This is a genomic window from Paraburkholderia sp. RL17-373-BIF-A (assembly GCF_046030175.1).
Lineage (GTDB): Bacteria > Pseudomonadota > Gammaproteobacteria > Burkholderiales > Burkholderiaceae > Paraburkholderia.
Map to the genome: position 1 here is coordinate 56,216 of NZ_JARESO010000005.1, position 115,343 is coordinate 171,558.

The 115,343-nt window shown below is 63.7% G+C and carries 95 protein-coding genes, 6 tRNA genes and 1 pseudogene (2 of these 102 running past the window's edge); 35 read left to right on the forward strand and 67 right to left on the reverse strand.

The genetic code is table 11. From position 1 onward, the window contains the following. The 12 genes from fabZ to rpsB all read right to left on the reverse strand — a co-directional run. Nucleotides 1-11, reverse strand: the 5' end (the start) of a protein-coding gene (fabZ, locus tag P0D80_RS07715; RefSeq protein ID WP_020065638.1) for a 3-hydroxyacyl-ACP dehydratase FabZ. The gene continues 454 nt to the left of window position 1, outside the view; 11 of the gene's 465 nt are visible here — the first part of the coding sequence; the start codon lies at nucleotides 9-11; its stop codon lies beyond the left edge, outside the window. A 209-nt stretch (nucleotides 12-220) separates the two neighbouring features. Further along, complete coding sequence (lpxD, locus tag P0D80_RS07720) at nucleotides 221-1,333, reverse strand: UDP-3-O-(3-hydroxymyristoyl)glucosamine N-acyltransferase (protein WP_408175954.1); 1,113 nt, start codon at nucleotides 1,331-1,333, stop codon at nucleotides 221-223. Between the two features lie 56 nt (nucleotides 1,334-1,389). After that, entirely contained in the window at nucleotides 1,390-1,911 is a 522-nt protein-coding gene (locus tag P0D80_RS07725) for an OmpH/Skp family outer membrane protein (protein WP_181916899.1), read from the reverse strand. Between the two features lie 61 nt (nucleotides 1,912-1,972). Next, the gene (gene bamA / locus P0D80_RS07730; RefSeq protein ID WP_132373932.1) at nucleotides 1,973-4,276 is read right to left on the reverse strand and encodes an outer membrane protein assembly factor BamA; all 2,304 of its coding nucleotides are present in this window, start codon (nucleotides 4,274-4,276) and stop codon (nucleotides 1,973-1,975) included. A 67-nt stretch (nucleotides 4,277-4,343) separates the two neighbouring features. Next, entirely contained in the window at nucleotides 4,344-5,729 is a 1,386-nt protein-coding gene (gene rseP / locus P0D80_RS07735) for an RIP metalloprotease RseP (RefSeq protein WP_408282612.1), read from the reverse strand. A 7-nt stretch (nucleotides 5,730-5,736) separates the two neighbouring features. After that, entirely contained in the window at nucleotides 5,737-6,942 is a 1,206-nt protein-coding gene (locus P0D80_RS07740) for a 1-deoxy-D-xylulose-5-phosphate reductoisomerase (RefSeq protein WP_408282615.1), read from the reverse strand. A 10-nt stretch (nucleotides 6,943-6,952) separates the two neighbouring features. Then, nucleotides 6,953-7,774 carry a phosphatidate cytidylyltransferase gene (locus tag P0D80_RS07745; protein ID WP_408282617.1) on the reverse strand — a complete coding sequence of 274 codons (822 nt, stop codon included), beginning with the start codon at nucleotides 7,772-7,774 and terminating at the stop codon, nucleotides 6,953-6,955. Beyond that, nucleotides 7,768-8,550 carry a polyprenyl diphosphate synthase gene (uppS, locus tag P0D80_RS07750; RefSeq protein WP_011488864.1) on the reverse strand — a complete coding sequence of 261 codons (783 nt, stop codon included), beginning with the start codon at nucleotides 8,548-8,550 and terminating at the stop codon, nucleotides 7,768-7,770. The genes P0D80_RS07745 and uppS overlap by 7 nt, the downstream gene beginning before the upstream one ends. Nucleotides 8,551-8,614: 64 nt before the next feature. Then, on the reverse strand, nucleotides 8,615-9,175 hold the full coding sequence (gene frr, locus P0D80_RS07755; RefSeq protein ID WP_012433445.1) for a ribosome recycling factor: 561 nt from the start codon (nucleotides 9,173-9,175) through the stop codon (nucleotides 8,615-8,617). Nucleotides 9,176-9,275: 100 nt separating this feature from the next. Continuing rightward, a complete protein-coding gene (pyrH, locus tag P0D80_RS07760; protein WP_011488865.1) occupies nucleotides 9,276-9,989 on the reverse strand; it encodes a UMP kinase in 714 nt (237 codons plus the stop codon). 221 nt (nucleotides 9,990-10,210) lie between these two features. Then, nucleotides 10,211-11,092 (reverse strand): translation elongation factor Ts, encoded by an 882-nt coding sequence (gene tsf, locus P0D80_RS07765; protein ID WP_408282620.1) that lies wholly within the window; start codon nucleotides 11,090-11,092, stop codon nucleotides 10,211-10,213. Between the two features lie 205 nt (nucleotides 11,093-11,297). Beyond that, a complete protein-coding gene (rpsB, locus tag P0D80_RS07770) occupies nucleotides 11,298-12,050 on the reverse strand; it encodes a 30S ribosomal protein S2 (protein WP_132373926.1) in 753 nt (250 codons plus the stop codon). Between the two features lie 446 nt (nucleotides 12,051-12,496). On the opposite strand from rpsB, the gene map reads away from it, so the two are divergent. The 3 genes from map to P0D80_RS07785 are packed head-to-tail and all read left to right on the forward strand — an operon-like array spanning nucleotide 12,497 to nucleotide 18,202. After that, a complete protein-coding gene (gene map / locus P0D80_RS07775; RefSeq protein WP_132373925.1) occupies nucleotides 12,497-13,306 on the forward strand; it encodes a type I methionyl aminopeptidase in 810 nt (269 codons plus the stop codon). A gap of 30 nt (nucleotides 13,307-13,336) precedes the next feature. Further along, entirely contained in the window at nucleotides 13,337-15,916 is a 2,580-nt protein-coding gene (locus P0D80_RS07780; protein ID WP_132373924.1) for a [protein-PII] uridylyltransferase, read from the forward strand. A 6-nt stretch (nucleotides 15,917-15,922) separates the two neighbouring features. Next, nucleotides 15,923-18,202 (forward strand): pseudouridine synthase, encoded by a 2,280-nt coding sequence (locus tag P0D80_RS07785; RefSeq protein WP_408282623.1) that lies wholly within the window; start codon nucleotides 15,923-15,925, stop codon nucleotides 18,200-18,202. A gap of 123 nt (nucleotides 18,203-18,325) precedes the next feature. On the opposite strand, the gene def is transcribed toward P0D80_RS07785, so the two are convergent. From def to P0D80_RS07810, 5 genes are all read right to left on the reverse strand, one after another. Next, a complete protein-coding gene (gene def, locus P0D80_RS07790) occupies nucleotides 18,326-18,859 on the reverse strand; it encodes a peptide deformylase (protein WP_012433453.1) in 534 nt (177 codons plus the stop codon). Continuing rightward, nucleotides 18,856-20,922, reverse strand: coding sequence for an NAD-dependent DNA ligase LigA (gene ligA / locus P0D80_RS07795; protein ID WP_408175946.1), 2,067 nt, complete (start codon nucleotides 20,920-20,922; stop codon nucleotides 18,856-18,858). Before ligA ends, def begins: the two co-directional genes overlap by 4 nt. A 190-nt stretch (nucleotides 20,923-21,112) precedes the next feature. Next, entirely contained in the window at nucleotides 21,113-22,405 is a 1,293-nt protein-coding gene (locus P0D80_RS07800) for a cell division protein ZipA C-terminal FtsZ-binding domain-containing protein (RefSeq protein ID WP_408175945.1), read from the reverse strand. A gap of 106 nt (nucleotides 22,406-22,511) precedes the next feature. Further along, entirely contained in the window at nucleotides 22,512-26,030 is a 3,519-nt protein-coding gene (gene smc / locus P0D80_RS07805; RefSeq protein ID WP_408282626.1) for a chromosome segregation protein SMC, read from the reverse strand. Nucleotides 26,031-26,178: 148 nt separating this feature from the next. Next, complete coding sequence (locus tag P0D80_RS07810) at nucleotides 26,179-27,174, reverse strand: DMT family transporter (protein ID WP_408175942.1); 996 nt, start codon at nucleotides 27,172-27,174, stop codon at nucleotides 26,179-26,181. A gap of 611 nt (nucleotides 27,175-27,785) precedes the next feature. Between P0D80_RS07810 and dapC the strand changes: the two genes are divergently transcribed. From dapC to cls, 6 genes are all read left to right on the forward strand, one after another. Next, nucleotides 27,786-29,003: a succinyldiaminopimelate transaminase gene (dapC, locus tag P0D80_RS07815; protein WP_408282628.1), complete on the forward strand. Its 1,218-nt coding sequence runs from the start codon at nucleotides 27,786-27,788 to the stop codon at nucleotides 29,001-29,003. A gap of 68 nt (nucleotides 29,004-29,071) precedes the next feature. Continuing rightward, nucleotides 29,072-29,899 (forward strand): 2,3,4,5-tetrahydropyridine-2,6-dicarboxylate N-succinyltransferase, encoded by an 828-nt coding sequence (gene dapD, locus P0D80_RS07820; RefSeq protein WP_027213332.1) that lies wholly within the window; start codon nucleotides 29,072-29,074, stop codon nucleotides 29,897-29,899. After that, nucleotides 29,899-30,264 (forward strand): ArsC family reductase, encoded by a 366-nt coding sequence (locus P0D80_RS07825; protein WP_132373917.1) that lies wholly within the window; start codon nucleotides 29,899-29,901, stop codon nucleotides 30,262-30,264. The genes dapD and P0D80_RS07825 overlap by 1 nt, the downstream gene beginning before the upstream one ends. Nucleotides 30,265-30,431: 167 nt before the next feature. Beyond that, on the forward strand, nucleotides 30,432-31,571 hold the full coding sequence (gene dapE / locus P0D80_RS07830) for a succinyl-diaminopimelate desuccinylase (protein WP_408175938.1): 1,140 nt from the start codon (nucleotides 30,432-30,434) through the stop codon (nucleotides 31,569-31,571). A 17-nt stretch (nucleotides 31,572-31,588) separates the two neighbouring features. Next, nucleotides 31,589-32,473: a 50S ribosomal protein L3 N(5)-glutamine methyltransferase gene (prmB, locus tag P0D80_RS07835; protein WP_132373915.1), complete on the forward strand. Its 885-nt coding sequence runs from the start codon at nucleotides 31,589-31,591 to the stop codon at nucleotides 32,471-32,473. Between the two features lie 390 nt (nucleotides 32,474-32,863). Then, nucleotides 32,864-34,315, forward strand: a complete 1,452-nt coding sequence (gene cls, locus P0D80_RS07840; RefSeq protein ID WP_408282631.1) for a cardiolipin synthase — start codon at nucleotides 32,864-32,866, stop codon at nucleotides 34,313-34,315. A gap of 11 nt (nucleotides 34,316-34,326) precedes the next feature. On the opposite strand, the gene P0D80_RS07845 is transcribed toward cls, so the two are convergent. Further along, nucleotides 34,327-34,806, reverse strand: a complete 480-nt coding sequence (locus tag P0D80_RS07845; RefSeq protein WP_408175936.1) for a glutathione peroxidase — start codon at nucleotides 34,804-34,806, stop codon at nucleotides 34,327-34,329. A 135-nt stretch (nucleotides 34,807-34,941) separates the two neighbouring features. On the opposite strand from P0D80_RS07845, the gene P0D80_RS07850 reads away from it, so the two are divergent. Next, the gene (locus P0D80_RS07850) at nucleotides 34,942-36,885 is read left to right on the forward strand and encodes an ATP-binding cassette domain-containing protein (RefSeq protein WP_408282633.1); all 1,944 of its coding nucleotides are present in this window, start codon (nucleotides 34,942-34,944) and stop codon (nucleotides 36,883-36,885) included. A 133-nt stretch (nucleotides 36,886-37,018) separates the two neighbouring features. Continuing rightward, the gene (locus tag P0D80_RS07855; RefSeq protein WP_408176180.1) at nucleotides 37,019-38,077 is read left to right on the forward strand and encodes a CaiB/BaiF CoA transferase family protein; all 1,059 of its coding nucleotides are present in this window, start codon (nucleotides 37,019-37,021) and stop codon (nucleotides 38,075-38,077) included. A gap of 209 nt (nucleotides 38,078-38,286) precedes the next feature. Here the strand turns inward: P0D80_RS07855 and P0D80_RS07860 are convergent, their stop codons facing one another. The 3 genes from P0D80_RS07860 to alr form a co-directional block, all read right to left on the reverse strand. Next, nucleotides 38,287-38,565 carry a DUF2866 domain-containing protein gene (locus P0D80_RS07860; RefSeq protein ID WP_408175933.1) on the reverse strand — a complete coding sequence of 93 codons (279 nt, stop codon included), beginning with the start codon at nucleotides 38,563-38,565 and terminating at the stop codon, nucleotides 38,287-38,289. A gap of 143 nt (nucleotides 38,566-38,708) precedes the next feature. Continuing rightward, nucleotides 38,709-40,085, reverse strand: a complete 1,377-nt coding sequence (gene radA, locus P0D80_RS07865; RefSeq protein ID WP_132373910.1) for a DNA repair protein RadA — start codon at nucleotides 40,083-40,085, stop codon at nucleotides 38,709-38,711. A gap of 3 nt (nucleotides 40,086-40,088) precedes the next feature. Further along, on the reverse strand, nucleotides 40,089-41,159 hold the full coding sequence (alr, locus tag P0D80_RS07870; RefSeq protein WP_408175930.1) for an alanine racemase: 1,071 nt from the start codon (nucleotides 41,157-41,159) through the stop codon (nucleotides 40,089-40,091). 218 nt (nucleotides 41,160-41,377) lie between these two features. Between alr and lplT (P0D80_RS07875) the strand changes: the two genes are divergently transcribed. Both lplT (P0D80_RS07875) and thiD read left to right on the forward strand, forming a co-directional pair. Then, the gene (gene lplT, locus P0D80_RS07875) at nucleotides 41,378-42,685 is read left to right on the forward strand and encodes a lysophospholipid transporter LplT (protein ID WP_132373908.1); all 1,308 of its coding nucleotides are present in this window, start codon (nucleotides 41,378-41,380) and stop codon (nucleotides 42,683-42,685) included. 58 nt (nucleotides 42,686-42,743) lie between these two features. Further along, nucleotides 42,744-43,550 (forward strand): bifunctional hydroxymethylpyrimidine kinase/phosphomethylpyrimidine kinase, encoded by an 807-nt coding sequence (gene thiD, locus P0D80_RS07880; RefSeq protein WP_408282637.1) that lies wholly within the window; start codon nucleotides 42,744-42,746, stop codon nucleotides 43,548-43,550. A gap of 375 nt (nucleotides 43,551-43,925) precedes the next feature. Here thiD and P0D80_RS07885 read toward each other — a convergent pair whose 3' ends face one another. Genes P0D80_RS07885 through tsaB form a run of 4 tightly spaced genes read right to left on the reverse strand, consistent with a single transcriptional unit; the run spans nucleotide 43,926 to nucleotide 47,470 of the window. Next, nucleotides 43,926-44,939 (reverse strand): DUF1853 family protein, encoded by a 1,014-nt coding sequence (locus tag P0D80_RS07885; protein ID WP_408282640.1) that lies wholly within the window; start codon nucleotides 44,937-44,939, stop codon nucleotides 43,926-43,928. Beyond that, nucleotides 44,936-46,171, reverse strand: coding sequence for a uracil-DNA glycosylase family protein (locus P0D80_RS07890; RefSeq protein WP_408282642.1), 1,236 nt, complete (start codon nucleotides 46,169-46,171; stop codon nucleotides 44,936-44,938). Before P0D80_RS07890 ends, P0D80_RS07885 begins: the two co-directional genes overlap by 4 nt. After that, nucleotides 46,158-46,652, reverse strand: coding sequence for a ribosomal protein S18-alanine N-acetyltransferase (gene rimI / locus P0D80_RS07895; protein ID WP_132373904.1), 495 nt, complete (start codon nucleotides 46,650-46,652; stop codon nucleotides 46,158-46,160). The genes P0D80_RS07890 and rimI overlap by 14 nt, the downstream gene beginning before the upstream one ends. Continuing rightward, entirely contained in the window at nucleotides 46,649-47,470 is an 822-nt protein-coding gene (gene tsaB / locus P0D80_RS07900; RefSeq protein ID WP_408282645.1) for a tRNA (adenosine(37)-N6)-threonylcarbamoyltransferase complex dimerization subunit type 1 TsaB, read from the reverse strand. The genes rimI and tsaB overlap by 4 nt, the downstream gene beginning before the upstream one ends. Before the next feature lie 181 nt (nucleotides 47,471-47,651). Here tsaB and P0D80_RS07905 point away from each other — a divergent pair, with 181 nt between their 5' ends. The 3 genes from P0D80_RS07905 to aceA all read left to right on the forward strand — a co-directional run bounded on the left by P0D80_RS07905 (nucleotide 47,652) and on the right by aceA (nucleotide 51,770). Beyond that, on the forward strand, nucleotides 47,652-47,921 hold the full coding sequence (locus tag P0D80_RS07905) for an acyl-CoA-binding protein (RefSeq protein ID WP_408282999.1): 270 nt from the start codon (nucleotides 47,652-47,654) through the stop codon (nucleotides 47,919-47,921). 456 nt (nucleotides 47,922-48,377) lie between these two features. Continuing rightward, complete coding sequence (locus tag P0D80_RS07910) at nucleotides 48,378-50,009, forward strand: DEAD/DEAH box helicase (RefSeq protein WP_408282649.1); 1,632 nt, start codon at nucleotides 48,378-48,380, stop codon at nucleotides 50,007-50,009. 456 nt (nucleotides 50,010-50,465) lie between these two features. Then, complete coding sequence (gene aceA, locus P0D80_RS07915; protein ID WP_132373901.1) at nucleotides 50,466-51,770, forward strand: isocitrate lyase; 1,305 nt, start codon at nucleotides 50,466-50,468, stop codon at nucleotides 51,768-51,770. A gap of 254 nt (nucleotides 51,771-52,024) precedes the next feature. Here the strand turns inward: aceA and P0D80_RS07920 are convergent, their stop codons facing one another. Together P0D80_RS07920 and P0D80_RS07925 are read right to left on the reverse strand one after the other, a co-directional pair. Beyond that, nucleotides 52,025-52,459, reverse strand: coding sequence for a universal stress protein (locus tag P0D80_RS07920; protein ID WP_132373900.1), 435 nt, complete (start codon nucleotides 52,457-52,459; stop codon nucleotides 52,025-52,027). Between the two features lie 208 nt (nucleotides 52,460-52,667). Then, nucleotides 52,668-53,570 (reverse strand): LysR family transcriptional regulator, encoded by a 903-nt coding sequence (locus P0D80_RS07925; RefSeq protein ID WP_106279585.1) that lies wholly within the window; start codon nucleotides 53,568-53,570, stop codon nucleotides 52,668-52,670. 151 nt (nucleotides 53,571-53,721) lie between these two features. Between P0D80_RS07925 and P0D80_RS07930 the strand changes: the two genes are divergently transcribed. Then, nucleotides 53,722-54,537 (forward strand): haloacid dehalogenase type II, encoded by an 816-nt coding sequence (locus tag P0D80_RS07930; protein ID WP_408282652.1) that lies wholly within the window; start codon nucleotides 53,722-53,724, stop codon nucleotides 54,535-54,537. A 93-nt stretch (nucleotides 54,538-54,630) separates the two neighbouring features. After that, a complete protein-coding gene (aceB, locus tag P0D80_RS07935; RefSeq protein WP_408282655.1) occupies nucleotides 54,631-56,241 on the forward strand; it encodes a malate synthase A in 1,611 nt (536 codons plus the stop codon). Nucleotides 56,242-56,449: 208 nt separating this feature from the next. Here the strand turns inward: aceB and P0D80_RS07940 are convergent, their stop codons facing one another. Then, nucleotides 56,450-56,851 carry a gamma-glutamylcyclotransferase family protein gene (locus P0D80_RS07940; RefSeq protein WP_132373897.1) on the reverse strand — a complete coding sequence of 134 codons (402 nt, stop codon included), beginning with the start codon at nucleotides 56,849-56,851 and terminating at the stop codon, nucleotides 56,450-56,452. Between the two features lie 78 nt (nucleotides 56,852-56,929). After that, nucleotides 56,930-57,424 (reverse strand): ribonuclease E activity regulator RraA, encoded by a 495-nt coding sequence (rraA, locus tag P0D80_RS07945; protein ID WP_408282657.1) that lies wholly within the window; start codon nucleotides 57,422-57,424, stop codon nucleotides 56,930-56,932. 173 nt (nucleotides 57,425-57,597) lie between these two features. Between rraA and P0D80_RS07950 the strand changes: the two genes are divergently transcribed. Further along, nucleotides 57,598-58,497 (forward strand): AraC family transcriptional regulator, encoded by a 900-nt coding sequence (locus P0D80_RS07950; protein ID WP_408282658.1) that lies wholly within the window; start codon nucleotides 57,598-57,600, stop codon nucleotides 58,495-58,497. Nucleotides 58,498-58,671: 174 nt separating this feature from the next. Here P0D80_RS07950 and P0D80_RS07955 read toward each other — a convergent pair whose 3' ends face one another. From P0D80_RS07955 to gltX, 7 genes are all read right to left on the reverse strand, one after another. Beyond that, complete coding sequence (locus P0D80_RS07955) at nucleotides 58,672-59,136, reverse strand: GNAT family N-acetyltransferase (protein WP_012433487.1); 465 nt, start codon at nucleotides 59,134-59,136, stop codon at nucleotides 58,672-58,674. Nucleotides 59,137-59,278: 142 nt separating this feature from the next. Continuing rightward, nucleotides 59,279-59,355 (reverse strand) — tRNA-Asp (locus tag P0D80_RS07960). An 81-nt stretch (nucleotides 59,356-59,436) separates the two neighbouring features. After that, nucleotides 59,437-59,512, reverse strand: a tRNA-Glu gene (locus tag P0D80_RS07965). Between the two features lie 61 nt (nucleotides 59,513-59,573). Further along, a tRNA-Asp gene (locus P0D80_RS07970) sits at nucleotides 59,574-59,650 on the reverse strand. Nucleotides 59,651-59,754: 104 nt separating this feature from the next. Continuing rightward, nucleotides 59,755-59,830 (reverse strand) — tRNA-Glu (locus P0D80_RS07975). Nucleotides 59,831-59,985: 155 nt separating this feature from the next. Further along, nucleotides 59,986-60,061, reverse strand: a tRNA-Ala gene (locus P0D80_RS07980). 122 nt (nucleotides 60,062-60,183) lie between these two features. After that, nucleotides 60,184-61,593 (reverse strand): glutamate--tRNA ligase, encoded by a 1,410-nt coding sequence (gene gltX, locus P0D80_RS07985; RefSeq protein WP_408175920.1) that lies wholly within the window; start codon nucleotides 61,591-61,593, stop codon nucleotides 60,184-60,186. Between the two features lie 408 nt (nucleotides 61,594-62,001). Between gltX and P0D80_RS07990 the strand changes: the two genes are divergently transcribed. Beyond that, nucleotides 62,002-62,949: a patatin-like phospholipase family protein gene (locus tag P0D80_RS07990; protein ID WP_408175918.1), complete on the forward strand. Its 948-nt coding sequence runs from the start codon at nucleotides 62,002-62,004 to the stop codon at nucleotides 62,947-62,949. 130 nt (nucleotides 62,950-63,079) lie between these two features. Here the strand turns inward: P0D80_RS07990 and P0D80_RS07995 are convergent, their stop codons facing one another. The 5 genes from P0D80_RS07995 to P0D80_RS08015 form a co-directional block, all read right to left on the reverse strand. Next, nucleotides 63,080-63,745, reverse strand: coding sequence for a C40 family peptidase (locus tag P0D80_RS07995; RefSeq protein ID WP_408175917.1), 666 nt, complete (start codon nucleotides 63,743-63,745; stop codon nucleotides 63,080-63,082). A 137-nt stretch (nucleotides 63,746-63,882) separates the two neighbouring features. After that, nucleotides 63,883-65,517, reverse strand: a complete 1,635-nt coding sequence (locus P0D80_RS08000) for an ABC transporter ATP-binding protein (protein WP_408175916.1) — start codon at nucleotides 65,515-65,517, stop codon at nucleotides 63,883-63,885. Next, entirely contained in the window at nucleotides 65,514-66,620 is a 1,107-nt protein-coding gene (locus P0D80_RS08005) for an ABC transporter permease (RefSeq protein WP_408282663.1), read from the reverse strand. The genes P0D80_RS08000 and P0D80_RS08005 overlap by 4 nt, the downstream gene beginning before the upstream one ends. Beyond that, complete coding sequence (locus P0D80_RS08010; protein WP_132373889.1) at nucleotides 66,620-67,657, reverse strand: microcin C ABC transporter permease YejB; 1,038 nt, start codon at nucleotides 67,655-67,657, stop codon at nucleotides 66,620-66,622. The genes P0D80_RS08005 and P0D80_RS08010 overlap by 1 nt, the downstream gene beginning before the upstream one ends. 35 nt (nucleotides 67,658-67,692) lie before the next feature. After that, nucleotides 67,693-69,654: an extracellular solute-binding protein gene (locus P0D80_RS08015; protein ID WP_408282666.1), complete on the reverse strand. Its 1,962-nt coding sequence runs from the start codon at nucleotides 69,652-69,654 to the stop codon at nucleotides 67,693-67,695. Between the two features lie 131 nt (nucleotides 69,655-69,785). Here P0D80_RS08015 and fabI point away from each other — a divergent pair, with 131 nt between their 5' ends. Continuing rightward, entirely contained in the window at nucleotides 69,786-70,577 is a 792-nt protein-coding gene (fabI, locus tag P0D80_RS08020; RefSeq protein WP_408282668.1) for an enoyl-ACP reductase FabI, read from the forward strand. 145 nt (nucleotides 70,578-70,722) lie between these two features. Here the strand turns inward: fabI and P0D80_RS08025 are convergent, their stop codons facing one another. Further along, nucleotides 70,723-71,070, reverse strand: a complete 348-nt coding sequence (locus P0D80_RS08025; protein WP_408175910.1) for a hypothetical protein — start codon at nucleotides 71,068-71,070, stop codon at nucleotides 70,723-70,725. A gap of 662 nt (nucleotides 71,071-71,732) precedes the next feature. Between P0D80_RS08025 and P0D80_RS08030 the strand changes: the two are divergent. Continuing rightward, a pseudogene (locus P0D80_RS08030) lies at nucleotides 71,733-72,083 on the forward strand (porin); the annotation flags it as partial. A 292-nt stretch (nucleotides 72,084-72,375) separates the two neighbouring features. Next, nucleotides 72,376-73,287, forward strand: a complete 912-nt coding sequence (locus tag P0D80_RS08035; protein ID WP_408282669.1) for an amidohydrolase family protein — start codon at nucleotides 72,376-72,378, stop codon at nucleotides 73,285-73,287. A gap of 158 nt (nucleotides 73,288-73,445) precedes the next feature. Here the strand turns inward: P0D80_RS08035 and P0D80_RS08040 are convergent. From P0D80_RS08040 to cysS, 6 genes are all read right to left on the reverse strand, one after another. After that, nucleotides 73,446-73,539, reverse strand: a tRNA-Ser gene (locus tag P0D80_RS08040). A gap of 181 nt (nucleotides 73,540-73,720) precedes the next feature. Further along, nucleotides 73,721-74,971 (reverse strand): aspartate kinase, encoded by a 1,251-nt coding sequence (locus P0D80_RS08045; protein ID WP_132373884.1) that lies wholly within the window; start codon nucleotides 74,969-74,971, stop codon nucleotides 73,721-73,723. Between the two features lie 384 nt (nucleotides 74,972-75,355). Continuing rightward, on the reverse strand, nucleotides 75,356-76,792 hold the full coding sequence (gene tilS / locus P0D80_RS08050; protein WP_408282671.1) for a tRNA lysidine(34) synthetase TilS: 1,437 nt from the start codon (nucleotides 76,790-76,792) through the stop codon (nucleotides 75,356-75,358). Between the two features lie 48 nt (nucleotides 76,793-76,840). Further along, on the reverse strand, nucleotides 76,841-77,812 hold the full coding sequence (locus P0D80_RS08055) for an acetyl-CoA carboxylase carboxyltransferase subunit alpha (RefSeq protein ID WP_007181378.1): 972 nt from the start codon (nucleotides 77,810-77,812) through the stop codon (nucleotides 76,841-76,843). A 124-nt stretch (nucleotides 77,813-77,936) separates the two neighbouring features. Further along, complete coding sequence (locus P0D80_RS08060; protein WP_408282673.1) at nucleotides 77,937-78,983, reverse strand: DNA-3-methyladenine glycosylase family protein; 1,047 nt, start codon at nucleotides 78,981-78,983, stop codon at nucleotides 77,937-77,939. A gap of 47 nt (nucleotides 78,984-79,030) precedes the next feature. Continuing rightward, entirely contained in the window at nucleotides 79,031-80,428 is a 1,398-nt protein-coding gene (gene cysS, locus P0D80_RS08065) for a cysteine--tRNA ligase (RefSeq protein ID WP_408282674.1), read from the reverse strand. 231 nt (nucleotides 80,429-80,659) lie between these two features. On the opposite strand from cysS, the gene P0D80_RS08070 reads away from it, so the two are divergent. The 4 genes from P0D80_RS08070 to P0D80_RS08085 all read left to right on the forward strand — a co-directional run bounded on the left by P0D80_RS08070 (nucleotide 80,660) and on the right by P0D80_RS08085 (nucleotide 83,583). Next, the gene (locus P0D80_RS08070; RefSeq protein ID WP_408282675.1) at nucleotides 80,660-81,460 is read left to right on the forward strand and encodes a tetratricopeptide repeat protein; all 801 of its coding nucleotides are present in this window, start codon (nucleotides 80,660-80,662) and stop codon (nucleotides 81,458-81,460) included. A 50-nt stretch (nucleotides 81,461-81,510) separates the two neighbouring features. After that, on the forward strand, nucleotides 81,511-82,092 hold the full coding sequence (locus P0D80_RS08075; RefSeq protein WP_408282677.1) for a peptidylprolyl isomerase: 582 nt from the start codon (nucleotides 81,511-81,513) through the stop codon (nucleotides 82,090-82,092). A 151-nt stretch (nucleotides 82,093-82,243) separates the two neighbouring features. Continuing rightward, nucleotides 82,244-82,738, forward strand: a complete 495-nt coding sequence (locus tag P0D80_RS08080) for a peptidylprolyl isomerase (protein WP_074764298.1) — start codon at nucleotides 82,244-82,246, stop codon at nucleotides 82,736-82,738. A gap of 47 nt (nucleotides 82,739-82,785) precedes the next feature. Next, on the forward strand, nucleotides 82,786-83,583 hold the full coding sequence (locus P0D80_RS08085) for a UDP-2,3-diacylglucosamine diphosphatase (RefSeq protein WP_408282680.1): 798 nt from the start codon (nucleotides 82,786-82,788) through the stop codon (nucleotides 83,581-83,583). A gap of 193 nt (nucleotides 83,584-83,776) precedes the next feature. Here P0D80_RS08085 and cysE read toward each other — a convergent pair whose 3' ends face one another. Together cysE and P0D80_RS08095 are read right to left on the reverse strand one after the other, a co-directional pair. Further along, nucleotides 83,777-84,610 carry a serine O-acetyltransferase gene (cysE, locus tag P0D80_RS08090; protein ID WP_408175901.1) on the reverse strand — a complete coding sequence of 278 codons (834 nt, stop codon included), beginning with the start codon at nucleotides 84,608-84,610 and terminating at the stop codon, nucleotides 83,777-83,779. A gap of 203 nt (nucleotides 84,611-84,813) precedes the next feature. Beyond that, nucleotides 84,814-85,653, reverse strand: a complete 840-nt coding sequence (locus tag P0D80_RS08095; protein ID WP_408282682.1) for an RNA methyltransferase — start codon at nucleotides 85,651-85,653, stop codon at nucleotides 84,814-84,816. Nucleotides 85,654-86,005: 352 nt separating this feature from the next. Here P0D80_RS08095 and P0D80_RS08100 point away from each other — a divergent pair, with 352 nt between their 5' ends. The 4 genes from P0D80_RS08100 to P0D80_RS08115 all read left to right on the forward strand — a co-directional run bounded on the left by P0D80_RS08100 (nucleotide 86,006) and on the right by P0D80_RS08115 (nucleotide 92,522). Beyond that, complete coding sequence (locus P0D80_RS08100; RefSeq protein WP_408175900.1) at nucleotides 86,006-86,809, forward strand: inositol monophosphatase family protein; 804 nt, start codon at nucleotides 86,006-86,008, stop codon at nucleotides 86,807-86,809. A gap of 210 nt (nucleotides 86,810-87,019) precedes the next feature. Beyond that, nucleotides 87,020-88,318, forward strand: a complete 1,299-nt coding sequence (gene lplT / locus P0D80_RS08105) for a lysophospholipid transporter LplT (RefSeq protein ID WP_408175898.1) — start codon at nucleotides 87,020-87,022, stop codon at nucleotides 88,316-88,318. Nucleotides 88,319-88,489: 171 nt separating this feature from the next. Further along, nucleotides 88,490-91,177: a DNA mismatch repair protein MutS gene (gene mutS / locus P0D80_RS08110; RefSeq protein WP_408282683.1), complete on the forward strand. Its 2,688-nt coding sequence runs from the start codon at nucleotides 88,490-88,492 to the stop codon at nucleotides 91,175-91,177. Beyond that, nucleotides 91,164-92,522, forward strand: a complete 1,359-nt coding sequence (locus P0D80_RS08115; protein WP_408282685.1) for a hypothetical protein — start codon at nucleotides 91,164-91,166, stop codon at nucleotides 92,520-92,522. Before mutS ends, P0D80_RS08115 begins: the two co-directional genes overlap by 14 nt. Here the strand turns inward: P0D80_RS08115 and P0D80_RS08120 are convergent. Further along, nucleotides 92,502-93,041 (reverse strand): FKBP-type peptidyl-prolyl cis-trans isomerase, encoded by a 540-nt coding sequence (locus P0D80_RS08120; RefSeq protein ID WP_132373872.1) that lies wholly within the window; start codon nucleotides 93,039-93,041, stop codon nucleotides 92,502-92,504. The genes P0D80_RS08115 and P0D80_RS08120 overlap by 21 nt on opposite strands. A 32-nt stretch (nucleotides 93,042-93,073) precedes the next feature. Between P0D80_RS08120 and P0D80_RS08125 the strand changes: the two genes are divergently transcribed. Then, entirely contained in the window at nucleotides 93,074-94,324 is a 1,251-nt protein-coding gene (locus P0D80_RS08125; protein WP_408282687.1) for a JmjC domain-containing protein, read from the forward strand. Nucleotides 94,325-94,556: 232 nt separating this feature from the next. Continuing rightward, nucleotides 94,557-94,832, forward strand: a complete 276-nt coding sequence (locus tag P0D80_RS08130) for a hypothetical protein (RefSeq protein ID WP_083772052.1) — start codon at nucleotides 94,557-94,559, stop codon at nucleotides 94,830-94,832. Between the two features lie 145 nt (nucleotides 94,833-94,977). Here P0D80_RS08130 and yoaA read toward each other — a convergent pair whose 3' ends face one another. The 3 genes from yoaA to P0D80_RS08145 all read right to left on the reverse strand — a co-directional run bounded on the left by yoaA (nucleotide 94,978) and on the right by P0D80_RS08145 (nucleotide 98,542). After that, nucleotides 94,978-97,242, reverse strand: a complete 2,265-nt coding sequence (yoaA, locus tag P0D80_RS08135; protein ID WP_408282690.1) for a DNA repair helicase YoaA — start codon at nucleotides 97,240-97,242, stop codon at nucleotides 94,978-94,980. A 64-nt stretch (nucleotides 97,243-97,306) separates the two neighbouring features. Then, nucleotides 97,307-97,525, reverse strand: a complete 219-nt coding sequence (locus tag P0D80_RS08140; RefSeq protein ID WP_007181361.1) for a DUF465 domain-containing protein — start codon at nucleotides 97,523-97,525, stop codon at nucleotides 97,307-97,309. A 126-nt stretch (nucleotides 97,526-97,651) separates the two neighbouring features. Beyond that, entirely contained in the window at nucleotides 97,652-98,542 is an 891-nt protein-coding gene (locus tag P0D80_RS08145; protein WP_408282692.1) for a hypothetical protein, read from the reverse strand. On the opposite strand from P0D80_RS08145, the gene P0D80_RS08150 reads away from it, so the two are divergent. Then, nucleotides 98,439-98,801: a hypothetical protein gene (locus P0D80_RS08150; protein WP_408283007.1), complete on the forward strand. Its 363-nt coding sequence runs from the start codon at nucleotides 98,439-98,441 to the stop codon at nucleotides 98,799-98,801. The two genes, P0D80_RS08145 and P0D80_RS08150, sit on opposite strands and share 104 nt — an antisense overlap. Before the next feature lie 145 nt (nucleotides 98,802-98,946). Beyond that, nucleotides 98,947-101,295, forward strand: a complete 2,349-nt coding sequence (locus P0D80_RS08155) for a Tex family protein (protein WP_408282695.1) — start codon at nucleotides 98,947-98,949, stop codon at nucleotides 101,293-101,295. 161 nt (nucleotides 101,296-101,456) lie between these two features. Here P0D80_RS08155 and P0D80_RS08160 read toward each other — a convergent pair whose 3' ends face one another. The 13 genes from P0D80_RS08160 to hisS form a co-directional block, all read right to left on the reverse strand. After that, nucleotides 101,457-103,343 (reverse strand): potassium transporter Kup, encoded by a 1,887-nt coding sequence (locus tag P0D80_RS08160; RefSeq protein WP_408175890.1) that lies wholly within the window; start codon nucleotides 103,341-103,343, stop codon nucleotides 101,457-101,459. Between the two features lie 293 nt (nucleotides 103,344-103,636). Continuing rightward, nucleotides 103,637-104,227, reverse strand: a complete 591-nt coding sequence (locus P0D80_RS08165; protein ID WP_168794484.1) for a phosphoribosyltransferase — start codon at nucleotides 104,225-104,227, stop codon at nucleotides 103,637-103,639. 3 nt (nucleotides 104,228-104,230) lie between these two features. Continuing rightward, nucleotides 104,231-105,577 (reverse strand): adenylosuccinate synthase, encoded by a 1,347-nt coding sequence (locus tag P0D80_RS08170; protein ID WP_132373867.1) that lies wholly within the window; start codon nucleotides 105,575-105,577, stop codon nucleotides 104,231-104,233. A 203-nt stretch (nucleotides 105,578-105,780) separates the two neighbouring features. Beyond that, nucleotides 105,781-106,932, reverse strand: a complete 1,152-nt coding sequence (locus P0D80_RS08175) for an ATP phosphoribosyltransferase regulatory subunit (RefSeq protein WP_408175889.1) — start codon at nucleotides 106,930-106,932, stop codon at nucleotides 105,781-105,783. A gap of 257 nt (nucleotides 106,933-107,189) precedes the next feature. Continuing rightward, nucleotides 107,190-107,381 (reverse strand): DUF2065 domain-containing protein, encoded by a 192-nt coding sequence (locus P0D80_RS08180; RefSeq protein WP_007181354.1) that lies wholly within the window; start codon nucleotides 107,379-107,381, stop codon nucleotides 107,190-107,192. Nucleotides 107,382-107,425: 44 nt separating this feature from the next. Then, nucleotides 107,426-108,328: a protease modulator HflC gene (gene hflC, locus P0D80_RS08185; protein WP_408175888.1), complete on the reverse strand. Its 903-nt coding sequence runs from the start codon at nucleotides 108,326-108,328 to the stop codon at nucleotides 107,426-107,428. A gap of 12 nt (nucleotides 108,329-108,340) precedes the next feature. Beyond that, a complete protein-coding gene (gene hflK, locus P0D80_RS08190; RefSeq protein ID WP_408282699.1) occupies nucleotides 108,341-109,747 on the reverse strand; it encodes an FtsH protease activity modulator HflK in 1,407 nt (468 codons plus the stop codon). A gap of 49 nt (nucleotides 109,748-109,796) precedes the next feature. After that, nucleotides 109,797-110,984, reverse strand: coding sequence for a GTPase HflX (gene hflX / locus P0D80_RS08195; RefSeq protein WP_408282701.1), 1,188 nt, complete (start codon nucleotides 110,982-110,984; stop codon nucleotides 109,797-109,799). Nucleotides 110,985-111,041: 57 nt separating this feature from the next. After that, nucleotides 111,042-111,278, reverse strand: coding sequence for an RNA chaperone Hfq (hfq, locus tag P0D80_RS08200; protein ID WP_006051315.1), 237 nt, complete (start codon nucleotides 111,276-111,278; stop codon nucleotides 111,042-111,044). A 153-nt stretch (nucleotides 111,279-111,431) separates the two neighbouring features. Then, a complete protein-coding gene (gene der / locus P0D80_RS08205; protein ID WP_408175885.1) occupies nucleotides 111,432-112,769 on the reverse strand; it encodes a ribosome biogenesis GTPase Der in 1,338 nt (445 codons plus the stop codon). Between the two features lie 457 nt (nucleotides 112,770-113,226). Further along, on the reverse strand, nucleotides 113,227-114,372 hold the full coding sequence (gene bamB, locus P0D80_RS08210) for an outer membrane protein assembly factor BamB (protein WP_408282704.1): 1,146 nt from the start codon (nucleotides 114,370-114,372) through the stop codon (nucleotides 113,227-113,229). A gap of 86 nt (nucleotides 114,373-114,458) precedes the next feature. Continuing rightward, a complete protein-coding gene (locus P0D80_RS08215; protein WP_408175882.1) occupies nucleotides 114,459-115,088 on the reverse strand; it encodes a YfgM family protein in 630 nt (209 codons plus the stop codon). 78 nt (nucleotides 115,089-115,166) lie between these two features. Continuing rightward, nucleotides 115,167-115,343, reverse strand: partial view of a histidine--tRNA ligase gene (hisS, locus tag P0D80_RS08220; protein ID WP_408282708.1) — the end only. It continues 1,164 nt past the right edge of the window; the window shows 177 of its 1,341 coding nt (coding positions 1,165-1,341); the start codon falls outside the window, past its right edge; it ends in the stop codon at nucleotides 115,167-115,169.

Sequence of the window (115,343 nt, forward strand, 5' to 3'; positions counted from 1 at the left end):
TCGGTGCTCATGGTGTTTCTGCTCACGCATTGACTGCGCGGTGATGACTGCGGATGCTGGTGCAGGTGGGTTGGTAACGCGTGCTGCCGGCGCTCGCCGTGACCCGGCGGCCGCGCCACCCGGTCACGGCAACCGACTTTGCTTCCTGATGCTTGCCCGCCATTTTACGCGGAGCCGGCAGGTTGCCCTGCGAAATGCCTAGCCAGTTGCCTTAAGATTTTCAGACTTTGTCGCCTGCGGCCTTGCTTGCTGCGTTGGCCACGGGGCTGTCTTGCTTCTCTGCCGCGGCGTTTTCAAGCGCCTTGATACGATCGCGGAGTTTGTCGATATTGCGCAGCAACGCCGCGCTCTTGTTCCAGTCTGCATGGTTCACGGCCGGGAAGGCACTGGTGTACATACCAGGCTTGAGCAGCGACTTCGAGACGCCCGACTTTGCCGTGACGATCACATAGTCGGCCAGCGTGACGTGTCCGGCAATCCCGACCGCGCCGCCGATCATGCAATGACGCCCGATCGTGGTGCTGCCCGCGATGCCCGCGCAGCCGGCGATCACCGTATAGGCGCCGACCTTGCAGTTGTGGCCGATCTGCACGAGGTTGTCGATCTTCACGCACTCTTCGATGATCGTGTCGGCCATGGCGCCACGGTCGATGGTGGTGTTCGCGCCGATTTCGACATCTGCCGCGATCGACACGCCGCCGACCTGCGGAATCTTCACCCAGCTGCCGGTACGCGCCTCACCCTCGCCGACGAAATCCGGCGCGAAACCGAAACCGTCCGAGCCGATCACCGCGCCCGCGTGCACGATCACGCGCTCGCCGAGTTTGCAACCGTGGTACACCGCGACATTGGGATAAAGATGCGAGCCCGCGCCGATGCGCGTGCCACGGCCGATCACGACATTGGCGTCGAGCCGCACGTTTTCGCCGATCACCGCGCCCGCTTCCACCGTGACGTGCGGGCCGATCACCGCGCTTGCGGCGATCTGTGCCGACGGGTCGATGGTCGCGCTCGGATGCACGCCGGGCGCCGCCTTGGGTGCCGCGAGGTCGATGAAGGTTTGTGCGACGCGCGCGAAGTAAGCGTACGGATTCGGCGTGACGATGAAGTTACGATTCTCGCGGGAGGCGAGCTTGGCGAGGTCGTCGGCGTTGATCAACACCGCGCCCGCACGGGTCGTTTCGACCTGCGACAGGTACTTCGGATTGGCGAGGAACGCCAACTGGTCCGGGCCTGCCTGGTCGAGCGGCGCGAGACCGCCGACGCGCTGCGAACCGTCTCCGACTACTTCACCGCCGAACCGTTGGACGATGTCCTCGAGCGTAAATGCCATGCCTATCCTGTCTCCTGTGTCTACCTGCTCCGGACCACTCAGCCCGCCAGCCCCGTTCAGTTACCCGACGCCGCCAGCGCCTTGAGCACCTGATCGGTGATGTCGATGCGCGGGCTCACGTACACCGCTTCCTGAACGATCAGGTCATAGTGCTGCGCCTCGGCGATCTGCTTGATCACCTTGTTGGCGCGGTCGAGCACCGCCGCCAGCTCTTCGTTGCGGCGCTGGTTCAGATCTTCACGAAACTCGCGTTGCTTGCGCTGGAAGTCCGTGTCCAGCTGCGACAGATCACGCTGCTTCTGCGCGCGATCGGCCGGCGACATGGACGCGCCGTTCTTGTCGAGGGAATCGGACATCGACTTCAGCTTCTGCGCCATGTCGGCAAGGTCCTTGTCACGCTTGGCGAACTCGGCCTCGAGCTTGACCTGCGCAGCCTTCGCGGCAGCGGATTCGCGCAGGATACGGTCGGAATTCACCGCCGCGATCCTGGCCTCCTGCCCATGGGCAACCCCGACACCCAAGGTCATTGCCAGCGCCAGCGCGCACGCCACACGTTTCGAAAACATACCGGTTAGCAAAGTCATCCTCTCGATACTGTAGTTTGGCCGGGCCGGCCGCCGGGAACCGTCCGCCGCCGGATCAGAATGCCGTCCCGATCTGGAACTGGAATTTCTGATACTGGTCACCTTCATGCTTGACCAGCGGGAAACCCAAGCTGAGCTTGAGCGGGCCGATCGGCGAGATCCACGCGAGACCGACACCGTAACCGTAACGCAGGCCGTTGGCGCCGATACTGTTGCCTTCCGTACCCCAGACGTTACCGGCGTCGAGGAACGTGAAGACACGCAGCGTGCGGTCGTAGCCCGTGCCCGGCAGCGGGAACGTCAACTCGATGTTACCCACCAGCAGCTTCGAGCCGCCGATCGGGTCGTTCGTCTTGGCGTCGCGCGGACCCAGCGAGCTCGGCTCGTAGCCCCGTACCGAACCGATACCACCCGCATAGTAGTTCTTGAAAATCGGATAAGGCTTGCCGCCGAGGCCGTTACCGTAACCGCCCTGGAAGTTGAAGCCCAGCACGAAGCCGCGCGCAAACGAATAATAGTACTGCGCGTTGATGTCGGCCTTGTAGTACTGCGTGCCGCCGATCGGCGTGCCGTATTCAGCGTTCGCCTGCGTGAAGTAACCGCGGCTCGGCACCAGCGCGCTGTCTCGCGCGTCGCGCGACCAGCCCACCGTGATCGGCACGTTGTTCGACACACGGCCGAACTCGTTCACGTAGTCGATGTAACTCTGCGGCGTGTTCGCGTCGACATCCAGCTGGTTCTGCTCGAGGCCGGCACCGAAGTACACCGTGTCGACTTCGGAGAACGGAATACCGAACTTCAGGTCGCCACCGACCGTGACGATCTTGAAGCTCGAATCCGTCGAGTAGTACAGCGGCTGATACGTGCGGTAATAGACGTCGGTAATGCGCTTGATGCCGTCGACCGTGAAGTACGGGTCGACCTGCGTGACCGTCAAGGTACGATACGTCTTGGCGGTATTCACGTTCACCGCGAGGCTCGTACCCGAACCGAACACGTTGTCCTGCGACACGCCTGCCGAGAGCACCACCTTGTCGGTCGACGAGAAGCCCGCGCCCAGCGTGATCGCGCCCGTCGGCTTTTCGGCCACCTTGACGTCGACGTCGACCTGGTCCGGCGTGCCTTCGACCGGCACCGTGGTCACGTCCACATCCGTGAAGTAGCCGAGACGGTTGATCCGGTCTTTCGACAGCGCGAGGCGGTTCGAATCGAACCACGAGCTTTCGAGCTGGCGCATTTCGCGGCGCACCACTTCGTCACGCGTACGCGTGTTGCCGACCACGTTGATGCGGCGCACGTAGACGCGGCGGCTCGGGTCCACCTGCAACGTGAGGTCGACCTTATGATTGGCCTGATCGATCTGCGGCTGCGCATTGACGGTGGCGAACGCGTAGCCGTATTCGCCGAGCTTGTCGACGATAGCCTTGGTGGTGGCTTGCAGCTTTTCAGCCGAGAAACGGTCACCCGGTTTGATCTTGATGAGCTTGGCCAGCTCCGGCTCGCGGTCGAGCAGATTGCCCGCCAGCTTGATATTCGAAATCGTGTACGGCTCGCCTTCGTGCAGCGTGACCGTCAGATACATGTCCTTCTTGTCCGGCGAGATAGACACCTGCGTCGAGTCGATGTTGAACTCGAGGTAGCCGCGATTCAGGTAATACGAGCGGACGTTTTCGAGGTCGCCGGTAAGCTTGTCTTTCGCGTACAGGTCATTCTTCGTGTACCACGAGAACCAGTTCGGCGTGGACAACTGCATTTCGTCGCGCAGCGTGCCCGTGCTGAACGCCTTGTTGCCGATGAAGTTGATCTGGCGGATCTTCGCGCTCGGACCTTCGGCCACCGAGAACAGCACCGACACGCGATTGCGGTCGATCGGCGTGATCGTGGTGGTGACTTCAGCGGCGTAGTAGCCGCGCGTCAGATACTGACGCTTCAGTTCCTGCTCGGCCTTATCGACCAGCGCCTTGTCGTAGTAACGGCCTTGCGACAAACCCACGGCGCGCAGCGCCTTGGTCAGGTTTTCCTTGTCGAACTCATGAATGCCGGCGAAGTCGATCGTGCCGATGGCCGGACGTTCCAGCACCTGCACGATGACGACGTTGCCTTCGGTCGCGATCTTGACGTCGTTGAAGAAGCCCGTGGCATACAGAGCGCGAATGGCTTCCGATGCCTTGTCGTCGCTGAAGGTGTCGCCTTGCTTGATGGGCAGATAGGCGAACACGGTACCAGGTTCGACGCGTTGCAATCCCTCGATCCGGATGTCTTGCACCACGAAGGGCGTCGTTGCGTGAGCAACCAGCCCATGCGCGGCGAATGCCGCGGCTATAACCGTCTTTGGAACAAAGCGATGAGGTTTAAACAACGTGCTTCCCCAGTGTGTATAGCTGCATCAGGTCGGGCGGTCGCCATCGTGAACGCCGCCGAACACTTTAAAAATGGATTAAACGAGCCAGATCGTTGAACAGCGCGATCGCCGACAATGCGACGATGCAGGCGAGACCCGCCCTCTGAAAAACGAGTTGCCAGCGATCGGAGACAACTTTACCGGTCACAGCTTCAACCAAATAATATAACAGATGACCCCCGTCCAATACCGGAATTGGTAACAGGTTCAGTACACCAAGGCTAATACTGACAAGGGCCAGGAACGACAGGAATGCAGAAGGACCTAGACGTGCGCTCTTTCCTGCGTAATCGGCGATCGTCACCGGACCGGAAAGATTTTTCAGCGACGCCTCGCCGACCACCATCCTGCCGAACATGCGCACCGAATACACCGCGAGATCCCACGTGCGGTGCGCACCCAACTGCAAGCTTTCAATCGGACCGTAATGCACGTCGATCGACGGCACTTGCGTGGCCAGTTCCGCGCCGATGCGGCCGATCTGCTGACCTGTCGTTTCATCACGCTGTGCCTGCGGCACGATGCTCACGTCTTCGAGCTTGCCCGCCGCCTTGCCGCCACGCTCGACCTGCAGCGTCACCGCTTTGCCGGCGTGCGATTTTACATAAGCGATGAAGGCCGTGGCGTTGTCGGTCGGAATGCCGTCGACGGCACGCAGACGATCACCCGCAACCAGCCCGGCCTTTTGCGCCGCGCTACCCGGCTGCACGCCCGCGACCGTCAGCTTGCCACCACCCGGCTCGAAACCGAGATGCGACATGAAGTCGTCGTCGACGTCTTTCTCGCCGAGGCCGCGCAGATCGAGTTGGAAATCCGACGTGCCGTGCGCATCTTTCGCGCTCAGCACGACGCGCTTGTGATCGAATGCCGCACCCAGCAGCTTCCAGCGCAGGTCCGACCAGGAGCGCACCGGCTCGGACTCGCCGGCGTTCTCGGCACGCACGGCCACGATCGTTTCGCCGCCGTCGAAACCGGCAACTGCCGCGGGCGTATTCGGCGCGGGCGCGGCGACCACCGCCGCCGGCTCCGTCACGCCGGTGGCGAAGACGAGCGCGAACAGCACGATGGCTAGCAGGAAGTTCGCGACCGGACCGGCCGCGACTATCGCAAAACGGCGCCACACGGACTGCCGGTTGAACGCATGCGGCAACGCTTCAGCGGGGATCGGCTCGGCGCCGGTCTCGCGCTCGTCGAGCATCTTCACGTAGCCGCCGAGCGGCAGCGCGGCAATGGTCCATTCGGTGCCCGTCTTCGGGCTCACCCATTGGAACAGCGGCTTGCCGAAGCCGATCGAAAAACGCAGCACCTTGACGCCGCACAGGCGCGCCACGCTGTAATGCCCGTATTCGTGGACGACCACGAGTACGCCAATCGCGACCGCGAAGGCGAGCAGTTCGATCAGCAGGTTCATGTGCGCCTCACTGGACGGCGCGTTCCGTTCGACGAGCGCCGTCGGGCAGACGCGCGATGAATTCGGCAGCGGCGCGACGCGCGGCGGCATCCGCTTCGATCACGTCTTCGAGCGCGTGCGCGCTGCGGTTCGGCAACGCGTTGAGCACCGCGTCGACCACCTGGGCAATCGTCATGAAACCGATCTGGCGCGCGAGGAACGCTTCAACCGCGATTTCGTTCGCGGCGTTCAGGGCCGCGCTCGCGAGGCCTCCCTCAGCCAGTGCCTTCACTGCAAGGGCAAGACACGGAAAGCGCGTGTAATCCGGCTTCTCGAACGTGAGCGACGCGACCTGCAGCAGATCGAGTTGCGCCACGCCCGAATCGACGCGATCCGGAAACGCCAGCGCGTGCGCGATCGGCGTGCGCATGTCGGGATTGCCGAGCTGCGCGAGCACCGAGCCGTCCGCGTACGACACCATTGAGTGGATCACGCTCTGCGGGTGAATCAGCACCTCGATGCGCTCGCCCGGCAAACCGAACAGCCAGTGCGCCTCGATCACTTCGAGGCCCTTGTTCATCATGGTGGCCGAGTCGACCGAAATCTTGCGGCCCATGACCCAGTTCGGATGCTTACAGGCTTCTTCCGGCGTGACGTCGGCGAGCGTGGCCGGTTCGCGCGTGCGGAACGGGCCGCCCGACGCGGTCAGAATGATCTTGGAGACGCCGCCGTGCAGCGCGGCTTCGCGCGGCAGGCATTGGAAAATCGCGTTGTGTTCGCTGTCGACCGGCAGCAGCACGGCGCCGTTGTCGCGCACCGCGTCCATGAAGATCGCGCCGGACATGACCAGCGCTTCCTTGTTGGCGAGCAGGATGCGTTTGCCGGCGCGCGCGGCGGCGAGAGTCGGCGCAAGACCGGCCGCGCCGACGATTGCCGCCACCACCGTATCGCAGCCGTCGCTCTTCGACACGTCGACGAGCGCCTGCGGTCCGTACGTGACCTCGGTCTTGCAACCGGCTGCGCGCAGTTTCGCCGCGACGCTCGCGGCCGTGTCGGCGTCGCCGACCACCGCGACTTCGGGCTGAAAGCGCAGGCATTGCTCGACGAGCTTGTCGCCGTTGCGATGCGCGGAGAGCGCATAAACCGAAAAACGCTCGGGATGACGCGCGACGACGTCGAGCGTGCTGTCTCCAATCGAGCCCGTGGAACCGAGCAATGTCAGACGTTTTTGCATATCTCTTTCTCTAGCCGAGCAGCAGCATGGCAAGCGGCAGCACCGGCAACAAGGCATCGATGCGGTCGAGCACGCCGCCGTGCCCCGGCAACAGGCCGCTTGAATCTTTCACACCGGCCTGGCGTTTCATCATCGATTCGAACAGGTCGCCCACCACGCTGAATGCCACCAGCAGGGTCAGCGCGAGCAGCGTGCGTACGGCGCCCAAATGCGCCAGCAGCGCAGAATACAGGGTCGGCTCGAACGCATGCAAAAAGACCGCCGCCGCCGCGACGATCATCACCACCAGCCAGCCGCCGATCGCGCCCTCCCAGGTCTTGCCCGGACTGATGGCAGGCGCCAGCTTGTGTTTTCCGAACGCTTTTCCAGAGAAGTATGCGCCGATATCGGCCAGCCATACCAATAGCAGCAGCGACAGCACGAACGGCACGCCCTGCATGCGCGCGGCGACGAGAGCATGCCAGCACGCGACAAATACCACAATGCCGGCAAGAAACAGAAAGGGACGCCAGGCGCCCTGCGCGAGCGTGGGCTTGCGCAGCAGCACGAACGGACCGGCGATCACCCAGAAAATAGCAGCGGCCTGAAATAGCGGCCGCGCCTCTTCGATCCCGGCGCCGAGGCGCGTGCTGGCGACCAGCGCCACCGCCGCCACCAGCGCGTAAATGACCGGGCCCGCGCCGCCCAGCTTGAGCAGGCGCGCCCACTCCCAGGCGGCGAACACGACGACGAAGGCGATCAACGCGCCGAATGCGCCCACCGGCGCGAACAACGTGACCGGCAGGAACACCGCCAGCAGGATGATCGCCGTGATGACACGGGTTTTTAGCATGGAAGCGAATCGACGTTTTGCGATTGCGGCTCGAGTTGAGCACTGGTGCGGCCGAAGCGGCGTTCGCGCTCCGCGTACGAAGCGATGGCATGGCCGAGCGCGTCGGCGTCGAAATCCGGCCAGAACGTGTCGGTGAAGTAGAACTCGGTGTAGGCGAGCTGCCACAGCAGGAAGTTGCTGACACGGCGCTCGCCGCCCGTGCGGATGAAGAGATCCGGCTCCGGCGCATAAGCCATGGACAGGTGCTCGGCGAACGATTCCTCGGTCACCTCGACCGCCTTGCCCGCCAGCGCCGACTGTTCGGCGAGCTTGCGGGTGGCCTGCATGATGTCCCAGCGGCCGCCGTAATTCGCGGCGATTGTGAGCGTGAGACGGGTATTGCGCGCGGTCTTGGTCTCCGCGCGCCTGATCAGGTCGCGGATGCGCGTATCGAAGCGGGACAGATCGCCCACCACGCGCAACCGGATGCCGTTCGCGTGCAGCTTGCCGATCTCGCGCTCCAGCGCGGTCACGAACAGGCGCATCAGGAACGACACTTCGTCGTTCGGACGACGCCAGTTTTCCGAGCTGAAAGCGAACAGCGTCAGATATTCGACACCCTGACGGGCGCACGCCTCGACGGCCGCGCGCACTGCGTCGACGCCGCGCGTATGGCCCGCCACGCGCGGCAAGCGCCGCTGGGTGGCCCAACGGCCGTTGCCGTCCATGATGATCGCGATATGTCGCGGCACCGCGGCGACATCAGGCACGCGCACGGTTGAGCTGGTATAGGTCATGGCCGTCGGGACAGTGACTGCAAATAAAAGAAGTGGAAACCTGAAAGTGCTGAGCCGACCGGCCTCAGACCGTCATGATCTCGGCTTCCTTCGTCACGACGAGCTTGTCGATTTCGGCGACGAACTTGTCCGTCAGCTTCTGAACGTCGTCACCTGCACGACGCTCGTCGTCTTCCGAAATTTCCTTGTCTTTCACGAGCTTTTTCAGTTGCTCGTTAGCGTCACGGCGCAGGTTGCGCACTGCGACCTTGGCCGTTTCCGCTTCGCTCTTGACCACTTTGGTCAGTTCGCGGCGGCGTTCTTCCGTCAGCGCGGGCATCGGCACGCGGATCACGTCGCCTTGCGTGGCCGGGTTCAGACCCAGGTCCGACTCGCGGATCGCCTTTTCGACGACCTGCACCATCTTCTTTTCCCACGGCTGCACGCCGATCGTGCGTGCGTCGATCAGAGTCAGGTTCGCGACTTGCGAAATCGGCACCGGCGAACCGTAGTAGTCGCACTGGATGTGATCGAGCAGGCCCGTGTGCGCACGGCCCGTGCGGATCTTCGACAGGTCGTTCTTGAACGCGTCGATGGAGCGCTGCATCTTTTGTTCAGCGCCCTTCCTGATATCAGCCACAGACATTTTTAAACCTCCGAACCTTCAAAACGGTGCGAGCCGGCCAGCGCGCGCAAGATGCGGCGGCCCGGGCTCGCGCGAAAGCCCACGTTATGTGAACGAGAGTTTACACGTGGACGAGGGTACCCTCGTCCTCGCCTTGTACGATGCGCTTGAGCGCGCCCGGTTTGACGATCGAAAACACCCGGATCGGCAGCTTCTGGTCGCGGCACAGCGCGAACGCCGTGGCGTCCATCACCTGCAGATTGCGGCCGATCGCCTCGTCGAAGCTGATCGTGGTGTAACGCGTCGCGCTCGGGTCCTTCTTCGGGTCGGCGGAATACACGCCGTCCACCTTGGTGGCTTTCAGCACGACTTCCGCGCCGATTTCCGAGCCGCGCAAAGCGGCGGCCGTGTCGGTCGTGAAGAACGGGTTGCCGGTGCCGGCCGCGAAAATCACGACTTTGCCTTCTTCGAGCTGGCGAATCGCGCGGGGCCGGATGTACGGCTCGACCACCTGGTCCATGCGCAGCGCCGATTGCACGCGCGCCTCGATGCCGGCGTGGCGCATGGCGTCCTGCAGTGCCAGCGCGTTCATCATGGTGGCCAGCATGCCCATGTAGTCGGCCGTGGCGCGGTCCATACCCGCCGCGCCGCCCGCGACGCCGCGGAAAATATTGCCGCCGCCGATCACCACGGCCAACTGCGTTCCGAGACGGACCACTTCGGCCACGTCCGCCACCATTCGTTCGATGGTCGCGCGATTGATACCAAAGGCATCGTCGCCCATCAGAGCTTCACCGGAGAGTTTGAGCAGGACGCGTTTATAGGCAGTGGGCATAGGGGTATCCAGATCGCGCAGAACAGGGCAACAACAAGGGACTAATGTAGGGGTGAAATGCTGATTCGGGCAAGCGTCGCCAAATTGACGAACCCTGGGGTTCGCCAGCGGCGGCTGCGCGGCGAGGGTCAACCCGCGCGCAGCCTTGCGGCGCTGCCGACCGCGGCAAAGTCTTGCTCCGCCGCGGGTCCAACGATATTGCAGTGAAGCTTGGGTGAGACTTATTGTTGCTTTGCAGCAGCGACTTGAGCGGCGACTTCAGCGGCGAAGTCGTCCTGCTTCTTCTCGATGCCTTCACCGACCACGAACAGCGCGAACTTCTGCACTCTCGAATTGCCAGCCTTCAGCATCTGCTCGATCGTCTGCTTGTCGTTCTTAACGAACGTCTGGTTCAGCAGCGATACTTCCTTCAGGTACTTCTGCACGCTGCCGTCGACCATCTTGGCGACGATTTCAGCCGGCTTGCCCGATTCGGCGGCCTTCTGTTCAGCAATGCTGCGTTCCTTGGCGATCAGATCCGCCGGCACGTCTTCCGACGACAGCGACACCGGCTTCATCGCGGCGATGTGCATCGCGACGTCCTTGCCGACCTGCTCGTCCGCGCCGGTGTACTCGACCAGCACGCCGATACGCGTGCCGTGCAGGTACGCCGCCAGCTTGTTCGAGGTTTCGAAACGCACGAAACGGCGGATCGACAGGTTTTCACCGATCTTGCCGACCAGTGCCAGGCGCACTGCGTCGACGGTCGAACCGTCCAGCGGCAGTGCCGCCAGCGCTGCGACGTCAGCCGGGTTTTGCGTGGCGACCAGCTCGGCGACTTGCTTCGAGAAAGCCAGGAAGTCGTCGTTCTTCGAGACGAAGTCGGTTTCGCAGTTCAGTTCGACCAGCGAACCCGCGTTGCCACCGATGAACGATGCGACCACGCCTTCAGCCGTCACGCGCGACGCTGCCTTGCTGGCCTTGTTGCCCAGCTTCACGCGCAGCAGCTCTTCAGCGCGCGCCATGTCGCCGTCGGCTTCCGTCAGCGCCTTCTTGCATTCCATCATCGGCGCGTCGGTCTTTGCGCGCAGTTCTGCAACCATGCTTGCGGTAATTGCCGCCATCATTTGCTCCTTGAGTTCCGTCTGTCACACGCCGCCCGGACTTCGATGCCGGCGGCAAGAATTCGTTTCAGCGTTGACCGTACTTTTTTACGGAGAACGCCTCGGGCACTGCTTCGAACACTGCCGGCAGCGCCCACCACAATGTCGCGGCTTAAAAAAAGGGGGCCTGTAGAAAGCCCCCTTTTTTGCCGGACACGGGGCAGCTTTACGCTTCCGAGTTGACCTCGACGAACTCGTCGCCGTCGCCACCACGTGCAGCTTGCACCACTTCGTTGACCGCGTTCGCACGGCCTTCGACGATCGCGTCAGCCACGCCAGCCGTGTACAGAGCGACAGCCTTCGAAGCGTCGTCGTTACCCGGGATCACGTAGTCGATGCCTTCCGGCGAGTGGTTCGTGTCGACCACGGCGATGACCGGAATGCCGAGCTTGTTCGCTTCGGTCACGGCAATCTTGTGGTAGCCGACGTCGACCACGAAGATCGCGTCCGGAATGCCGCCCATGTCCTTCACGCCGCCGATCGACTTTTGCAGCTTGGCCATTTCGCGTTCGAACAGCAGCGCTTCCTTCTTGCTCATGCGTTCGGTTTCGCCTGCTTCCAGCGCTGCTTCCATGTCCTTCAGGCGCTTGATCGAGACCTTCAGCGTCTTGAAGTTGGTCAGCATGCCGCCGAGCCAGCGCGCGTTGACGAACGGCATGCCAGCGCGTTGTGCTTCTTCAGCGATCGTGTCGCGCGATTGACGCTTCGTGCCGACGAACAGGATCGTGCCGCGATTGGCTGCCAGTTGACGCGCGTACTTCAGCGCGTCGTTGTACATCGGCAGCGTCTTTTCGAGGTTGATGATGTGAATCTTGTTGCGATGACCGAAAATGAAGGGGGCCATCTTCGGGTTCCAGAAGCGCGTTTGGTGACCGAAGTGGACACCGGCTTCCAGCATTTGACGCATGGTAACTGCCATGAAAATCTCCGCGAGGGTTGGGTCTTAAGCCGGCTGCCGTATCGGCCGCGTTGCCATAAATCTCTCTGGCTGAACGCGGCGGACACCCTGGGTGCGCCGGCCTGCGAGTCTGCTGCCTTGTTGCTTCCGCTTTCGCTTCTGCATTCACCTCATAGCGCAGGCAACCGGCGTTATGAGAAGCCATTCTTGCCGCTTTTTTGTCCATATGGACGAATAAAGTAAGACAGAGATCGACTTAGCCAAAGATTATAGCACGCGACTATTGCACGACTCAACCTGCCCGGTAGTCCTGTTCACGGCCGCGGGGTTGCACCCGCGCGGGCACCGCCCGCCTCGAACGAGCCCGCCGGGGAGACAGTGAAACGCGCCGGCCCCGTCGCAAAAGGCTGCGGCAGCCGGAATATGGTGCGATAATCCTGCAATAAATCGCATTTCAGGCCCGACTCATGGCTATTACGCTCAAAAACGAACACGATATCGCGCAGATGCGCGTCGCCTGCAAACTGGCAAGCGAAGTGCTCGACTACATCACCCCGTTCGTCACGGCCGGCGTCACGACCGGTGAACTCGACCGTCTGTGCCACGAATACATGCTGAAGGAACAGGGCACAGTCCCGGCGCCGCTGAATTATCAGCCGCCCGGCTACCCGCCCTATCCGAAAGCCACCTGCATTTCAGTCAACGACGTGATCTGCCACGGCATTCCCGGCGACAAAACGCTGAAGAACGGCGACGCGCTGAACATCGACGTCACCGTGATCAAGGAAGGCTATTTCGGCGACACCAGCCGTATGTTCATCGTCGGTGAAGGCTCGATCCTGGCCAAGCGCCTCGTCCAGACTACTTTCGAATGCATGTGGCTCGGCATCGACCAGGTGCGCCCGGGCGCGCATCTCGGCGACATCGGCTACGCGATCCAGAAACATGCGGAAGGCCAGGGCTACAGCGTGGTACGCGAATACTGCGGCCACGGCATCGGCACGGTATTCCACGAAGACCCGCAGATCCTGCACTACGGCCGCCCCGGCACCGGGCTCGAATTGCAGACCGGCATGATCTTCACGATCGAGCCGATGATCAACGCCGGCCGCCGCGACATTCGCACCATGCCGGACCAGTGGACCGTCAAGACCAAGGACCGCAGCCTGTCGGCGCAGTGGGAACATACCATCCTCGTCACCGAAACCGGCTACGACGTGCTGACCGTATCCGCCGGCACGCCCGCGCGTCCGCCGGTCGTCGCGGCCACGGCCTGACCGACTTCCGACCTCACCGCCTCCCTGCCAATGAGTAGTGTTCCAGCCGTCGCCCAATCCCCTGCCACGTCGCTCAAGGCGGAGTACAAAGTGGCCAAAGCCCAACTCCTGGAACGCTTCAAGACGGCCACCAACGTCGACGCGTTGATGGCGTCGTTGGCGCGCGCCACGGACGACTCCCTGCGCGCCGCCTGGAACACCTGTGAGTTGCCGCCCGAACTGGCGCTGGTAGCGGTAGGCGGCTACGGGCGCGGCGAACTGGCGCCGCATTCCGACATCGACATTCTGGTCCTGCTGCCCGACGCGCCGATCGAGCATCTCGAAGCGCGCATCGAACGCTTTATCAGCCTCGCCTGGGATTTGGGGCTGGAGCTCGGCAGCAGCGTGCGCAGCGTGTCGCAATGTCTCGAAGAAGCCGCCAACGACGTCACCGTGCGCACCTCGCTGCTCGAGGCACGGCGCATTACCGGCAGCGCCACGCTATTCGACGACTTCGCGAAGCGTTACCGCGAAGCGCTCGACCCGAAGGCCTTCTTCCAGGCCAAAGTGCTGGAAATGCGTCAGCGTCACGCCAAATTCCAGGACACGCCCTACTCGCTCGAACCCAATATCAAGGAGAGCCCGGGCGGCCTGCGCGACCTGCAACTGATCCTGTGGATCACCCAGGCGGCCGGTTTCGGCAGCAGCTGGCGCGAACTCGAGGCGCGCGGCCTGATCACCGAGCGCGAGGCGCGCGAACTGCGCCGTAACGAGAGTTTCCTGAAAGCGCTGCGCGCCCGGCTGCACGTGATCGCCGGCCGTCGTCAGGACATCATGGTGTTCGACCTGCAAACGGCGGTGGCCGAGAGCTTCGGCTATAAGCCGACCGCCACCAAGCGTGCGAGCGAACAGCTCATGCGCCGCTATTACTGGTCGGCCAAGGCTGTCACGCAGCTCGCCACGATCCTGATCCAGAACATCGAAGCGCAGCTCTTCCCCAGCACGAGCGGCATCACGCGCGTGCTGTCGGATCGCTTCGTCGAAAAGCAGGGCATGCTGGAAATCGCCAGCGACGACGTGTTCCAGCGCGAGCCGAACGCGATCCTCGAGGCCTTCCTGCTGTACGAGCAGACGCCCGGCGTGAAAGGCCTGTCGGCGCGCACGCTGCGCGCGATCTACAACGCCCGCGACGTGATGGACCAGCACTGGCGGCGCGACCCGGAAAACGGTCGCCTCTTCATGGACATCCTGAAGGAGCCGGCCGGCATCACCCACGCGCTGCGTCTGATGAACCAGACCAGCGTGCTGGGGCGCTATCTGCTGAACTTCCGGCGCATCGTCGGACAAATGCAGCACGATCTGTATCACGTCTACACCGTCGACCAGCACATCCTCATGGTGCTGCGCAATCTGCGCCGCTTCGCGGTGGCCGAACACGCGCACGAATATCCGTTTTGCAGCCAGTTGATCGCCAACTTCGACCGGCCGTGGGTGCTGTACGTGGCGGCGCTGTTTCACGATATCGCCAAAGGCCGCGGCGGCGACCATTCCACGCTCGGCATGGCCGACGCGCGGCGCTTCTGCCGCAATCACGGCATCACGGGCGAGGACGGCGAACTGGTGGTGTGGCTGGTCCAGCAACATCTGACCATGAGCCAGGTCGCGCAAAAGCAGGACACGAGCGACCCGGAAGTCATCAAGCGCTTTGCCGAACTGGTCGGTACCGAGCGCCGCCTCACGGCGCTCTATCTGCTGACCGTGGCCGACATTCGCGGCACCAGCCCGAAAGTCTGGAACACGTGGAAAGGCAAGCTGCTGGAAGACCTGTACCGCGCCACGCTCGCCGTGCTCGGCGGCGCGCGGCCGGATGCGCATTCGGAACTGAAGTCGCGTCAGGAAGAAGCGCTTGCGCTGCTGCGCCTCGAAACCGTGCCGGAAGGCGCGCAAAAGGCGCTGTGGGACAAGCTCGACATCGGCTATTTCCTGCGTCACGACGCGGCGGATATCGCGTGGCAAACGCGTGTCTTGTACCGCCACGTGGAAACGCCGACGCCGATCGTGCGGGCCCGTCCGTCGCCGATCGGCGAGGCGCTTCAGGTGCTGGTGTACGTGAAGGATCAGCCGGATCTGTTCGCCGGCATTTGCGCGTATTTCGACCGCAATGGCCTGTCGGTGCTCGATGCGCGGGTCAGCACGACCCGTCACGGGTACGCGCTCGATAATTTCCTCGTCGCGCATACCGAAGAAGACGTGCATTATCGCGATATTGCCAATCTGGTCGAACAGGAACTGACCGCCCGCCTCACTGGTGACGGCACCCTGCTTCCGGGACCGTCGAAAGGCCGTTTGTCGCGGCTGTCGCGGACCTTCCCTGTTACCCCGCGCGTCGATCTTCGGGCCGACGAGCGCGGCCAATATTACATCCTGTCCGTGTCGGCGAACGACCGGCCAGGCCTTCTTTATTCGATCGCGCGTGTGCTGGCCGAGCATCGGGTCGGCGTCGCTTCGGCGCGGATCAATACGCTCGGCGAACGCGTCGAAGACGTGTTCCTGCTGGATGGACACGGTCTGTCGGACAACCGCCTGCAAATTCAGGTCGAGACCGAACTGCTGCGCGCGATCGCAGTGTGAGATTTCATGCGAGTCAAATTAACAGCCAAGCACCCGCGGCCGGCTTCGTCCGAACGCGCCCCTGTCCGTACCGGCAGCACGTCGGCGCGTAAGCCGACGCGCCCGGCGGGCCCCAGGCCGGCGACGCCGGGATCGAGCGGGGCGCGGGGTGAAGGCGCTGGCGCGGCGGGCGGCGGCAAGCGACCGGCTGGCGCCGGCAAACCGGCTGGTTCTGGCGCACGTACTGCGCGTCCTGCAAGGGCTGAAGGATCGTTTTCGCGCGAGCGGGACGCTGGCGGCGCGCATCGCGCGGCGTCCGATCGGCCGCCGCGTCGCGAGGGCGCGGGTGGTGCGCCGCGCCGCTTTGAAGGTGGCGGTGATCGTGCGCCGCGTCGGGATGACGGTGAGCGCACGCCGCGTCGATTTGAAGGTGGTGGTGATCGTAGCGAACGCGCGCCGCGTAAGGCCGAGGGTGAACGGGGTCCGCGCCGGTTTGAAGGCAGTGGCGACCGCGCCCCGCGTCGGGACGCTGGAGAACGCGCACCGCGTCGATTTGAAGGTGGCGCGGATCGTAGCGAACGCGCGCCGCGTAAGGCTGACGGCGAGCGTAGCCAAGGCGCGCCGCGTCGTTTTGAGGGAAGTGCGGACCGTACGGGTAGCGCGCCGCGCCGTTTTGAAGGCGCAGGCGATCGCGTTGAACGGGCTCCGCGCCGCTTCGAAGGTGGCGGTGAGCGCGGCGAACGGGCTCCTCGTCGGTTCGAGGGCGGTGGTGACCGCGCCGATCGCGCGCCACGCCGGTTTGAAGGTGCGGCCGATCGAGGTGAACGTGCGCCGCGTCGCTTTGAAGGCGGTGCCGACCGCGGTGACCGCGCGCCGCATCGTGAAGCCGGTGCCCGAACGGAAGGTGCGCCCCGCCGTTTCGAAGGCAGCACGGATCGCAGCGAACGCGCTCCGCGCAGCTTTGGTGATCGCGCCCCGCGCCGCGACGACGGCGAACGCCGTCCGTTCAGCGGTGCTCGTCCAGGCGCAAGCCGTCCGTCGGAAGGCGGTCCGCGTGGCGAGCGACCGGAGCGCCGTGAACGCGACGCATCTGATCGACCGCGCTTCGGCAGCGACCGTGGCGCTCCGCAAGAGCGCCGCGCCGGCGAGCGTGGGCCGCGCAGCGACAGCGCGCCGCGCCGTTTCGAAGGCGAGCGCGGTGCGTCCGAACGTGGCGAACGCAGCTTCGCGAAACCCATCAAAACCGGCTACGGCGACCGCGGCCGGGCAGACCGTCCGGCACGCGCTCCGCGCGACGACCGCGGCGAACGCGCCCCGGCCAAACACGAATTCGGCGACCGTCCGGCCCGCGGCGCTGAGCGCACCGAGCGCACCGACCGTGGCGAACGCCCGGCCCGCAGCTTCGACAAGACGCTGCCGGCCGCCGGCCGTCGCTTCGGCGACGAGCGCCCCGCGCGCGCCGACAAACCGCGCGGCCCGGCCCGAGCCGAACGCGGCAGCGAAACCGATGCCGCTCCGCGCACGCCGCGTCGCGACTACGAAGACGCGCCAGGCACGCTGCGCCTGTCCAAGCTGATGTCCGAACTCGGCCTGTGCTCGCGCCGCGAAGCCGACGAGTGGATCGAAAAAGGCTGGGTGCTGGTGGACGGCGAGCGCATCGACACGCTCGGCACGAAGGTTCGTCCGGACCAGCGCATCGAAATCGACCCCGCCGCCGAAGCCGCGCAAGCGAGCCAGGTGACGGTGCTGATCCACAAGACGGTGGGTTTCGTCTCGGGTCAGGCGGAAGACGGCTATCAGCCGGCCATCACGCTGGTCACGCCGGCGAATCGCTGGGAAGGCGATCGCTCGGACATCCGCTTCTCCGTGTCGCATTTGCGCCAGCTTGCGCCGGCCGGCCGTCTGGATATCGATTCGACGGGCTTGCTGGTGCTGACGCAAGACGGCCGCATCGCCAAGCAGCTGATCGGCGGCCATTCCGAGATCGACAAGGAGTATCTGGTGCGCGTGGCGTTTGGTGAGCACACCACCGACGTCGAAAGCCACTTCCCGCCGGAAAGTCTCGCGCTGCTGCGCCACGGCCTGTCGCTCGACGACGTGCCGCTGAAGCCCGCCCAAGTAAGCTGGCAGAACGGCGAGCAGTTGCGTTTCGTGCTGCGCGAAGGCAAGAAGCGGCAGATTCGCCGCATGTGCGAACTGGTCGGCCTCGAAGTGATCGGCCTGAAGCGCGTACGCATGGGCAGTGTGATGCTGGGCGCGCTGCCGCCGGGCCAATGGCGTTATCTGGCGCCGGACGAGTCGTTCTGAAGCCGGGCGTCTGAAGGCGCTCTGGCGCTTCCAACAAAAAACCCACGCATTTGCGTGGGTTTTTTGATTCCTACACCAAGCCGAAGCTGCAAAAGCGCGGCAACCGAAGCAGCGCAAGCCGCCTCAATCGTCGCTATTCGGATCCATATCCGGAAACAACACTTCGGTGAAGCCGAACTTCGCGAAATCGTTGATCCGCATCGGATACAGCTTGCCGATCAGGTGATCGCACTCATGCTGCACGACGCGCGCGTGAAAGCCCTCTGCGACGCGGTCGATCGGCTTGCCGTATTGATCGAAGCCGTGATACTTGATCATCGAAAACCGGCTCACCGCGCCGCGCAGACCCGGCACCGAGAGGCACCCCTCCCAGCCCTCTTCCATGTCCAGCGAGACCGGCGTGATGGTCGGGTTGATCAGCACCGTTTCCGGCACCGGCGGCGCGTCCGGATAGCGCTCGTTGTGCCCGAAGCCGAAGATCACCACCTGCAGATTGACGCCGATCTGCGGCGCGGCGAGGCCCGCGCCGTTTGCGTCGTGCATGGTCTCGAACATGTCTTTGACGAGTTCATGCAACTCGGGCGTGTCGAAGTGATCGACCGGATCGGCAATGCGCAAAAGGCGCGGGTCGCCCATCTTGAGAATTTCGCGGATCATAACTGCCCCTCCAGGAGCTTACGCATACCATCTTCGTCGAGTACGGGGACGCCGAGTTCCTCAGCCTTCGCCAACTTGCTGCCCGCGTCGGCTCCCGCCACCACATAGTCGGTTTTCTTCGATACGGAGCCGGCCACTTTCGCGCCGGCCGCTTCCAGCATTTCCTTCGCCTCTTCGCGCGCGAGGCTCGGCAAGGTGCCGGTCAGCACGACCGTCTTGCCGGCCAGCACGCCTTGCGGCGCTCTGGGCGCGGGCGGCCCTTCCGGCCACGTGACCTTGCCCGGCGCGCGCAACTGCTCGATCACCGTGCGGTTGTGTTCCTCGGCGAAGAACTGATGAATCGACTCGGCGACCACCGGCCCCACGTCGTTGACCTCCAGCAAGGCTTCGACCGAAGCGTCCATGATCGGATCCAGCGAGCCGAAGTGCTTGGCCAGATCCTTCGCCGTCGATTCGCCCACATGCCGAATGCCGAGCGCGTAGATGAAGCGCGCCAACGTGGTGTGCTTGCCCTTCTCGAGCGAGTCGAGCAGATTCTGCGCGGACTTTTCGGCAAAGCGATCGAGTTCGGCGAGCGTCGCAAAACCGAGGTTGAACAGATCGGCAGGCGTGCGCACCAGATTCTGCTCGACCAGTTGGTCGATGATCTTTTCGCCGAGACCATCGATGTCCAGCGCGCGCCGCTGTGCGAAATGCCATAGCGCCTGTTTGCGCTGCGCGGGACAGAACAGCCCACCGGTACAACGAGCGATCGCCTCGTCCGGCAGCCGCTCGATACTCGAGCCGCACACGGGACATTGCGTCGGCATCACGAATTCGCGGGCGTCGGAAGGACGCCGGTCGAGCAGCGCGCTCACCACTTCGGGAATCACGTCGCCGGCGCGCCGCACGATCACCGTGTCGCCGATGCGGATATCCTTGCGGCGCACTTCGTCTTCGTTGTGCAGCGTGGCGTTCGTGACCGTCGCGCCGCCGACGAACACCGGCTCCAGCCGCGCCACCGGCGTAATCGCGCCGGTCCGGCCGACCTGCACGTCGATCGCGACCAGTTTGGTCAACGCTTCCTGCGCCGGGAATTTATGCGCCAGCGCAAAGCGCGGAGCGCGCGACACGAAGCCGAGCGCGTCCTGCTCATCGCGCCGGTTGACCTTGTAGACCACGCCGTCGATGTCGTACGGCAGGTTCTCGCGCTTTTCGCCAACGCTGTGAAAGAAGCCCAGCAAACCCTGCGCGCCCTGCACCACCGCCCGTTCGCCGTTCACCGGCAAGCCGAGTTCCTTGTACCAGTCGAGCAGTTCGCTGTGCGTGGCCGGCATCTCCATGCCTTCGAGCACGCCGATTCCGTAAGCGAAAAACGACAGCGGCCGGTGCGCGGTGATCTTCGAATCGAGCTGCCGCAAACTGCCCGCCGCGGCGTTGCGCGGATTGGCGAATTCGCGCTGTTCCGCGGCCCGCTGGCGTTCGTTCAGACGCTCGAAATCGCGCTTGAACATCAGCACTTCGCCGCGCACGTCGAGCACGTGCGGGACGCGTTTGCCCTTGAGCTTGAGTGGAATGGAGCGGATCGTGCGGACGTTTTCGGTGACGTTCTCGCCGGTCGTGCCATCGCCGCGCGTGGAGGCTTGCACGAACGCGCCGTCGACGTAACGCAGCGAGATGGCGAGGCCATCGAATTTCAGCTCGGCCGCGTAGTCGACCGGCACCGGCGGCTCGCTTGCGTTCTTGCCGAGCGCGTCGCCGACGCGCTTGTCGAACGCGACGATGTCTTCATCGGCGAAACCGTTGTTCAGCGACAGCATGGGCTGGTCGTGCACGACCGGCTCGAAGCCGCTCGCCGCCTCGCCGCCCACGCGCTGGGTGGGCGAATCCGGCACGATCAGGTCCGGATGCTCCGTCTCGATACTCTCCAACTCTTTGAACAGCTTGTCGTATTCCGCGTCAGGCAGGTCCGGCTGGTCGAGCACGTAGTACGCGTAGTTGGCGCGTTCGAGTTCCGCGCGCAGCCACGCGGCACGCTCTGCCGGGGCGTTGGTTGCGGGATGTGAGGCGGAGGTTCGGGCCATGCTGTCGGAAGGTTCGTCAGTGAAGTTCAGACATTGGATTATCGCAGGAAGCGTGCCCCTTTACATCGGCCGAATGGCCAGTTTCGACGCGTTGCGCGTCCGGTCGACCGGCTCGCATCAAGGCGCTGCCTGAAACGACAACGGCCGCACATCGTGCGGCCGTTGGAGACACCGGTAAAACGTAAAAAATTTACTGGCTGAACAAACGCCGCGTGGCCGGCGAGCCGGCCGGGATGCCCGCCTGTTCGAGCTTCGCGTAGAGCGTCATCAACTGCTTTTCGATAGCGAGCAAGGCGGTTTCCGGCAACGGACGGCGGCCGTCGTCGACCACCCGCCCGCCGATGCGCTCGGCCAACGATTTCGCGTAGTCGCACATCAGGCGGAACGGCAGAATGTCTTCGTCGGCCACCGGCACGTCGAGCACCAGCGTGATCATCTGGCCGCCCTTGTAGGTCAGGTCGTCGCGCAGGAAGTTGGTGTCGCCGAACTGCAGCATGAACACCGGGCTCTGCTTCGCGTCGAGCTTGACGAAACGCGTGCCGTCGCGCGACAGCAGCAGGCCGTCTTGCGATGCGACCGCCTGCACGTAATTGGCGGACCACGGCGCGCCGTCGGAGAGCACGTTGATCGACAACTGCGCGTCGCACTGTGCGGCGAAACCGTCGAGCTCGCGCGCCATCGCAACCGTTTCGAGCATGTCGGGGAATTCCGGCGATGCATCCAGCGCGTCGGCAAACTGCTGCACGCCGGTCACGAACTCGGAAAACTCCAGCTCGTTAAGGGCGCCACTGCGATTGGCCAGTTGCGCGGCCGCGCGCAGCTCTTCATAGCGCGCGCCGTTTTGCAGCAACTCCCACGCGCCGCCTTCGAGCTTGCCCTCGATATGCACCGGCTTGCTACCCGCGCGGCGCAGGCGCTGCGCAAGCGGAATCACCTTGTCGCCCGCGACCGGCCCGTTCAAACGGATCGGCACGATACAGTCGATGCGGCGATCGACGATAGCCGGCGGCGCCGACGAAATCGTCGTGGCAGCGGGCAGAATCGGTTCGACCGGCTCGCCGGCCTGGCGGGCGGCTTGCGCCGCCTTACCGGCCCCGGCGGTCTCGCCACTTTCGGCTTCAGCCACGCCCTCGGCTTCCGGATAGCCGTTCGGCGTGGTCGTCTCGGCCTGGATATCGGCCGGCGTGTCGAGTGGCGCCGTTCCGGCCGCCTGGCCGCCGAACGTCGGTTCGACGCGCGCCGCCGCGGTTTGCTCCGCCGCTTCGGCGCCCACCACCGGCTCGCGGCGCGTGGTCGGCCGGGCCGGTTCGATGAACGGGCTCTGCTCCTCCTGATCGTCCCGCGCGAGGTTTTCGGCAGTATCGGCCGGCATCGGCCGCGGCATCTTGCGGCGCACCTTCGCGCTCTGCCACGCGTTGTACACGACCACGCCTCCGACCACCACGGCACCCGCGCCGATCAAACCGAGTGTCAACTCGTCCATGCATGCTCCATCAGCAATTCTTTTATCTGCGCGGCTCTCTGCCCGCTCCACGTATCGCGCGGCCACCGGCCGCTGCGCTGAACGCGGACACCCGCGAAGGCTTGGTTTAAACGATATTCTGGGCGAAACCGGCAGCCGTTTCCATGTCGACAGCAACGATCCGCGACACGCCCTGCTCCTGCATGGTCACGCCGATCAACTGCTGCGCCATTTCCATCGCGATCTTGTTGTGCGAGATGAACAGGAACTGGGTTTTGTCCGACATCGCCCGCACGAGGTTCGCGAAACGTTCCGTGTTGGCGTCGTCGAGCGGCGCGTCCACTTCGTCCAGCAGACAGAACGGCGCGGGATTCAACTGGAACATCGCGAACACCAGCGCGGTCGCGGTCAGCGCTTTTTCGCCGCCCGACAGCAGGTGGATCGTCGAATTCTTCTTGCCCGGCGGCTGCGCCATCACCTGCACGCCGGCGTCGAGAATTTCGTCGCCGGTCATGATCAGCTTCGCTTGCCCGCCGCCGAATAGGCGCGGGAACAGTTCGCCGAAATGCTGGTTCACCTGGTCGAAGGTGCCTTGCAGGAGCGTGCGCGTTTCCGCGTCGATCTTGCGGATCGCGTCTTCGAGCGTTTCGATTGCGCTGTTCAGATCGGTCGATTGCGCATCGAGGAACGACTTGCGCTCGGTCGCCGCCTTCAACTCGTCGAGCGCGGCCATGTTGACCGGGCCGAGCGCCGTGATGGCGTTGTTGATGCGCGTGACTTCGCCCTGCAGGTACGACGGCTTCATGTCCGGCGTGAGCTTGGCCTGCAACTCGGCCTCGTCGACACCCGCCGCGGCCAGTTGCTCGATGAACTGCTCGCCGTTCAAACGCGCCGCCTGTTCCTTCAACTGCAATTCGTTGATGCGGTCGCGCAAAGGTTGCAGCGCGCGTTCGGCCATGAGACGCGTCTCGTCGGCGGCACGCAGCTTGGCGGTCAAATCGTCCAGTTCGAGGCGCGCGGCGTGCAGCGCTTCTTCCTTGACGGCGCGAATATCCAGCGCGTCTTGCAGGCCGGTGTGCGCGGTCTGCTCGTTGATGGTTTCCAGCTCGGCGCGCGCATCTTCCAGCGACGCCGCGACGCGCTCGCTCTGTTCGTGCGCGACCTGAATGCTGCGCTTCAGTTCGTCGATGCGGTTCGCCATGTTGCGCGCGGCAAAGCGCGCGTCGGTGGCGGCGCGGTCGAGATCGCGCGCCTGGCCGCGAGCGGCGGTGAGTTGTTCGTCGAGTGCTTCGAAGGCCAGTTGATGATCTTCGAAACGCGCCTGCAATTCGGCGAGCTCACCATCATGACGCTCGAAGTTCGCTTCCGACTCCGCCCGCATGGCACGCTGCTCTTCGATCTGCGCGGTGATCTCTTCGAGTTCCTCGCGAATCTGCGTGCTGCGCTGGGTGTAACGCTCATGCGCCTGGGTGAGCTTGAGCACGTCCATTTGCAAGGCATGCACGCGCTGCGTGGCGCGCTCCGCCTGCTGACGCACATCGGTCAGCGCATGGGCGGCTTGCGTGTGAGCGGCTTCGGCGCGGATCGCGGCGGCCTTCGCTTCGTCGGCGAGCAAGGCTTGCGCACGAACCTGACGCGCCAGATTTTCGATTTCCTGCTGACGGGCCAGCATGCCGGCCTGCTCGGAGTCGGCGGCATACAGTTGCACGCCGACGCGCGTCACCACATGCCCCGCCTTGACGACGAACGAGCCGCCTTCCGGCAACTGCGAGCGCATGGCGAGCGCCTGCTGCAGATCGTCGGCGACGAACGAGAGGCCGAGCCAGTCGTTCAGAACCGCGCGGATGCCCGCGTCGTCGATTCGCACCAGCGACAGCAGCGGCCGCAATGCAGGCGGCGTCGCAGCCGGCTGGCCGGCTACCGGCGGCGCATAAAAGGCGAGCTTGGCGGGCGGCGCATCGGTCGCGAACGCCTTGACCCAGTCGAGGTTCGACACTTCCAGCGCGGCGAGCCGTTCGCGCAACACGGCCTCGATCGCGGCTTCCCAACCGGCTTCGACATGCAGCTTCTTCCACAGACGCGGCAGGCCGCCCAATTCGTGCTTCTCGAGCCACGGCTGGATCTTGCCTTCGGTCTGGACGTTTTCCTGCAACTGCTTGAGCGCGGCAAGGCGCGCGTCGAGCTGGTGAATCTGGGCGCTTTCCGTTTGCACGCGCTCCTGCGCGGCGCGGCGTTCGCCGTCGAGCCGCGGCAGCGTTTCCTGCGCGTCAGCCAAACGCGTTTGCGCGTCGTGCAGGATTTCCTCGTGCTCGGCGAGCTGCATGCGCAGGTCTTCGAGCTGCGCTTCGTCGGGGGCGTCGAGACCGCCCGCTTCCGACTTCAAGCGCTCGTGACGCGCCTGCAGTTGCTGCAATTGCTGATCGGCATTGCGCTGATGCGCGGCTTCGAGCTTGAGCGCCTGTTCGGTCTGCGCGATCCCGCCGCGCTCGGCGTTCAACTCCGTTTGCGCATCGCGCCAGCGCGCTTCGAGCGCGGGCATCGCGTCGTGCTTGGCGGCGGCTTCGTCTTCGGCGAGCGCGGCTTTTTCCTCGGCGACGGCCAGTTGTTCCTCGGCGTCCGCGAGATCGTCTTGCGCTTTTTGCGCCTGCGACTGCCATTGCTCACGCTGCGCGTTCAGCGCGGCGATCTGCGCCTGCACGCGATTGCGCGATTCGACGATGAACTTGATCTCGGCTTCGAGCCGGCTGACTTCCGAATTCGCCTCGTAGAGCGCGCCTTGCGCTCCCTGCATCGCGTCGCTGGCGGAGTAATGCGCGACGCGCAGCGTTTCGAGTTGCGCTTCGACTTCGCGCAGCTTCGCGGTGTGCGCTTCGAGGTCGATCTGGGCCTGCTCGATCGCGCGTTGCTGGCGTTCCTGCTCGCCGCCGGCTTCGTTCTTGCGCAACAGCCACAGAAGACGCTGCTTCTCTTCGCCGTCGGCCTGCAGTTCTTTGTAGCGCGTGGCGACCACGGCCTGCGCTTCCAGCTTCTCGAGGTTCGCGCCCAGTTCTCGGACGATGTCCTCGACCCGCGTCAGATTTTCGCGCGTGTCGTGCAGACGGTTCTCGGTTTCGCGGCGGCGTTCCTTGTACTTCGACACGCCCGCGGCTTCTTCGAGGAACACGCGTAACTCTTCCGGCTTCGCCTCGATCAGGCGCGCGATCATGCCCTGCCCGATGATCGCGTAAGCACGCGGCCCGAGGCCGGTGCCGAGGAAGATGTCCTGAATGTCGCGGCGGCGCGCCGGCAGATTGTTGATGTAGTAGCTCGAGGTGCCGTCACGCGTGAGCACGCGCTTCACGGCGATTTCGGCATACTGCCCCCACTGCCCGGCGGCACGGCCGTCGGCGTTGTCGAACACCAGTTCGACGCTGGCGCGGCTACCGGGCTTCCGCGCGGTCGAGCCATTGAAGATCACGTCCTGCATCGACTCGCCGCGCAGCTCGGAGGCGCGCGATTCGCCGAGCACCCAGCGCACGGCGTCGATGATGTTGGACTTGCCGCACCCATTCGGTCCGACCACGCCGACTAGCTGGCCCGGGACCTGGAAATGCGTAGGATCGACGAATGACTTGAAGCCAGCGAGTTTGATCGAGGTCAGACGCACGGCGATTTCGCTGTTTGAAAAGGGAAAAAATAAGTGGCTCGTGAAGGCCGCGCCAGCCGTTCGCCAACAGAGCGATACGGCCCGCGAACCCTCGGGCCTCGGATGCCGGCTTCACGCGGTGAGGCATGTGCCGGCTAATGAGGGGCAATCATACCATCGCGCGTGAGCGGTTTTTGCCGTCCTTACGGTCGTCGAGTCCGGCATCGCGTCCGTCAGCGAGACTCTCCTCCTGAATGGCCGGATCGGGCGGCATGGTCTTGGTCCGATGCACCCAACTCGACAGCGCCGAAGCCAGCACGATGCACACGCCGCCCGCCCATTCGCGCGGACCGGGCGTCTCGCCGGCGAAGAGCCACGCGGACAGCGCCGTGACCACGATCTCGAACAGCATGATGATCGACGCCCGGTTGGCCGGCACGCGCGCGAGGCCGTACTGCACCAGCATATTGTTCGACGCCAGCAGAAACCCGAGGCCGAGCACCAGCCAGGCGGCCGTGCCGAGATGCGCGCCGGTGGGCGGCGTGGGCATCGCCTCGAACAGCGAGGCACAGGCACTGAACAGCGCCGCGCCGCCAAAGATCGTCGCGGTGCGCATTTCCGGCTTCATGTCCGGCAACACGCGGCTCGTCTTGAGAATCAGCACGTTGCTCATGGCGAAGCCCATGCCGCCCGCAAGGCCTGCCCATTCGGCGAGATTGCCGGGCACGGGAATGCCTAGTTGCGGCGACCACAGCATGGTCATCGCGCCGGCCAGCGACAATGCTGCCAGACCCGCGCCAGCCCAAGTCAGCCGTTCGTGCAGGATGAAGTGCGCGAAGAGCGCGGTCCACGCGGGGGTGAGATAGAACAGCAGCAGCACGCGCATCACCTGGCCGTGAATCGAGCCCCACACGAAGCCGAGGTTGGTGATGCCCGCCGCCAGCGCGAGAGCCGGCAGCAGCCAGTGCCAGCGCACGGTCTTGAGCGCGCGATAGCGCACCAGCAGCACGAACAGGCAGCCGGCGCCGCTCGTCAGCGCGCTGGCTGCGGTGCCCGTCACACCGAGCGCCGCCAGCATGCGCAATGGATACCAAATCACGCCCCACACCGACGCGCCCAGCATGATCGCGAGCGTCGGCCAACCGTTGCGAAGCCAGTTGGTCATGGTGCGGGGCTCCTTGCGGAGGTTTTTGGGGCGTTTCTGTCGCGGACCGCGGTGCTCTTTGCGCAGGCGCTGGTGGCCTTCAGGCCGACGACCGCGACTTTCCTTGCATAGGCGCTAGTGGTGTTCCGGCCGCGCACTGCCGCTCTACTCGCAAAGGCGCTGCGGGCGTTCCGACCGAGGACCGCGGCGCTCCTGCGCCTGTTGTGTCCGGTTGTCTCCAAGACTGCTGCGTACATTGCTGCTCCTGCTTCTTTTTTGCGCGAACCGTCGGCGGTTCGCGTCGTTCCCGCTGCAGCGCATTGCCTGCGCCGCCTGGCGGGTTGCGCCGTTGCTCAACGGCGCGATGTCCTCTTACCTGTTCAACTGCTTAACCGTTCAACTTACCTTTTACGGCGCGGCCGTGAATCGCCTGTGCGTGCCGCCGGCGCCAAATCTGCCCGTGAACGGCTGCGCGAGGCTACGCCCGCCACGCCATGCGCACCACGCTATAATCATCCGCTTGCCGCTCTGCCGTGTGTTTCGCGCACCTTGTGCGCTTGACCGCCGGCGCGCGTGCCCCGCTTCTTTCCGCATCCGTCTGTGCCCCTCTTCGATCAGGCTCGATCCGCCCAGTGAATCCGCTACTCGACTCCCTTCAGCCCTACCCGTTCGAAAAGCTGCGCGCGCTTTTCGCGGAGCTCACGCCGACCGCCGGCCTCGCGCATATCAGCTTCGGCATCGGCGAGCCGAAACACCCTACGCCCGCGCTGATCCGCGACGCGGTGGTGGCCTCGCTCGGCGGTTTGTCCTCGTATCCGGCCACGATCGGGTCGCCGGCGCTGCGCGAGTCGATCGCAAAGTGGGTCACGCGGCGCTACAACCTGCCGCCGGTCGATCCGGCCACCCAGGTGCTGCCGGTGTCGGGTTCGCGCGAGGCGCTGTTCGCGCTCGCCCAGACCGTGCTCGATCCGAAAAAGAATGCTGACAGCGAGCCTGCGATCGTACTCTGTCCGAACCCGTTCTACCAAATCTACGAAGGCGCGGCGATTCTGGCCGGCGCGCAGCCGTACTTCGTGAATAGCGCCCCGGCGCGCAACTTCGCCTGCGACTACTCGGCGGTGCCGGCCGACATCTGGGCGCGCACGCAACTGCTCTACGTCTGCTCGCCCGGCAATCCGACCGGTGCGGTGCTCACGCTCGACGACTGGCGCGAACTGTTCGCGCTGTCGGACCGCTACGGCTTCGTGATCGCCTCGGACGAGTGCTACTCCGAAATCTATTTCGACGAAGCCAACCCGCCGCTCGGCGGCCTGGAAGCGGCCCACCGGCTCGGCCGCGGTTTCGAGCGGCTCGTCATGCTGTCGAGCCTGTCCAAACGCTCGAACGTGCCGGGCATGCGCTCGGGCTTCGTCGCGGGCGATGCGGCGATTCTCAAGGACTTCCTGCTATACCGGACATACCACGGCGCGGCCTTGTCGACAGTGTTCCAGAGTGCCAGCATCGTGGCCTGGAATGACGAGACGCACGTGCGCGAGAACCGCGCGAAGTACGTGCGGAAGTTTTCCACCGTGACGCCGATGCTCGCCGAGGTGCTCGACGTGCGCCTGCCGGACGCCGCGTTCTACCTGTGGGTGGATGTCTCGCGCACGGGCCTCACGGACACCGAGTTCGCCCAGCGCCTCTACGCCGACTATAATGTGACGGTTCTGCCGGGCTCGTTCCTCGCGCGCACTGCGCACGGTGTGAACCCCGGCCGCAATTTCGTGCGCATGGCGCTCGTCGCCGACGTCGACGAATGCACGCAGGGCGCGCAGCGGATCGTCGATTTTTGCCGCGCACTGGCGGGTTGAGTTTTCACTTTGCGACCCCGCGCACCGCATCCCTTCTTCAGACTTCAACTCTTCGATAAAGCACGCATATGTCGCAACAACTTCAGCAGATCATTGACACCGCCTGGGAAAACCGCGCCGAACTGTCGCCGAAGGCCGCTCCGGCCGACGTGCGCGAAGCCGTCGCCCACGCCATCGAGCAACTGGACAAGGGCGCGCTGCGCGTCGCGGAAAAGAAGGACGGCGACTGGGTCGTCAATCAGTGGCTGAAGAAAGCCGTGCTGCTGTCGTTCCGCCTGGAAGACAACGCGCCGATGCCGGCCGGTGGCTACTCGCAGTTCTACGACAAGGTGCCGTCGAAGTTCGCCAACTACACCGCTGAAGACTTCGCCGCCGGCGGCTTCCGCGTGGTGCCGCCCGCGATCGCGCGCCGCGGCTCGTTCATCGCGAAGAACGTCGTGCTGATGCCGTCGTACACGAACATCGGCGCGTACGTGGACGAAGGCACGATGGTCGACACGTGGGCCACCGTCGGTTCGTGCGCGCAGATCGGCAAGAACGTGCACCTGTCGGGTGGCGTGGGCATCGGCGGCGTGCTCGAGCCGCTGCAGGCGAACCCGGTGATCATCGAAGACAACTGCTTTATCGGAGCGCGTTCGGAAGTGGTGGAAGGCGTGATCGTCGAAGAAAACTCGGTGATCTCGATGGGCGTGTACCTCGGCCAGAGCACCAAGATTTACGACCGCGAAACCGGCGAAGTCACGTATGGCCGCATTCCGGCGGGCTCGGTGGTGGTGGCGGGCAACCTGCCGTCGAAAGACGGCTCGCACAGCCTCTACTGCGCCGTGATCGTCAAGAAGGTCGACGCCAAGACGCGCGCGAAGGTCGGCTTGAACGAGCTGCTGCGAGGCGACTGATGGCGCGCGGCACGAAAACCGTCGTCTACGGCATCCCGAACTGCGATACCGTGAAGAAAGCCCGCGTGTGGCTTGAAGAGCACGGCGTCGAGTTCGAGTTCCACGACTTCAAGAAACACGGCGTGACCGAACCGCTCGTGCAGGACTGGCTGAAAGACGTGAAGCTCGACGCCTTGCTGAACCGGCGCGGCACCACGTGGCGCGCCCTGTCCGACGACATGAAGGCGGCCGCGGACACGCAGTCGGGCGCGATCGCGTTGATGATCCACAAGCCGTCGGTAATCAAGCGGCCTGTGCTGGTGGTCAACGGGCGCGTCAAGTCGCTCGGCTTTTCGGCGGACGACTACACAGCGCTGTTCGCGTGAGCCTGCGCGGCCTGGCCTGAAGCGTGATTTCGCGCAACTGAGCGCAACACGTAGTCGCGGTACGTAGTAAAACGCGGCCTCGGCCGCGTGGCTCAAAAGCTGTTGCCGGCTGCGGTGTTCAACCGCCAGCCGGCATTTTTTCATTTCAAAGTGGCTGTATCGAATCCATGTCCGGCACCCTCGCCCTTACCGAACAACTGATCGCGCGTGCGTCCGTCACGCCCGACGACCAGCATTGCCAGCGCCTCCTGATCGAGCGCCTGTCCGCGCTCGGCTTCGAGCACGAGACCATCGAATCGAACGGCGTGACCAACCTGTGGGCCGTTAAACGCGGCGTCGACGGCACCGCGGGCAAGCTGCTCGCGTTCGCCGGCCATACCGACGTGGTGCCGACCGGCCCGCTCGAACAATGGCACTCGGCGCCGTTCGAGCCGACCCGTCGCGACGGCAAGCTGTATGGCCGCGGCGCGGCGGACATGAAAGCGTCGATCGCGGGCTTCGTGGTGGCGAGCGAGGAGTTCGTCGCCGCGCACCCGGCGCACCGCGGCTCGATCGCCTTCCTGATCACGAGCGACGAAGAAGGCCCCGCCACCGACGGCACCGTCAAGGTCGTCGAGGCCCTGCAGGCGCGCGGCGAGCGCATGGACTACTGCGTCGTCGGCGAACCGACTTCGAGCGCGCAATTCGGCGATATGGTGAAGAACGGCCGGCGCGGTTCGATGTCGGGCAAGCTGATCGTCAAAGGCGTGCAAGGCCATATCGCCTATCCGCATCTGGCGAAGAATCCGGTGCATCTGCTCGCGCCCGCGCTGGCCGAACTGGTCGCCGAACGCTGGGACGACGGCAACGAATACTTCCCGCCCACCACGTGGCAGGTGTCGAACATTCATAGCGGCACCGGCGCGACCAACGTGATTCCGGGCCATGCGGACGTGATGTTCAACTTCCGCTTCTCGACGGCCAGCACGGTTGAAGGTCTGCAGGCCCGCGTGCACGCGATCCTCGACAAGCACGATCTGGACTACGATCTGCAATGGACCGTGAGCGGCTTGCCGTTCCTCACGCCGCGCGGCGATCTGTCGAACGCGCTCGCCAAGGCGATCAAGGACGAAACCGGTGTCACCACTGAACTGTCGACCACCGGCGGCACCTCGGACGGCCGCTTCATCGCGCGCATCTGCAAGCAGGTGATCGAATTCGGCCCGCTGAACGCCAGCATCCACAAGATCGACGAACATATCGAAGTCGCACACATCGAGCCGCTGAAGAACGTGTATCGCCGCGTGCTCGAACAACTGATTGCGTGACCCAAGGACTATTTGCGATGACGCTCCCGTTTTCCACCGTTCGCGACCTGCTGCGTTTCGCGGTCTCGCGCTTCAACCAGGCCGATCTGTCGTTCGGCCACGGCTCGGCCAATGCCTACGACGAAGCCGTCTATCTGGTCCTGCACACGCTGCATCTGCCGCTCGATCTGCTGGATCCGTTTCTGGACGCGCGTTTGACCGCGGCTGAAATCGACGCCGTGCTGAACGTGATCGAGCGCCGCGCCACCGAGCGCGTGCCGGCCGCCTACATCACGCAGGAAGCCTGGATGCACGGCTTCCGCTTCCACGTGGACGAGCGCGTGATCGTGCCGCGTTCGTTCATCGGCGAATTGCTGCAGGACGGTTTGCAGCCCTACGTGGAAGATCCCGAGCAGGTGAGCGCCGTGCTGGAGTTGTGCACCGGCTCCGGCTGCCTCGCGATTCTCGCCGCGCATGCGTTCCAGAACGCGGATATCGACGCGGTGGATCTGTCGGCGCCCGCGCTGGAAGTCGCCGCGCGCAACGTCACGGACTACAAGCTCGACGACCGCGTCGCGCTGTTCGAAGGCGATCTGTACGCGCCGCTCGCCGAGCGCCGCTACGACGTGATCATCAGCAACCCGCCGTACGTGAACGCGGCGTCGATGCAGGATCTGCCGGCCGAATACAAGCACGAGCCGGACATGGCGCTGGCGGGTGGCGTCGACGGCATGGACATCGTGCGGCGGATCATCGCCGAAGCGCGCAACTGGCTGACCGACGAAGGCGTGCTGGTCGTCGAGATCGGCAACGAGCGGGCGAACGTGGAAGCGGCGTTCGGCGGGCTCGATCTGGTCTGGCTGTCCACCAGTGCCGGCGACGATAACGTGTTCCTGATCCAGGCGGCCGATTTGCCGGTTTGAGGTTTTATCGCTTCTTCGGGATGCGGTGCGCATGGCGGGCTTGACCTGCTGTGCGCAGTGCGCCTGAGCAAAGCCGCTTTACCGGGCGCTCGCTTTGCGCCCAATCTCTGCGCGTCGCGCGTCCAAACGAAGCCGCTTTCACGAGCGCTCGCTTCGATCCCAAGTCTCGTCCAACATCCCACGCCCGACTCGCGCGCTTACGACCAGGCAAAAGCAAAAATGTTCTGCCCACGTCGACCACACCGCATTCGCGCACGCGCCCCCGAAGCTTGACTGCGGCTTGACCATTCCCCACCCTCAACGCACGCACGTTCGGTAAGATGGGCGCGGTCAGCTGCCCGGCGCCTATCGAGCCGGCCGAGGCAGCGCTTCGCCAACCCAACCCTGCCTATGCAATTCGACCTGCTTCACATCGGCACGCTGGTCGCCCTCTGCCACATTCTCGGCGTGGCCGCGGCATGCCACGCGATTCTCAACACGCGCACTTCGCAAGGTGCGATCGCGTGGGCCGTGTCGCTGGTCGCGATGCCTTATCTGACGCTGGTGCCGTATCTGTTCCTCGGCCGTAGCAAGTTTGCCGGCTACGCGGACGCACGCCGCGTCGAGAACGAACTGCTGCGCACGCGCGCGCATCCGCCGGAATGGGACACGCGCGCGTCGTCGGCGGGCCTGCCCACGCTGGAGCTCGGCGGCAGGCTCGTGCATTCGCTCACGCGCCTCGGCGGCATGCCGTTTCTGCCCGGCAACTCGGTACGCACGCTGGTGAACGGCGCGGCGACCTTCGAGGCCATCTTCGAAGCGATCGAGAACGCGCGCCGCTACGTGATCGTGCAGTTCTTCATCGTGCGCGACGACGCGCTCGGCGAGATGCTCAAAGACGCGCTGATCGCGAAAGCGCAACAAGGCGTGCGCGTCTATTTCCTGTACGACAGCATCGGCAGCTTCGATCTGCCACACCGCTATGTGGCGGCGCTGCGCGCCGGCGGCGTGGAGACGCATCCGTTCGCTACCAATCGCCGCTTCGTCAATCGTCTGCAACTGAACTTCCGCAATCACCGCAAGATCGTTTCGGTGGATGGCGAACGCGCGTTTGTCGGCGGGCACAACGTGGGCGTGGAATATCTCGGCGGCAAGCCGCCGCTCTCGCCGTGGCGCGATACGCATATCGAGGTGCGCGGCCCGGCGGTCGGCAGTATCCAGTTCGTATTCACGGAAGACTGGCACTGGGCCACGCAGCAGTTGCCCGAATTCGACATGCCGCCCGCTCCGGTCGCCGATCCCGCGGCGGGGCAAGGCATGCACTGCCTCGTCGTGCCGAGCGGTCCGGCGGACAAGCAGGAGACCTGCTCGCTCTTTTTCGTCGAAGCGATCAACGCGGCGCGCGAGCGAGTCTGGATCACCTCGCCCTACCTGATCCCCGACGAGGCGGTATTCTCGGCCTTGCGGCTCGCGGCGCTGCGCGGTGTGGACGTGCGCATTCTGATTCCGAGCCGGCGCGATCACCTCGTGGTGTTCGCCGCCTCGAAACTGTACGCGTACGACTCACTACGCGCGGGAATCCGGATCTTCCGCTACCAGCCGGGCTTTCTGCATCAGAAGGTCGTGCTGATCGACAGCGCGGCCGCGGCGATCGGCAGCGCCAATCTCGACAACCGCTCGTTCCGGCTGAACTTCGAGATCATGGTGCTGACCGTGGATCGCGGCTTCGCCAAAGAGGTCGAAACGATGCTGCTGGCCGACTTCGCCGAATCGCGTGAAATCGACCGCAATGAATACCGCAAGGCCACCGCTTTGAAACGCGTGTTGATGCACGTGGCGCGTCTCTTTTCGCCGATCCTGTAGCGGCCGCCGGCTTACAGCAGCTTTTCGATATCTTCGGTAATCGCCTCGGGCTTCGTCAGCGGCGCATAGCGCTTCACCACGTTGCCGTCGCGGCCGATCAGGAACTTGGTGAAATTCCACTTGATCGCTTCCAGCCCCAGCAGGCCCGGCGCCTCGCCCGTCAGATAGCGGAACAGCGGATGCGCGTTCGCACCGTTCACGTCGACCTTGTCGAACATCGGAAAGGTCACGCCGTAGTTCTTTTCACAGAAACTGCCGATCTGCGCGGCGTCGCCCGGCTCCTGCTTGCCGAACTGGTTGCAGGGAAATCCGAGCACCGCGAGCCCGCGTGCCGCATAGGTGTCGTACAGCTTTTGCAAGCCCGCGTACTGCGGCGTGAACCCGCATTCGCTCGCCGTGTTGACGATCAGCAGAACCTTGCCGTCGTACTGCCCGAGGCTCACTTCCTCGCCGCCCAACGTACGTGCTGCAAACGAATAAATCGATGTCATGTGTTCCCCCCGTGAAAGCCGTCAGTCTATGCCAAAAGCTTCGCCGGTACAGTCGGCCGAATGGCCGATCCCGGTTGAGCGCCCGGTGTCGGGCCCGGCAGTCTAAAATAGCGGTTTTCTTCAGTCGGCCTTTTCGTGATCCGCTTTAACCAGTTCAGCCTCGCGCGCGGCACCAAGCCGCTCTTCGACAACACCACGTTCACCCTCAACCCCGGCGAAAAGGCCGGCCTGGTGGGGGCGAACGGCGCGGGCAAGTCGACGCTGTTCGCCGTGCTGCTTGGCGAGCTGCATGCTGACGGCGGCGATTTTTCGATCCCGCCGAACTGGCAGATCGCCCACGTCGCGCAGGAAACGCCTGCCGCGGACAAGACCGCCCTCGCCTACACGCTGGACGGCGACGCCGCTTTGCGCGCGATCGAAGCGGCGATTGCCGCCGCCTCCGCCGCGCACGACGGCGCGGCCGAAGGCGAAGCGCACGCCGCATTCGCCGACGCCGACGGCTACACCGCGCCCGCGCGCGCCGAAGCCCTGCTGCTCGGCCTCGGCTTCACGCTGGAACAGACGCGCGAGCCGGTCAGCAGCTTTTCTGGCGGCTGGCGCATGCGCCTGAACCTCGCGCAGGCGCTGATGTGCCGCTCCGATCTGCTGCTGCTCGACGAACCGACGAACCACCTGGATCTCGACGCGATCGTCTGGCTGGAAGACTGGCTGGCCCGTTATCCGGGCACACTGATCGTGATCTCGCACGACCGCGAATTCCTCGATTCGGTCTGCAACGTCACGCTGCATCTGGAACAGCAGCAGATCAAGCGCTACGGCGGCAACTACTCGCAATTCGAAGTGCTGCGCGCACAACAGATCGCGTTGCAGCAAAGCGCGTACGAAAAGCAGCAGCGCACGGTCGAGCATTTGCAGAGCTACATCAACCGCTTCAAGGCGCAGGCCACCAAGGCGCGCCAGGCGCAGAGCCGCGTCAAGGCGTTGGAAAAGATGGAGCTGATCGCGCCGGCGCACGCGTCCTCGCCGTTCACGTTCGAATTCCGCACGCCCGATTCCGCGCCGAATCCGATGATGGTGATGGAAGGCGTGCGCTGCGGCTATCGGAGCGAGAGCGACCCCGCCGTCGAGATTCCGATCGTCGATCACGTCATGCTGTCGATCCAGAACGGTCAGCGCATCGGGCTGCTCGGCGCCAACGGCCAAGGCAAATCCACGCTGATCAAGACGCTCGCCGGCACGCTCGAGGCGCTCGGCGGCCACGTTCGCGAAGGCAAAGGGCTGCGCATCGGCTACTTCGCGCAGCATCAGCTCGAAACGCTGCGCCCCGACGACACCCCGTTGCAGCACCTCGCGCGTCTCGCACCGGACACGCGCGAGCAGGAATTGCGCGACTTCCTCGGCAGCTTCAATTTTTCCGGCGAGATGGCGACCTCGAAGATCGCGCCCTTCTCTGGCGGTGAAAAAGCCCGCCTCGCGCTCGCGCTGATCATCTGGCAAAAGCCGAATCTGCTGCTGCTCGACGAACCGACCAATCACCTGGATCTCGAAACGCGTCACGCGCTGACCATGGCGCTCGCGCAGTTCGAAGGCACGCTGATTCTGGTGTCGCACGACCGGCACTTGCTGCGCGCCACCACGGATCAATTCATGCTGGTCGCGAAACATCGCCTGCAGGAATTCGACGGTGACCTCGACGACTATCGGGACTGGCTGCTTCAACATGCGGCCGAGCAACGCGCAGCGCTCAAAGCGAACGCGGCATCGAGCGGCGGCAATGGCGGCGACAGCGGCGTGAACCGCAAGGAACAGCGGCGCCTCGAGGCGGAAACGCGTCAAAAGCTCGCGCACCTGAAAAAACCGCTGCAAAGCCGGATCACGAAGATCGAAAAGGAAATGGACGCGCTCAACGCGGAGAAGGCGACGCTCGATGCTTTTGTCGTCGATCCGGCGAGTTACGAGCCCGAGCAGAAAAGCAAACTGACGGAGGCGATCCGCCGTCAGGCAGATGTGAACGCGCGCCTCGAAACGCTCGAAGCCGAATGGCTCGAGACTCATGAGGAACTCGAACAAATCGGCTAGCGGCACGCAGTTTCAGGTCCGCGCCGGCATCGACGGGAGGTTGGCTTTGTCATCCGCGACATCATCCGTCTCAACGCCTGATTCATCGGCCACAGTTTCGGCCGCCGCGTCGGCTGTCTCCGCGCCGCCCGCGCTGCAAGGGCTGCGTGTGCTCGACCTGACGCGCCTGCTGCCGGGACCGGTCGCCGCCCTGCGCCTTGCCGAACTGGGCGCCGACGTGCTGAAGATCGAAGCGCCCGGCGCCGGCGATCCCACCCGCACGATGATGCAGTCGTCGAGCGATCGCGTGGCCGGGCGGCCCGGCGCGTTTTACCGGCTGGTGAATCGCGGCAAGCGCGAAACGCGCCTCGACCTCAAATCCGAAGCGGGACGCAACGTGCTGTGCGCGCTCGCGGCGGAAGCGGACGTGCTGATCGAGAGTTTCCGGCCAGGCGTGATGGAGCGGCTGGGCCTCGGCTACGAAACGCTGCGCACGCTCAATCCGCGGCTGGTGTTCTGCGCGATCAGCGGATACGGCGCGAGCGGCCCGTTCGTCGACCATGCCGGACACGATCTGAACTACATCGGCTACGCGGGCGTGCTCGATCAACTGGCGGGCCGTGACGGCGCGCCGATCCTGCCGAATTTCCAGATTGCCGACCTGCTCGGCGGCGCCTTGAGTGCGGTCACGCAGATTCTCGCGGCGCTATGGCATGTGTCGCGCGGCGGCGAAGGCCGCTTCGTCGATGTCTCCATGACGCATGCCACCTACGCGCACAACGTCGTGGCGCAGGTCGCGCTCGCTAACGAAGGCGCGGCGCCTGCCGTCGGCGCCGGTCTGCTGAACGGCGGTGTGCCTTGCTACAACCTGTACCGCACGCTCGATAACCGCTGGCTCGCGGTCGGCGCGCTCGAACTGAAATTCTGGGAAACGCTCTGCATGGCGCTCGACCGGCCCGAATGGGCCACGCGCCACTGGAGTCTCGGCCAGGCGATCGGCGGTCCGGACGCCACCGCGCTCACTCAGGAACTAGCCGACGTGATCGGCAAGCGTCCGTTGGAAGAATGGGTTTTGCTGCTGGAGTCGCTCGACTGCTGTGTCTCGCCGGTGCTCACGGCTGCCGAAGCCGCGCGGCATCCGCTGTTCAATCCGCAGGCTTACGATGCGGCGAGCGCGAGCGGTGAAAACGATGAAGAGAGCCTCATCAGGTAAGGCGCAGGAGAAGCAGCGCCTTGGCGGGGCCCAGCCGGCCGGCGGTGAAATGCCACCTGGTGCGCCACTTCTTAGCTCTGTGCGGCGAGAAAAGGCTCAGAAGCCACGAGGGCTAAAGGCGTAAGGAGCAAAGGCTAGCCGCGAGCCGCGAGCGCAGGAAAATAACCACGCGACACACTCCGGGCCAGCCCGCTCCGCCCGCACAAACCTCAGCGCCGCGCCGCAGTTTGCCGCGGCAACGTCTGACGCGGCGTCTTTTCGTCGTCGTACAGCACGTGCTTGCGGCCTTCCACATGACGATTGATCGTCGCGCGAACTTCGGCGGCCGTGGCGTCTTCGGCCACCACCCGCCGCGAAATCTGCCCTGCCGTGTCGATCCATTCGACGATCCGGCAAGCGCCGCCCCAAGGCTGGCGAATAGGCGCGGAGACGCGGCAGCCGCGCACCTGGATCGGCTGCTCGGCTACGGTTTCATATGACTGTTTCAAGGCGCGATCCTTTTTCGGGCATCAGAAGGGATGCATACCCTTGCAGCTTAGGAAAAAGGAATGTCGGGTAGGTTACAGCCAATATGGAGATATTTACCGGGCATTACGGAACGTCGGGCGCCCCAGGACGCCCGAACCCCCGTCTATTCGAGCGTGCGGACCCGATCGATCGCCTGTTCGATCCGCTCGACCGCAACGACCTGTAAGCCTTCTATCGGCTGCTTCGGCGCATTGGCCTTGGGAATCACCGCGACCGAAAAGCCCAGTTTGGCGGCTTCCTTCAGACGCTCCTGACCGCGTGGCGACGGCCGGATCTCGCCGGCGAGACCCACTTCCCCGAACACCACCAGCCCCTTGGGCAACGGCTTGTTACGCATGGACGAATGAATCGCGAGCAGCACGGCCAGGTCGGCCGCGGGCTCGGTAATCTTCACGCCGCCCACGGCGTTCAGAAACACGTCCTGATCGAAACACGCGATACCGGCATGCCGGTGCAGCACCGCCAGCAGCATCGCGAGCCGGTTCTGTTCCAGGCCGACCGCAAGGCGCCGCGGATTCGGCGCGTTGGCGGCATCCACGAGGGCCTGCACTTCGACCAGCAGCGGGCGTGTGCCCTCCTGCGTCACCAGCACGCAGGAACCCGGCACCGACTGCTCGTGCTGCGACAGAAACAGTGCCGACGGATTGGCCACGCCGCGCAATCCGCGCTCGGTCATGGCGAACACGCCGAGCTCGTTGACCGCGCCGAAGCGGTTCTTGATCGCGCGCACCAGCCGATACGAGGAATGCGTGTCGCCCTCGAAGTACAACACCGTGTCGACGATGTGCTCGAGCACGCGCGGCCCGGCGAGCGCGCCTTCCTTGGTCACGTGGCCGACCATGATGATGGTGGTGCCCGACTGCTTGGCGATCCGCGTGAGTTGCGCCGCGCACTCGCGCACCTGGGCGACCGAGCCCGGCGCGGAAGTCAGCGCATCGGAATAGACCGTCTGGATCGAGTCGATCACCGCGACATCGGGCCGCTGATCGGCGATCGTCGCCTGAATTTTTTCGAGCTGAATTTCGGCGAGCAGTTGCAGCTCGCTCGCCTTCGAGCCCGGCTCCAGCAACGAAAGCCGTTGCGCGCGCAACGCAATCTGCGCGGCCGATTCCTCGCCGCTAATATAGAGCGCGCGTTTGTCGGCGGCGATCTCCGCAAGCGATTGCAGCAGCAGCGTCGATTTGCCGATGCCCGGATCGCCGCCGATCAGCACCACGCCGCCCGGCACCAGACCGCCACCGAGCACGCGGTCGAACTCGCTCACGCCGGTGGAAAAGCGCGGCACATCGGACGCGTCGATATCGGCGAGCCGGCGCACCGGCGCGCTCTTCGCGAGCGACTGGAAGCGGTGCGTGGACGGCGCTTCCGCCACCGACTCGACCAGCGTGTTCCACGCATTGCATGACGGGCATTGGCCGGCCCATTTCGGCGATTGCCCGCCGCATTCACTGCAGATGTACAACGTCTTCGGTTTAGCCACGCGTTATTCCGCCCGTACCGGCACGCGCGGCGCCACGGCGCACATCAACTCATAGCCGATGGTGCCGCACGCCTGCGCGACGTCGTCGATCGGCAGCGAGGTACCCCATAGCTCGACGCGCGAGCCGACGTTGGCGGTCGGCACCGGCGTCAGGTCGACGGTGAGCATGTCCATCGAGACGCGCCCGACGACCCGCGTGCGCACGCCGTCGACGATCACCGGCGTGCCCTCCGGCGCGACGCGCGGATAGCCGTCCGCGTAGCCGCACGCCACCACGCCGATGCGCATCGAACCGCGCGCCTTGAACGACGAGCCGTAGCCGACCGTATGGCCTTCGTTGAGCATTTGCACGGCGATCAGTTCCGAAGCGAGCGTCATGGCCGGTTGCAGGCCCGTGCCTTCGATCGCGGCTGTCACGCCGGACGGCGACGCGCCGTACATGATGATGCCCGGGCGCACCCAATCGAAGTGCGTGGCGGGATGCCACAGCGTGGCGGCCGAATTGGCGAGGCTGCGCGCGCCGGCAATGCCCTGCGCGCCGCGCTCGAACGCTTGCATCTGATAGTCGACGCCGCGATCGCCGTCGGCGTCCGAGAAATGGGTCATCAAGGTGATCTGGCCGACGCCCTGGCAGGCGCGCGCCCGCTCCCACGCGGCGCGAAATTTCTCCGGCGTGTAACCGAGGCGATTCATGCCGGTGTTCATCTTCAACTGGATGTTGACCGGCTTGGACAGGCGCGCCATTTCGAGCATGCGCAACTGTTCGTCCGAATGCAGCGCGGTGGTCAGGCTGTAGCGGTCGATCACGTCGATATCGGTCGGACGAAAGAAGCCTTCGAGCAGAAGAATCGGGCCGGCCCAGCCCAATTCACGCAACTTCACGGCTTCTTCGAGGTCCAGCAACCCAAAGCCGTCGGTTGCGCGCAGGCCGGGAAAAACTCGCGCAAGGCCGTGCCCGTAGGCGTTTGCCTTGACGACGGCCCAGATTTTGGATTTCGGCGCGTAGCGCCGGGCAACGGCGAGATTATTGGCGAGAGCGGAGGTATGAATCGTGGCTGAGAGGGGGCGCGGCATGGGATATTTTCGTAAAGACGCTTGCGAATCAGCGGCTTACAGGGCGTTTTCAACGCTCGGCAGCCCGCTGGGCGGTGCGATCAAGGATTCTGCTAGTCCGAATCCATCTATTTTCATGATATAAAGCCGTGCGCACAACCCATTTCGAACGGCATAAGCCCGGACGCTCAACCAGCGGCCGGGGCGGACAGACCGCAGCGAGGACAGCATCGCATCAGATGAAAAAAGGTTTTTACACCATCATGGCCGCGCAGTTTTTTTCGTCGCTGGCCGACAATGCGCTTCTGATCGCTGCTATCGCACTGCTGAAAGATCTTCACGCCCCGAACTGGATGACGCCGCTGCTCAAGCTGTTCTTTGTGCTGTCATACGTCGTTCTCGCCGCCTTCGTGGGCGCCTTCGCCGACTCCCGTCCGAAAGGACGCGTGATGTTTATCACCAATACCATCAAGGTCGTCGGTTGCATCACGATGCTGGTCGGCGCGCATCCGCTGCTCGCGTATGGGATCGTCGGCTTTGGCGCGGCGGCCTACTCGCCGGCGAAGTACGGCATTCTCACCGAACTGCTGCCACCTGACCGGCTGGTCGCCGCGAACGGCTGGATCGAAGGCACGACCGTCGGCTCGATCATTCTCGGCACCGTGCTCGGCGGTGCGCTCATCAGCCCGCACATTGCGGCGCCGATCCTGCGGCACCACATTCCCTCGGTCAACACGCCCGCCGAGGCGGCGATGCTGGTCATCATGGCGATCTATATCATCGCCGCGCTGTTCAATCTGCGCATTCCCGACACCGGCGCGCGCTATCCGAAACAGGAACGCGGCCCGATCAAACTCGTTACCGATTTCGCCGACTGTTTCCTCGTGCTATGGCGCGACAAGCTCGGCCAGATTTCGCTCGCCGTCACCACGCTGTTCTGGGGCGCCGGCGCGACGCTGCAATTCATCGTGCTGAAATGGGCCGAGGTGTCGCTCAACATGTCGCTCTCCGAAGCAGCCATCCTGCAGGCGGTGGTGGCCGTGGGCGTGGCGGCCGGCGCGATCTTCGCGGCGTCCCGCGTACCGTTGAAAAAGTCGCTGTCGGTGTTGCCGGTCGGCATCATGATGGGCATCGCTGTAATGCTGATGGCGTTCTACACGCGCGACCTGTTCCCTGCCCATTGGGGTCTCTATTTCGGCCGCGTGCATGTGCCGGGCTATCTGATCGTCGCGTATGTGTTTCTGATGATCGTCGGCGGCCTGTCGGGCTTTTTCGTCGTGCCGATGAACGCGCTGCTCCAGCATCGCGGGCACGTGCTGCTGTCGGCGGGTCACTCGATCGCCGTGCAGAACTTCAACGAAAACCTCTCGGTGCTCGTGATGCTGTGCCTCTACGCGGTGCTAGTGTGGCTCGACGTGCCGGTCACGGCGGTGATCGTGCTGTTCGGCACCTTCGTCTGCGTGATGATGTGGTTCGTGATGCGGCGCCACCAGGCCAACCAGCGCGCGTTCGATTCGGTCGCGCTGATCGGCGAAGTCAAGCACTGATCCGCGCTGGCTGCCCGCTCACGTCGCGGCCCGCGCCTTCCTCCTTCCTCGCTTTGCCATGACTCAACCGATTCCCAATGTGCTGACGATCGCCGGTTCCGATTCCGGCGGCGGCGCCGGCATTCAGGCCGATCTGAAGGCTTTCTCGGCGCTCGGCGCGTACGGCGCGAGCGTGATCACCGCGCTGACCGCGCAGAACACGCGCGGCGTCACCGCGATTCACGCGCCGGACCCCGGCTTCGTTACCGCGCAACTCGACGCGGTGTTCGACGACATCCGCATCGACGCCGTGAAGATCGGCATGCTGGCGAACGCGCCGATCGCGCGCGCGGTCGCCGACGCGCTGCGCCGGCATAAACCGAAGCACATCGTGCTCGACACGGTGATGATTTCGAAAAGCAACCACGCGTTGCTGCTGCCGGACGCGGTCGCGGCGGTGCGCGACGAATTGCTGCCGCTTGCCGATCTGCTAACGCCCAATCTGCCGGAAGCGGCCGCATTGCTCGGCGTGCGAGCCGCGACCGATGAAGCCGGCATGGTCGAGCAAGGCGAAGCGCTGCGTGCGCTCGGTGCACGCGCGGTGCTGATGAAGGGTGGCCATTTGAGCGCTACCGATAGTCCGGACTGGCTGGTGCAGGAGAGCGGCACGCTGCGTCTCGGCGGCCCGCGTGTACCGGTGAAGAATACACATGGGACGGGCTGTACGCTGTCGTCGGCTATTGCGGCGCTGATTCCGCAGCGTGGCGATCTGGCGAGCGCCGTCGCCGACGCGAAGGAGTATCTGACCGGCGCGCTGCAGGCGAGCGATCGACTCGACGTCGGCAGCGGCGTCGGGCCGGTGCATCATTTTTATCGGTGGTGGTGAGGTGCGGCTGGGTGTTGTGGTGCTCTGGCTGCGTTCGCCCGGTCTAGGGGCTTGGCTGATGGTTGCGCGGCGCTTGTGCGTTGTAGTGGACCTGCGGCGTTGTCCAGTTCTACGGCACTCTTAACGATGGCAGTGAGGCGCTCGCGCGTGGTTGTGGACCTGCGGCGTTGCCCGGTTCTACGGCACTTTTAACGACAGCGGTGAGGTGCTCGCGCGTTGTAGCGGACCCACCGCGTTGCACGGCCCTACTGCGTACTTTGATCGACGTTGGAGACGGGTCTTGTGCGTCGTAGCCGACTGGCTGCGCTGCTCGGGTCTGCGCCTCAGTCTTTCTGGCGCCTCTTTTTTTTCCGCTTCTTTCCCGTTCACCCGCTGCTACTGCCGCGCATAGCTTTGCGCCAGCTCGGGCCACTCGTCCGGCACGATAAAGCCACGCGAACGTTCTATTAGATTGCCTGCGCTGTCCTCAGCGAACGCGGCGACCATCGCCGGTCCGTGCTGATGCAACGTTTGTCCGGCGAGCGTTTGCGCATCGACGAAAGCGAGGCCCGCGGTCTGCACCTCAAGAGGCGTATGACGCCGCGGCGCAAGCCATTCCAGCCGCGGCAATGTTCGCCACTTTTGCGCCTGCGCCGCCGCGAATTCCGGCCAATCACCGCGCGTCACCCACCACCCATGGCCATGCGCCGGATCGACTTCAATAGGATCGAGCAGCGTCTCGCCATGCCGGTAAAACAGCCAGCCTTTGATGAACATCTGCGGCGTCCACGGACCCGCGTAGCCGACCGAGGCGAACTCCTCACGCGCGCTCAACGGCAACTGGTGATTCAGCACATGCGCGAGCTTGAGGTCGAAGCGGTCTTTCAGATTCGGGCCGACGTAATCGGATAACCGAGCGGACGACTGAGCATGCCCTCCGCCAGCATGCAGATAGCACTTCACGGCCAGCTCCCAATGGAGCCGCGCACCCTGCCGCGTCTGCACCAGAAAATCGCATTCGCCAAGCGTGACACCAGCGCGCCGCAACGGCACGCCGGCAGCCACCAGCCGCGCCGCCGGTCCATGTTGCAGGAACCAGCCGAGCAGCCGTTCGGCGTACCGGCCGAGACGCGTGATGCGCGTCGCCGCAAGCTCGTGATGCAAGGGTTCGGGCGCGGCGTCGAGCGCGCGCAGCCAGTCGATGGTCGCCTGCGCTTCCTGCGGCGCGTCGAAGGGATTCGCCAGCGCGCCCACCGGTGGTTGCGGGCGCAACAGATCGGCGCTCAGCAACAACCACGTGAGATCGCGCACGGCGGAGTCGTGCAAGGTATCGAGCAGCGTATCGCGGCTTGCGGCTTCGATGCCCGGCGCAGCGTCGGAACCGGCCGCCGGCCCCTCGGAGGCCGTCACTTCGACGCGTTCGACGGCGCGCCGCCCGCCGCCTGCCACGTGTCGCGCGCAAGGCACAGGTCGGCCCAGGCTTTGGCCTTGTCGGGCAGGCTGCGCAGCAGATACGCCGGGTGATACGTGACGATCACGGGCACGCCCTCGTATTCGTGCACGCGGCCGCGCAGCGACGAAATGCTCGCCTCGGTTTTCAGCAGACTTTGCGCCGCGAAGCGGCCGAGCGCGACGATCAGCTTCGGCTTGACCAGCGCCACCTGACGTTGCAGATACGGCTCGCAACGTGCGACTTCGTCCGCCTCGGGATTACGGTTGCCGGGCGGCCGGCACTTGATCACGTTCGCGATATAGACGTTCGTGTCGCGCGCGAGCGTCAGCGAACGCAGCATGTTGTCGAGCAGCTTGCCGGCCTGGCCGACGAACGGCTCGCCAAGACGGTCCTCGTTCTCACCTGGCGCTTCGCCGATCAGCATCCAGTCGGCGCCGCGATCGCCGACGCCGAACACCGTGTTCGTGCGTTTCTCGCACAGACGGCAAAGCCGGCAGGCGGCGACGCGCTCGCTCAACGCGTCCCAGTCTAGCGTGTGGATTGCCGGCGCTGCAGGGGCTTCGTCGCGTGCGTCGGCGGGAGCTTGGGTCGGCAGGTCGTCGAACCAAGCGAAATCGTCATCGGGTGGCGCGTCGAATGTCGGCGGCTCGGAGCTGCGGGGTTGCTGGGCTTGCGTTGACTGCGATGGTTGCGGCTGGCGTGTCTCGACCGGCGCTTGCGTCCGTCCTTGCGTTGGATCTTGTGCAGGCCGTCCATGACGTTCAGCTTGCTCGCCGTTCTGCATGGAACGCGGCGACTCGCCTGCGCGCGTCTCAGCCGTCGGCTGGCGATCATCGAACCGATCGCGTGCCCCTGCCGCAGGCGATGCCTGCTCCGGACGGCCAGGCGTGCGGCGTTCGCCTTGCGCTGGCGCGGCATTGGCTTGTTGAACGTCTGCCGCCCGCGCCGCGGGCTGCGAGGTTTGCTGTGCGCGAGTAACGGGTGGCAACCCTGGCGCCGCGCCGCGCGTCTCTGCTCGACGCGCATCCGGCCCGGCCAGCGCACCAGCGCTCTGCCCGACCACGCCTGCGGCCTCGGATGCTGCTTGAGCTTGCGGCTCAACAACCACCTCCTGCGCCACCGCCATCCCGCGACGCACCCACATTGGCGCGAGCCCGAACTCTTCCAGTACCGATTCATGCAGCGCCATCTGCGCCCTCCGTGGCAAACGAGAAACGCATCACGATGGCGTCCTCCCGGCTGCGATGCCGCGCCGGATAATAGTTTTTGCGCCGGCCGATCGAAGCAAAGCCGAAGCGCTCATACAAGTGGATCGCCCGATAATTCGACGGCCGCACTTCCAGCAGCAGGCCGTCGAGTTTTTCAGCGCGGGTAATGCGCACCGCTTCGCGCAGCAGCGCGAGCCCGGCGCCGGCGCCTTGCGCCGCGGGCGTCACGCACAGATTGAGCAAATGCATTTCGTCGACGACCGGCATCAGCACGCAATAGCCGATCAGCGTGCCCGTGACATGGCGCAGACAAACGCCGAAGTAGCCGTTGCGCAGCGAGTCGCCGAAATTGCCCCGGCTCCATGGAAACTCATAAGCGATTTTTTCGATGGCGGCGACTTCGTCCAGGTCGCCTTCGGTCATCGGCGACATGTAGCGGTCCGCGAGCAACACGCCACTCATTGCCGGCCCTCGCCTTGCGCTGCGTCGTGCGCGAGTCTGGCGGCCTGCTCGGCCTTGGCGGCTTTTTCAGCTTTGTCTGCAACCCGCTCAGCGGTGGTCTGGGCGACCTTGTCGCGTACGTATTCCGGCGCAGCCTGGTCGGCGGGCACCGTGCGGCCGGCGCGCAATGCGCGCAGCGCAGCGTGGGCGAGCGGCACGGCGTGCGGCAGCGCTTCGCCGTCGACGCTCTTCGCCGCGGCGAGCGCCGGCAGCCGCGCGCCGAAGGCCGCGGCGGCATTGCCTGCCAGCGTGAAAGGGACATCGGGCAAAACGAGCCGGTCCGGTGCATCGAGCGACGCCGCCTGCAGCGTGCGCCATTCACCTTGCGCGTCGTCCCAGGCGTAGTCGGCCCAATAGATTTCGTCCATGCGGGCGTCGAGCGCGGCGAGCACGCGTGTCACCGACGGATCGCGCAGCCGGGCGCTCTCGGCACAGGCGAGCAACGTGCTGACCGGCACGACTGGCAGATTCAGGCCGAACGCGAGGCCTTGGGCGACGCCGGTCGCGGTACGCAGGCCGGTGAACGACCCGGGACCGGAACCGAAGGCGATGGCGTCGCAGTCCGTCAGTTTCAGGCCGGCTTCGTCGAAAAGTTCGCGGATGGCGGGCAGAAGGCGCGTGCTGGACACCGCGCCGGTTTGCTCGTGGCGCACCCAGAGACGCGGTTCGGCGCAAGCCTCTTCAGGCGTGGCGCCGACCGCACTGCCGGGAGCGGACAGAAGCGCCACCGAGCAGAATTCGGTCGAGGTATCGAGGGCGAGGAGCACAGTTTGAGTCATGGACCGTATTGTAATCGGCACGGCGCACGCAAATGTGGTTTGGCATGCGCGCGGCATGCTTCGGCGTTGCGACCGTCTGCCGGCCGATGTTTGGAATAAGCCCTCGGCCCCGCGGCGGTACGCAATTGTTATGATCGTCAGCCGATCTCAATCCCGATCCCGCCCGGCGGGCAACATGACAATGACCGACATCGACACCCAGTTCACCCAAGCCCACGAAGACGTCCAGCAGTTGCCGGAGCGTCCGGGCAATCTCACCCTGCTGCGCCTGTATGCCCTCTACAAGCAGGCCACCCGCGGCGACGCTCACGGCGACAAGCCGGGCTTCACCGACATCGTCGGCAAATACAAGTACGACGCGTGGGCGGCGCTCAAGGGCACGGCGCAGGACGCCGCGAAGCAGCAATACGTCGAACTGGTCGAAGCGCTCAAAAGCGGCGAGGCGGCCTGAAGCAGCTGTGAAGCGACCATTGGGGGCCCGCCCGACCACCGGACCGCCCGCCAGACCAGCACCCGGCACAAACTTTTCCACCAGGAAAACTCCTAACAGTGGCGCAGTGCAGCAAAACCCTATACAATGCTGCCTGCGCTTCACTGCTTTGCCCGGCTTTCTTCTAGCGGCCTTTGCGGCGCAGCGCCTCGTAGCGTTTAGCTCCAATCCAGTTTAGAACCTGTCCCCTCCTGCCTAGCCCCCTACGGGCGATCATGTCCCAGGCTGGCGGCACGCCGTGTTGGCATGTCGCATCCGATACAGCTTCTAACGAAAAGCTCGCCTTCATTGTCGCGAGCTGCCCCCGTTTTTCGATTTGCTCGCTGCTTCTTTGCTCGCTGAATCCGACGACTTGGGTATGCCGATTGGCGCCGACGTTTTAATTCCGTGTGTACCAAGGATTTACCAAGGATTCTCATGACTTCGAGCAATACCCCCAGCAGCCCGTTGAACGCCATCGCCGACCAAGCCCTCGGTCTCGCCGACGCACCCGCACAAGCCGCAGCCGTTGCTGCCGCTTCGGAAGCCGTCGCCGCTGAAGCCGCAGCACCGGCCGGCCCGTCGTTCGCGTCGCTCGGTCTGTCCGCGGATGTCGTCTCCGCGCTGACCGCCGCTGGCTATCAGAACCCCACGCCGGTTCAGCAACGCGCCATCCCCGCCGGTATCGCCGGCCGCGACCTGATGGTCTCGAGCCCGACTGGTTCGGGCAAGACCGCCGCGTTCATGCTGCCCGCCATCGAGCGTTTCTCGCAACTGCAGAAGGCGCAAGCCAGCCAGCCGCGTGAACCGCGTCCGGCCGACGGCGCCCGCACGCGCCGTCCGCAACCGGTTGCCCGTCCGACCATGCTGGTTCTGACGCCGACCCGCGAACTCGCGATGCAGGTCACCACCGCCGCTGCCACGTACGGCAAGCACCTGAAGCGCCTGCGCACCGTCAGCATTCTGGGCGGCGTCGCTTACGGCCAGCAATTGATGCTGCTCGCGAAGAACCCGGAAATCCTGGTTGCCACGCCGGGCCGTCTGATCGACCACCTGGAACGCGGCCGTATCGATCTGTCGCAACTGCAGATCCTCGTGCTCGACGAAGCTGACCGCATGCTCGACATGGGCTTCATCGAAGACATCGAAACGATCGTTGCCGCTACGCCGGCTTCGCGTCAAACCATGCTGTTCTCGGCCACGCTCGACGGCAAGATCAGCTCGCTGACCGGCCGCCTGTTGAAGGATCCGGAACGCATCGAGATCGTTCAGCGTCTGGAACAGCGCACCAACATCGCGCAAACCGTCCATTACGTCGACGACCGCGATCACAAGGATCGTCTGCTCGACCATTTGCTGCGCGACGAAGGCCTCGACCAGGCTATCGTCTTCACGGCAACCAAGATGGACGCCGACCAGCTGGCCGGCCGTCTGGCCGACGCCGGTTTCGAATCGGCGGCCCTGCACGGCGACCTGCCGCAAGGCGCGCGTAACCGCACGATCCGCGCACTGCGCGAGCGCCGCGTGCGCGTGCTGGTGGCAACGGACGTCGCCGCTCGCGGTATCGACATCCCGGGCATCACGCACGTGTTCAACTACGACCTGCCGAAGTTCGCTGAAGACTACGTGCACCGTATCGGCCGTACCGGCCGCGCTGGCCGCTCGGGTATCGCGGTGAGCCTCGTGCATCACGCGGAACAAGGCGCGCTGAAGCGCATCGAGCGCTTCGTGCGCACCCCGCTGCCGGTCAATGTCGTCGAAGGCTTCGAGCCGCGCAAGTCGGCTCCGTCGGGTAACGGCCGTCCTGGCTTTGGCGGCCGCGGCCGTCCGGGCGGTGGCAACGGCGGTGGCCGTCGCTTTGGTAGCGGTTCGGGCAAGCCGGCCGGTAACGGCGGCGGTTCACGCAGCGGCAGCGGCAATGGCGGCGGCTGGGCCGGCAAATCGGCTGGCGGCGGCTCGCGTGAAGGCGGCTTCGGTGGCGGTTCGCGTGAAGGCTACGGTGGTTCGCGCGATGGCGGCTACGGCGCACGCCGCAGCGACGGCCCGCGTACGGCGCGTCGCGGCAGCTAAGTACTGAACCGGGTGCATTCTGCTTCAGGGCTTCGGCCCGTTGCAGCGCCCAGGCGGTACTGCGCAGTCAGCTTGAAAACAGACCCGGATGGCCTCGCGCCGTTCGTCAGTCGAAAGAAACCGGTGCTCAGGCACCGGTTTTTTTTCGTCCGTACTGCGGCGCGCCCCAAATTTCACGATGTGGAAAATTTTTTTGCGTCGTAAAAAATCGTGCTGCAAGGCACAAGACGGCCTATTGCAAGATGGAAAAAGTCGTTTCTTAATGCGAAACGTGCGACGTAATTCATTGATTTTAAACACAAACAAATATTCCAGAAAGGCTCCCCGGCGACTATTGCGCGACCATTGATTTGCCTAGACTCTTATATAAGACTTCACGAAACGAAACGCCCCAACCGGCCAACCGTTTCGACGAAGAAAAGAGTCACCCATCCATACAGGCAACCAAGGAGCACCATGTCCCGTCAAGAACAAGCCAAGCAACTCCAACAGCAATGGGAAACCGATCCGCGCTGGAAAGGCGTGAAGCGCAGCTACACGGCGGAAGACGTGATCCGCCTGCGCGGCTCGGTGCAAGTCGAGCACACGCTCGCCAAGCGCGGTGCGGAAAAACTGTGGGAAAGCGTGAACAACGAGCCGTTCGTCAACTCGCTCGGCGCGCTGACCGGCAATCAGGCCATGCAACAGGTCAAGGCCGGCCTGAAGGCGATCTATCTGTCGGGCTGGCAAGTGGCGGGCGACGCGAACGTCGCCGGCGAAATGTACCCGGACCAGTCGCTGTATCCGGCGAACTCGGTGCCGCTCGTCGTGAAGCGCATCAACAACACGCTGACGCGCGCTGACCAGATCCAGTGGTCGGAAGGCAAGAATCCGGGCGACGAAGGCTACGTGGACTACTTCCAGCCAATCGTGGCGGACGCGGAAGCCGGCTTCGGCGGCGTACTGAACGCGTTCGAACTGATGAAGGCGATGATCGAAGCGGGCGCCGCCGGCGTGCACTTCGAAGATCAGCTCGCGTCGGTGAAAAAGTGCGGCCACATGGGCGGCAAGGTGCTGGTGCCGACCCGTGAAAACATCGCCAAATTGACGGCCGCGCGTCTGGCCGCCGACGTCTCCGGCACGCCGACCGTGCTGCTGGCGCGTACCGATGCGGAAGCCGCGGATCTGATCACGTCGGATATCGACGAAAACGACAAGCCGTTCCTGACTGGCGAGCGCACCGTGGAAGGTTTCTACCGCACGAAGCCGGGTCTCGAGCAGGCGATCTCGCGTGGCCTCGCCTACGCGCCGTACGCTGACATGATCTGGTGCGAAACCGGCAAGCCGGACCTCGAGTTCGCGAAGAAATTCGCCGACGCGATCCACAAGGAGTACCCGGATCAACTGCTGTCGTACAACTGCTCGCCGTCGTTCAACTGGAAGAAGAACCTCGACGACGCGACGATCGCCAAGTTCCAGCGCGAACTCGGCGCGATGGGCTACAAGTTCCAGTTCATCACGCTGGCCGGCTTCCACGCACTGAACTACTCGATGTTCAACCTCGCGCACGGCTATGCCCGCAACCAGATGACCGCCTTCGTCGAAATGCAGCAGGCTGAATTTGCTGCGGCCGAAAAGGGCTTCACCGCGGTCAAGCATCAACGCGAAGTCGGCACCGGCTACTTCGACGCTGTAACGCAAACGGTCGAACGCGATGCATCGACGACCGCGCTGCATGGCTCGACGGAAGACGAACAGTTCTTCGACAAGAAGGTCGCGTAATCCACCCCGTGGTCTGATCGCAGGGACAAGGCAGACAGACGAAAAGCGGCTCCGTCAGAGGGCCGCCGTCACAGGGAGGAGCGCGGTCGTCGGCGCGCGAGTCGAACAGCGCCGGCGGCCAGGTTCTCGCAGTGGAACTTGGGAGAGATCGCAGCAGCAGTCGAGAAAAAGCCAGCACAACGCATTGTGCGGCGAACACAGCGCGCGCCGGCCTCACCGCCGGCGCGTTTTTTTGTGGCCCGTGATTCGACGATTCAGCGATACACGATCACCGGAATCTTCGTATGCGTGAGCACCCGCTGCGTTTCGCTGCCGATCAGCAGGCTCCCCAGACCGCGGCGGCCATGCGAGGCCATGAAGATCACGTCGCAGCCGCCCTGCTCCGCCGCTTCGATGATGCCGAGATACGGCGCCGGGTGCACGCTGGTCCGGCTGTCGACCGTGACACCGACACGGCGTCCCGCCATCTCCACCTCGCGCAGATGCACGCGCGCTTCGCGCTCGCTGCGCTGCAGGAATTCGGAGGGCGGTTCGACCACCACGTCGGAGAACGGCGAGTATGGATATTGCGGCAGGCACGCGTAGGCGGTCACGTGTGCATTGACGGCTTGCGCGAGATCGATGGCGCCGTCGATTGCCTTGCGAGACAGATCTGAACCGTCGGTCGGAACCAGGATGTGTCTGAACATGATGTCCTCCGTCGCCGGCTGCGCGCAGCGCGGCCTCAGCGTCCAACGAGGCTCGGCTGACAAGCCGCTTCAATCGATTGTAGGTCGCGGAATTGAGCGTATGAATCTGTTGAGGGTCTGTCCGCATATGGGAAACCCGTTGTTCGCGGCGGCGGCGCAACCGCCGGGCAAGGCCGCGCGGTGCCGGTGGGCGTCAGCACCCGCCGTTTTAGCCCCAGTAGTCAGGGTGCCCATACGTATGCTTGAGAAAGTCCAGAAACAGCCGCACCCGCAACGGCAAATGGCGGCGCTGCGGAAACACCGCATGAATGCCGATGGGCGGCGCGGCGAATTCGTCGAGCACGCTGACGAGCCGCCCGGCCGCGATGTCCGTGCCGACTTCCCACCACGAGCGCCACGCGAGACCGTAGCCCTCGAGACACCATTCGTGCAGCACGGCGCCGTCCGAGCATTCCATCGTGCCGGACACCTTGATCGACACGACCTTGTCGCCCTGCTGGAACATCCAGCCGCGTTGCTGATTGGCGCTCGCGCCGAGCGCGAGACAGTTGTGATGTGCCAGATCGGCGAGGCTGTGCGGCGCGCCGCGCCGGCTCAGATACGACGGCGAGGCCACGCACACACGGCGGTTTTCGCCGAGCTTGAGCGACACCAGCGACGAATCCGGCAACTCGCCGAGCCGCACCGCGCAATCGAAGCCCTCGTTGACCAGGTCGACGAGTCGGTCGGACAGGTCGAGCGTGATCGACACGTCCGGATGCGCGACCGTGAACGCCGGCACCAGCGGCGCGACGTGGCGCCGCCCGAAGCCCGCCGGCGCGGACAGCCGCAAATGGCCGCTCGCCTTGACGCCGCCCGCCGAGACGCTCGCTTCGGCGTTCTGCATCTCGTGAATGATGCGCTGGCAGTCTTCGAGAAAGGCCGAGCCTTCGAAGGTCAGCGTGATCTTACGCGTGGTGCGCACCAGCAATTTGACGCCGAGGCGCTCTTCGAGCGCGTCGATGCGGCGGCCGATGATGGCCGGCGCGACGCCTTCGGCCGAAGCCGCGGCAGACAGGCTGCCTTTGGCCGCGACGGTCACGAAAGTCTCGATCTGCTTGAAACGGTCCATGAGCGATGGGAACCGCACTTGGGCGGGAAAGTGGTCGGTGCGCGCCAGATTAGGTGGATGAAAGTAAAAGATCAAGTGATGTTTAGCCTCTTTTTTAGCATATAGCATCACTAATACAATTCGTCCTGACCTCTGATAGGAGCGCACGGCAATGTCGGCCACAACGACACTCTTCCCAAAAGCAGTGATTTTCGACGCCTACGGCACGCTTTTCGACGTGCATTCGGTGATCGCTGCCGCGGAGCAGATGTTCCCCGGCCACGGCGACGCGCTCTCGCAGTTGTGGCGGCAAAAACAGATCGAATACACGCAGTTGCGCACGCTCGCCGATCCGGCAGCCGCACCCGGTGCGCACTACCGGCCGTTCTGGGACATCACACTCGACGCCTTGCGTTTCGCCGCGAAAAAACTTCAGCTCACGCTGGGTCGCACGGCCGAAAAGCGTCTGATGGACGAATACGCGTGCCTGTCCGCGTTCCCCGATGCCGTGCCCGCGCTGCGCCATTTGCGCGACGTAACGCCGAATTCAGCAGCGCCTGCGGGCGGCGAATCCGCCGCGCGTCCGCTTCTCGCGATTCTCTCTAACGGCAATCCGCAAATGCTCGACATCGCCGTGAAGAGCGCCGGCATGACGCGCCTGTTCGACCACGTTCTATCTGTCGACGCCGTGCGCGCCTACAAGCCCTCGCCCGCCGCTTACGCGCTCGGCACGCAAGCCTTCGACGCGCTGCCGCGCGAGATCGTCTTCGTGTCGTCGAACGGTTGGGACGTGGCGGGCGCGACGTGGTTCGGCTTCACCACTTTCTGGCTCAACCGGCAAAACGCCCCAGCCGAAGAACTGGGCGTCACGCCGAATGGCGCGGGCGGAGGCATGTCCGATCTGCTCGCTTTTCTGAAGACCCGCGCGTCGCCCGGCCGCAGCAGCGGCACCGGCGGCAGCCGCGCGCGCCACAGCCCTGGCGCATGACGGCTACCACTGGATAACGCGACGCACATCGACCGCAATTCAACCGCATCTCAACATTTGCATCTTTGCAATCCGACCGACCAAGGAGAAAACATGGCGAACCCGCAGTCATCGCATTCATCATTGCAACTGCCGCAGGGCATGGAAATCACGGCTGAAATCAAGTCGGGCTATGACGCGATTCTCACGCGCGAAGCGCTCGAACTCGTCGCCGCGCTGCATCGTACGTTCGAGCCGCGCCGTCAGCAGTTGTTGCAAGCGCGTGTGGAACGCACGAAGCGCCTCGACGCAGGTGAACGCCCCGACTTCCTCGCCGAAACGAAAAGCGTGCGTGAAGGCGACTGGAAAATCGCGCCGCTGCCACAGGACCTGCAATGCCGCCGCGTGGAGATCACCGGTCCGGTCGAACGCAAGATGATCATCAACGCGCTGAATTCGGGCGCGGATTCGTACATGACCGACTTCGAAGATTCGAATGCGCCGAGCTGGGACAACCAGATCACCGGCCATATCAATCTGAAGGACGCGGTGCGCCGCACGATTTCGCTGGAACAGAATGGCAAGTCGTACACGCTGAACGACAAGGTCGCCACGTTGATCGTGCGTCCGCGCGGCTGGCATCTGGACGAGAAGCACGTGAAGGTGGACGGCAAGCGCGTGTCGGGCGGCATCTTCGACTTCGCGCTCTTCATGGTGCACAACGCGAAGGAACTGATCGCGCGCGGCTCGGGCCCGTACTTCTATCTGCCGAAGATGGAGAGCCATCTCGAAGCGCGTCTGTGGAACGACATCTTCGTCGCCGCGCAGGAAGCGGTCGGCGTGCCGCGCGGCACGATTCGCGCGACGGTGTTGATCGAAACAATCGTCGCCGCCTTTGAAATGGACGAGATCCTGTACGAGTTGCGTGAACACAGCTCGGGTCTGAACGCCGGGCGTTGGGACTACATCTTCTCGGCGATCAAGAAGTTCAAGGCCGACCGCGACTTCTGCCTGGCCGACCGCTCGCAGATCACGATGACGTCGCCGTTCATGCGCGCCTACGCGCTGCTATTGCTGCAGACCTGTCATCGCCGCAATGCGCCGGCGATCGGCGGTATGAGCGCGCTGATTCCGATCAAGAACGATCCGGCCGCAAACGAAAAGGCGATGGGCGGCGTGCGCTCGGACAAGGCGCGCGATGCCGGCGACGGCTATGACGGCGGCTGGGTCGCGCATCCGGGCCTCGTGCCGATCGCAATGGAAGAGTTCGTCAAGGTGCTCGGCGACAAGCCGAACCAGATCGGCAAGGAGCGCGACGACGTGCTCGTCACGGCCACCGACCTGACGGACTTCCGTCCGGAAGCGCCGATCACCGAAGGCGGTCTGCGCAACAACATCAACGTCGGCATCCACTACCTGGGCGCGTGGCTCGCGGGCAATGGCTGCGTGCCGATTCACAACCTGATGGAAGACGCCGCCACCGCGGAAATCTCCCGCTCGCAGGTGTGGCAATGGATTCGCTCGCCGAAGGGCAAGCTCGAAGACGGCCGCAAGGTGACGGCCGAGCTGGTGCGCGAGTTGTCGGTGCAGGAACTCGACAAGGTGAAGCAAGCCGTGGGCGGCGATACCAAGCCGTATGAGCGCGCCGCGCAGATCTTCGAAGAGATGTCGACGTCGGAGCAGTTCACCGACTTCCTCACGCTGCCGCTGTACGAGGAAATCTGAGGCCAACGTCAGGCCTCATGGATGCGTCGGGGGCATTCATTCAGATGCGCTCCGATGCGTTGATAACGGACGACGCAGTAGCAAGCCTGCTTTAGCGTGTCACCTCTAGCGCGAAAGCGGCTTGAGTCGCAAGGCTGACCGACCGGACGGCCCGACAGGCGTATGCTTGCCGGGCCGTTTTTTTTGCGCGCGTGAGGTAGCGCGTTTGTTAGCGCGTGCGGCGGTACTCGGTCCAGTCGCCCGATTTGATTTCAGGCAAGCCCTTCACTGCATTCGGCGCAACCGGATAAAAGCGGCAGTTCACGACATCGCCGTCGACTTTCACCATCACTTCGCGCGCGAGGAAACGATCCTCGACGCCCGGATAGACCGCCTCGATTTCGTCGAGCACGGCAACGAGTTCGTCGTCGATCTCGTAGACGTCGCCGACTACGTCGACGCCCGCTTCGTCGATCACGAGGCCCGGATACGAGCCGAAATCGAACAGATGGCCACGGACCGTGGCCGTGCCGAGCCGATTTGGCGCGGCGATCTCGTTGCGCGCCGCGGCTTCGCTGATGTCGTTCACTTCACCGGCACGCAGCGTGCCGTATACAAAGACGGTCTGCATCGTCGTTTGCTCTCCTTGAATGGGGGTTTGGGTGGCTTCTGTTTCTGGCTCTGTTCGAACGTAAGTGCCGGCCGCGGTTCAGTCGAGCGCCGCGCTCGCCACGAGCACGCCGTCGATATCCGCGTAGATCCATTCGCCGGGACGCACCAGCGCGCCGGGCAATTGCACCGCTACGCCGCGCTCGCCGGCGCCGAGCTTCTGGCCGCGCCTTGGACAGGTTGCCAAAGCCGCGACGCCGACGTTGACCTCATTGAGCTCCAGCGTATCGCACACGCAGCCGTTCAGGACGATGCCCGCCCAGCCGTTCTGTTCCGCGATCTGCGCAAGGTTGCCGCCCACCAGCGCGCAACGCAGGCTGCCGCCGCCGTCGATCACCAGCACGCGGCCCGCGCCCTTCTCCTCGAGCGTGACCCGCACGAGTGCGTTGTCCTCGAAGACCTTCACTGTCACCGCTTCACCGCTGAAACACTCAGCGCGGCTGAACAGGTGAAAGACCGGCTCGAGCACGCGCAACGTGCCGAGCGCCAGTTGATCCTCGTGCGCGTCGCACAAGTCCGCGGTAGCAAAACTCATGGCGTTCTCCTCGGGTCCGGGCAATCAGGACATTATGCAACGCCCGGTTCCTTGCAACACCTACAATGAGGATCCCGCAGCGGTTTGCCGTAGCGGGTTTTGCCTTGCGGTGCTTTCGGATGACTTTCGAGGTCCGCGCTTGCCGCGGTCCGTTATCGGGATCGATCTTCACCATGACTTCATCCGCCGACTCAAACCCGTCGAGCCTCGTGCGCTTCGCCGATATTCCGTTCGAGTTCCAGCCGAACGAAACGCATCCGATCCGCGTACGCTCGCGGCAGATGCCCTCGGGCTGGCGCATCGCGCGTCACACGCATGCGTGGGCGCAGGTGGCCTATGCGTCGCGCGGTGTGCTGCGGGTGGCGACGACCGGCACGACGTGGATGGTGCCGCCGTCGCGGGCAATCTGGGTGCCGCCGCATGTGACGCACGAAGTGGTCGCCGTCGAAGACGCATTCCTGCGTACGCTCTACATCACCGAAAGCACGGTGCCGGCCGGACTCGATACGCCGCGCGTGGTCGAAGTCTCGGATCTGCTGCGCGAAGTGATTGCCGCGCTCGACACACCGGGTATCTCGGCTACGCGTGAGCAGTTGCTCGGCGCGCTCGCACTCGACGAACTGACTCGCTCGGAACCGCTGCCGCTCTCCGTGCCGATGCCGAATGAAAAGCGTCTGCGCGCGCTGTGCGAAGCGGTGATCGCGGACCCGACGCATGGCGAGTCGCTCGAACAATGGGCGTCCGGTGTCGGCGCGAGCACGCGCACCATTGCGCGGCTGTTTCGTCAGGAGCTGGGGGTGAGTTTTTCGCAATGGCGCCAGCAGGCGATTCTGGCGCGCGCGATTCCGCTATTGAGCCAAGGACGGCCGCTGTCGCATGTCGCGTTGGAACTGGGCTATCAGAGTCAAAGCGCGTTTTCCGCGATGTTCCGGCGTGCCTTCGGCGAGAGTCCGCGCGCGTTTATCGAGCGTGGCTCTGAACATCGGGTGGGGCATGGGGAGCATGGCGACACAGAGGTGGACGACGAGACCGCGCGAGATCGCGCGGATGCAGAGAGCGATGCCGGACGCTGACTGAGTGCTTGAAATCCCGGGTGCCAAACGTGCGCTTTGACGCAGCGCCTAGCTGGGTGCCTGGTTGCGCGCCGCTAACCCTGCGTGTCGATCCCCTGCGCGTCAACCTGACGCCACAAAGCCGGCGCGCCAAACGTCCGCGCTCAGGCCCCGCGTGTCAAGAACACCGCCGCCTCAAACCCGTCGCGCCAGATGACGGATCGCGCCAAGTTGCGCAAGGCGCGGCCCGGCCAGCTTATAACCTTTGCGCTGATAAAGCCGCGCGGCGGGATTGTCGACGAACACGCGCAGTTGCAACTCGCGCAGGCCACGCTCGCGTGCCCATTGATGCGAAACATCGAGCAGATACGTGCCGGCGCCGAGCCGGCGATGGCCTTCCGCAATCTGCACGTCGCGGATATGCAGCGAGTCGCCCTCTTGCGTGATGCGCAACACGCCGATGGGTGTGCCGTCCATTTCGAGAATGAAATTCTCCGACTCGCGCCAGCTACCTAGAAACAGATCACCGCGCCAGACAAGATGGTGGCGACGGTAGTAACCGCCCATGTTGTTGCGAGTCAGCGCCTCGGCGAACTCGAAATCGTCCATGCTGGCTTTGCGCAGATGAAACGGTAACGGAGCTTCGGTGGGATCGAACATGGCGGGGCGACATGGAAGAGTCGGGTCAACGGTAAAACAGGCCGCGCGCGCTGGCAATGGCTGTTTTTCCCGAGCATACCCAGGCGCGCGGGACAGCGGAATAAAAAAAGCCCACTTCTTACGAAGTGGGCTTTCTCAAATCTGGCGGAGCGGACGGGACTCGAACCCGCGACCCCCGGCGTGACAGGCCGGTATTCTAACCAACTGAACTACCGCTCCAGATTTTCTGCACCGCGGCTCACGAGACTGGCTCATTTACCGCTGCACCGCTCAACTTCCAACCGAACGACGCCGATGTGCTGGCGTCCCCTAGGGGATTCGAACCCCTGTACTCACCGTGAAAGGGTGATGTCCTAGGCCTCTAGACGAAGGGGACAACGTACTGCTTACACCTTTAATGAAAAAGCCCGTTCAAGTTTGGATGAACGGGCTTTGTCTGGCGGAGTGGACGGGACTCGAACCCGCGACCCCCGGCGTGACAGGCCGGTATTCTAACCGACTGAACTACCACTCCAGTCTTTACACCCTGGCTTGCGAGCGTCGGTTATTTCTCTGCAAGCTGCGCTGCTTTACTGCTACTCGAAGCATGACTTCGAACACTAAAGCGACGCTGATGTTTGGCGTCCCCTAGGGGATTCGAACCCCTGTACTCACCGTGAAAGGGTGATGTCCTAGGCCTCTAGACGAAGGGGACATAATCTTTTCAGATCTGTCTTTATCTTGCTGCTAACTCACGCTAACTTTCACTTCGTCAGCAGCAAAGACCGATATTCTAGCTACGTTACAACTGTTTGTGAAGTCTTTTTTGCTACAAGTTCCAGACTTCGGAACAACTTCACTCTGCTCTGATGGTGGAGGTAAGCGGGATCGAACCGCTGACCTCTTGCATGCCATGCAAGCGCTCTCCCAGCTGAGCTATACCCCCCTTGCAGAACAGAAACGAGATTTTAGAGGCCAATTTGCGCTTTGTAAATACCCTTTGAGCAATTGCATGCGACTTTTTTCACAAGTCGCATGCAAACCCTCTCAAGGCTCGCGCGAACGCGCTCAAGCCAGCGCTTTTTCGATCCGGCCGACGACAACATCACGCCCGAACAGCATCAACACGCTGTCGATCGACGGCGTATGCGTGGTGCCCGCCACCAGCAGACGCACCGGCATCGCCAGTTGCGGCATCTTCAGCTTGTGTGCGCCGAGCGTCGCCTTCAATGCGGCCGCGATTGCTTCCTTGGTCCACTCCACGGTTTTCAGCGCGGCGGCCAGATCGGCGAGCGCCGGACGCACCACGTCGGTCACGTGCTGCGCGAGGGACTCGGCATCCGGCGCCGGCGTGCGATAGAACATCGCAGCGTTCTCGGCGATCTCCTTCACCGTCGATGCGCGGTCCTTCAGCAAGCCCACCACGGCCGCCAGATCGGCGCCCTGGGCAAGCGCGGCCTCGTCGATACCCAGTTCGGCGAAGAACGGCTTGGCCAGCCCGGCGAGGCGCTCGTTATCCGCTTCCTTGATGTAGTGCGCGTTCAGCCAGTTCAGCTTGTCGTGGTCGTATTGCGCCGGCGACTTGCCCAGATGCTCCAGATCGAACCACTCGACGAACTGTTCGCGCGAGAAGATTTCCGCGTCGCCATGCGACCAGCCGAGGCGCGCCAGATAGTTGACCACGGCTTCCGGCAGGAAACCGGCGTCGCGATAACCCATCACGCTCATCGCGCCGTGGCGCTTGCTCATCTTCTCGCCCTGCTCGTTCAGCACGGTCGGCAAGTGCGCGTAGACCGGCGGCTCGCCGCCGAGCGCGCGCAGAATGTTGATCTGCCGCGGCGTGTTGTTGACGTGATCGTCGCCGCGAATCACGTGCGTGATGCGCATGTCCAGATCGTCGACCACCACGCAGAAGTTGTAGGTCGGCGTGCCGTCCGGACGCGCGATCACGAGGTCGTCGAGCTCTTCGTTCGAGATCTCGATACGGCCTTTCACGGCGTCGTCCCATGCCACCACGCCGGTGAGCGGGTTACGGAAGCGCAGCACCGGCTGCACGCCGGCCGGCGGTTCCGGCAGAACCTTGCCCGGCTCCGGACGCCACGTGCCGTCGTAGCGCGGCTTTTCGCCGGCTTCGCGCTGACGCTCGCGCAGCGCGTCGAGTTCTTCCGTCGACATGTAGCACGGGTACACCAGCCCCGCGTCCTGCATCTGCTTGAGCACTTCGCGGTAACGGTCCATGCGCTGCATCTGGTAGAACGGGCCTTCGTCGAAATCGAGCCCGAGCCACGCCATGCCTTCGATAATGGCGTCGACCGATTCGCTGGTGGAACGCTCGACGTCGGTGTCCTCGATCCGCAGCACGAAGGTCCCTTTCATCTTGCGCGCGAACGCCCACGGATAAAGCGCGGAGCGAATGTTGCCGAGGTGGATGAAGCCGGTGGGACTCGGTGCGAAACGGGTACGAACGGAGGTGGTCATTAGCGGTTACTCGGAAGACAGGCGCCGGCGCCTGCGGGCAGACAATCGCCCATGAAGCGCGGCAGCGGAGCGCGCCCATTCGGCAAAACAGCGCCGTGCATGGGCACGAAGGAATTAAATGCGAGAGGCGAATTATACCTTCGAGAAGCGTCTTACCTGCCCTCGTCCGAACGGCCAGGCGCGGCGTGCATACCGCGCCGCATAGCGTCCGAGGGCTTCCTCTGCAACGTTTCATTACCGCGCCGCCGCGCGCGCGAAGCTTTGCTTTATGATGTGCGCGCGCTGCGGCCGGAGATAGATCCACGGCGCATGGTATCGCCGCCGGCGATGCCGTCCGTCTGACTATCCGCCTGATCGCGGCCACCGGCGACGCCGACTGCGTTGCCCGCGCCGTTGCTGGAGAACTCGTTGAAGCCCTCATCGCCTAGCCTCGCCCGCCGCAACTTTTCACTGGCCGCCGCCTCCGCGGTGCTGGCCGCCTGCACCACGACCGGAGGCAAGGCCGATAGCACGCCCGTCGCCACCACGCCCGTTACGGCCACGCCGCCGCTCGACAAACCGCAACGGCCGCTGCGCGTCGCGCTTGCGCTAGGCGGCGGCGCTGCGCGCGGCTTCGCGCACATCGGCGTGATCAAGGGGCTCGAGGCACGCAATATCCAGATCGATCTGGTGGCCGGCACCAGCGCCGGCTCGGTGGTGGGCGCGCTGTACGCGTCGGGCATGAACGGCTTCGCGCTGAACAAGCTCGCCCTGACCATGGACGAAGCGTCGATCAGCGACTGGGCCATGCCGTTTCGCACGCGCGGCTTTCTGCAAGGCGTCGCGCTGCAGAACTACCTGAACACGACGCTCAACAACCGCCCGATCGAGAAACTGGCCAAGCCGCTCGGGGTGGTCGCCACCGACCTCAGAACCGGCCAGCCGATCCTGTTCCAGCGCGGCAACACCGGCATTGCGGTGCGCGCGTCGTGCAGCGTGCCGTCGATTTTCGAGCCCGTGAAGATCGGTGGCCACGAGTATGTGGACGGTGGCCTGGTGAGCCCGGTGCCGGCGTCGTTCGCGCGCAAGATGGGCGCGGATTTCGTGATCGCGGTGGATATCTCGCAGCGGCCGGAAAGCGGCCTGACGGCCAGTTCGTTCGACGTGCTGATGCAGACCTTCACGATCATGGGCCAGACGATCAAGGCTTATGAACTCGACAAGTACGCGGACGTCGTGATCCGGCCGAATCTGGCCGCCATGAGCGGCAGCGATTTCTCGCAGCGCAACGCGGCGATTCTGGCGGGCGAAGAAGCGGTGGCGAAGATGATGCCGGAGTTGCAACGCAAGCTGGCGGCGAGCCGCGCTGCGGCGTAAGCGGACCCGAAGCTGACCTGAAGCTGACCTGAAGCGGTCCTTGGAACGGCCGCATCGGCCGGTCAAACGCAAAAAAGCCTGCTTCGTTCGAAGCAGGCTTTTTTATGCCGCGAACCGCCGGCGCAATCTCTTACTGATTGCCGCCGATGGTCGCATTGACGCGCTTGCGCAAATCCTCGCCGTCCTGATACGACGCCTCGATCCGGCGCGCGCCGGTAAAGCGCTTTTCCCAGTAGCCGTCATCCATGTCGTCGACACGGATCGTGCTGCCCGTGGAGGGCGAATGCACGAACTTGTTGTCGCCGATATAGATGCCGACGTGCGAGAACGTGCGGCGCATGGTGTTGAAGAACACCAGATCGCCCGGCTTCAGGTCGCTGACGCGAACCTTTTCGCCGACGCGGCTCATTTCCTCGGCGCGGCGCGGCAACGCCATACCGAGCGTGTCCTGGAACACGTAGCGGACGAAGCCGCTGCAATCGAGCCCCGAATCCGGGGTGTTGCCACCCCAACGGTAGCGCACGCCGATCATGTTCAGGGCGCCGACGACCACGTCGCCCGCCTTGCCGGCCATGCCGGAGAGGAACGATTTGGCGCTGCTGTCGCTAGGGGGAGCGACGGCTTGCGAATTGGGAGCGGACAAAGAATTCGACCCGCTGAGGGTCGAATATGAGGCATTCTGATTGAAACTGCTTACTTCGTCGGCGAACGCGCCGGGAGCTGCTGCCATCAAGACGCCAATGAACATCCCGGCGACGACGCGCGTGCAAGCCTGGGTTAGGTTTCTGTGCCGCATTGGTCGGTATTTTTTGCCTAAAAATCAGGGGTCTACGGAAAAAAGTTTGGTCGATACTAGCCAGTAAGTATTCACATGTCAAAACAAATAGAAAAATACAATCGAGACCCGCACCCAATTGGTGAAAAAGCGGTAAATCAATGGTCCAGCGCGGCTTTCAGCAGCTTTCGAGTGTAGGGGTGGGCGGGTGTCGCAAAAATCTCCTCAACCTCGCCGCTTTCGACGATCGAACCGTTTTGCATGACCGCGACACGATGCGCCATTGCCCCGATTACCGCTAAGTCGTGGCTAATAAAAACGAAGCCAAGGTTGTACTTCTGTTGCAACCCGGCGAGCAGTTTCAGCACCTGCTGTTGAATGGAAACATCGAGCGCGCTGGTCGGTTCGTCGAGGATCAGGATGCGCGGTTCCAGCACCAGCGCGCGCGCAATCGCGATCCGCTGACGCTGCCCGCCGGAGAATTCGTGCGGATAGCGTTGCAGCACCGTGCGATCGAGGCCGACTTCGCGCAGCACTGAGATCACCTTCTCCCGGCGCGCTTGCGGCGTCATAGTCGGCCGGTGCAACGCGAGCCCTTCGCCGACAATCCGTTCGATGGTCTGGCGCGGCGAAAGCGAACTGAACGGATCCTGGAAGACAACCTGCATGTTCGAGCGCAAGGCGGTCTGTTCGGCGCCGCGATAACTGCCGAGCGCCCTGCCCTGAAACTCGATCTCGCCGTGCACGGTGCGTTGCAGGCCGAGCAAGGCCATCGCCAGCGTCGATTTGCCCGAACCCGATTCGCCGACGATCCCGAGCGTCTCGCCTTGGCGCACCGACACGTTCGCGTCCGCAACGGCGCGAAACCGTCCCGAGCGAAACCACCCGCTGAAACCCGGCAGCTTCGTTTTGAAATCGACCGAAATCCCGCGCGCCTCGAGCAGCACGGGCGAAATCGGCAAAACCGGCACGACCGTGCGTTCCGGGCGGCTCGCCAGCAGGCGTTGCGTGTACGGATGCTGCGGCGACGCGAACACCTGCTCGACCGGCCCGCTCTCCACCAGAACGCCCTTCTCCATCACCGCGATGCGTTGCGCGAAGTGGCGCACCAGATTCAGGTCGTGCGTGATCAGCAACACGGCCATGCCGCGTTTTTCCGCCTCGTCGCGTTGCAACTCCAGCAGCAGTTCGACGATCTGCGCGCGGATCGTCACGTCGAGCGCCGTGGTCGGCTCGTCGGCCAGCAGAAGACGCGGACGGCACGCCAGCGCCATCGCGATCATCGCGCGCTGGCGCTGGCCACCCGACAGCTGATGCGGATAGCTGTTCACGCGCTTGCCCGGCTCGGCGATGCCGGTGCGTCCCAGGAGCACCACGGCGCGCTTGCGCGCCTCGTTCGCCGTCACGCCGTCATGCACGACGATGGTTTCCGCAATCTGATCGCCGACCGTGTAGAGCGGATTGAGCGCGGTCATCGGCTCCTGAAAAATCATCGCGATGTCCGAGCCGCGCAAGCCGCGCATCTCGCGCTCGGTTTTGCCGAGCAGGTCTTCGCCGTCGAAACGGATCGACCCGCTCACTTGCGCGTCGCTCAACAGACGCAGGATCGACAGCGCGGTCACGCTCTTGCCCGAACCCGATTCGCCGACCAGCGCCACCCGTTCGCCGCGCTGGATCGCGAGCGTGACGTCGCTCACCGCGACCGTATCGCCGAAACGCACATGCAGATGGTCCAGTTCGAGCAGCGGCTGCGTCGTGGCCGGTGACGCGTTGCTTTGCAAGTTCGCGCTCATTGATTGCCTCCGGCGCGCATCGCATCGGAGATACGGGTGTCGAGTGCATTGCGCAGCGCGTCGCCCATGAAAGTCAGCAGCAACAGCATCGCCACCAGAACGCCGAAGGTGGACAGCGAAATCCACCACGCGTCGAGATTCGCCTTGCCTTGCGCGAGCAACTCACCGAGGCTCGGCGTCGGCGACGGCACGCCCAAGCCGAGAAAGTCGAGGCTCGTCAGCGCGAGAATCGCGCCGCTCATGCGAAACGGCAGGAACGTGATCACCGGCGTGAGACTATTGGGCAGCACATGCCGCCACATGATCTGCCAGTTCGACAGCCCCATTGCGCGCGCCGCGCGCACATAATCCTGCTGGCGATTGCGCAGGAACTCCGCGCGCACGTAATCGGACAAGCCGATCCAGCCGAACAGCGAGAGCAGCACGATCAGCAGAATGAAGCCCGGCTCGAAGATCGACGAAAAGATGATCAGCAGGTAAAGCTCCGGCATGGCGCTCCAGATTTCGATCAAACGCTGCCCGATGATATCGGTACGTCCTCCGAAATAACCTTGCACGGCGCCCGCCGCGATTCCGAGTATCGTACCGATCAGCGTCAGCACCAGCCCGAATTCCACCGATACGCGGAAGCCGTAGAGCAGACGCGCGAACAGATCGCGGCCGCGGTCGTCGGTGCCGAGCCAGTTCTCGCGCGACGGCGGCGCCGGGTTCGGCGCCTTCGAAAAGTAATTCAGCGTGTCGTAGTAATAGTGATTCGGCGGATACACGGCGAAATTGCCCAGCGCATCGAAACGATGCTTGATATACGGATCGAGATAATCGGCCGGCGTCGGGAAATCGCCGCCGAAGGTGGTCTCGGCGTAGGTCTTGAACATCGGGAAATACAGGCTGCCGTCGTAGCGCACCACGAGCGGTTTGTCGTTCGACCACAACGGCCCGGCCAGACTCGCCGCGAATGCCACGACGAACACGATCAGGCTCCAGTAGCCCAGACGCTGCTGGCGAAAACGCTGCCACACACGGCGCGCGGGCGAAGGCGAGACGAACGCGCGCGCTGGTTCGGTGCGCGCCGACGCATCGGCGGAAAGACGGGCTCGATTCATCAGCGCTCCAGTTGTTCGAATTGGATGCGGGGATCGACCCACACGTAGCAAAGATCGGAGATCAGCTTGGTCGCCAGCCCGATCAGCGTGAACAGATACAGCGTGCCGAGCACGACCGGATAATCGCGCCGCACAACCGATTCGTACGACAGCAGCCCGAGGCCATCAAGCGAAAACAGCGTCTCGATCAGCAGACTGCCGGTAAAGAACGCGCCGATAAACGCGGCCGGAAAACCGACGATCAGCGGCAACAGCGCATTGCGGAACACGTGCTTCCACAGCACGCGCTTTTCGGACAACCCTTTGGCGCGCGCGGTGAGCACGTATTGCTTGCGGATCTCATCGAGAAAAGCGTTTTTCGTCAACATGGTGACGACCGCGAAACTGCCCACGACCGAGGCCGTGATCGGCAACGCGATATGCCACAGATAGTCGAGAATCTTGCCTACGACACTTAGTTGCGCCCAGTTGTCCGAAGTGAGATTGCGCAGCGGGAACAGTTGCAGGAACGTACCGCCGCCGAACAGCACGAGCAGCAAAACACCCAGCACGAAGCCCGGAATCGCGTAGCCGACCAGCACCACGAGGCTCGTCGCGACATCGAAGCGCGAACCGTTGCGTATCGCCTTTGCAATGCCGAGCGGCACCGATATCAGATACGTCAGAAAGAACGTCCATAAGCCGATGCTGATCGATACCGGCAGCTTCGAGACGATCAGCGACCACACGCTTTGATGGCGGAAGTAGCTCTGACCGAGATCGAACGTCGAGAAGCGCTTGAGCATCAGCACGTAGCGTTCGAGCGGCGGTTTGTCGAAGCCGTATAGCGCTTTGAGTTGCGCGATCTGCTGCGCGTCGACGCCGGTATGCGCGCGCAGACCGAACGGCGCGCCGTTCTCGGCGCCTTTGCGCAACTCGTGCTGCATCTGCTCGACCGGGCCACCGGGAACGAACTGGATCACAGCGAAGGTCAGCGTCAGCACGCCGAGCAAAGTCGGGATCATCAGCAGCAGGCGTTTGAGGATGTAGCTCCACATGGCGGCGTTTCCGAATGAATGACGCGTTAGCGCGGTTAAGGTTGCGCTTGCGGCTGCGATTGCGACTGTGGCTGCGCGAACCACCACATCGACGTGATCCAGCCTTCCGCCGAATAGTACAGGGGCAGCGTTTTCGGCCATGCAAGGCCGCGCTTGAACGCCACCCGATGCGTCGCGCTGTACCAATGCGGCACGACATAGTAGCCATGCATCAACACACGGTCGAGCGCGTGCGTGGCGTCGACCAGTTGCTCGCGCGTCTGCGCATGCACGAGCGCGTTCAGGATCGCATCCACCACGGGCGACTTCAGCCCGATCATGTTATCGGAACCCTGCGTATCGGCGGCCTTGCTGCCGAATCGTTCGATCTGCTCGGAACCGGGCACCTGCACGTCCGGCATGCGGATGGTGGTGGTGTCGAAATCGAATGCGTCTAGCCGCTTCTGATAGACCGCGAAATCCGACACGCGAAACGTGGCCTGGATGCCCAGCTTCTGCAGATTGCGGATGAAGGTCGCGACGATCGGCTCCATCTGCGCGGACGAGCCGGAGTCGTCGAGAATCTCGAAGCGGAACGGCTCGCCCTTGGCGTTGCGCAAGGCGCCGTCGCGGTAGGTCCAGCCGGCCTCCTGCAAGAGCGCGCGCGCCTCCAGCAGGTTGGCGCGCAGCGAGCCGGGAGGATCGGTATCCGGCTGTTTCGGTGGCGGACCGAACACGGCCGGGTCGAGCTTCGCGCGCCACGGCTCGAGCAAGGCCAACTCACCCGGCGAAGGCAGACCCTTCGCCTGCAAATCGGTGTTGGCGAAGAAACTGTCGATACGCGTGTACTGATTGAAGAACAACTGCCGATTGAGCCACTGAAAGTCGAGCGCAAGATCGAGCGCCTTGCGCACGCGCACGTCCTGAAACAACGGCCGCCGCGTGTTCAGCATGAAGCCCTGCATGCCGGTGCCGTTATGTTGCGCAAACACCTGCTTGATCAGCTCGCCGCTATCGAATTTCTTGCCGACATCACGCCGCACCCAGTTGCGCGCGACGTATTCGACCAGGGCGTCGTACTCGCCGGCCTTGAACGCCTCCAGCCGCGCCGTGCTATCCGAATACAGCTTGTAGACGACGCGATCGAAGTTATACATGCCGACGCGCACCGGCAGCGCCGCGCCCCAGTAATTCGGGTCGCGCCGGTACGTAATCGTGCGGCCGTTGTCGTATTGCTCGATCAGATAAGGTCCGCTGCCGATCGGCTTTTCGAACGCGAGCTGGTCGAACGGAATGCGGCTGCCGTCCGGCTTCATTCCCCACTTGCGCGAGAACACCGGTATGCCGCCCGCAAGCAACGGCAGCTCGCGATTGCGCTGATGAAACTCGAAGCGGATCGTATGCGGATCGATCACCACCGCGCGCGTGATCTCGCCGAAGATCGAGGCGAATTGCGGCGCGGCCTGCGGGCTTTTCAGCGTGTCGAGCGAGAACTTGACGTCGTCGGCGGTGACCGGATCGCCGTTCGAAAACCGCGCGCGCGGATTGATGTGGAAGGTCACCGACAGTCCATCCGGCGCGATGTTGATGTCGTCGGCGAGCAGCCCGTAAGCGGACGCCACTTCGTCGCTGCTGCCGGTGGTAAGGCTTTCGAACATCAGGTCCACACCCGGCGCCGTATTGCCGCGCAGCGTGAAGGGATTGAATTTGTCGAAGCTGGTGAGGCGGCTCGGATTGGCCAGCACCAGCGTGCCGCCCTTCGGCGCGTCCGGATTGACGTAGTCGAAGTGCTTGAATTCCGCCGGATATTTCGGCTCACCGTATTGCGCGATCGCATAGACCGCGTGCGCCCGCGGCGCCACGAGAAGACCAGCCACGGCCAGCACGCCGCACATCAGCGCGGCGCAAGCAGAGCGCCATGAACGCGGCGCAATCGCGAGGCCGGCACGCAAGGGTCTGTGAATCACGCTGCACCGGAGTGCACGAGGCGTTGGAACCCGTCGCGAGCCAGTTGTCATGGGGGCCTTGTTGGTCAGTGGGCAATTGCAGTGTGAGAGAATTCTACCCAATAAACCCGCGCGATCCGCACGTCTGCTGCGCACACTGTCGCCGTGCGCGGCGCGGCGCGCCGATCCGATCAGGAGATTTCATGGGCTTCCTCGCTGGTAAACGTATCCTGCTGACTGGCCTGCTGTCGAACCGTTCGATTGCCTACGGCATCGCGCAAGCCTGCAAGCGCGAAGGCGCCGAGCTGGCGTTCACCTATGTCGGCGAGCGCTTCAAGGACCGCATCACCGAGTTCGCCAACGAGTTCGGCAGCGATCTGGTGTTCCCCTGCGACGTCGCCGACGACGCGCAGATCGACGCCCTCTTCGTCTCGCTCAAGCAACGCTGGGTCGGCCTCGACGGTCTCGTTCACTCGATCGGCTTTGCGCCGCGCGAAGCGATTGCCGGCGATTTTCTCGACGGCATGACGCGCGAAAATTTCCGCATCGCGCACGACATCTCCGCGTACAGCTTCCCGGCGCTCGCCAAAGCCGCGCAATCCATGTTCACGCCGGACGCGTCACTGCTCACGCTGAGCTACCTGGGCGCCGAGCGCGCGATTCCGAACTACAACACCATGGGTCTCGCCAAAGCTTCACTCGAAGCCAGCGTGCGTTATCTGGCGGTCTCGCTCGGCGCAAAAGGCGTGCGCGTCAATGGTGTTTCGGCGGGCCCGATCAAGACGCTGGCCGCGAGCGGCATCAAGGGCTTCGGCAAGATTCTCGAATTCGTGGAACAGAACGCGCCGCTCAAGCGCAACGTGACGATCGAACAGGTCGGCAATACGGCGGCGTTCCTGCTGTCGGATCTGGCGGCCGGCGTGACGGCGGAAATCGTGCACGTCGATAGCGGCTTTAGCGCGGTGGTGGGTGGCATGGCTGCCGTGGCGGATTGAACAACACGCCTTGCGCGTGAGCGCGTGGCGCTTTGTGTGCGCCACTGCATTTTGCTGGCTTATTGCAGAAGCCCAACAAAAAAACCGCCTTTTTCAGGCGGTTTTTCTTTGATGCCGCGATTCGATCAACCGCGGGTCTGGATGCTTAGTGCCAGCCGCGATGATTGTCGTAGTGGTCGCGACCGTAGTTGTAATGCCCCGGGGGATGATGACGATACCAGTCATCGCGCGCCCAGTAGCGGCGTCCGTCCCAGTAGCGGTCGCCATGCCAGCCGACCACGATCGCCGGGCCGCCGTAGTACACGGGTGCCGGTTGATAGACGACCGGCGGCGGGGGCGGAGGCGGCGGTGCATAAACCGGTGCCGGCGCGACGTAGACCGGCGCGGGAATGCCGATGTTGACACCAACACTGAGACCGCCGGCCATTGCGGCACCCGACGCACCCAGCGCGAAAACCCCGATCAAAAGTGGAACAAGACGAGCGGACTTCATCGATCACCCTTTGGAAGAATGTGTTGTTGGCGGAAATATAGCGCAAGGCGCCGCTGCGCGTATTTCAAGTTTGTAATAACTGATGCATAACATCGCGTGCGTGGCCGGCCGGTTACGTCTCGTTACATTGGACATGGTTTTGGTGAAGAAGCGGTGGCGTTGTAACCAGAGCGCGGCGCAATGCAAGGCGGCTCTGCTCGCCGCACGTTCATGCAGCGGGGCATTCGGCCGACGGCGATATGCGCAGCCAGGCACGCATGGCATTTGTCATTTCCAGTGCGGACAATATCTGTAGGATGTCGAAGCATTATTTATTCATGCGTCTGCCCTGCCTCGGCGCAGAAACGCTCTCGCTCGATTTGGATTGAATCGAATGCGACCTGCTTCGAGGCGCCAGTCGATCCGGCTCATACGGCGACGCTCGTTTAAGGCATAGCACGCCGCCGCCACAGCGGACTCACGCAGCCATCTGCCATTTGTGTCGCGCAGGCGAAACGAACTGCGAAAATTTAAAGGTGACCGGTCGTCCGATCTCTAGTCGGCCACCTAATGTTGAAACGCCCGATATCATTGAAATTCACCAGAAAATCGACAAAATTGAACGGTTTTGCCTAGAGTGTCTCACACGCATACCAGTGATACGATGACTGACACCAAATGCCAATAGTTCGCTGTTCGCCAGCGAAACCGTGCTCAACACGTACGGCGTGATTTCGACATATCGCATCACGCCCGCTGTGATAGTCGGCGCCGGGTACAGCAACGCGTGCGCGAGCAAGGCGAACGGCATGAGCGACCCGGCGCGCTATCACTAGATCTCGCTGGAGCAGACCTACAACCGCTCTACGCCCACTACGTTGTACGCGCTGAAGGCGTAACAGCTCGCACGCGGCAAGACGCTGATCGCGGCGGGCGGCGCCACGAGCATTACCGATGCGGTGGCGGTGGTGGGCGACTCGCAGAATACGACGTCGCCGTCGTCGGGGCCCTCGCAGTTTGTTGGGATGGTGGGGCGCAGCACGCATTTCGAGTGCGGCTTGCAGCGGCGATTGACGAACGGCAGACCCGCGCACGAAATCGGCCGCGAGAGCACGCCGTGGGACTTCGCGGGTTCCAGCTAACCCACGCTCAGTGATCCGGCGAAGCCAGCCATTCAGACAACGTTCGCTGCTTCTCAACACGCCAACAGCAAGGCGACGACAACCTGCCATCTGCCTCCTCACAGGACGCCGAACCGACTCATGCTAACCTCGCCGGACAAGCACTGCGCTTCAGTGCTGGCTCTCGCGTACGGAGACCTGGACGATGGACTGCGCCGCCCTGCCGATCCTTGATTGTCACCAACACTTCTACGACGCTGGGCGCTTCCATTACCCCGTGTTCGCGACGCGCAGCGAAGGCTTCGAAGCCCTCGTTGGTGACTACAGTGCGCTCCCCCGCATGTACTTACCCGACGACTACGCGCGCGACACGAGCGCGTTGAATGTCGTCGGCACAGTCTGGGCCGAGTTCATTTCGACCGATCCGGTGGGCGAAACCTGCTGGGCGCAGGACCTTGCGAACACCACAGGACGCCCGGACGGCATCATCGCTTTGGTCGATTTTTCGAGTCCCGATCTGCCGGGCACGCTGGACGCGTATGCATCAGCAAATCGGATCCGTTGCGTTCGTCAGCATCTGGGTTGGCACCCGGCGAACCCGCTGCTTCGCTATGCAACGGCGCCGGGCCTCACGTCGGACGCGGCATGGCGACGCGGACTCGCTTCGCTGCGCGGGCGCAATCTGATCTGCGAAATCGAGATATTCGCCCCGCAACTTCCCGAACTCGCATCGCTCGCGACTGCGTTTCCAGACATTCAGTTCGTGCTGCCTGTGCTGGGCTGGCCGCTCGATCTGACTAGCGAAGGCCAGGCGGCGTGGCGACGTGGAATGACGTTGGTCGGCGCGTGTCCCAATGTGGCTGTCAAAATTTTTGGGCTGGAATGCATCTTCGGCATTCATTGGACGGTCGCTCAGGTTCGCCCTTGGATACTGCAAGCCATCGAGGTTTTTGGGCCTGACCGCTGCATGTTCGCGAGTCATATGCCGATCAGCAAGCTGTCTTGCACATTCGAACAGCTTTATCGCGCGTACTTCGAGGTGATTGCAGAGTTCAGTGTTTCGGAACAGCGAAGACTGCTGCATGACACAGCAGTTCGGATTTACAAGCTGAGCTAAACGTTAACTTGGAGGACCGAATTGAGTGCGTGATTGCACATACGGTCACGAATGAGATTGAGCGACAGCAGGCCGTCACTGTACCAATCCACTCGAACTGCAACGCCCAAAAACAAAACCCCGCAGAGCCTAGACTCTGCGGGGTTTGCCACCATCACTGGCGGAGACGGAGGGATTCGAACCCTCGATCCAGGTTTTGGCCCAGATGCTCCCTTAGCAGGGGAGTGCCTTCGACCTCTCGGCCACGTCTCCCAAACTTTCGGTCGCGCAGGGAGTCAGCGCGACGAAGCCAAGATAATAGCGGGCCGAACCGCGAAGGTCAATGTCTCGCGAACATTTTTTGTGCCAGTTTCGTCACCGGCGACGCAATTTATTCACCTCGGCCGCGCAAAACAAACGGAGCGCTCTTGTCCACCCCGTTGTTCGAAGCAAATTACGCTTGATCCAGTTCGAACGCTTTATGCAGCGCGCGCACGGCGAGCTCCATGTACTTCTCGTCGATCAGCACCGAGATCTTGATTTCGGAGGTCGAGATCATCTGAATGTTGATGCCCTCTTCCGACAGCGTGCGGAACATCGTGCTCGCGATACCGACGTGCGAACGCATGCCGACGCCGACCACCGAGACCTTCGACACCTTCGGATCGCCCAGCACCTGCTCGGCCTGCACGTGGCCCTTCACCTGGGTCGTGAGGATGTCCATGGCGCGCTGATAATCGCCGCGGCCGACCGTAAACGTGAACGCCGTTTTGCCTTCCACGCTCTGGTTCTGGATGATCATGTCGACGTCGATATTCGCGTCCGCCACCGGGCCGAGAATCTGATACGCGATGCCCGGCTTGTCGGGCACACCCATCACGGCAATGCGAGCTTCGTCGCGCTGAAACGCGATGCCCGAGATGACTGCTTTTTCCATGGTCTCATCTTCTTCAAAAGTAATCAGGGTGCCCGACTTCATTTCAGCGTCGAGCGGTATCAGCGGATCGGTCAAGCTCGACAACACACGTGTCTTCACCTGATATTTGCCGGCGAATTCCACCGAGCGGATCTGCAGCACCTTCGAACCCAGGCTTGCCATTTCCAGCATTTCTTCGAACGTCACGCGATCGAGCCGGCGCGCCTCTTCGACCACGCGCGGGTCGGTCGTGTAGACCCCGTCGACGTCCGTGTAAATCAGGCACTCATCGGCTTTCAACGCAGCCGCGACCGCGACCGCCGACGTATCCGAACCGCCACGGCCGAGCGTAGTGATATTGCCGTCAGGATCGATGCCCTGGAAGCCTGTGATCACCACCACCTTGCCTGCGTCGAGATCGCGCAGCACGCGCTCGCCGTCGATTTCGCTGATGCGCGCTTTCGTGAACGCGCTATCCGTTTTGACCGGCACTTGCCAGCCGGCGTAGCTGACCGCTTCGACGCCGGCTTCCTGCAGCGCGATAGCCAACAAACCCGAGCTGACCTGCTCGCCCGTGGCGGCGATCATGTCGAGTTCGCGCGGGTTCGGCTGACCCGTGATTTCTTTCGCGAGACCGAGCAAGCGGTTGGTTTCGCCGGACATCGCCGACGGCACGACGACCATCTTGTGGCCAGCCTTGTGCCATTTCGCGACGCGCTTGGCGACGTTCTTGATGCGCTCGACCGAGCCCATCGAGGTGCCGCCGTATTTATGTACGATGAGTGCCATTGTCGTTCTGAACTGGAGGAGAAACCGCGCTGGCGCGCTGGAGACGACCGCACAAAAGCACAGGCGCGCAACGTCTTGTGAACGACGGCAGAGTGTGTGGCGGCGTAAATGCAGCACGCGTGCAGCACGCGCGGATTTGCCCGGGAATGATCGCTGATGGCTTACCGGAAACGACGGATCACGATCGAAAACCGACTAATTCAACAAAAGCGACGGCGAAATCGGGTCGGGCAAACAAGTAAACGTACCCGATCGAGGGCAAAAAGACAAGCCGGAAAGGCTATTCGAATGCGCCAAATAAGGGCTGCAAAGGCCTGTTTCATGCGGATTTGCGCCCTATTTCCGGATTCACCGCCCGGCTAATCCAGGTGTCCGACCGGCCGGTCAGCCGATCAGCAGATCCTCGCGCCAGACGATTCTGACGCGCGATTCGGCCTCGTCGACCTGTTCCGGCAACGCTGCGCGATTGACGCCGAGCAGAGGCACGAACAGCAGATCGTCGCCGACGTAAAGCAGCGGCACGTCGCGCTTCCACGCGGGAACCCCGCGCTCCTGGAACAGATTTTTCAGCGTGCGGCTCGGTGCATTGCGCGCTTCGCTCGTGCGCATCCGCTCGCCGCCGCTGCGCGATCGCGCGCTCAACACGGCGCGCCGTAGAACGCTCGCGGGAATCGTGTCGGAGTCGCCGGCCGCAACGTCTGCGTCGGCGAATACGAAAGTGCCGCGCCATTGCCGCAAACGCCAGATCGACTCGCCTTGCCACGCGAGTTCGCTGATCGCGCGAGCGGCGAGCGCGGTTTCGTCGGCGGGCTCGTTGCTGTCGCCCGCTTCCCAATAGACGAGGCCGCGATAGCTGCGCAACGCATGTCCCGCGTGATCGATACGCAGACCGTGGCCCTCGCCCGCCGCGCCAATCTCACGTAGCTGACGCAGTGCATCGCCGAGACGCGCGCTCGATGCGGCGACGAAACCCGACGTGCGCATCCAGTAACGCATCAGGTTGAGCGCGCGATCGTCGTCGAACGCGAGCAATGCATCGTGCGATAGAGCACGCCCTTCGTCGCGTGAAGCGGATTCCATATCGATGCGCGCCAGCGCGTCGAGCAAACGCTGCGCAGACGCCGCGTGCGCCGCCGTGCGCGCGAGCGCGTCGCGAAACCCTGGAAAGTGGACGGCCAACGCCGGCGTCACCTCGTGGCGCAATGCATTGCGTGCGTAGCGTGTATCGGCGTTCGACTCGTCGTCGATCGATTGCAACGCACGCTCGCCCGCGTATTGCTCGAGTTGCGCGCGCAGCAGATGAAGCAAAGGCCGCACGCGCGTCACTGACGCACCCGCCGGCAAATACTCAGGCGCCATCGCGGCAAGACCCGCGAGACCCGCGCCACGCAGCAATTGCAACAGCACGGTTTCCGCCTGATCGTCCGCATGCTGCGCGAGCCACAACGTGGCGACATCGCGCGATGCGCACATGTCGTCCAGCGCGCGATAACGCGCGGCGCGCGCGGCGGCCTCGACACTCACGCCCGCGTCACGCGACACCTCGACGCGCTCTGCCGCGAACTCGACGCCACGCTCCCGCGCAAACGCCTCGCAGTGCGCGAGCCACGCATCGGCATGCGCGCTCAGCCCATGATGCACATGCAGCGCGAGACAACGCGACGCGCCCGCGACACGCACCGCGGCATCGAGCAGCACACTCGAATCCACGCCGCCACTCAACGCAATCGCAATACGCGCGTCAGCGGGCAGCGTAGACAACGAAAAGCCGACGGCCTCGAGAACGAGGCGGTCGGCGGGCGTTTCGGCGGTGGGAATCACGTCACTCGCGCGCTGGGCGCTGCAGGACGAAAGAGAACGCGCGCGGGCTTACGCACCCGGCGTCGTTTCCTTGAACTTGCCGTACGACATCAACCGTTCGAAACGGCGTTGACGCAGGTCGTTGATGCTCATGCCCTGGAACTGGCGCAGCGAATCGGCGAGCGCACGGCGCAACATGGCGGCCATGCCTTTCGGATCGCGATGCGCGCCACCCAACGGCTCGTTGACGATCTTGTCGATCAAACCGAGCGCCTTCAGACGATGCGCGGTCAGGCCGAGCGCTTCCGCGGCTTCCGGCGCTTTCGCGGCGCTCTTCCACAGAATGGAGGCGCAGCCTTCCGGCGAGATCACCGAATAGGTCGAGAATTGCAGCATCAGCACGCTGTCGCCGACGGCGATCGCCAGCGCGCCGCCCGAACCGCCCTCGCCGATGATCGTCGCGATCAGCGGCGTCTTCAGTTCGGCCATGACGTACAGATTTCGGCCGATCGCTTCCGACTGGCCGCGCTCTTCCGCGCCGATGCCCGGGTACGCGCCCGGCGTGTCGATGAACGTGAAAATCGGCAAGCCGAATTTTTCGGCGAGACGCATCAGACGTTCGGCCTTGCGATAGCCTTCCGGACGCGGCATGCCGAAGTTGCGCAGCGCGCGCTCCTTGGTGTCGCGGCCCTTCTGATGGCCGATCACCATGCACGCCTGGCCGTTGAAGCGCGCGAGGCCGCCGACGATCGACAGGTCATCCGCATAGTTGCGGTCGCCGTGCAGTTCATGGAAATCGGTGAACAGCTCGTTGACGTAGTCGAACGTGTACGGACGTTGCGGATGACGGGCGATTTGCGAAACCTGCCACGGCGTGAGGTTCGCGTACAGATCTTTGGTGAGCTGTTGACTCTTCTTGGACAGCCGCTCGATCTCTTCCGAAATATCGACGGCCGAATCGTCCTGCACGAAGCGCAATTCTTCGATCTTCGCTTCGAGTTCAGCGATCGGCTGTTCGAAATCCAGAAACGTGGTCTTCATTGTTTGTAATCCTTGGACTTACCGGCAGCGCGTATTCTAACCGCGCTCGCCGATGTCAAAACCATCTCGCAACTATCAATCTTTAACAATCGATAGCTTTTGAAATGGTCCCGTTTCTTCTTTTTCAGTAGTCGACCGGCAACGGATCAAGACTACGCCACATATACCAGGTGGCGACGGTGCGCCACGGCTCCCAGTTGGCGGCGACCTCGCGCGCTTCGCTGCGTGTGACCGGTTCGCCGCTGAAGTAGTTGACACTGATCGCACGGATCAGGCCCAGGTCGTCGAGCGGCAGCACGTCGGGGCGCGACAGGTTGAAGATCAGGAACATCTCCGCCGTCCAGCGGCCGATGCCGCGAATCTGCGTGAGTTCTGCGATCACCGCCTCGTCTTCCATCGACGTCCATTTACCGACGTGCAGCGCACCCGAAACGAAATGCTGCGCGAGATCGAGCACGTATTCGGCTTTGCGCTTGGACAACCCGCACGTGGTGAGCTTTTCCAGACCGAGCTTGATGAACTGCTGCGGCACCAGCTTCGGACAGGCGGCCTCGACTTTCGCCCAGGCGGCTTGCGCGGACGCGACCGAAATCTGCTGGCCGACCACCGAGCGCGCGAGCGTGACGAACGGATCGCCGCGGCTCAGCAGATGCACCGGACCGAACTTCGGAATCAGTTTCTTCAGAATGCGATCGCGCTTGACGAGGTCGGCACACGCCTTGTCCCAATAGGCCGGACGCGTGACTTCAGGCGTGAGGCCGCCGATCTGCACCGGCACCGCGACCTCGCTCGCGCTCGCCGCTTCGCCGCCCGCGGTTGCGGACGCGCGCGTCTTGCGCACGACTTCGCCTTCGTGCCCCTCGACCGTTACGCGGGCGAGCTCCTGCACGTCGCCGGCCAATTCAGCCGGCAAGGCGCCATTGCTCTTCAAACGCGGCGCCTTCGCGCGCTTCGCGAGAGGCGCATGCGCCGACGCGCCATTGAGCCCGCGCTTCACGGCGGTCTTTGTCGCTGCGCCCGCTGCGGTCTTGGCCGCCACCCCGGCTTTCGACGATGCTTTCCTTACCGCGCCGCCGCCCGTGCGAGCCGACGTGCGTGTCGACTTTGCCGCGGTTGCCGCGTTTGTTTGAGACGCGGCTCGTTTAGCCGGCGTCTTCGTGGCCGTTGCCATCCTGCCTCCTGCCTGGCGAGTCGATCAAAGGGTAAGTCGAGGTGCGCTCACACGCGCCGCCACTCGGTCAACCCGCCGGGTTTGTCTTCAAGTGCAACGCCGGCCTCGAGCAATTCGGCCCGGATCCGGTCTGCTGCCGCATAGTCCTTCGCCTGCTTGGCGGCCACGCGCGCCGCGATCTTCGCTTCGATCGCGGCGGGCTCGAGCGCGCCTTCGGCTGCTGCCCCCGCTGCCTGCTGCAGGTACGCACGCGGCTCGCGGCCGAGCAGTCCGATCACCGCGCCCAGCGAGCGCAACTGACGGGCCAGCGCGGGGTCGCGCGTGCGGTTCACTTCTGTTGCCAACTCGAACAACACCGACACTGCAACCGGTGTGTTGAAGTCGTCGTTCATTGCTGCCTGGAAACGCTGCGCATGCGCTTCGTTCCAGTCGAGCTCGGCGTCGTCCGGCGTGACGTCCTTCAGCGCGGTGTACAAACGCGCGAGGGCGTTGCGGGCGTCGTCGATATGCACGTCGCTGTAATTCAACGGCGAGCGGTAATGCGCGCGTGCGATGAAGAAACGCACGACCTCGGCATCGTACTGCGCCAATACTTCGCGGATCGTAAAGAAGTTGTTCAACGACTTCGACATCTTCTCATTGTCGATCTGTACGTAGCCGTTGTGCATCCAGAAATTGACGAACGTTTGACCGGTAGCGGCTTCACTTTGCGCTATTTCGTTTTCATGGTGCGGAAACTGCAGGTCCTGTCCGCCGCCGTGAATGTCGAAATGTTCGCCGAGCAACGTGCAGCCCATCGCCGAGCATTCGATATGCCAGCCGGGACGGCCGCGCCCATATTTCGAATCCCAGCCGGTGTCGGCGGGCTCTTCCGGCTTGGCCTGCTTCCACAGCACGAAGTCGAGCGGATCCTGCTTCGCGTCGTTCGCCGCGACGCGTTCGCCCGCGCGCAGATCTTCGAGCGACTTGCCCGAGAGCTTGCCGTAGTTCGCGAACTTGCGCACCGCATAGTTCACGTCGCCGTCAGTCGCCTGATAGGCGTAGCCGTTCGCTTCGAGCTGCTCGATCATGCCAAGCATCTGCGGAATGAAGTCCGTAGCGCGCGGTTCGATGTCGGGCCGCTGAATGCCGAGCGCGTCCGCGTCTTCATGCAGCGCCTTGATGAAGCGATCGGTCAGCGCTTTGATCGTTTCGCCGTTCTCCACTGCGCGCCGGATGATCTTGTCATCAATATCCGTGATATTGCGCACGTAGGTCACGTCGTAGCCGAGCGTGCGCAACCAGCGCTGCACGATGTCGAACACGACCATCACCCGCGCATGACCGACGTGACAATAGTCGTACACGGTCATCCCGCAGACGTACATTCGCACGACGCCTTCTTGCAGCGGCACGAAAGTTTGCTTGTCACGCGCGAGCGTGTTGTAGATGCGCAGTGATTCCATAGAGAACGGTGCGTGGGCCGAAAGAAATCCGCAATGTGTTTCATGCGCGCCGCGCCCCGCGAACAAATGGCGGGTGCGTCGCATACAGCAAAACCGGTGCACCTGGTGCGGCGGTCAGGCTGCGATCAAGGCGGAGACGACCACGAGTGGCGAAAAGACAGTTTGCGGTTCGACGGAACGCGCAGACCTTTTGTTAGAATGGGTCGGAGTATAACATCCAGACCTGAGCCTATGAAACCTTCAAGCGGCCGCGCGCGCAGCGCTGCGACCCTCGCCGCGGCGGCCTTCGGTGGCGTCGCGCGCGGCATGAGCGGCGGCGTCGCTCTCGGCGCCACGCGTGCCCTCACGTTGCGCGTCACCCTGGCTGTCGCCCTTGCCGCCGTGCCCGCCTCGGCCGCCTTCGCGCAGAAAGCCGCCACGCGGCCGCAGGGCCCCGCCGTGCGCGACAACACGCCGGAAATCGACGCGTCGATCGCGCAGAAAAACTGGGCGGCCTCGCTGACCCAGCTCGACGCGCGCATCGCCTCGAATCCACGCGACGCGCAAGCAAAGTTCAAGCGCGGCACGGTGCTCGCCCATCTGAATCGCGACGACGAAGCCATCGCCGCGTTCACCGAACTCACGCAGACGTACCCCGAGTTGCCCGAGCCCTATAACAACCTCGCCGCGCTTTATGCGAAGCAAGGCCATTATGCCGAAGCGCGCGCCGCGCTGGAAACCGCAACCAAGGTCAACCCGGGCTACAGCCTCGCGTACGAGAATCTCGGCGACCTGTATCTGCGCATGGCCAACGAGGCCTATCGCCGCGCACAGAGCCTCGGCAAGGTGAGCCCCACCACCACGCAGCGCCTCGCGGACATTCAGAAAGTCATCTCGCCGGTCAAGACCCCGACCCAGGCGAAGCAGTCCGCCGTCCCGGAAGACGACTACACCGCTCGCGCCACCTCGAACATGACGCAGACGCCGAGCTTCCAGTACGGCGGCGCGAACGGCTCGCTCGCCATGCCGCCGTACATGGCGCCGTCGAAGTAAAGCCCATTACGCTCTCGCGCAATACGTTTTTTCCAACCCTGAGGATCTTCATGAAATGGTTGATGTTGGCGCTCGGCAGCGCCGCCCTGATCGCAAACGCTCCCGCATTTGCCCAGTCCGGTTCGCAAGCCGCGCATCCGTCCGTCCTCTTCAAGACATCGGAAGGCGACATCCGCGTCGAGTTGTATCCTGAGAAAGCGCCGAAGACGGTCGCCAACTTCCTCGACTACGTGAAGTCCGGCCAGTACAGCGGCACGATTTTCCATCGCGTGATTCGCGGCTTCATGATTCAGGGCGGCGGCTATACGCAGAGCTTCGCGGAGAAGCCGACGCGCGCGCCGATTGCGCTCGAAAGCCGTAACGGTCTGAAGAACATGACGGGCACGCTCGCCATGGCGCGCACCAGCGATCCGAATTCGGCCACCGCGCAGTTCTTCATCAATACGGTGGACAATGCCGGCCTCGACTATCCGAATCCGGACGGCAACGGCTATGCGGTGTTCGGCAAGGTCACGAGCGGCATGGACGTCGTGAAGAAGATCGAAGGCACGCCCACTACCTCGCGCGGCCCGATGAGCGACGTGCCGCAAAAGCCGGTCGTGATCGAGTCGGCCACGGTCGTCGGCAAGTAATTGAAGCAAAGGCGAGCACTGAAAGCGCGCGCAAGACACCGCGCCCACGAGAAAAGCATCAGCGCTCAATCCACGCCCCGGCGCGGCCCGGCGTCAGTTCATGACGACTGGCCGCGCCTTTTACCCACCCTGTTCATCAAAGGATTCCATCATGGTTGAACTGCATACGAACCACGGCGTCATCAAACTCGAACTGGACGCTGAAAAGGCGCCGAAGTCGGTTGAGAACTTCCTCAACTACGTGAAGGCCGGCCACTACGACAACACGGTGTTCCACCGCGTGATCGACGGCTTCATGATCCAGGGCGGCGGCTTCGAACCCGGCATGAAGCAGAAGCCGACGGCCGAGCCGATCACCAACGAAGCGAACAACGGTCTGAAGAACGTGAACGGCTCGGTCGCCATGGCTCGCACGAACGACCCGCATTCGGCCACGGCACAATTCTTCATCAACGTGAACGACAACGACTTCCTGAACCATTCGTCGCCGACGCCGCAGGGCTGGGGCTACGCCGTGTTCGGCAAGGTCGTCGAAGGCTTGGACATCGTCGAGAAGATCAAGAAGGTCAAGACGGGTTCGAAGGGCTTCCATCAGGACGTGCCGGCGGACGACGTGGTGATCGAAAAGGCTGTGATCGTCGACTGAACGTGAACGAAGCGTCGACTCGTTCGAACTGACATCAGGCACCTTCAATGCTGCAAGAAACGCCGCTGCGAAGCGTCGCCGCGGGCGTGCCTGGCGAGGGCAAACGCCCGCACGCCGCACGCCCGTTTTTTCTCCTCTCCGATATTCATCTGAGCGAGGCGATTCCGCATACGGTCGCCGCGTTCGAGCATTTCATCCGCTTCACGGCCGAGCAGGCCGATTCGGTTTTCATACTCGGCGACCTGTTCGAGTACTGGATCGGCGACGACATGCTCGTCGAACCGTTCGTCGCGCGCATGGCGGCGCTGTTGCATACGTTGTCCGAGCGCGGCATCGCGCTCTACATCATGCACGGCAACCGCGATTTTCTGCTGGGCAAGCGGTTCATGAAAGCGGCCGGCGCGATCTGGCTGCCCGATCCGTTTGTGATCACCGCATTCGGCACGCGCATCGCGCTCGCGCATGGCGATGGCTTGTGCACCGCGGATCGCGGCTATCAATTGTTCCGGCATTTTGCGCGCAACCGTTTCGCGCAGATGCTGTTTCTCGCGTGGCCGTTACGCTGGCGTCAGAAACTCGCCGAGAACATGCGCGCGAAAAGCGAGCAAGGCCGCTCGCGGCCGGTTTCGCCGAAGTACGACGTGACGGCGGCGGCCGTGGCCGCGTTATTCAAGTCGTCGAAAACGGCGACCATCATTCATGGGCACACGCACCGGCCGGCGCGGCATCGCGAGCCGGGCGGCACGCGCTGGGTTTTGCCGGATTGGGATCTCGACCACGGCGAGCGCCGTGGCGGGTATTTGCGTATCGATGCTGAAGGGATTCGGGCGTTGCCGTTGGGTTGAAGGTGGTGGTGCGGGTGATTGCAGCGCCGCTGGCTCTCCGCATGTCAGCGCTTTCGTTGGTTGAATGCGATCGTAATGATTGATCGCAGAGCGACTGTCGCAGCGCATGCCAGCGTCGTTACTGCCGTGCCTCCGCGTTGCATGCCGCATTCCCGTTAGCGTGAGCGGCGGCATCGTCGTCTGCAAGCAGACGTCAACGCTCCGCCGCCGCCCCTTCCACCTTGCCTGCAATCGCGGCCGACAACCGCCGCAGATCAAGCAACGCCGCATCCGCGCCTTGCAGTCCTTCGAGACTCGTACCCAGCCGCTCCAGTGCGTCGACGATTTCGTCGATGCGTTTCGCCTGGGTGGCGGCGTGATCGATCAGGCCATGGATCGCCAGCGACACCGGATCGTCCGCGTTCGGCGTAATGCCGTATGCGCAGAAGCCGCTGCTTCCGGCGGAGCGTTTGACGTCGCGCGCGGCGCCGTTGGAACCCGCATTCGCCGCCTCTGAAACCACTGCGGCCGCCGCCGGCACGATGATCCGCGCCGGATTACCCACCGCCGTGCCACGCGCGGGCACGGGCTTCGTCACCACCGCGTTCGATCCGATCTTCGCGTCCGCGCCGATCGTAAAACCGCCGAGCACCTTCGCACCCGCGCCCACGATCACGCCGCGCTCGAGCGTCGGATGCCGTTTCGCGCCACGCGTGAGCGACGTGCCGCCGAGCGTGACGCCCTGATAGATCGTGCAGTCGTCGCCGATCTGCGCGGTCTCGCCGATCACCACGCCCATGCCGTGATCGATGAACACGCGCCGCCCGAGCGTCGCGCCAGGATGGATTTCGATGCCCGTCATGAAGCGCGCCATCTGCGAGATGAATCGCGCGAACCAGCGGCGTTTAGCCCGCCAGCATGCATGCGCGAGCCGGTGCAGTACGAGCGCGTGCAGGCCCGGATAACACGTGAGGACTTCCCAGGCGCTGCGGGCGGCGGGGTCGCGCTCGCGGATCGTGGCGATGTCTTCGCGAAGTCTCGTGAACATGGCAGGGACTGTGTTGTGGGAGAAAGGGCCGCTCGCGCGACCTGGCGCGCGCCACGGCACGGCTTGCCGGATAGCACGGCGGCAGCTTTGCTTAGAACGTTTTGAGGATTGTAGGGGGATTGCGGAAAACCTGCCGGAAGTCCACGCTGCCGGCGGGGTCGTCGCCGGCTATCGGAAAAGCATTCAGGAACGGCATGCGGCGCTCAGGACGCGTCGCCGTCCTTGGACTTGGTCTTCAACAGAATGTGCTTGGCGATGCCGCGCACGATATTCACTTCCTCGCGCTCGAGACCCGAGCGTGCAAAGAGACGCCGCAGGCGCGACATCAGCTTCTTCGGATTGGCGGGATCGAGAAATTCGAGCGCGACCAGCGCGCTTTCCAGATGCGTGAACATGCTTTCGATTTCGTCGCTCGCGGCGCGTGCGCCTGCCGGCTCGCCCTGCCCCGCAGCCGCCTGAGCCGCAGCCACTTGAGCCGCCGTGGGCGCGCTATCGGCCGACAGATACATCGTGCGCAACTCATACGCCAACACCTGCACGGCCTGCGCGAGATTGAGCGAGCTATAAGCCGGATTGGCCGGAATATGCGCCAGCGCGCTGCATCGCTCGACGTCCTCGTTCGACAAACCCGTGCGCTCGTTGCCGAACACCAGCGCGATCTCGCCATGCACCGCCTGCTCGCGCGCGACGCCGGCCGCGGCGCGCGGCGTCCATTGCGGCGGCCCGTATTCGCGCAGCCGCGCGGTCAGCGCGATCGACCAATGCACGCCGTTCAGGGCGTCGGCGAGCGTCGGCACGACGTGCGCGGAGGCCAGCACGTCGTCGGCGCCGCTTGCCATGGCGATGGCTTCCGGATCGCTCTGCACGTGCGGCACGCGCGGCGACACCAGCACGAGCCGCGAGAACCCCATGGTTTTCAGCGCGCGCGCCGCGGCGCCGACGTTGCCCGGATGGCTCGGCTCGACGAGCACGAAGCGCGTCGAGGTGAAGCCCCCACGCAGTTCGGCTACGTCAGGATCGGAAGAATGGTGGGTGTGGTCCACGATGGAATTCTGCATGCTAAAGACGGGTATGGTAGCGCCAACGCCGCAGCCAGTCCGATTTGCATGCGAACGGGCTTGCCAATGCCGCGTAAGACCGGGGAGATGACCCGCCCGTCCCGAGAACGCTGCCGCGGCGCCCGGACTCAGGTAAAATACCTAGATTCGCGTCCAGCTTGGCATGGGCGCCTCGTTCTTATCCAATTCGTCTCCGTCGGCGGAATGCGCACCGGTCCTGTACCGGGCGAGCGTTCCGTGCTGTTTCCGCGCCTTTCTCGAGGGCGCCCAATTAGCGCAGGTTAGCGCTCATTTACCGGCCAGCAGCCGTGCTGCCCCGGCACAAGGATCCAGTCTCATGCATCCCATGCTCAATATCGCTGTGAAGGCCGCGCGCCGCGCGTCACAGATCATCACCCGCGCGTCGCTCGACCTCGATCTCGTCCAGGTCAGCAAGAAACAGCACAACGATTTCGTCACGGAGGTCGACAAAGCGTCTGAAGCGGCGATCATCGACACGCTCAAGACCGCCTACCCCGATCACGCGATCCTCGCCGAAGAATCCGGCAAGTCGGATGACGAATCCGAATATCAGTGGATCATCGATCCGCTCGACGGCACCACCAATTTCATCCACGGTTTTCCGTACTACTGCGTGTCGATCGCGCTGGCTCATAAGGGCATCGTGACGCAAGCCGTGGTCTACGATCCGACCCGCAACGACCTGTTCACCGCCTCGCGCGGCCGTGGCGCATTCCTCAACGACCGCCGCATCCGCGTGGCCAAGCGCGACCGTCTGGCCGACGGCCTGATCGGCACCGGCTTCCCGTTCCGCGAAAAGGACGGCCTCGAAGCGTACGGCCGCCAGTTCGCTGAAATGACCGAAGCCTGCGCCGGCCTGCGCCGTCCGGGCGCCGCCGCGCTCGATCTGGCGAACGTCGCCGCCGGCCGCATGGACGGCTTCTTCGAGCAAGGCCTGAATGCGTGGGACGTCGCCGCGGGCAGCCTGCTCATCACCGAAGCCGGTGGCCTGGTCGGCAACTACACGGGCGATTCGGATTTCCTGCACGTCGGCGAAATCGTCGCGGGCAACCCGAAGGTCTACGCGCAGATGATCCCGATCCTGTCGCGCTACAGCCGCACGCGTCAGCAACCTGCGTAAGCCTTGCCCGCGTGACGCCGGGTCAGCACCGGCAAACGGAATATGAACAAGCGGCTTCGGCCGCTTTTTCGTTGGCGCGCCTGCATGCAGCGGGCGTTCGTGCTACAAAGCGGAAGGCCGCGCCGGCGCACTCCATTGCTGGCTGCGTTTTGCGCGTTTTTGCTGCGCCCTGCTTTGCGCCTGACTTGCGCGCAGCTTCCGACCCGCTTCATGAAAAAAGGCTTCTACACAATCATCGCGGCGCAGTTTATTTCGTCGCTTGCGGACAATGCACTGTTGATCGCGGCCATCGCGCTGCTCTCCGTGATTCGCTCGGCCGCCTGGGTCACGCCGCTACTGCAGATTTTCTTTACCGTTTCGTACGTGCTGCTTGCGCCGTTCGTCGGCGCATTTGCCGACTCGATGCAAAAGCGCCACGTCATGTTCATCTCCAACGCGTTGAAGGCGAGCGGCTGCCTGATGATGATCGCGGGCGTTCATCCGATGATTGCCTACGGCGTGGTCGGCTTCGGCGCGGCCGCGTATTCGCCGGCCAAGTACGGCATCCTCACTGAACTGCTGCCGGCGGAAAAACTCGTCAAGGCGAACGCGTGGCTCGAATCGGCCACCGTGCTGTCGACCATCGTCGGCACGATGGTGGGCGGCGCGCTGATCAGCACCTTCGCGGATAAATTCGTCGCGCATGCGCATCTGCCGCTGATCCGCTCCTCCGCCGATCTCGCCATGTTCGCGACGATGGTGACGTATGCGATCGCCGCCGCGATCAACATCTTCATTCCCGACACCGGCGCGCGTTATGAGAATCGCCTGAGCGAACCGAAGAAACTGATCGGCGATTTCTATCATTGCTTCAACGTGCTGTGGGCCGACAAACTCGCGCAGATCGCGCTGTGGGTAACCACGCTGATGTGGGGCGGCGCGGTCACGCTGCAATTGCTGGTGCTCAAATGGGCCAACGTGAACCTCGGGCTGTCGCTCTCGAAGGCGGCGGTCATGCAAGGCGTCACGGGTCTCGGCATCGCGGTGGGCGCCGCGGCCGCGGCCGCGCTGATTCCGTTGCGCAAATCGCTGCGCGTGTTGCCGGTCGGCATTCTGACCGGCGCGGTGGCGATCGCCATGGCGTTCTACAACAAGGATCTGTTCCCGCCGGGCGCGGGTATTCGCATCGGCACGTACGTGCTGCCGTTCTACATTCTGCTCGCCTATCCGCTGATGATCCTGCTCGGCGCGCTCTCGGGGTTTTTCATCGTGCCGATGAACGCGATTCTTCAGCATCGCGGCGCGACGCTGCTGTCCGCGGGACATTCGATCGCGGTGCAGAATTTCAACCAGAATCTCGCCGTGCTGCTGATGCTCGGCGCCTACGCGCTGCTGCTCACGGCGAAGATGCCGGCGCAGTGGATCATCGTCGTGTTCGGCACCTTCATCACTTTCATGATGTGGCTGGCCAAGCGGCGTAGCGCGGTGAATGAACGCACGGTGGATATGCGGGCGATGGCGGAAGAATGACGCCTTCATGCAGGTGAAGCGGGCGCGGCGCGGCTCGTGCGAGATGTGTCGCCGCGGCGTAGGGCTGCAATGTGGATTGGCGGTTCAGATTGGCCGTCCGGCCAGGGTCCGCTCGCCGCGCCGGCAGGTTAAACTCACGCCCTGAACAGCTAACGCAAGAAGATACCGAGGATGGGCATTCAAACCGCAGCGGCCAACGACGTCGCACAACACACGCCGATGATGCAGCAATACCTGCGCATTAAAGCGGATCATCCGGGCACGCTGGTGTTCTACCGGATGGGCGACTTCTACGAACTCTTTTTCGAAGACGCGGAAAAAGCCGCACGTCTGCTCGATCTGACACTCACGCAGCGTGGCGCGTCGGCGGGCAATCCGATCAAGATGGCGGGCGTGCCGCATCATGCGGTCGAACAATATCTGGCGAAGCTGGTGAAGCTCGGCGAATCCGTCGCGATTTGCGAACAGATCGGCGACCCGGCTACGTCGAAGGGCCCGGTCGAGCGCAAAGTGGTGCGCGTGGTCACGCCGGGCACGCTCACGGACGCCGCGCTGCTGTCCGACAAGAGCGATGTCTACCTGATGGCCATGTGCGTGGCGCATAACCGCCGCGGCGTCGCGACCAGCGTCGGTCTTGCATGGCTGAATCTGGCGAGCGGCGCGCTGCGCCTCGCCGAAGTCGCGCCCGACCAGGTGGCGGCCGCGCTCGAGCGCATTCGTCCCGCGGAAATTCTGGTGTCCGACACGCCCAGCGACTCGGCAAGCTGGACGCCGCCGGTCAATGCGGGCGCCCTCACCCGCGTGCCGGTCTGGCACTTCGACGTCACCTCGGGCACGCAGCGCTTGTGCGATCAACTGGAAGTGGCGGGCCTCGACGGCTTCGGCGCGCATTCGCTGACTTGCGCATGTGGCGCGGCCGGCGCGCTGCTGCTGTATGCCGCCGCCACGCAAGGCCAGCAATTGCGTCACGTGCGCAGCCTGAAGGTCGAATACGAATCCGAATATATCGGCCTCGACCCCGCCACGCGCCGCAACCTCGAACTCACGGAAACACTGCGCGGCACCGAATCGCCCACGCTGTGTTCGCTGCTCGACACTTGCTGCACGACCATGGGCAGCCGTCTGCTGCGTCACTGGCTGCATCATCCGCCGCGCGAATCGGCGGTGGCGCAGGCGCGTCAGCAAGCGATCGGCGCATTGCTCGACGCGCCGCCTGGCACAAGCGTCGACTCATTGCGCGGCGCGTTGCGGCAGATCTCGGACATCGAGCGGATTACCGGGCGTCTCGCGCTGCTGTCCGCGCGGCCTCGCGATCTGTCGAGCCTGCGCGATACCTTCATTGCGTTGCCCGAGTTGCGCACGCAGCTCGCGGCCGTTGCGTCGAATGCGGATTCGCTGGCGCGCATCGACGCTTCGCTCGAACCGCCGCAAGCCTGTGTCGAACTGCTCAAGCGCGCGGTCGCGCAGGAACCGTCGGCGATGGTGCGCGACGGCGGAGTGATCGCGCGCGGCTACGACGCGGAACTGGACGAGCTGCGGGATATTTCGGAGAACTGCGGGCAGTTCCTGATCGACCTCGAAACGCGCGAGCGCGCACGCACGGGCATCGGCAATCTGCGCGTCGAGTACAACAAGGTGCACGGCTTCTATATCGAAGTCACGCGCGGTCAGACCGACAAAGTGCCCGACGACTATCGCCGCCGTCAGACGCTGAAGAACGCCGAACGCTACATCACGCCGGAACTGAAAACGTTCGAGGACAAAGCGCTCTCCGCGCAGGAACGCGCGCTCGCCCGCGAACGCTCGCTGTACGACGCGCTGCTTCAGGCGCTGCTGCCGTTCATCCCGGATTGCCAGCGGGTCGCCTCGGCGCTCGCCGAACTCGATCTGCTGGCCGCCTTCGGCGAGCGCGCACGCGCGCTCGATTGGGTCGCGCCCACGTTCTCGGCGGACGCCGGCATCGAAATCGAACAAGGACGGCATCCGGTTGTCGAGGCGCAGGTCGAGCAGTTCATCGCCAACGACTGCGCGCTCACGCCCGAGCGCAAACTGCTGCTGATCACCGGCCCGAACATGGGCGGTAAATCGACCTTCATGCGGCAGACCGCACTGATCGCGCTGCTCGCGTATGTGGGCAGCTACGTGCCCGCGCGGCGCGCCGCATTCGGGCCAATCGATCGCATCTTCACGCGCATCGGCGCTGCAGACGACCTCGCTGGCGGCCGCTCGACCTTCATGGTCGAGATGACCGAAGCCGCCGCGATCCTGAACGACGCCACGCCGCAAAGTCTCGTGCTGATGGACGAGATCGGCCGCGGCACGTCCACGTTCGACGGGCTCGCGCTGGCGTGGGCTATCGCGCGGCATCTGCTCGCGCACAACGGCTGCCATACGCTGTTTGCCACGCACTACTTTGAACTGACGCAGTTGCCGGCGGAATTTCCGCAGGCGGCCAACGTGCATTTGTCGGCGGTGGAACACGGGCACGGCATCGTGTTCCTGCACGCGGTCAACGAAGGTCCGGCGAATCAGAGCTACGGCCTGCAGGTCGCGCAACTCGCCGGCGTGCCGAACGCGGTGATTCGCGCGGCGCGCAAGCATCTGGCGCATCTCGAACAGCAGTCAGCCGCGCAACCCGCGCCGCAACTCGATCTGTTCGCCGCACCCATGCCGATGCTGCTCGAAGACGCCGACGACGAACGCGACGATGCCAAGGCGGAGCCGGCGGCATCGCCAGCTATGCAGGCGCTCGTCGAGCGTCTGCGCGGCATCGATCCGAACGATTTGCGGCCGCGCGAAGCACTCGATCTGCTGTACGAACTGCACGAGCTGGCCGCCGCGCCAGATGCGGATCATTGACGCACACAGGCCCTCGCAGCGTCCGCGCAAACTTCGCGCGGCGCTGACCCTCGCCCTCACGCTCTCGGGCGGCGGCGTGCCGCTCGCAGGACTGTTCGCGGGCCTGTCAGGTTTCGCGCCGGCGGCCTACGCCGATACGCCGCGCTACACCTTCGCGGTCATCGCCAACACGATGCAAAGCGCCGCCGACGAAGCGCCCACGCAACGGCTGATCGAAGCGATCAGCCGCGAGCGCGACATGTCGTTCATCGTCTACGACGGCAATCTGAAGGGCGCGAAAGAAGCCTGCCGCGATGCGCTTTACGAGCGTCGCCACGCGCTCCTCGAAACGTCACGACCCGCCCTCTTCTTCATTCCCGGCCAGCATGACTGGGCCGATTGCGGCACGGCCGAAGCCGGCGGCTTCGATCCGATCGAGCGGCTCGATCAGTTGCGTCAGACGCTCTTCGCCGACGCCACCTCGATGGGTCAGAACCCGATCGCGTTGACGCGTGAAAGCGAAGTCTCGCGCTTTCGTCCATATCGCGAGAACGTGCGCTGGCAACTGGGCGATACCGTGTTCGTCGGCCTGAACGCACCGAGTCCGAACAATCATTACCTGACCGCGGGCGGACGCAACGGCGAATTCGAAGACCGCGTGATCGCCAATGCGTTCTGGCTGGAACACGCGGGAGAATATGCGAAACGCCGCGACGCGCGCGCGATTGTCGTGTTCATTCAAGGCGACCCGGACCCTGAGCGCTACGAACGGCCTGACCGTTTTGCATGGCTACGTTTTGCGCGTAACACGCGCCGCGATGGTTTTCTGGAATTCAAACGCAGCCTTGTGAAGCTCGCGCAGATTTTCCGCGGACCCGTGCTGGTGATCCATTGCGACGACGAGCGTGCGAGCGCCGGCTTCGTGATCGATCAGCCGCTACGCAATGACAAAGGGATGCTGGTGACGAATCTCACGCGTGTCGCGCTCGCGCCGCATGATCGTCTTAATCAGTGGATTCAGGTGGATGCGGATCTCGGCAGAAAACCGCCGTTCCGGGTAAGCGTGCGCGATGTGCCGAAGCAAATGCCGATGCCCACCGCGCAGCCCGTGCTGCCGCACGATGAACCGCCCGCCTCGATGCCGGCTGTACCGGCGCTCGGACCCGCGTCGGAATTGCCGCCACTGTTGCAGACGCCCGGGGAGTCGCAACTGGATCAGCAGCCGCGCATACCGGCGGATCAGGGCGGCGGTGGCTACGGGCCGGCTACCTCGACGCCGCCCGCGCCGGCCTCACAGCCGCACACGCCGGGCGCTTCTTCAAGCCTGCCCGGCATGCCTGCAAGCTCAGTGCAGCGTGGGCCCTGACTTGTCTTCTTCGTCGTCCTCGTCTTCGTCGAGAACTTCGAGGCCGTCGGCGCCATGCGCGTGTTCGTGCTGGATTTCGTCTTCGGTAGCCGGGCGCACGTCTTTCACCGTCAGCGCGAAACGCAGTGCCATGCCGGCGAGCGGATGGTTGCCGTCGAGCACGACTTTGTCTTCCGCGACATCGGTCACCACGTAGACGAGCGAATCGAGATCCTCGTCGCCTTCTTCCGGCGTGCCTTCGAATTGCATGCCGACTTCGAGCGGTTCCGGGAAGCGATTGCGCGGCTCGATCTTCACCAGATCAGGGTCGTACTCACCGAACGCGTCTTGCGGCTCGAGCTGGATCTGAGTCTCGAAGCCGGCCTCGTGGCCGTCGAGCTCTTCCTCGATCTTGGGGAACGTGCCATCATAGCCGCCGTGCAGATAGACCATCGGCTCGTCGCTTTCTTCAATCAGATTGCCCTGCGCATCCGACAGCTTGTAAGCGACCGACACGACGGTGTTCTTTGCGATTTTCATTCGATTCTCCAGAATACAACTCACATTATACGATGCCCAAGCGGCCCACTGACCACCCGGCCGACGCAGCTTCGGCACGGAATTTGTCGCCGGCTTCAAAGCCGGCTGTTCCGGTTCTCCCGCCTTCGCCAGACACGCCGACACCACTGCTCGGCAATCTGACGCCGTCGCAATTCATGCGCCGCTACTGGCAAAAAAAACCGCTGCTGATTCGCCAGGCGATCCCGAACGTTGAGTCGCCATTGTCGCGCGACGAATTTTTCGAACTGGCCGATCAGGACGAAGTCGAAGCACGCCTGATCACGCATTTCCGCAATAAATGGCAGATGGAGCACGGGCCATTCGCACCTGACGAACTGCCGTCGGTGAAGCAACGCGCATGGACGCTCCTCGTGCAAGGCGTGGATCTCTACGACGATCGCGCGCGGGCTTTGCTGGACCGTTTCCGCTTCGTGCCGGACGCGCGTCTCGACGATCTCATGATCTCGTATGCAAGCGACGGCGGCGGCGTAGGGCCGCACTTCGATTCCTACGATGTGTTTCTTTTGCAAGTAAAAGGCAAGCGCCGTTGGCGTATCAGTGCGCAGAAAGATCTGACACTGCAAGCCGATTTGCCTTTGAAAGTTTTACAGAATTTCCAGCCCGAAGAGGAATGGCTGCTCGAACCGGGCGACATGCTGTACCTGCCGCCGCACATCGCGCACGACGGTATCGCCGAAGGCGAATGCATGACTTGCTCGATCGGTTTTCGCGCGCCTTCCGCGGGCGAATTGACCGCGCAGTTCCTCTATCATCTGGCGGAGCGCGGCGAGTCGGCGGGCCAGCCAGACGCGCTTTATCGAGATCCGCAGCAACCTGCTGTCGAGCATCCGGCCGAGCTGCCCGCGGCGTTGGTCGATAGGGTTGGCGCACTCCTTGCTGGCGTCAAATGGAATGAGCAGGATATTGCGTCGTTCCTTGGCACGTATCTCAGCGAACCCAAGCCGAGTGTCGTCTTTGATCCGCCGCAAAGGCCGCTTAATGAAGCCCGTTTCATCAGTCAGGCATCGAAGTCAGGTATTCGGCTGGACCGCAAGACTAATTTGTTGTACAACCGCCGTTTTTTCTTCGTAAATGGAGAGGAAACGTCATTTAACGGCGCAAAAAAGTGGTGGTTTGACCTCGCAAATCACCGGTGCATGAGTGCGAAACGCTTTGTAACACTCTCAGACGATTCGTCGGTGACAGCACGGCTACACGAGTGGTATTGTGCGGGCTGGATACAAGTGGGCGAGCTTGCGTAACTCTGCCTGCCTGCTATACCGTACAGTGAAATTTTGTATGAGAAAGACAACGTATTGACCCCGGATTTATGGATTGTCAGTACGAAAGTGCATATAATTTCCGCCCAAGCCGTAGGGAAGATTCGAGCTCGTCAAAAGAGCTTCTCCACCAGCGGCCCAGGTCGGTGTTGGAGCACATTACCGGTTTTATTTTGCGCTGTTGCTTACCTTTAAACCATAAAAGGACGTGATCATGAAGAAATCCCTCCTCGTAGCATCCCTGTTGGCAGCTGTGGCACTGGCTGCATGCAACAAGAGCAACGACCAAGCCGCTGCCCCGGCTAGCGACGCAGCTGCTGCTTCGGCACCGGCTGCCGCAGCTTCGGATTCGGCTGCTGCTGCTTCGGGTGCTGCTGCTGCTGCGAGCGACGCTGCTGCTTCGGCTACGACCGCTGCTTCGGACGCAGGCGCTGCTGCTTCGGACGCTGCCGCTTCGGCTGCTGCTCCGGCTTCGGGCGCAAGCCAGTAAGCTGTCGCATAGGGTTTCGCCTCTGGGCGAAAACTGCATCGGGAAGTCATCGCGATTTCCCGTGCAGTAAAGCAAAACGCCACGGATTCACATTCGTGGCGTTTTGTCATTTAGGCGCCGCTTTTTACAGCGGCGTCGATTGCTTCTATTCAGCCTGTTGCGCCGGCGCGGCGTTCTCTTCGAAGAACTCGCGCACGACCTCGATCTCACGGGTGCGTTTGAATGGCGGCAGGCTCTGCCAGATACGGCGCCCATACGGTTTGTCGACGAGACGTGTATCGCAGATCATCAGCACGCCGCGATCGGTCTCAGCGCGAATCAGACGGCCTGCGCCCTGCTTCAGCGTGATCACGGCCTGCGGCAACTGATGCACGGCGAATGGGCTCAAGCCTTTCTTGGTCAGCGCATCGAGTCGCGCCGACAGCACCGGATCGTCGGGCGGCGCAAACGGCAGCTTGTCGATCACCACCAGCGACAATGCGTCGCCGCGCACGTCCACGCCTTCCCAGAAGCTCTGGCTGCCCACCAGAATCGCATTGCCATAGGAACGGAAGCGCTCCAGCAACTCGGTGCGGCTCGCATCGCCTTGCACGAGCAGCGGATGGTCCCAGCCGCGCGCTTCGATCGTATCGCGCAGCTTGGCCGAGATGCGGTCCACCGCGCGCAGTGTCGTGCACAACATGAAGACGCCGCCACCCGATGCTTCGATCGCCGGCAACGCGGCGTCGAACACTGCGTCGGTGAACATCGGCGAGGACGGCTGCGGCAAATTGCGCGGCACGTACAGCAGCCCTTGCGTCGGATAGTCGAAGGGACTGGGCAGCGTCATCGAACGTTTCGCGTTCAGGCCCATCTGCGCGGCGTAGTGCGTGAAATCGCCGCGCACCGACAGTGTGGCCGACGTGAAGATCCATGCGCGCGGCACGCCGGCGCGCTGCTTCGCGAAGATCGGCGCGACCGACAACGGCGTTTCGTGCAACTGCACGGTATGCGAGAAGACTTCGATCCAGCGCACCTTTTCGTTCGGGTCGGCGCGCTCGGTTTTGCCGTCCGCAGAGGCGGCGTCAGCGGCTTCGCGCTCGGTCTGCGTGGGCGGCGTGGTCCAGCCGGCAAGCACGCCTTGCAGTTCGCGTGCGCGGCGCAAACATGCGCCGATCGGTTCCGCTCGCTCAGCCTGACCCGCCAGCGCGGACGCCAATGCATCGAGTTCGGTTTCGAGCGTTTCGAGCGCGGGGAATAACGGGTGATCGTCAGGCAACTGGCCGATCGACAAGCGCACCGTGTCTTCCTTGAAGGCAAGCCGCACATCGCGCGCGGCGCGCTCGAGCGTCGCGCCGAGCTTGACCCAGTCGACCGTTTCACGCGCATGCCCCAAACCTTCGGCCACCGAATCGCGAGCGAGCTCGAGAAACTGCGTAGTCGAAAGCGTCTCGCCGAAGAACAGCGTGGCTGTCTCGGGCAGCTGATGCGCTTCGTCGAAGATGATGGTGTTGGCGGTGGGCAGCAACTCAGCCATGCCCGTATCGCGCAGCATGATATCGGCGAAAAACAGGTGGTGATTCACCACCACGATATCCGCCTGCTGCGCCTCGCGGCGCGCCTGCATTACAAAGCAGTCCTTGTAATGCGGACACTCCTGGCCGAGACAGTTTTCACGTGTGGACGTGACCATCGACCACACCGCGGCCGTTTCAGGCACGCTCGCCAGTTCGGCCTTGTCGCCGGTGCGCGTGATCTTCGCGAAGCGCACGATATCCTGCAGATACGAGGTTTCCTGGCGCGACGGCAGACGGCCGTTATCCGCGGTGCGCTGCAGATAGTAGTGGCACAGGTAATTCGCGCGGCCCTTGAGCATGGCGACCGACACCGGCACTGCGAGCGCATCGCGCACGGTCGGAATGTCGCGCTGAAAGAGCTGATCCTGCAGATGCTTCGTGCCGGTGGAGACGATCACCTTGCCACCCCACAGCATGGCCGGCACCAGATACGCATAGGTCTTGCCAGTGCCCGTACCGGCTTCGACGATCAGCGTGTTTTCGCTGCCGTCGAGGCCGCCCGATTCCGCGCCCTCAGCGGCTTCGGCGGCGGCGTCGGTGCCTGCCCCCTGCAGACGCCGCGCCGGACGCTTCTGCGCCTCGAACATGGCCGGCTCGGGCATTGCGCGGCCCGACGCTTCCATGGCGGCGGCGACGGCGCGCGACATTTCGATCTGCGACGCGCGCGAGCGATACCCGTCGATCTGACGGGCCAGCAAACCGTTCTCAGCGAAGATCTCGTCCAGTTCGACGACGCGGCGCGGATTCAGCGACGCGCTCAGTGCGGACGCGGCAGGACGCGGCGCCGGTGTAGCGGCTCCTGATGCGTCGTCGCCCGGCGTGGCACGGGATGAAGTTTCAAGCGGTGAATTCAAGGCAAGCGTTTCCTGCAAAGTCCGGCTCGCGCGGCGCGCGCCCGGCGCCTGCCAGGCCGCGAACTCAGGCGCGCGCGTCCGGTTCGAGCTGCAACTGCAGCAAGATGATGGTGTCCTTGACTTTGAGTTTGCGCTTTTTCAGGCGCTGCAACTCGAAGTCGTCGATGCCGGGCTCATCCGACATTCGGTCGATCAACCGATCGAGCCCACTATGCTCCGATTCCAGTTGCAGAATGCGGTCGCGCAGTGTGTCCGCGTTGATGACGTGATGTTGATCCCGCATGCTCGCCTCCTCTCGTCGATGGTGCGGGCTACGTGTGCAGCCCGCTACCTGAGGTTGCTGTCCGGCTTAAAACGCATTACGGCGGCTACGGCCCTGTCACGCACGCTCAGGGCCCCTTCAGCACGCTTACTGCTGTTGTTGCTGCTGCTTTTGCTGCTCTTCCTGTTGCTGCTGTTTCAACGCGTCCTGACGCTTCTGCTCGGCTTTCTCGGCCGCCTGTTTCTGACGCGCCTCCACGTCCGCCTTGTGCTGCGCCGCGTCCGCCTGCTTCTTCTCGAAGCTCTGCTGCTTCTGCACGCGCTCCTGCGCCTTCTGCGCGCCTTGCGCACGCGCCTCGTCGAGCTTGCGCTGGAAGTCGCCCTGCTTCTGATCGTACGCCTGCTGGTTGGCCGCAGCCTGCGACGGGCTGATGCCGCGCTGCGCCTGATCCAGCGCATGCTGACGCTGCTTCTCCTGATAGGCCTGCGCATTCGCGCTGCGCTGCGGCGCTTCGGCGGCGCGCTGCGCCTGATCGAGCTGATGCTGACGCTGCTTGTCTTCGTAAGCCTGGGCGTTGCGCGCGTCGTCGGCGGCACGCTGCGGCGCGCTCGCTTCGTCCTGCGCGCGCTTGATCGCGGCCTGCTCGTCACGCACACGGGCGCGCTGCGTGCGCTGTTCGCCGTCGAGCGCGAGCTGTTCCTTGCGAATGTCGGCCTGCACCGAGCGCATGCTGTCGCGCGCCTTGTTCAGGCAATAGTTGACGAAGAACTTGCTATAGCAGTCGTGTTCCGCAATGCCGTAGCGGTAGTTGTTCTCCTCGGTGCGCTGATCCAGAACTTTTTGCCGTGCGTCGAAATCGCTTTCCGGCGCTGCCGCGTTGCCGGCGTTGTCCGTGCCCTCGGCGTTCGTGGCGCCCTGCACCTTCGTCGCGCTCATGGCCTGCTCGCCCGATGCGGCGGCCGGCGCCGAGGCGCCTGCGGGCCGCGCGGCGCTGCTGCTCGCCGGCGTCACGGATTGCGCCACGGCCGGCGCGGACATGGCCAGCGCGGCGGCCAGCACACACGACGCGCACGACGCGAAAAACATCCCATTGGAAAGGAACGCAGACCTGAACACGGAGCGCGGCGCCGACACGAGCGAGGTGCGCGGCGAACGAGACAAACCCGGCGACAAAAACGGCGGCAATTGTGACAGGCGAGAGACCAAGCGGGAGCCCAGGCAGTTGAGGGACAAGGAGATCGGCAACGTCGTAGAGGGTCAACGGAACATGCCCGAAATTCTATCACCCTGCGGTTGAGCCCTTTTGCATTTATGGCAAAATGCCCCGCTCCAGCAACCTGGTCGCAGCGCGCACGCCCGGCCTGTCCCGACGTGCCTCACGTGCCCTCACGTAGCGTCAGCGCGCGGCCCCCGAACTGAGTCCGCAGGAACACCAAGACCTTATGACGGAAACCGTAGCACTCAAGATCGTACAGCGCATCGCCGCCGAACTGTCCGTCCAGCCGCGCCAGGTCGCGGCCGCGGTGCAACTTCTCGACGAAGGAGCGACTGTTCCGTTCATCGCCCGCTACCGTAAGGAAGTGACCGACAATCTCGACGACACGCAACTGCGCAACCTCGAGGAACGCCTGCTGTATCTGCGCGAGCTGGAAGACCGGCGCGCCGCGATCATCGCCAGCATCGACGAACAGGGCAAGCTCACCGACGAGCTGCGCGCCGCGATCGAAGGCGCCGACAGCAAACAGGTGCTGGAAGACCTGTATCTCCCGTACAAGCCGAAGCGCCGCACGCGCGCGCAGATCGCCCGCGAAGCCGGCCTGCAGCCGCTTGCAGACGCGCTGCTGGCCAATCCCCTGCTCGACCCGCAAACCGAAGCCGCCGCCTACGTGGACGCCGAGAAAGGCGTCGCCGACGTGAAGGCCGCGCTCGACGGCGCGCGCGACATTCTCTCGGAACAGTTCGGCGAAACGGCCGAGTTGCTGGGCAAGCTGCGCGATTACCTGTTCAACCAGGGCGTGGTGTCGTCGAAAGTGGTGGAAGGCAAGGAAAACGCCGAGGAAGAAAAATTCCGCGATTACTACGACTACGCGGAAACCATCCGCACCGTGCCGTCGCATCGCGCGCTGGCGCTGTTCCGCGGCCGCAATGCGGGCGTGCTGATGGTCAAGCTGGGCTTGGGCGAAGAACTCGACGCGCAGGTGCCGCATCCGGGCGAAGCGCTGATAGCGCGCCACTTCGGCATTGCGAACCAGAATCGTCCGGCCGACAAATGGCTTTCCGACGTGTGCCGCTGGTGCTGGCGCGTGAAGGTGCAGCCGCACATCGAAAACGAGCTGCTGACCAATCTGCGCGACGAAGCCGAGCACGAAGCGATCCGCGTGTTCGCGCGCAATCTGAAAGACTTGCTGCTGGCCGCGCCGGCCGGGCCGAAGGCCGTGATCGGCCTCGATCCGGGCATGCGCACCGGCGTAAAAGTCGCGGTGGTCGATCGGACCGGCAAGGTGCTCGCCACCGACGTGATCTATCCGCACGAGCCGCGCCGCGACTGGGACGGCTCGATCGCGAAACTCGCGCGCATCTGCGCGCAGACGCAGGCTGAACTGATCAGCATCGGCAACGGCACGGCGTCGCGTGAAACGGACAAGCTCGCGAGCGAACTGATCGCGCGTCATCCGGAATTCAAGCTGCAGAAAATTGTCGTGTCCGAAGCCGGCGCGTCGGTGTACTCGGCCTCCGAACTCGCGGCGAAGGAATTCCCCGACATGGACGTGTCACTGCGCGGCGCGGTGTCGATTGCGCGCCGTCTGCAGGACCCGCTCGCCGAGTTGGTGAAGATCGAGCCGAAGGCGATCGGCGTCGGCCAGTATCAGCACGACGTGAATCAGCGCGAACTGGCCCGTTCGCTCGATGCGGTGGTCGAAGACTGCGTGAACGCGGTCGGCGTGGACGCGAATACGGCCTCCGTCGCCCTGCTCGCCCGCGTCTCGGGTTTGAACGCCACGCTGGCGCGTAACATCGTCGACTATCGCGATGCGAACGGTCCGTTCCCGTCGCGCGAGCATCTGCGCAAGGTGCCGCGTCTGGGCGACAAGACCTTCGAACAGGCAGCCGGGTTCCTGCGCATCAATAACGGCGAGAATCCGCTCGACCGCTCGTCGGTTCACCCGGAAGCGTATCCGGTCGTCGAACGCATGCTGGCGAAGATCAGCAAGCATGTCGGTGAAGTACTGGGCAATCGCGAGGCATTGCGCGGTCTGTCGCCCGTGGAATTCGTCGACGATCGTTTCGGCCTGCCGACCGTGCGCGACATTCTGCTCGAACTCGAAAAGCCGGGCCGCGATCCGCGTCCCGAGTTCAAGACCGCGACCTTCCGCGAAGGCGTCGAGAAGGTCAGCGATCTGACGCCGGGCATGGTGCTCGAAGGCGTCGTGACAAACGTGGCGGCGTTCGGCGCGTTCATCGATATCGGCGTACATCAGGACGGTCTGGTGCACGTGTCGGCCATGTCGACGAAGTTCATCAAGGACCCGCATGAAGTCGTCAAGGCCGGCCAGATCGTCAAGGTGAAGGTGCTGGAAGTCGACGTGAAGCGTCAGCGTATTGCCTTGACGATGCGGATGGATGACGAGGTCGGCGCGGCAACGGCGCGCAGCGGTGGCGGCGCCCAGCAGGATCGCGGCGGCGCGGGCCGCTCAGGCGGCGGTGGACGCGGCGCACAGCAACAGCGCTCGCGCGAGCCGGAAGCGGGCGGCGCAATGGCGGCTGCGTTCGCCAAGCTCAAGCAGAAGTAAGTTTGCTGCTTTTAGGGCGCGTGATTCGCTCACGCGCTGGTTGAGCTTGTTGAGCGCGCGCATTGCTCGATCGATCAAGCTCCAAACAAAAAGCCCACGCATTCGCGTGGGCTTTTTTGTTTGCGCCCTGCATGGGGGCGCTTGAAAATCAGCGGCAGCCGTCAGATCTCGATCTTCGTCCCCAACTCCACCACCCGATTAGCCGGAATACTAAAGAAGTCCGTCGGCTTCGCGGCATTCTGATGCATCCATGCGAACACACGTTCGCGCCACACCGACATGCCCGGCAGTTGCGTCGGCACCACCGTTTCGCGCGCGAGGAAGAACGACGTGTCCATCATCTCGAAGGTCATGTCGCGTGTGCGGCCGACTTCGAGCAGGACCGCCTTCACGTCCGGCGTTTCGTTGAAACCGTAGGCCGCCTTGACGAGATACAGGCCGCCGTCGATATCCTTGACCGTCACACGCTCCGAGTCGTTCACGTACGGAATATCGCGCGTCACGAAGGTCAGGAAGATGGTGCGCTCGTGCAGCACCTTGTTGTGCTTCAGGTTGTGCAGCAGGCTCACTGGCACGAGCGAATCGCTGCCGGTGAGATAGATCGCCGTGCCCGACACGCGATGTGGCGGATGCGCGAGCAATCCCTGCAGGAACGGCATGAGCGGGATACCGTCGGCGGCCGTGCGCTCCTTCACGATCATGCGGCCCTTGAACCAGGTCATCAGCAGGAAGAACAGCAACGCGCCGATGCCGAGCGGCAACCACCCGCCTTCTTCGACCTTCAGCAGGTTGGCGCCGAAAAATCCTAGATCGACCGTCATGAACACGCCGATGATCAGCGCCACCAGCAGCTTGTTCCAGTTCCACACGTTCACCATCACGACGCAGGCGAGAATCGTGGTGATCACCATGGTGGCCGTCACCGCGATACCGTATGCGGCCGCGAGATTGTCCGAACTCTTGAAGGCAATCACGATGCATAGAATGATGAACAGCAGCATCCAGTTCACCACCGGCACATAGATCTGGCCGATCGCCAGCTCCGATGTGTGCAGGATCTTCATGCGTGGCACATAGCCGAGCTGGATTGCCTGGCTCGTCAGCGAATAGGCGCCGGAAATCACGGCCTGCGAGGCGATCACGGTCGCGACGGTCGAGAGCACGACCAGCGGCAACAAGGCCCAGTCCGGTGCGAGCAGGAAGAACGGATTTTCGATGGCCTTCGGATCGTGCATCAGCAGCGCGCCCTGGCCGAAGTAGTTCAGCACCAGCGAAGGCATCACGAGGAAATACCACGCCATGCGGATCGGCTTGGCACCGAAGTGGCCCATGTCGGCGTACAGCGCTTCCGCGCCGGTCAGCACCAGTACGACCGAGCCTAGCACCACGTAGGCCTGCAGCACGTGCGCGGCCATGAAGGTGTAAGCGTAATACGGGTTCAGCGCACGGATCACATTCGGCGACTGCAGGATATGCCACAGGCCGAGCACCGCGAGCACCGCGAACCACAGCACCATGATCGGACCGAACAGACGGCCGACCATCGCCGTGCCGTGCCGTTGAATCCAGAACAGCAGCACGAGGATCACCATCGTGAGCGGCAGCACCAGATGCGACAGATGGGGCGCTGCGATCTCCAGACCCTCGACCGCCGAGATCACCGAAATGGCCGGCGTGATCACCGCGTCGCCGTAGAACATACAGGCGCCGAAGATGCCGAGCATCACCAGCAAGCCGGCCATTTTCGACTTCTCGTCGAGCGAGCGCAGCGCCAGCGCCATCAACGCGAGCACACCGCCCTCGCCGTTGTTGTCCGCGCGCATCACGAACAACACATATTTGATACCGACCACGATCACGATCGCCCAGAACAGCAGCGAGATCACACCCAGGATTGATTGATCGGTCAGCGGAATGCCGTGAGACGGGCTAAAGGCTTCTTTCAGCGAGTACAACGGGCTCGTGCCGATATCGCCGAACACCACTCCGATCGCAGCGAGAGCGAGGGAAGGCAGAGGCTGTTTGTGCACGTGATTGTTATCTGTCATAAACGCGAGGAAATCCGTTCCCTGAGCGGAAAAACGACCGCCATTCTAAACTGCCAGCATGGCGCCGCCCGGCTTGTTGTGGATACACCACGTGATCGTCCGCGCAGTGTAGCACTGCGATATGAGCGCGTCTGCTGCACGAGCCGCATTGCCGGCATCGTCAATGCGCGGTTTGCGATGCGGGCGCGCACGGCCCACACATAAAAAAACGGAGCCCGATGGGCTCCGTTTTGCGAGACTACGCGGGGTACGGCGCAGGGTACGACGCAACACGTTCAGCGCCGTCTTGCGCATCACTCCCCCGACGACTCCTGCGCTTGCTGCATGCCGCGCTTGATCCACGCACCGAGGTTATGCGGACGCACCGTGTCCCATTCCTCGAACGGTTGATGGATCCACGGATTAGTGGGCAGATACTGCACGTGGTAATCGGGCTTCACCTTCGAGCAGCCCTTGTACCAGAGCACCGCCGAACGCACCGCGGTGATCGCCGGATAACGCTCTTTCAGATGCTGCTGAACACGCGCGAGCGTCACGCCCGAATCGACCAGATCGTCGACCAGCAACACGTTGCCGTGCAACTCGCCACGCGTCATTGTGATGTATTGCGCTATGTCGAGCTCGCCCTGCTCCGTGCCGGCTGCTTCACGATACGAACTCGTGGCAAGAATCGCCAACGGCAGATCGTAAATGCGCGAGAGCTGATCGCCGACGCGCAGACCGCCGCGCGCGAGGCACAGGATCTTGTCGAACTTCCAGCCGGACTCGTGCACCTGCAACGCCAGCAATTCGATCAGCCGGTGATACTCGTCCCAGCCGACCCACAGGTTCTTGTCATCGTTGCGCGGATCTTTCATCGCAATCATGGGTACACCTTGCACCATGGCTTAAACCTTGAACGGATGACGAAGCAGAATCGTTTCGTCGCGATCCGGACCAGTCGACACCATGTCGATCGGAATGCCAGCGACTTCCTGCACACGCGACAGATAAGCGCGCGCATTCGCGGGCAGCTTGTCCCATTCCTTGATGCCGACGGTGCTTTCCTTCCAGCCCGCGAAGGTTTCGTACACCGGCTCGCAGCGCGCGACTTCCGACGAGCCGCGCGGCAGCAGGTCGACGTGTTTGCCGTCGACCGTGTAGCCGACGCACAGCTTCACTTCGTCGAGACCGTCGAGCACGTCGAGCTTGGTCATGCACAGACCCGACACGCCGTTGATCTGGATCGAGCGGCGCAGCGCGGCGACGTCGAGCCAGCCGGTGCGGCGCGGACGGCCGGTGACCGAGCCGAATTCTTTGCCGACGGTCGCCAGTTCGAGGCCGATCGCTTCCTGACGGGCGGCGTTATCCGCGTCGTACAGTTCGCTCGGGAACGGGCCCGAACCGACGCGCGTGCAGTACGCCTTGGTGATGCCGAGAATGTAGTTCAGCTTTTGCGGACCGACGCCCGCGCCCGCCGTGGCCGCACCCGCCACGCAGTTGCTCGACGTGACGTACGGATACGTGCCGTGGTCGATGTCGAGCAGCGTGCCTTGCGCGCCTTCGAACAGCAGGTTGCTGCCGGCCGCGTTCGCGTCGTACAGACGGCGCGACACGTCGGTGACCATCGGCTTCAGACGGTCGGCATAGCTGAGCATCGTGTCGAGCGTTTGCTGGAAGTCGACAGCGGCGACGCCCAGGTATTGCGTCAACACGAAGTTGTGATAGTCGAGGTTTTCACGCAGACGTTCGGCGAAGATCTCCGGCTCGAACAGGTCCTGCACGCGCAAACCGCGGCGCGCCACCTTGTCTTCGTAAGCCGGGCCGATGCCGCGGCCGGTGGTGCCGATCTTGCCCGCGCCACGGCGCGCTTCGCGGCCTTGGTCGATGGCGATGTGATACGGCAGGATCAGGGTGGTGGCTTCGGAAATGAAGAGGCGATTCTGAACGTCGACCCCGGCGGCTTCGAGCTCGCCGATTTCCTTGAACAGCGCTTCCGGCGACAACACGACGCCATTGCCGATGTAGCACGCGACGCCGGGATGCATGATGCCCGACGGAATCAGCCGCAAGATGGTTTTCTTGCCGCCGATGATGAGCGTGTGACCGGCATTGTGACCGCCCTGGAAGCGAACGACGCCTTGAGCGTGGTCCGTCAGCCAGTCGACGATCTTGCCCTTGCCCTCATCACCCCACTGGGTTCCCACGACGACGACGTTACGCCCGGGGTTCACATTCACTGCGCTGGCAGACATGTTGTTTCGTAAGCTGGTTAAAAACGTATTCTACCTATGTTCGCGGAACCTTCCGAATTTTTCCGTTTCCGCTCAACGGTATGCACGTTATGTTGGGTATTGCGAAAGTAGCACGGCCGGCGGCCGCGCAGCGTTTTAACGACACGTTCGACGCCGTCCGACGTGCCCTGACGATCGCCCTCGGACGGGTCCGCGGAACGCGCTCAGGCGCGCGGTTCGACGACCCAATTTCCGTTGCGCTCGACCAACACGCGGTCGAACGCGAATTCGTCCAGATCGTGTTCGTGGCCGGGCAGCGCCTGAATCACCACTTCGCCGGCATCGCGCAACGCGGCGACGCTCACGCGCAGTGCTTCGTCGTGCTGCCACGGCGCGAGAATCGCGCTGCTGCGCGCTTCGACCGGCGAAATCCGCGCCACTTCGCGCAGATCGAGCGAAAAGCCGGTGGCCGCCCGCGCACGGCCGTACGCTTGGCCCACGTGGTCGTACCGGCCGCCGCGCGCCACCGCGTTCGGCACGCCGTCCACATACGCCGAGAACATCACGCCGCTGTGATAAGCATAGCCGCGCAGATCCGCGAGATCGATCATCACTTCGGCGCCGTCGACCTGGCTCGCGAGGAACGCGAGGTCGTCGAGCGCGCGGGCGATGGCCGGCGCGTTCGGCAAGCGCGCACGCGCTTCCTCGAGCACCGAGGCGTCGCCGTACAGCGTGGGCAGTGCGCGCAAGGCGTCGCGGATCACCGGCGTGAGGTTGGCCGTCAGTTCGACGAGGCGCGGCACGTCCTTGCCCGCCAGCGCGTCATAGAGCGACTGCCCGAGTTCGGCCGCGGCCGGCTCGGCTTCGATCAAGGCGGCGAGCACGCCCGCGTGGCACAGATCGAGGCGCACTTTCGCGAGACCGGCCAGACGCAGCGCGTCGAGCATCAGTTGCTGGATTTCCAGGTCCGCTTCGAGGCCGGCGTGTCCGTAGATTTCCGCGCCGATCTGGATTTGCTCGCGCGTGGCGTGCAGGCCGCGCGGACGCGTATGCGCCACGTTGCCCGCGTAGCAAAGACGCGTCACGCCCTGGCGATTCAGCAGATGCGCGTCGATGCGCGCGACCTGAGGCGTGATGTCCGCGCGCAGACCGAGCGTGCGCCCGGACAATTGATCGACCAGTTTGAAGGTCCGCAGATTCAGATCGTGTCCACCGCCCGTCAGCAGCGACTCGATGTACTCGAGCAGCGGCGGCATGACCATCTCGTAGCCGTACGAGCGGAAACGGTCCAGCAAATGGCGCCGCAATTCTTCGATCTTGCGGGCTTCCGACGGCAGCACGTCGGCGATATTCTCGGGAAGTAACCAGGTCGACATCGATACAGTCCTACGACGTTGAACACGGCGGCTGGGTGCGCCGGTAAGTGAGTGTGAATGGCGGGCGGCGGCTCGATTTTGGCGGCCATCGCGGGCGTCCGGATTGCCTGCAACGACCGCATCCGGCTTTTGGCCGCAGAGCGATGCACTACGCGGCGTTCAGGCCGCGGCAGACGAAGGCGGCTGGTTGCTTGCGGCCGCGGGGCCATGACCCGCGCCGCCGCCAGGCCGCGAAGCCATCGGCAAAACAGGCCCGATCAAGTCACGATAAACAGCAGGATCAGCCCGAGCACCATCACGATCAAGCCGCCCACGCGAATCTGATGCGGCGGCCGTTCCGCTATTTTACGGAACGTGTCGCGCCAGGCGCTCGGAAAAACGAAGGGAAACATTCCCTCGATAATCAGCATCAACGCGATCGCGAGCAGTAACGAGCCGGCTATATCCATGCGAATTAAAGGGCCGCGATGCGGGTGCCGCGGCGTTCCGGTTATCAGGGTTTGCGCGGGACCGCGGGAGCGTCCGGGGCGGCGCCGCCGGTCGGGCTACGCATGAAGCGGAAGAACTCGTTGCTCGGGTCGACCACGATCACGTCGCCCGGCTTGAAGGTGTTCTTGTATGCCTGCATGCTTTGATAGAACTGGTAGAACTGCGGGTCGCTGCCGTAAGCGTCGGCGGCGATTTGCGCTGCCTTCGCATCGCCCTCGCCCTTGATGGTCTGCGCCTGGCGATAACCGTCCGCGAGAATCGCCTGTTGCTGGCCGACCGCATCTTCCTTGATCCTGTCGGCTTCGGCGGTGCCCTTCGCGCGTTCGTCGGCTGCGACCTGCTGGCGCGCGGCGATCATGCGCTTGTAGACCGAGTCGGCCATCGACGCGGGGAAATCGACGCGCGTCAACTGCACATCGACCACCGACACGCCGAGCGATGCCGCGGCCTTGTCCATTGCGGCGCGCGCTTCGTCGGCGACGGCCTGCTGCCTCGCGAGCGCGTCGGACAGCGTGACCTTCGCGAATGCATCGCCGAGCGCGCTACGCGACAGCAACGCGAGCCGGTCCGGCAGGCTCTGCGCATCGCCGCGGGTTTCGGCGAGCAGCTTGAGCGGATCGGTCACGCGGTATTTGAGGACCGGGTTGGCCAGCAGATCGATCTTGTCGGACGTCACGTAACGGTCTTCGTCCGGTGCGTCGAGAGACTGGATGCGGTTATCGACCAGCGTGACGGTTTGCAACGGCGGCGGCAATTTCACATGCAGGCCGGGGCCGAGCAGGCTCGGCGCCTCGTCGCCATGCGAGGACAGCACCGCCATGTGACGCTGATCGACGACGAACACCATCGACGAAGCAGCGAACAGCACGATGACAACAGCCACGACGAGCGCAATGATCTTGTTCATGATGTGCGCTCCTTATTGAACGTCGTCTTCGCGCATACGGCTGCGGAAGGAGTCGCGTGAACGCAGCGCGTCGCTGCTGGCTGCGGCCTGGCTGGCCGGTGCGGCAGCCGCGGCAGGTGCCGAGGCCGCAGGGCCGGTTGCAGAGGCAGACGGTGTAGCCAACGGCGATGCGGCACTTCTCGCCGCTTGCGGCGCGGCAGCGGCAGCGGCCGCGGCGCCGGCAGTGCCGCCCGATGCGGCAGCAGCGTCGGCGACCCGCTGGCGGGTCTGCTCGACCAGTTTGTCGAGCGGCAGATACAGCACGTTGTTGCTGCTCTTGCTGTCCACATACACCTTGGTCGTATTCGAATAGATCTGCTGCATGGTTTCCAGGTACAAGCGCTCGCGAATCACAGCCGGCGCTTTCGAGTACTGCGCGTAGACCTGCTTGAAGCGCTCGGCGTCGCCTTGTGCCTGGGCCACTGTCTTGTCGCTGTAGGTTTTCGCTTCGTCGATCTGGCGCGCCACGTCGGCCTGCGCGCGTGGCAGAAGATCCGCGGCGTAGGCTTCGGCATCGCGCTTGGCGCGCTCGTTTTCCTGACGGACTTTGGCGGCGTCGTCGAAGGCGGCTTGCACCCGGTCGGGCACCTGCACGCCCTGGATCGTCACGCCGGTCACGGCGAGTCCGGACTGGTATTCATCCAGGGATTGCTGGATCGCCGCCATCAGCTGCTGGCGAATTGTTTCGCGATCCTGATAGAGGATGTCATTGGTGCTGCGCGCGCCGACGATGCTGCGCACCGCCGCCTGGCCAGCCTGCATCACGCCCTGATCGGGATCGACGCTGCGAAACAGGTAGTCGGTCGGCTTGCGCACCTGGTATTGCACGGCGAAGCGCACGTCGACGATATCCGCGTCGTGCGTAAGCATCGACGCGTCTTTCACATTCGCGAGACGCACCACGTTATTGCGGCCGATCTCGACCTGGCGGATCTGGCCGATATTGACGAGCTCATGCGCTTCGAACGGATACGGCAGACGCCAATGCACGCCCTGCCCCGCCGTGTAGCGATACTTGCCGAACTGCATCACGACGCCGGCCTGACCGTCCTGCACGACGAACACACCGCTGCCGAGATAAATGGCCAGCAGCACGCCGATCACGATGCCCACGCCAATGCGCGCGCCGCGACCGTTGTCCGGACGGCCACCGCCGGCACCGCCGCCCTTGCGGCCGAACACGCGGCTCAACCGGCGGTTGAAATCGCGCCACATCTCATCGAGATCGGGCGGGCCTTCACCGTCTTTGGTCGGCGGACGCTTGGGCTCGTTTGGACGTTGCCGGTCGCCATTGCCTTCTCCCCGGCCCCAGCGCGGATCGTTCAGTGACAGCATGGCGCGCATGCGCAGCCAGATACTCCGCTCGTTGTAATCGTTCACCTGTGTTCGTTCACCAGAGTAGACAGCGGGTCAGTGCAATTGGAACGGGTCAGTGCCCGAATTCTGAGACCTTATGGTCGTCGCGTGGTGCTGCCGACCGGTCTTCTTCCGAGAGATCGACCAGCGTTTCGGAAAGAGGTTCGGCAGTTGCGATTTCAGCGATGGCAGCGCGCAGTGTGTCCAGCCCTTGCCCCGTGCGCGCGCTCAAAAAGACGCGCGAAATATTACCATACTCGTCCCTCTCAACCGCGTCCCCACGGGCCGCCAACTCCGGCACCGCGTCGATCTTGTTGAATACCAGCACCTGCCGGATCGTGTCTGCACCGATTGCGTGCAACACCTCGTTCACCTGATCGATCTGGTCGAGCCGCACCGCGCTCGATGCATCGACCACGTGCAGCAGCAGATCGGCGTGAATGGTTTCCTCGAGCGTGGCGCGAAACGCCGCCACCAGTTGGTGAGGCAGTTCGCGGATGAAACCGACCGTATCCGACACCACCACCTGCCCCGCTTCGTCGCCGAGATAGACGCGCCGCGAGGTGGTGTCCAGCGTCGCGAACAACTGGTCGGCGGCGTACGCCTGGGCCTTGGTGAGCGCGTTGAAGAGCGTGGATTTGCCCGCGTTCGTATAGCCGACGAGCGATACGGACATGGTCTGATTGCGGCTGCGCGCGCGGCGCTGCGTGCCGTGCTGACGGCGCAATTTCTCGAGCCGCGTCTTGAGCGCCTTGATGCGCTCGCCGATCAAACGGCGGTCGGTTTCGAGCTGCGTTTCGCCAGGGCCGCGCAAACCGATACCGCCTTTTTGCCGTTCCAGGTGGGTCCATGCGCGGATTAGTCGCGTCGACAGATACTGCAGCTGCGCGAGTTCCACCTGCAGCTTGCCTTCATGGCTGCGGGCGCGCTGCGCAAAGATGTCGAGGATCAGACTCGTGCGATCGATCACGCGCCGATTAAGCGCCTGCTCCAGATTGCGCTGCTGCGCAGGCGCCAGAGCGTGATTGAAAATGACGAGTTCGATGTCGTTCGCCTCACACGCAAGGCGCAGTTCTTCGGCCTTGCCGCTGCCGACGAACATCTTGGCATCGGGGCTGGACCGGCGCCCGGTGAGGGTGACTAAGGGATTCGCGCCCGCGCTTTGCGCGAGCAGGCTGAGTTCTTCTAGGCTGGCTTCGAAATCGATCTTACCGAAGTCGATGCCGACAAGCGCTGCATTGATCAAATTGGAGGGTATCAAAATGAGGCGGCCGGGAGTAATCGCCAACGGGCGACGTTACGCCGGCCGCGACGGGGGTTAGGACTGTTCAGAATCCGGGTGGAAATTCACCGGACGGGCTGGCACGACTGTCGAGATTGCGTGCTTGTAGACCATCTGGGTGACCGTATTCCGGAGCAACACGACGTACTGGTCGAACGATTCAATGTTCCCTTGAAGCTTGATGCCGTTGACCAGGTAGATCGACACCGGCACATGCTCTTTACGCAGTGCGTTCAAAAACGGGTCTTGTAACAATTGCCCTTTGTTGCTCATAGCAAACTCCGTATTTTTTTGCAGGTTGACTTAATTGACGAGGAAGAAAAAGAGATCCACCGTCAACCGCTACACTATAGCCGATTTTCATTTTTGCGCGAGAGACCTGGCCAGGCGGCCAAAGCCAGCACACACGCGGGTTTCAGCCTGAATCTAGCCTTTGTCCGCGTAAGGGTTCGTCGACGATCTGAACTCTATGCGCAATGGAGTCCCAGTCAGCTTGAAAGTTTCCCGGAAGCGGTTTTCCAGGTACCGTTTGTATGTTTCGGTGATCGCGTCGAGCGCGTTGCCGTGAATCACGATGATCGGCGGGTTCTGACCGCCCTGGTGCGCGTAACGCAGTTTCGGGCGCACCGGACCACGGCGGCGCGGCTGCTGGAATTCCACGGCATCGATCAATGCGCGCGTGAGCTTCGGCGTCGGCAGCTTGGCCATGGCGGCTGCGTAGGCGTCGTCGACGGAGCGCATCAACGGGCCGATCCCTGTTTTTTCCGCGGCGGAAATGAAATGGAATTTGGCGAAGTCGAGAAATTTTAGTTTGCGCTCGAGGTCCGCCTTGGTGCGCTCGCGCACATGCGGATCGAGACCGTCCCACTTGTTCACGCCCACCACCAGCGCGCGGCCCTGTTCCACCACGAAGCCGGCAATGTGCGCGTCCTGCTCCGAAATGTCCTGGCGCGCGTCGAGCAGCAGGATCACGACGTTGGCGTCGGAGATCGACTGCAGCGTCTTCACCACCGAGAATTTCTCGATCGCTTCGAACACTTTGCCGCGGCGGCGCAGACCGGCGGTGTCAATCAGCGTGTACGGCTTGCCACCGCGTTCGAAATCGACGTAGATCGAATCGCGCGTGGTGCCCGGCATGTCGAACGCGATCACGCGCTCTTCGCCCACCAGCGCGTTGATCAAAGTCGACTTGCCGACATTCGGACGGCCGACGATCGCGATCTTCACGCCGCGCGTGGCTTTCTCGTCGTCGTTTTCTTCAGGCTGACCGGCGTAGGCGACTTCGAGCGCCTCGTTGATCATTTCGGTGACACCGTCGCCGTGCGCCGCGGAAATCGCGCGCGGGTCGCCCAAGCCGAGTTCGTAGAAGTCGGCGGCGACGGTGGTGTACTTCATGCCCTCCGCCTTGTTGACGACGAGGAAAATCGGCCGGCCGACCTTGCGCAGATAGTCGGCGATCGATTTGTCCTGCGGCGCGAGGCCATTGCGGCCGTCGACGATGAACACGACGATGTCCGATTCCTCGACCGCCTGGCGGGTTTGACGCGCCATTTCGTGCAGGATGCCGTCTTTCGCGACCGGTTCGAAACCGCCGGTGTCGACGACCAGATACGGCCGCTCGCCGGTGCGCCCTTCGCCGTAATGGCGATCGCGCGTGAGACCGGGCAGGTCGGCAACCAGCGCGTCACGCGAGCGCGTGAGCCGGTTGAACAGCGTGGATTTCCCCACATTGGGGCGCCCAACAAGGGCAATAACGGGTTTCATCAGATGTTGTTCACGGTGAAACGCGGGATCGAAATCGACCGCCCGCGTAGCGACGCCATGCGGCCGCTACACGGCAGCGTTTGACGAAAATTATCACGAATTCGGCCAGCCCCGGATGTGCTGTCAATATGCGCACCCGGGCGGACGGGGGTTTGGCTGTATGGGCGGCGCCATGGGGCCGCCAGGTTCAGTCTTTACTGCTCGACGGCTCGCACGCCAGTTCGAATACGATTCTTTGCGGTACGTGCGGGGATGCCGCCGAAGGTGGTGCCGCAAGCAACCACCGATGGCCACGTGGGCCCGTGCGCCATGTCTGATCCGACTTGCCGGACCAGCCAGTCCGGCGAATTCTTCTGCTCACTCTGCCCTGCAACTACAACTCAAACGGAAAACTCGACAAAAACGCGTGCGGCCGGCGAAGCCGGCCTGCACGCCAGACGGCGATTGCCTCGCGCGATCAGCGCGGGCGGTAGCCGTACAGATCGCCGTCGTGCGTCAGCACCACCAGCGTTTCGCCGGCGAGCACCGGCGCCGCGGTAATCGGGCTGCCGTCGGTCTTCACGCGCGCGACGAGCGTACCGTCGTCGCGGGACAGGAAGTGCACGTAACCCTGATAGTCACCCAGTACCGCGGCGTGACCCAGAATGAACGGCACGCTCAGGTCGCGGTTCTTCAGCTTGTCGTTCTTCCACAGCGGCGCGCCGCTGCTAACGTCGAACGCCGATACCACCGACCAGTCGTCCGCCGCGACCACGGCGCTGTCATCCTGCGCCAGACCGCTCGTGCTGGAGAACGCCTTTTCCCACACAGCGCGGCCCGAGTTCGCGTCGAAACACCCAATCTGGCCCTGGAACGTCACAGCGCAGGTTTCCGAGCCGACCAGCGTGGGCGGACCGGTCACGTCGTTGATACGCTCCACTTCCGTCACGCCCTTCGGATAGGACACCGGCGTTTGCCAGTAGTTGTCGCCCGTTTGCAGGTTGATCGCCGCGAACGCGCCGCCCGGGAAACCGGCCAGCACCGCCGCGTCGCCCGCGAACGTCATACCCGACGACACGCGCAGATTGAGCGGCACCGCGCGATTGCGGTAGTTCCACTTCTGCTCGCCGGTTTGCGCGTTGAACGCGACGATCTGACCGTCGACCGTACGCACCACCACGAGGCCGTTGCCGACGAGCGGCGGCGAAATGATCTCGCCCGGCGCCTTGGCGGTCCACAGTTGCTTGCCGTCCGCGCCGAGCACGTAGACGTCGCCCTTCAGGCCGCCGACCGCCGTGAGCGTGCCGTCGCTGCCGACACCTGCCGAGAGGTCGTCGTGCAGCTTGACGCGCCAAACGTCCTGACCGGTCTGCGCGTCGATCTTCGCAACCGAACCGTTTGCGCCAGCCGCGTACACCGCATTGCCGACCGCAACCGGCGAGAACAGGTAACGCCCTGCCTTACCGACGCTCGCCTTCCAGGCCTGCTGCACGTCGAGCACGGGTTTGAACTCGGTGAGCGGCGTCGGCACGCGGCGCTCGTCTTTCGTGGATGAGCAAGCCGCCATGGTGAGCACGGTCATCGCACAGGCAACGGGCACAGCGTAACGTTTCAGCAGATTCATCGGTGGACGAAGCATTCAGGAAATTAATTAAAGGAGACCGGTTGGTCGTCGCATGCGGCGCTGATTGTGGCGCTCATATGCGGCGATCAGCCGCCCAGCGCGTCCAGCTTGAACTGAATCAACTGGCGTGCCGAACTATCGTTTTTCGACAACGAGTCGAGGGCCAGCTTGTAGGCCGCGCGCGCATCGTCGCGCTTGCCTTGAGCGGCGAGCAGATCGCCGCGGCCGTTCGCCACGATGCCTTTGAACGCGTCGGACTGCGGTTCGGCGAGCAGCGCGAGGCCCTGGTCGTAAGCCTTGTCGTCGAGCAGCAGCGAAGCGAGGCGCAGCTTGGCGATCTGCTTGAACTCGTCATCTTTCGCGTGATCGATGGTCCATTGCAGTTGCGCCTTCGCGGCAGCTTCGTCGCCGGCGGCGTACAGCGCCTTCGCGGCGCCCAGCGCGGTCATCTGCGCATACGCGGTGCGGCTGAACTTGTCTTCCATGTCGGTGGCGACGCGCGTAATCTTCGCCTTGTCGCCCGATGCCACGGCTTGCTGCACCTGGTCATACAGCACGGCGGCTTCCGCCGCCTCGCGCCGCTGCCAGAAATTCCAGCCGTTCCAGCCGGCCGCGGCCACCAGCGCCACCAACACGATCCATGTGGTTGCATTGCCCCACTGCGCCCACCATGCCTTCAGACCTTCAATCGATTCTTGTTCGTCGTGGTAACTCATTGCCCGGCGATTTCCTCTTTCTTGCTACGTGTGCGTGTCGAACCCGATTGGGAACCAACCGGCTCGACGACATCGCGATCAGTCGTCGCCGTCTTCGGCGGTTGCAACCATCGCATTGATTAGAAATTCGGTCAAGTCTTCGGCCGGCACGTTTTGTTGCTCGTTTTTACCGCCGTTAGCATTTGTATCGCGCAGCGGTTTCACGCCGACCGTGCCGTTCGCGATCTCGTCTTCGCCGAGCACCACGGCGAAGGC

Coding starts and splice junctions, on each gene's coding strand:
- P0D80_RS07780 (WP_132373924.1), top strand. CDS start 13,337: ATGAGTAGTGTTCCAGCCGTCGCCCAATCCCCTGCCACGTCGCTCAAG.
- P0D80_RS07890 (WP_408282642.1), bottom strand. CDS start 46,171: ATGGCGCTGCATGAATCGGTACTGGAAGAGTTCGGGCTCGCGCCAATG.
- P0D80_RS07920 (WP_132373900.1), bottom strand. CDS start 52,459: ATGTTCAGACACATCCTGGTTCCGACCGACGGTTCAGATCTGTCTCGC.
- P0D80_RS07955 (WP_012433487.1), bottom strand. CDS start 59,136: ATGTTCGATCCCACCGAAGCTCCGTTACCGTTTCATCTGCGCAAAGCC.
- P0D80_RS08080 (WP_074764298.1), top strand. CDS start 82,244: ATGGTTGAACTGCATACGAACCACGGCGTCATCAAACTCGAACTGGAC.
- cysE (WP_408175901.1), bottom strand. CDS start 84,610: ATGTTCACGAGACTTCGCGAAGACATCGCCACGATCCGCGAGCGCGAC.
- tsf (WP_408282620.1), bottom strand. CDS start 11,092: ATGGCGGCAATTACCGCAAGCATGGTTGCAGAACTGCGCGCAAAGACC.
- ligA (WP_408175946.1), bottom strand. CDS start 20,922: ATGGCCCGAACCTCCGCCTCACATCCCGCAACCAACGCCCCGGCAGAG.
- P0D80_RS08175 (WP_408175889.1), bottom strand. CDS start 106,932: ATGTCGACCTGGTTACTTCCCGAGAATATCGCCGACGTGCTGCCGTCG.
- fabI (WP_408282668.1), top strand. CDS start 69,786: ATGGGCTTCCTCGCTGGTAAACGTATCCTGCTGACTGGCCTGCTGTCG.
- P0D80_RS07905 (WP_408282999.1), top strand. CDS start 47,652: ATGACCGACATCGACACCCAGTTCACCCAAGCCCACGAAGACGTCCAG.
- P0D80_RS08075 (WP_408282677.1), top strand. CDS start 81,511: ATGAAATGGTTGATGTTGGCGCTCGGCAGCGCCGCCCTGATCGCAAAC.
- hflC (WP_408175888.1), bottom strand. CDS start 108,328: ATGAACAAGATCATTGCGCTCGTCGTGGCTGTTGTCATCGTGCTGTTC.
- P0D80_RS07930 (WP_408282652.1), top strand. CDS start 53,722: ATGTCGGCCACAACGACACTCTTCCCAAAAGCAGTGATTTTCGACGCC.
- der (WP_408175885.1), bottom strand. CDS start 112,769: ATGAAACCCGTTATTGCCCTTGTTGGGCGCCCCAATGTGGGGAAATCC.
- pyrH (WP_011488865.1), bottom strand. CDS start 9,989: ATGCCCACTGCCTATAAACGCGTCCTGCTCAAACTCTCCGGTGAAGCT.
- P0D80_RS08170 (WP_132373867.1), bottom strand. CDS start 105,577: ATGTCTGCCAGCGCAGTGAATGTGAACCCCGGGCGTAACGTCGTCGTC.
- hfq (WP_006051315.1), bottom strand. CDS start 111,278: ATGAGCAACAAAGGGCAATTGTTACAAGACCCGTTTTTGAACGCACTG.
- cysS (WP_408282674.1), bottom strand. CDS start 80,428: ATGGAATCACTGCGCATCTACAACACGCTCGCGCGTGACAAGCAAACT.
- P0D80_RS08010 (WP_132373889.1), bottom strand. CDS start 67,657: ATGTGGAGCTACATCCTCAAACGCCTGCTGCTGATGATCCCGACTTTG.
- lplT (WP_132373908.1), top strand. CDS start 41,378: ATGAAAAAAGGTTTTTACACCATCATGGCCGCGCAGTTTTTTTCGTCG.
- thiD (WP_408282637.1), top strand. CDS start 42,744: ATGACTCAACCGATTCCCAATGTGCTGACGATCGCCGGTTCCGATTCC.
- P0D80_RS08100 (WP_408175900.1), top strand. CDS start 86,006: ATGCATCCCATGCTCAATATCGCTGTGAAGGCCGCGCGCCGCGCGTCA.
- def (WP_012433453.1), bottom strand. CDS start 18,859: ATGATCCGCGAAATTCTCAAGATGGGCGACCCGCGCCTTTTGCGCATT.
- P0D80_RS07925 (WP_106279585.1), bottom strand. CDS start 53,570: ATGGACCGTTTCAAGCAGATCGAGACTTTCGTGACCGTCGCGGCCAAA.
- P0D80_RS08150 (WP_408283007.1), top strand. CDS start 98,439: ATGGCCTGCTCGCCCGATGCGGCGGCCGGCGCCGAGGCGCCTGCGGGC.
- P0D80_RS08140 (WP_007181361.1), bottom strand. CDS start 97,525: ATGCGGGATCAACATCACGTCATCAACGCGGACACACTGCGCGACCGC.
- P0D80_RS07740 (WP_408282615.1), bottom strand. CDS start 6,942: ATGCAAAAACGTCTGACATTGCTCGGTTCCACGGGCTCGATTGGAGAC.
- rimI (WP_132373904.1), bottom strand. CDS start 46,652: ATGAGTGGCGTGTTGCTCGCGGACCGCTACATGTCGCCGATGACCGAA.
- P0D80_RS07745 (WP_408282617.1), bottom strand. CDS start 7,774: ATGCTAAAAACCCGTGTCATCACGGCGATCATCCTGCTGGCGGTGTTC.
- prmB (WP_132373915.1), top strand. CDS start 31,589: ATGACGCTCCCGTTTTCCACCGTTCGCGACCTGCTGCGTTTCGCGGTC.
- tsaB (WP_408282645.1), bottom strand. CDS start 47,470: ATGACTCAAACTGTGCTCCTCGCCCTCGATACCTCGACCGAATTCTGC.
- P0D80_RS07950 (WP_408282658.1), top strand. CDS start 57,598: ATGACTTCATCCGCCGACTCAAACCCGTCGAGCCTCGTGCGCTTCGCC.
- P0D80_RS07845 (WP_408175936.1), bottom strand. CDS start 34,806: ATGACATCGATTTATTCGTTTGCAGCACGTACGTTGGGCGGCGAGGAA.
- rpsB (WP_132373926.1), bottom strand. CDS start 12,050: ATGGCAGTTACCATGCGTCAAATGCTGGAAGCCGGTGTCCACTTCGGT.
- P0D80_RS07800 (WP_408175945.1), bottom strand. CDS start 22,405: ATGGACGAGTTGACACTCGGTTTGATCGGCGCGGGTGCCGTGGTGGTC.
- P0D80_RS08070 (WP_408282675.1), top strand. CDS start 80,660: ATGAAACCTTCAAGCGGCCGCGCGCGCAGCGCTGCGACCCTCGCCGCG.
- P0D80_RS08160 (WP_408175890.1), bottom strand. CDS start 103,343: ATGACAGATAACAATCACGTGCACAAACAGCCTCTGCCTTCCCTCGCT.
- P0D80_RS08025 (WP_408175910.1), bottom strand. CDS start 71,070: ATGAAGTCCGCTCGTCTTGTTCCACTTTTGATCGGGGTTTTCGCGCTG.
- rseP (WP_408282612.1), bottom strand. CDS start 5,729: ATGAACCTGCTGATCGAACTGCTCGCCTTCGCGGTCGCGATTGGCGTA.
- cls (WP_408282631.1), top strand. CDS start 32,864: ATGCAATTCGACCTGCTTCACATCGGCACGCTGGTCGCCCTCTGCCAC.
- P0D80_RS08130 (WP_083772052.1), top strand. CDS start 94,557: ATGAAGAAATCCCTCCTCGTAGCATCCCTGTTGGCAGCTGTGGCACTG.
- P0D80_RS08155 (WP_408282695.1), top strand. CDS start 98,947: ATGACGGAAACCGTAGCACTCAAGATCGTACAGCGCATCGCCGCCGAA.
- P0D80_RS07825 (WP_132373917.1), top strand. CDS start 29,899: ATGGCGCGCGGCACGAAAACCGTCGTCTACGGCATCCCGAACTGCGAT.
- P0D80_RS07910 (WP_408282649.1), top strand. CDS start 48,378: ATGACTTCGAGCAATACCCCCAGCAGCCCGTTGAACGCCATCGCCGAC.
- uppS (WP_011488864.1), bottom strand. CDS start 8,550: ATGACCTATACCAGCTCAACCGTGCGCGTGCCTGATGTCGCCGCGGTG.
- P0D80_RS08180 (WP_007181354.1), bottom strand. CDS start 107,381: ATGGATATAGCCGGCTCGTTACTGCTCGCGATCGCGTTGATGCTGATT.
- P0D80_RS08000 (WP_408175916.1), bottom strand. CDS start 65,517: ATGAGCGCGAACTTGCAAAGCAACGCGTCACCGGCCACGACGCAGCCG.
- P0D80_RS08005 (WP_408282663.1), bottom strand. CDS start 66,620: ATGAATCGAGCCCGTCTTTCCGCCGATGCGTCGGCGCGCACCGAACCA.
- rraA (WP_408282657.1), bottom strand. CDS start 57,424: ATGAGTTTTGCTACCGCGGACTTGTGCGACGCGCACGAGGATCAACTG.
- P0D80_RS08085 (WP_408282680.1), top strand. CDS start 82,786: ATGCTGCAAGAAACGCCGCTGCGAAGCGTCGCCGCGGGCGTGCCTGGC.
- gltX (WP_408175920.1), bottom strand. CDS start 61,593: ATGACCACCTCCGTTCGTACCCGTTTCGCACCGAGTCCCACCGGCTTC.
- P0D80_RS08145 (WP_408282692.1), bottom strand. CDS start 98,542: ATGTCCGCGCCGGCCGTGGCGCAATCCGTGACGCCGGCGAGCAGCAGC.
- aceB (WP_408282655.1), top strand. CDS start 54,631: ATGGCGAACCCGCAGTCATCGCATTCATCATTGCAACTGCCGCAGGGC.
- P0D80_RS07785 (WP_408282623.1), top strand. CDS start 15,923: ATGCGAGTCAAATTAACAGCCAAGCACCCGCGGCCGGCTTCGTCCGAA.
- P0D80_RS08035 (WP_408282669.1), top strand. CDS start 72,376: ATGGACTGCGCCGCCCTGCCGATCCTTGATTGTCACCAACACTTCTAC.
- map (WP_132373925.1), top strand. CDS start 12,497: ATGGCTATTACGCTCAAAAACGAACACGATATCGCGCAGATGCGCGTC.
- P0D80_RS08015 (WP_408282666.1), bottom strand. CDS start 69,654: ATGACAACTGGCTCGCGACGGGTTCCAACGCCTCGTGCACTCCGGTGC.
- P0D80_RS08115 (WP_408282685.1), top strand. CDS start 91,164: ATGCGGATCATTGACGCACACAGGCCCTCGCAGCGTCCGCGCAAACTT.
- aceA (WP_132373901.1), top strand. CDS start 50,466: ATGTCCCGTCAAGAACAAGCCAAGCAACTCCAACAGCAATGGGAAACC.
- P0D80_RS08045 (WP_132373884.1), bottom strand. CDS start 74,971: ATGGCACTCATCGTACATAAATACGGCGGCACCTCGATGGGCTCGGTC.
- P0D80_RS08055 (WP_007181378.1), bottom strand. CDS start 77,812: ATGAAGACCACGTTTCTGGATTTCGAACAGCCGATCGCTGAACTCGAA.
- lpxD (WP_408175954.1), bottom strand. CDS start 1,333: ATGGCATTTACGCTCGAGGACATCGTCCAACGGTTCGGCGGTGAAGTA.
- P0D80_RS08165 (WP_168794484.1), bottom strand. CDS start 104,227: ATGGTGCAAGGTGTACCCATGATTGCGATGAAAGATCCGCGCAACGAT.
- bamB (WP_408282704.1), bottom strand. CDS start 114,372: ATGAATCTGCTGAAACGTTACGCTGTGCCCGTTGCCTGTGCGATGACC.
- P0D80_RS07940 (WP_132373897.1), bottom strand. CDS start 56,851: ATGCAGACCGTCTTTGTATACGGCACGCTGCGTGCCGGTGAAGTGAAC.
- P0D80_RS08215 (WP_408175882.1), bottom strand. CDS start 115,088: ATGAGTTACCACGACGAACAAGAATCGATTGAAGGTCTGAAGGCATGG.
- lplT (WP_408175898.1), top strand. CDS start 87,020: ATGAAAAAAGGCTTCTACACAATCATCGCGGCGCAGTTTATTTCGTCG.
- frr (WP_012433445.1), bottom strand. CDS start 9,175: ATGTCTGTGGCTGATATCAGGAAGGGCGCTGAACAAAAGATGCAGCGC.
- P0D80_RS08120 (WP_132373872.1), bottom strand. CDS start 93,041: ATGAAAATCGCAAAGAACACCGTCGTGTCGGTCGCTTACAAGCTGTCG.
- P0D80_RS07995 (WP_408175917.1), bottom strand. CDS start 63,745: ATGCGGCACAGAAACCTAACCCAGGCTTGCACGCGCGTCGTCGCCGGG.
- dapD (WP_027213332.1), top strand. CDS start 29,072: ATGTCGCAACAACTTCAGCAGATCATTGACACCGCCTGGGAAAACCGC.
- dapE (WP_408175938.1), top strand. CDS start 30,432: ATGTCCGGCACCCTCGCCCTTACCGAACAACTGATCGCGCGTGCGTCC.
- P0D80_RS08125 (WP_408282687.1), top strand. CDS start 93,074: ATGCCCAAGCGGCCCACTGACCACCCGGCCGACGCAGCTTCGGCACGG.
- alr (WP_408175930.1), bottom strand. CDS start 41,159: ATGCCGCGCCCCCTCTCAGCCACGATTCATACCTCCGCTCTCGCCAAT.
- mutS (WP_408282683.1), top strand. CDS start 88,490: ATGGGCATTCAAACCGCAGCGGCCAACGACGTCGCACAACACACGCCG.
- P0D80_RS07810 (WP_408175942.1), bottom strand. CDS start 27,174: ATGACCAACTGGCTTCGCAACGGTTGGCCGACGCTCGCGATCATGCTG.
- P0D80_RS08060 (WP_408282673.1), bottom strand. CDS start 78,983: ATGGCAACGGCCACGAAGACGCCGGCTAAACGAGCCGCGTCTCAAACA.